Genomic DNA, 114,527 nt, shown 5'->3' with positions numbered 1-114,527 from the left:
TGGTGATGGAAACCCTGGATCTAGACGGCATCCTGGCCAAAGGCGCCGACCTGGTCATTACCGGCGAAGGAGAAATCAACCACCAGACGGCCTTTGGCAAAGTCCCCGCCGGCGTCGCCCGCCTGGCCGGTAAATACGGCATCCCGGTTGTGGCCCTGGCCGGTTCAATCGGGGAAGGTGCCGCAACCGTTTACGACCACGGCATTAAAGGATTTATGAGCATCGTCCCCCGGCCGCTTCCTTTAGCCTACTGCCTGGAAAACGCCGCCACCTTGCTTACCGATGCCGCCGAACGGCTGATGCGGCTGCTGACGGTGCTGAAGCCGCCGATGCCCACCAGATAGACCTGTTAATAAAGCTTTTAGAGGATCACGATTTCGATTATCAAAGTCGCGGCGACGGCGACGGCAAGACTTACCATATTGTGGCCTGTCGCCGCGACGCGACTTAGGGGGGTTATATCTTTTGGAAGAACTTGAGGCCTTACGTGAAAAATATGCTGCTGACAACTTTCCCCGTTCCTTAGGGATTGAAATCCTGGAACTGGCACCCGGCTACGCGCGGGTGGCCATGTGTTTGACGGAGAAAATGGTGAACTTTCACGGCATCGGCCACGGCGGCGCCATTTTTACCCTCGCCGATACGGCTTTGGGTCTTGCCAGCAATTCCCACGGCAACCCGGCCGTCGCCCTGACGGTAACCATCAATTACCTGCGGCCGGGACGGGTTGGTACGCTCCTTATGGCCGAAGCCCGGGAAGAGCACCTCACCAAGAGGACGGGCTTTTATCGCATTACGGTTACCGATAGCGACGGCGTAACCGTCGCCGTGGTCCACGGTACCGTTTACCGCCGGGATAAAGAGGCCCCATCAGCCCCGTAGTAATTCTCTGACCATCGCATTGGCCCTTTTACCGTCGGCCCGGCCGCGTATTTTGGGCATCAGGGCGGCCATTACTTTTCCTATTTCTTTGCCCGATTGGGCGCCTACTTCCGCGATGGTTGCTATGATGATCTGTTTTAACTCATCATCGTCCAGCTGCTTAGGGAGGTATTCCTCAAGGACCTTTAGTTCCGCTTCGGTCTGGTGTACCAAATCTTCTCTGCCCCCCTGGGCAAACTGCTCCAGGGCTTCTCGCCTTATCTTTATTTCCCTCTGGATAACGGCCGCCATTTCTTCATCCGACAGGGGATGCATTTTTTCGATCTCGGCGTTTTTGATGGCGGCCAGCACCATGCGAATGGTTTGGAGCCTGATTTTATCGTGGTTTTTCAAGGCATCTTTCATATCTTGCTGCAGCCGGGTTTTCATTTTCCCTCATCCCTCCAGGGTCACTACATCTGGTTTCACGCTATTAGCCGGCCTTCTGGGAAAGCTCCACTATCCGCCGGCGCAGTTCGGCGATCATCGAAGGCACGTCGATGCTCACCGGGCAGCGTTCTACACAGCGTCCGCAGCGCAGGCAGGTAAAAATTAGGGGAGCGGCATTCTCCAGGCCACCAGCCACAAAGGCCGTCCATATGGCTCCTATGCCTCCCAGGTAGCGGTAACCGAAATATCCTGCGGTCAGCTGAAAGACGGGGCATTCATACATACATCCACCGCATCTTAAACAGTACAGGCCCTGCTTGAAGAGGGGATCGGCGGCCATTGCACTGCGGCCGTTGTCTACAAAAATAACGTGCAGTTCCCTGGGACCGTGGGCACCGTAGGTGGTTACCTTTTCAATATCGCCCGTTTTGCTGGGACCGCTGATGATATTAATATAACCAGGTACAGTATAATTAGCATAACGCCAGGTAACTTCGGCCACCTTCATGGCATCTTGGAAGGTTGGTACAATTTTTTCAATGCCCACCATGACTATATGCACTGGGGGAACGGCGGTACACAGGCGCGCGTTGCCTTCATTCTCAATGATAACCATGGCCCCGCAGTCTGCGGCAACCACGTTGGCCCCACTGATGCCGAAGTGGGCGCTGAAATACTTTTCCCGCATGAATTCCCTGACAGCCCCTACTTCTGCAGCAATATCCGGTGGAATTTCCCTGCCGAAAAACTTCGTGAAGACCTCCGCCACCTTTTCCCGGGGAACATGGATAGATGGCGAGACAATGTGCATGGGCCTGCCGTTTTGTAGCTGCAGCAGAAATTCTCCCAGGTCCGTTTCCCACACTTCATTGCCTTTTTCAATGAGGTAATCCCTTACTTCCAGCTCTTCGCCGACGATGCTTTTGCCTTTGACAACTATCTTCCCTGTGCCGATGATGTCAGCCGCTATTTTCAGCGCCTCTTCGCCGGTCCGCGCCAGATAGGTTTTGCCGTGATTGGCTTCGATAGATTCTCTGGCCTGAGCCACTAGGTCGTCCATGCGTTCAATAGCAGCTTCCTTTAAGGCGCGAACCTCTTCGGCGAGCTTTACCGTATGAGGGAAACGCTTGAGGGCCGCCGCGGTGTTTTCCCGGTAAGATTTAACGCCTCGCGAAAGGGCTAATTGAATATGAGGATCATTAGCCGCTTTATTTAGCTCCTCCGTATACTTTTGAAACAGGCGCTCTAGAGAAGAACTCATTGGACAATCCCCCTGTATAGAAACTCGATGAAATCTTCAAACTGCACGCTGGATTGGGATTCTCTCCGGCCTTTGTCGAGGGCCGCCAGGCAGTAAGGGCAGAAGGTCAGGACCACGTCTGCTTTGGCAGCTTCAAGCTCCTGCACCCGACGGACGGCCATCTTCCCGGATAATTCCGGGAAAAGAACTTTGCCCGGCCCGCCACAGCAGGTCGTCCAGCGACGGTTGAATTCCGGTTCCACCAGGGTTACTCCTTCCATGGCGGCCAAAATTTCCCGCGGTTCCTCGGTCATACCTAATTCCCGGGCCAGCCGGCAGGAGTCGTGAATTGCCACCTTGCCCGTAAAGCCGGAGGTCAGTCTCCATGAGCCATTCTTATATATGTCGTAAACCGCCTCAAGGAATGTGATTACGCGATAATTGAAATCTACTACCAGGTGGGGGTATACCAGTTTAAAAACTTCAGCCGCATGGGGCGAAAGGCATATAATAGTCCGAGCTCCCGTGGACTTCAGCAAATCGGCCATCTTACGGGCATGGCGGCGCAGGTCTTCCACAAACCCGAACTCATACAAAAGGGCCCCGCTGTAAAGCTCTTCTTCACCCAGGTAACAGATTTTGACGCCTAACTTTTGAAGGATTAAAGCGGCCTTGCGGTTTACATCCCGATAGCGTTCCCGTTCTTTTGAGCGTACGCCAGCAACGATTTTCTCAGGGTTTATCCCGACTTTATTTACCAGGTTGCGCATGCCCATCATCAGGGAGAAGGTAACACTTCCCTGATCCATTTTGATGAGCATATCCACGAGGCCGTCAATATAAGGGACCAACTGATATTCACCGCCGGTATATAAAAGGACGTCTCCCTGACGTGGCAGGTTGAGGTCCCTGGCCCATCCGGCTATTTCGCCGCCCTTCAACCCCAGGGGATTACCGTATTTAACTATGTTCCCCCGGATGACTTCGAGGGTCTGTGGCAAGCGGAAATCTTGCCTATCCACCTTCAGCTCCATAGCCATTCCCGTCACCTCTATTTAATCATAGTAATAGCCCTCATCGTTCATACTTAAATAAGTTAATCATAAAAAAAACGTTTCTTCAAGGGATTTACGCCATGTATGCAGAATACCTGCAGCTTGTTAACCTCCGGCATCGGTTCCAGTCTGCACCTGGATGCGGAAGGACGTGCCCAGGGGAGGGCTGATAACTGCCATAGGACCGGATCGGCTGAAGACGGCCCTGCCGGAAAATATGAAAGACCGGCCAGCTTAATCAAAACCTCAGCCGGTCTTTGAAATTAGCGTAATTTTAAGGTCGGAGGATGTCAAAGGGGTATAGTTTTCCGTCCCTCAAAGGGATGAGGGTGTTTTCAACTAGGGCCGCTGCGTATGCCTGGCCCAGTAGTTGGCCAGGAAGGAACCACTGAGGTTATGCCAAACACTGAAAATAGCGCTGGGCAAAGCCGCCACTGGAGTCAAAAACTTAATAGCCAAAGCCGCCCCCAGGCCGGAATTCTGCATGCCTACTTCAAAGGAAACGGCTCTGGCTTGAGCCTCAGTCATACGGCAGAGGTAACGAGCTACAGAATAGGCCAGTAGATAGCCCAAGCCATTATGAAGGATCACGGCTAAAAATACGGTACCGGCTACATTCGTCAACTTGGCGGCGCTTCCGGCAACCACTGCAGCGATAATAAGAACAATGGCCACAACAGAGACCGAAGGCATAACCTGGTTGATTACCCGGACTCTTTCGCCACCCAAGATCTGACGGATGAGGAGTCCAACAATGATGGGTAACAAAACAATCTTGGCAATATCAACGAGCAGCGCCAAAGGTTCCACTGGGATAAATCTCCCCCCCAAAAGTAGGTAGAGATAGGGGGTAATAAAGGGGGCAATCAGGGTCGTGATAGAGGAAATGGTCACCGACAGGGCGACGTCCCCTTTGGCAATAAAGGTCATCACGTTGGAAGCAGTGCCCGAAGGTACACATCCTACCAAAACCACCCCCGCGGCCAGTTCCGGAGATAGATTCAGAAGACGGGCGATACAAAAACCCAGGACCGGCATAATAACAAACTGTAGGATTACACCAATAAGAACATTCAAGGGTTGTTTAAAAACCGCAGCAAAATCTTCCGCCGAAAGGGTCATGCCCATGCCTAGCATAACTACTCCTAAAAAGTAAGAGATATAACCGCCCAAGGGTTTAAAGGTATTGGGGGTGAGAATGGCCAGAAAGGCAAAGACGATTACCCACAGGGTAAAGTACTTGGGTATAAAATCTAGGACGGTTGTTTTTTGTTTATCTGCCATAACTGAGCCCTCCAATTTTTATATATTGTAGCCTCCTGTAAAACCCCAGAAGTCTTGAGTTTCCTCCAGTTTCATCGAAATACTTGGAAGAAATCTTACCCCTAAAAACAAATTATATATAGTGCTTCATGGCGCGGCAACATTTTCTATTCAAAGGACTGCTAATCTCTTCCTCACCAGTATTTTAATATAAAAGCCCGGTGGACGGATAAAACCGGCACCGGGCGTTAATTCTTTGCTTTAATTATCTTGTCGTTGGGGTGCCAGTTCCTCAACTGCCAGAGTTTCTGGATTAAGGCGCACGCCGTAATCTTCCCAGGCCTGGGTTAAGGTGATATACCCATTACGGACATCCTCCCGGACCTTCTCCACCGGTCGCCGATAAGGGTTGCCGTAGCCGCCGCCGCAGCCGGTAATCAGGCGGACTACATCATTGCGGCGCAGGCGCAGGCGGGCGCATTTGCCAAAAACCCGTTCCGGTTCACCGTGGGCTGAAATAACCCGTACTTCATTCCGCGTGCCCGGTTTGCCGCCGTTCATGCCCCAGGGTAGGTACTTGTGCCGTCCGAATGTGGCAGTTAAGTATGCTTCCTCAGCCAGGATGCGGTATTCGCGGATGACCCCGGCGCCGCCACGGTTCTCGCCGGCACCGCCGCCGGCAGTATTTAAAGCATACCGGTCAACCAGAAAACCGTAACGGGTTTCGGCGACCTCCACAGGGATAATATAGGTTTCACCGTCGCCGATGCAGACCATACCGTTCTCGCCATCTTTATATTTGCCGGCACCCCAGCCCCCGGCCGTTGGTTCTACCAAGAGGGCCAGTTCGCCGGTATCGGGGTGGATATTGGCCAGGACATCGGCGCAGACGCTGAGGAAGTGCCCCGCAGTTAAGCGTTCCGGTATAGCCGGCGCCAGGGCCTTCCAGATGAGATCGGTGACGTAGAGCATAGTCTCCCAGTAGGTGGAAACGGCGGCAGGCCGCTCGGCCGTAAAAATGGTCCGGGGCTCGGTAATGATCTTCAGGGGCCGGAAAGTCCCCTCATTGGCAGGTATGGCCGGGTTGGTAATGGCTTTAAAGATGCAGCGCGCCCCGGCCACCAGCCCGGTATAGCTACAATTCACCGGCCCGGGCACCTGGGGATGGGTGCCCCGGAAGTCACAGATGAACTCGTCGTCAGTAATGGTCACTTTGACGCAGACCCGGAATGGTCCGTTACCCAGACCGTCATCGTCGATGTAGTCTTCAGCCTCGTACACGCCTTTGGGCAATTTGGCTAATTCCAGGCGCACCAGCCGTTCCCCGTTGTCCAGGAGCTGCTCGATGCTGGCCAGGACCAGGTCCTTGCCGTATTTATCGCAGAGCTCAACAAACCGTCTTTCGCCTACCCGCAGGGCAGCGACTCCGGCCCAGAGGTCCCCCAGGGTCATATCCGGCATGCGCACGTTGGCGGCGATGAGATCCACCAGACTCTGGATTGGCTTGCCGCCATCAAATATTTTGATGCAGGGAAATTGCAGACCCTCCTGGTAAATTTCGGTGGAGTCGGTTGTCCAGCTGCCCGGGTCCTTGCCGCCCACTTCGGTCCAGTGGGCTTTGTTGGCCGAATAGGCCACAATTTCCCCATCATAGAAGATGGGCATGACCAGGCAAACGTCGGAGAGGTGGGTACCGCCACCGCCGTAAGGATCGTTGGTGATAATGACGTCCCCGGGGTTTAAGAGGCCCCGGGCCGCAAATTTATTGATGGTGTCCTTGACGGAAAAGTCCAAAGTGCCCAGAAAGCCGGTCACGCCGTTGCCCTGGGTAATTAACCGGCCCTGGTTATCAGTTAAGCCGCAGGCATAATCAAGGACCTCGTAAATAATGGTGCTCTTGCTGGTGCGTTGGAGGGCTACAAACATCTCATCGCCAATGGCTATCAGGGAATCCTTGATAATTTCCACGGTAAAGGGATCAACATTTTCCAGGACGTTGGCTAGTTTTTTCTCTTCCATTGTTACAAGTTACACCTCCGTTTCAATAATCAAGTTGCCGTAAGGATCGACAGTTAGCTTTTGGCCCGGGAAAACGAGTGTGGATGAAGCCGGTTCTTCAACCACCGCCGGTCCGGTAATAACCGCCCCCGCACCTAAAAGGCTACGTTCATAAATGGCGCTCTCCTGCCAGCCTTCCGCATCGAAATGCACAGGGCGATGGCCTTTTAAAGCCCTGGAGGCGTCGGCGGAGCCTGTCTGCAGCCGGGCCAGTTCCGGCTTCTTTACCCGGCCGAAGGTAGTCAGATGGAAATTCACAAATTCCATCTGGGAATCTTCCAGCCGGAAGGTATAGTGTTGTTCGTGGAGGGCATGGAAGCGTTCTTCGATCTCCTTGATGGCCGCAGCATCGAGCCTGCCGCCGGGTACGGGTACTTTAACTGTATGTTCCTGGCCTAAATAACGCATATCAACAAAACGTGAGAAGACTAAATCAGATGCTTCCATATTTTCCTGTTGGAAGTACCTGAACGCTTCTTTCTCCAGGGAATCCCAAATGGCCTGCAGTTCTGCAGGGTCGATGTCATTCGTGCGGCGAATGGTCGTCTGGATCAAATCGTACCGCAGATCGGTCATCAGCATGCCCCAGGCAGAGAAGACGGACGTGGCTACGGGAATTAAAACTTTTTTGATCTTCAACTCCCGGGCCAGGGCCGCGGCGTGCATGGAACCGCCGCCGCCAAAAGCCACCAGGGTAAAATCTCGAGGGTCATAACCCCGCCGGACGGAGATGAGTTTCAAGGCATTGATCATGTTGGCGTTTGCCAGGCGGATAACGCCCAGGGCGGCCTCTTCAACAGTTAGTTTGAAAGGGGCGGCGATTTTGGCCATGGCCTCCCTAGCCCCGGCCAGATCGACTTTAATCTCTCCCCCCAGGAAGTACTCCGGGTTAATCCGGCCGGCAATCAGGTTGGCATCGGTGACCGTAGGTTCGGTGCCGCCGCGGCCGTAGGCTACTGGACCGGGAAGGGCACCGGCGCTCTGGGGGCCAACGTGTAAGGAGCCTGCTTCATCAATCCAGGCGATGCTGCCGCCGCCGGCGCCGATTTCTATAATGTCCACTACCGGTACTTTAATGGGATACCCAGCGGACTCTCGCGACCACTCGATCTTGTAGTCGGTAGTCACCTTCATCTCGCCGTTTTCAATCAGGGAACACTTAGCGGTGGTACCGCCAATATCCAGAGCTATAATATTCTTTTCCCCGACCATCTTCCCTAGAACGGCTGCACCAAAAACACCGGCCACAGGCCCGGACTCAACCATGTTAATGGGCGCTTTCTTCGCCCGGGCAAAGGTAGTGGTGCCACCGTTGGACTGCATGATGTAGCGCCTGTTGCTGACCTTAAGTTTATTTAGTTCCCGGTCCAGGGAATCGATATACCTGGCGGCTACGGGTTGCACATAACTGTTTAGGACGGCGGTACTAGTGCGCTCATACTCGCGCCATTCTTTGGTGATCTCATGGGAAACGGTGATATATACTTCCGGCCACTCGCGGCGGATTATCTCCGCGCAGCGGCGTTCATGCTCGGGATTGGCATAAGAATGGAGGAAACAAATACCAATAGCCTCCACGCCTTCTTTTTTAAACTGGGCGATACAGCGCCGTACGTCTTCTTCATTTAAAGGAACGAGAACCTCACCCTTGTAATTTACTCGCTCTTCTACCTCCAACCGCAGGTAACGGGGCACAAAGGGAACCGGTTTTTTATAGTATACATTGTAAATATCCGCTCGATTGGAGCGTCCCAGTTCGAGGACATCGCGAAAGCCTTTGGTGGTTATGAGGCCGGTCTTGGCCCCTTTACGTTCCGTAAGGGCATTGATTATAACGGTAGTACCGTGAACAAAAAAATTAATCTCCGTCTCTGTTAAGCCGGCTTTCTTGATAGCGTTGATTACCCCCTGCTCAAACTCCGGCGGGGTGGTATCTGTTTTGGTTACCCCTACCCGACCTGTATTTTCATCTAAGTAAACCAGGTCGGTAAAGGTGCCACCAATGTCGGTAGCGACACGCATCTTTTATTTCCCTTCCTTTCTGCACCTTGCTGACAAGTTAATTATTTATCTTTGTAACTTGGGTTTCAACAAATTATTACCTTTTCCTGCTTTGTTGGTCGAAAATATTTTTCATGCACCATCCTGTAGTGTTATGGTCAAGGACAATATCTTACTAAACCTCAGTCATATTCCCGGCAAGGGCAAATATTTTTTCTGCCAGCATCTCGATAGGCTCCCGCATGGCAATTTTCTTCCTCCACTCTTCCGGAATCTCGTCCTCACCGTAGTAAGCGCCGGCAAGCACGTCTATGCCAGTACCGTGGGCAGGTTGATAAACCCTAGTTCCGAAAAAACCGGCGACCGGCAAACGGATGTTTATTCCTCCCTCTTCGGCAACAGCGAAACAAAAAAGCCGACAGGTCATAACTGCCGGCGTTGAAGGCTCTAAGATTCTCAGCTCAAGGTGGACAAAATATTCTTATTGGGTGTTTTATAGGGGATAAGCTCATGCTCTACCCCCTAGATCCTTGCAGGTTTCTTCAAAAAGACTGGTAAACTGGGAACCATTATCTGTCCTTATAACCGGTTTTGTAGCATTTTATCCAGCCGGCGATACCATAACGCTGATTTCAAGGTGTAAACGGCATGTCTGGCTTCACATCTTAAACCTACATGATAGTCGATAATGTAACGGTCAAAGACGTCAATTATGGAAAGAACATAAAAGAACCGGTCCTCGCCGGCTATATAGACGTATTTTATATCTGTTTCCCAGAGTTGATTGGGCCGTAAGCGTTAAATACAACCCACCTATCTCAATAATTTGCTTGCACCTGAGGTGGGGGTTATTTTACACTTACGCGCCCTGCATGGCCAGTACGCCGATCTTCATTTTTATCTCGCCTCGCTGTTTAATTTACCAACCTCGTTCCTGCATGCGTTCTTCTTTTCTGATGGTGGCAATATCCAGACCCGGCATGGCTTCCCCCAGGTCCTTCGATATCTCGGCCAGGACTTCCGGTTCCCGGAAGTGGGTGGTGGCCGCAACTATTGCCCGCGCCCGTTTCATGGGGTCGCTGGATTTAAAGATGCCGGAACCTACAAAAATGCCGTCGGCCCCTAGCTGCATCATTAATGCGGCGTCGGCCGGGGTGGCGATGCCGCCGGCGGCAAAGTTGACTACCGGCAGCCGCCCCAGTTCCTTGACTTGCTTGACCAGTTCATAGGGGGCCTGGATTTCTTTAGCAAAGGTCATCAACTCTTCGTCGGGTAGGTTCTGCACCCGCCGGATCTCGCTCATCACCCGGCGCATATGCCGCACGGCCTCTACGACGTTGCCGGTGCCGGGCTCGCCCTTCGTGCGGATCATGGCCGCCCCTTCGCCGATTCTCCTTAAGGCTTCGCCGAGGTTACGGGCGCCGCAGACAAAGGGCACCTTGAATTCATGTTTATTGATATGGAACTCTTCGTCGGCCGGAGTTAAAACTTCGCTTTCGTCAATGTAATCGACACCCAGGGCCTCTAAAATCTGGGCTTCTACGAAGTGGCCGATTCTAGCTTTGGCCATCACCGGGATGGTTACGGCGTCCATAATGCGCAGGATAACCGTCGGGTCGGCCATGCGGGCCACCCCGCCGGCGGCACGGATATCGGCCGGTACCCGTTCCAGGGCCATGACGGCGCAGGCGCCGGCTTCTTCGGCTATTTTTGCCTGTTCCGGAGTGGTTACGTCCATAATGACGCCGCCTTTAAGCATCTCCGCCAGGCCTTTCTTTACCGTCCATGTTCCTTTTTCTGCTGCTTCCATCTTTGATTTGCCCTCCTTCCTTTTTCGTATGATTCCCTTACAACATTTAGTATAATATCGGGATATGGCTCAAAACTTTATGCACGATAAGGAAATCCTCAATCATACGTACTGCCCCGAAATACTGAAACTGATAAGGTAGAGATACCGGGTTTTGAAGTAAATATAATGAAGTAGGTATGGGTAACCTAACTAAAGCCAGTTTCCCATCCCTACTTCCTCAGGGAATTGTATTAATCAGCCCGCTTTTTTAAACCCCTTCCTAAAAACAAATACTGCGACAAAAAACATCATAACATCCTTGTAAAAATATCAATTAACTAAATCGCATTGATTTTAAACAATTCCTTTATCGATCTCCCCGCTGTCAGTTTATAGCCTTTATTTACAACTAATTTTAGTTCATTACTAACAATAAATTTTTAACAAACAAGGGATGTAAGGAGAAAGCCACAGTCCATCTTAAAGCAAGAGTTGAGTATCCTCCGTAATACTATGTCGCAGCTCTAAAAAGGCTGGGTCCGTATAGTCACGCGGCCTGGGAAGATCAATTTTATAAACTTTTTTCATTCGTCCGGGCAATTTTCCATCCAGAACAACAATCCTATCACCCAAATAAACAGCTTCCTCGATATTGTTGGTTACAAATATCACGGTTCTTTTTTCCTGTTGCCAGATACGCTGCGTCTCCTGTTCCATCAAATACCTCGTCTGGGCATCAAGCTGTCCAAATGGCTCGTCCAGAAGCATAACCTTAGGATTGATAGCGTATGCTCTGGCAATACCTACCCTCTGCTTCATGCCGCCGCTCAACTGATGTGGGTAATGATTTTCAAAACCACTAAGACCAACAAGATTAATATAATAGGAGGCTATTTTCCTTCTTTCCTCTTTAGGTACACCCCGTAGTTTCAGACCTATCTCCACATTACCCAGAACAGTCTTCCACGGAAAAAGGGTATACCTTTGGAAAACAATACCTCGATCCGGGCCTGGACCTTCTACTTCTTTTCCTTCTAGATAAACCTTCCCACTGCTAGGCTTATAAAGCCCGGCAATAATCTTTAATAAGGTTGTCTTTCCTGATTGTCCAGGTCCCAGTACCACAATGAATTCATTTTCATATACCGAAATGCTAATATTATCCAAGACGTGAATTCTATCTTTGCCTTCACCGAAATACTTGCTAATATTAACGCACTCTATTTTAACCTTTTTTACTCCAGTTCCGTTTTCCAAGGGCAAACCCACCTTTCCAACCAGTTTACTAAAACTGATAATAGCCAAGCTGTTAAAGCGATTATAATCATACCGGAGATAATCTGGGCAGGCCTCGATAAAGTCATCCCGTTGATGATAAGGAAGCCCATACCTTCACGAGCCCCAACTAATTCGGCTGCGAGTACGGTAGTCCAGGCCATGCTCAGGGATATCTGTATACCAGCAAAAATGGCCGGAAAAGCAGCGGGTAACGTGAGATCAAAAAACTCCTGCCTGCGATTTGCGCCAAGCATTCTGATACAGTCATATAGCTCTGGATCAACTAGACGTATGCCATTAAAGGAGTTTATTACACACGGTACAATTGCCCCGATAATGATTATAAATACTTTCGAGGTTTCACCAATACCGAACCACAAAATTGCCAGAGAAATCCACGAGATTGGCGGCATTGGTTTAAATAGATCGAAAACCGGCTTGACCAAACCGTTAATATATTTATTTAGTGCCATCGCCAATCCTATGGGAACACCTATAACCACGGCAATAACAAAACCTATTAAAACACGCCTCAAACTAAACCATAAATGTAAAGGTAGGGTTTTACCGGCCAGGGGATGAGTTAACATATATATAAGATATTTCCCAACTTCTATTGGCCTTGGCATATAATTACCAAATACTTGTTTTACAGCAATCAAATCCCAAACTAAAAGAAACCCAACAATTGAGATTACGTAAAAAGTATACTTATTGTATATAAAATAAAGTATACCTTTTTTTTCTTGAGTTACAGGGGCGCTTTCTGCCGGGAGTTGCATGCTCAATTGCTTTTACCTCCTTATCATACCAGCAGTTAGCTTCTTCTCAATCTTATCGATAATGATGCCCAATATAAAGCCTGTAAGGCCAACCATAATCATGCCAAGGATAATCATATCCGGCATTAATAATCTCCGGCCCATTGTAATCATAAAGCCCAAACCTGTATCAGCAGCTATAAGTTCAGCAGCTACCAGAGCAGTCCAGGAAGCGGCAAGAGCAACCTGCAATCCCCCAAAAACCATAGGTAAGGCTGAAGGAACGCAGACCGTCTTAAAAATCTCCCAGTTGCTTGCCCCATAGGTGCGGGCCATGCGAATATAAACAGGTGCTGTCATTTTCACACCTACAAAGGAGTTAATTACGCAAGGAACTATTCCTGAAGCCCAAATAATAAACACTTTGCCAGACATCCCAATGCCAAACCAGAATATTGCTAGCGGTATCCAGGCAACCGGAGGAATTGGTCTTATCATTTCAAATATTGGCCGCGCTAGCCCTTCTGCCACTACAAACCAACCCATTAAAAGCCCTAAAGGTATTCCGATAGCAAGAGCTAAAACATATCCCAACAAAGCCTCACTGACGCTAACAAGTACATGTGTAATCAAAAGAGCGCCATCAGGATCAGGATGATTCAATTTATAGATAAATAATTTTATCACTTGTAAAGGGGTGGCAAGTAAGGTATTTGGAATTATGCCGGTATCAACAAGTAGCTCCCACAGAATAATTACTGAAATAATACTAATTACAGGCAAATACTTTACAACCCCAGAATTGTTTTCTTGATTTACCATTTTAACCCTCCAATCCCCTTTATACAGGGTAGCGCCTTTGTTTAAAGGCGCTACCCTATATGGCTCTTACTTTTTATTTAATTAACCCTTTTTGCTTTGCCAGCTCTTTTATAAACTTATCGGTAATAAAACCACTCTTCATTACTTTATCTTTTTCTTCCATGGTGAATTTGCCTTGAGAGGCAAAGAATTCGGCTATATCTCCCATTAATTTCTCCATCTTACTAGGCCCGTTAGAGCTATCAAACATTGCTAATTGCTCTTTCAAGTCATACACCGGGTGGAGCTCTATATCCATTGCCGCATCTTCTTTAGATATATCCAGTCCACCCCAATCGTTGAGGAAAGCTTTATAAAGATCTGCTAACCCTTTACCTTCCTTCTTTATTTTGTCAATCTGCTGGAAGTAAATATCAAGGAATTTCACTACCAGGTCCGGATGCTCATCAGCAAATTTCTTGTTAGCCATTATAATGATTGGGAAAATAGCATCTACCTGTTGGGCAGTAGCTACTACCTTCCATCCTTTACGAAGTCCGGTATAGGTAAAAGGTGCCCATAATACAACCATGTCTCCAGCACCTGACTCAAAAGCAGCAACTGCCTGCGCCTGTTCTAAATTCTGTATTTTTACATCAGCTTCTGTCAGTCCAAGGGCCTTTAAATATCTAGACAAACAATAGTGACCACCGGAAACAGTAGTTACAAGAATAGTTTTACCTTTTACCAACTCAGCGGAACCATATATATCGGGATATTTTGGATTTGCTCCTTTAACCTTAAGTATTGGGCTATCAGGTCTTACCATGACAACATTGGCCATCGATTCATCGTCACCAATACCAATTGAATAGGTACCATAACGCAAGGCAGCCATTATAGCCGGTGTAGCACCAGCAGCTCCCACATCCCACTGGTTGGCGGGAAGGGCTTCAATCTGGGGCATACCAGAATCAAAGTAAACCATCTTCAGCTCAAGGCCATTTTTCTTATCTAATCCTTCTTTGATAGCATTATATGTTAAAAATGATTCAAATTCTGGTTGATGGCTAACACGTACGACTGTCAACTTATTTTCTTGTTGTTGGTTACTCTGCTTTTGTTGGCTTCCACCACAGCCAGCAAATAATATTACAGCAAGAATTAAAAATAACCCCAGACACATCAATTTAAATATCTTTTTTATCATAACTTCTCTCCTCCTGTTATTAAATTCACATTCAAGTATAATAAATATCCTCTCCTGCTATCCATTACTTACCCTCTTACCACCATTTAATAAGATCCGTTACCCTCTTTCTAATGGCCACAAATTGCGGGTCTCTAAAGTCCCTTGGGCGCGGAAGATCAACTATCACCTCCTCTTTGATAGTCGTGGGTTTATTAGTGAGTACAAGAATGCGTTCAGCGAGGTAGACTGCTTCCTCAATATTATGGGTTACAAAAATAACAGTAGATTTTAGCTCCTTCCATATACGGATAAGCTCGTCTTCCAAATAATAACGCAACTTTATATCAAGCTGGCCGTAGGGTTCATCCATTAATAAGATATCAGGATTGACTACAAAAGCCCTGGCAATAGCAACCCGCTGCTCCATACTGGCGGATATCTGATTGGGATATAGGTCAGCACAACTAGTCAAGCCTACCAGTTCCAAAATCTTCTCCAAACGTTCTTCTAATTCTTCCTTTGGGACTTTTTTTATCTCCATACCATATGCAACATTCTGTTTAACAGTACGCCAAGGCATACAAGATGGTTCCTGGAATACGAAAGAAATATTGTGCTTTTTGGGATCGGCCACTTCACCATCAATATAAATGTTCCCTTTCGTTGGCGCATATAATTTTGATAGGCAGTTTAAAAAGGTTGTCTTGCCACATCCAGTAGGACCTACTATGCAAAGAAATTCTCCCTCATAAACACTAAAAGAAATATCATTTAAAACAAGAAGCTCGCCGAATTTTTTTGTTAAATTTTTTACTACAACTTTTGGCTTTTTGTTGGCAACCTCACTCACATTTTACACCCCATTACATGTCCCTAAATACTTTTGAGCCTCTATAACCATTCGCCTAAAATGTTTTTTCCTACTAGTTGTATATATTTTTTATATATCTCGTTTCATATATCTCAAGATATTAAAATCTATATAATAGTATTTCACAAGTGGGATAAGACTAATGCTTATCCCACTTGTGAGTAAACTCATTTACCAGTTACGGTAGTCAAGATTGGCATATTTGGGAAGGTAACGTTTTGGCAAAGCCAGCGCATCTTTCCTGAAAGGAGGAGCCAACTGTGTTCCGTCTACCATAAACTCCAATACAACCGGTTGTTCAGATTTAAAGGCCTCATCTAAAGCCTCCCTAATCTCCTCAGGCTTATCAATCCTTATCCCCTTGGCGCCCATTACCCTGGCTAGTTCGGCCCAGCTGGGTTCTTTAATGTCTACACCATAAAAACGATTATTATAAAAATCAACTTGGTTCTTTTTCTCAGCACCCCAGCAGCCGTTGTTGAATACGCAGGCAATTACGGGCAGGTTCTGCTCTACCGCCGTCATGACTTCATAAAAACTCATGCCCCAGGCACCATCACCAACAATGGCAAGTACTGGACACTCAGGCGCGGCAAGCTTGGCTCCCAATCCCGCTTGATAAGCAAAGCCGGTATTGCCCATTGTCAGGCACGCGATATGCTTGCGTGCTTTGTTAAATTTTAAATAGCTGTTGGCTGTGGATGATACATTGCCGATGTCTGTGGTGACTATACAATCTTCGGGAAGGGCGTTGGCTATTTCATACAAGGCCCGACGCGGGTTAATAGGATTGCCTTCTTTCATTGCAAGAGATTTGATCTCCTCTTCCCAGTCGGCTTTTAATTTACGGATTTCTGCCAAGCGAGCCTCGTCAGGCTTGCGTTCTCCCTTAGCCATTAACCTGGCAAGGATTTCTTGGGCAGCTATGCGAGCATCACCCACAATACCCAGTTCCACCGGGTGACGGCGCCCGATCTGTTTAGGGTTGACATCGATTTGTATTATCCTCTGGTTGCCAGTAAAGTACTCTATATCGTATTGAGGCAGAGTTCCGAAAACGGACAGGCGACAACCAATCGCCAGGATTACATCAGCATCTTTAACTGCATACATGGCAGCTTTGGAACCCATGTAACCAATCGGGCCTACCCATAATTCATGTTTGGCCGGGAATGCGTCGTTATGCAGGTAAGACATGGCTACCGGCGCGGTCAAATACTCGGCTATTTTAGCGACCACTTCTACGGCGTCAGCGTCGACTACACCCCGGCCTGAAATTATTACTGGTTTTTTAGCCTCTGCCAGGATAGCAGCAGCTCTGTTTAAACTTTCCGGGTCAGGAACTGTAGGTGTTATCGAACGATATTTTTGTGGTGGCAGGATTTCGTCCTCTAATTCACCGTAAAAATAATCTCTGGGAATATCTAGATATACAACCCCTCGCTCGGCATATGCTATGCGTATGGCCGTACGAATACAATCTGCAGCCCGTCCGGGGTGAGGGATCCTGAAAGCAGCTTTGGTAATGGGCTTAAAAATAGGTACCTGGTCTACCTCCTGGAAACCGTCCCATCCTACAGTGGGTGTTCCCGCAGAAGGTCCAAGCACTAACATGGGAGTATGCGCGTGGTTCGCGGTCGCTACGCTGGTGACGAGGTTGGTGATGCCAGGGCCGTTTTGTCCTATGCACACCCCGATTTTGCCGGTTATCCTGCCGTAAGCATCCATCATGTGCCCCGCCGTGTGCTCATCACGTACCGGGATAAACTTGATCCCTGCCGCCGGCAAGAGGTCGAGTAAATCCATAAAAGCTGACCCGACAATACCCGCCATATATTCTACGCCTTCAGCTAACAGCTGCTCTACTATGGCCTCACTAACTGACATTTTTACTTTTGCCATCAATTATTACCTCCTCATATGATTATGATAGAGAAACAATGGAAAACCATTTCCGCTTACCATTCCCAGATAGATATTAAACTAGATATAAAAACTCATTTCTTTGTGTGTGCAATTTATTACCTCATCCCCCCTTAATACTATTAAAGCAAATTTTATGCCATAATAATTTAAACCTTATTCCTTTGTCTTTTTTGTTACAAACTTTTATTTTGTAGCCTAAATCCAAACGTAGAATAAACCATTTTTGACTTAAGCTCACCTATAATTCATTCTTTAACACATTAATATTGTCTAAGTCATCTAAGAATTACTGTTTTATTTTTGACTTAATTAATATTAACACCGGCAGGAAATAAACACTTAATAGCGAATAGCAAAAATATAAATTCTTTCAGTGCTTTAAGGAGGAGAAAAGTAAATGGCTAAAAAGGCAACCCAAGAGAAAGAATTACCTCTTTGCAATATAAAACATATCGATTTTGATTTTTCTCTGTTAGCTAAAATCCTAGATAGCTGTCAAGACGAAATATTTATAACTGATAGCACCGGTACCACCCTTTACGCTAATAAAGCCTTTGAAAAACATTACGGGGTCAAGGTTCATGAAATCATCGGCAAGAAAGCTTGGCAATTAGCAGAAAAAGGACTATGTTCCGCTTCTCCTATACCCCTGGTAATAGCCGAGAAAAAGGAATTCACCATCGAGCAAGAAACAGCAACCGGTAATAAACTTATTGTAACAGCAACGCCTATATTTAACGAGGAAGGAGAAATTGAATATATAGTAGAAAATTGTCGTGACATCACAGAACTAACTTCAATTAAACATAATTTAGAAGAAACGCGGCGGCTGCTGGAAAAATATCAGCAAGAAATTAAAATGCTACGCAAAAAAGACCTGGTCATTGGCGATCTCTTATTTCACAGCAAAAAAATGAAAATTTTACTTAATACATTACAACGTATAGCTCAAACAGATTCTACTATCTTGCTTCTAGGCGAGACGGGAACGGGTAAAAGCGTTCTGGCTAGGTATATTCACAGCATAAGCGGGCGAAAAGACGGCCCATTTATTACTATCAATTGTGCCACTATACCCGAATCTTTGTTTGAATCTGAGCTTTTTGGGTACAGTACTGGAGCTTTTACTGGTGCATGTAAAGGCGGCAAGATAGGGCTTATAGAACTGGCCCACGGCGGGACCCTGTTTTTAGATGAGATTGGAGAAGTCCCCTTCACTATCCAGGCTAAACTCCTCGAACTTATTCAAAATCGTCATTTTCTTCCTGTTGGGAGTACTACCTGGAAAAATATAGATGTTAGAATTATCGCCGCCACTAATCGTGATTTAAATAAACTGGTAAATGAAAAGAAATTCCGTGAGGATCTTTATTACAGGTTAAAGGTGTTTGATATTGAAATCCCACCTTTAAGGGAAAGACCCGAAGATGTGCTTCCCCTCCTCAACCTCTTTTTAGATAAGTATAATGCGCAGTATAAGGTTTCTCACCAATTCTCTCGTGATACTCTGGATATTTTACTAAGATATAACTGGCCTGGGAATATAAGAGAACTACAGCACCTAGTCGAACGGCTGGTAGTTACTGTAAATGAAAAAATTATCCAGCCAAAGCATCTATCTGCTAACCTCCACCCAGCGCCAAATTCTCTATATAACCTTACATTCAATGAGAAAAATTCACTAGATGAGATTTTGGAAAAGGTTGAACGGGAAATAATAATTAAAGCTTACAAGCAATTTGGTAGCACTTATAAGGTGGCAAAAGCTCTAAATATATCCCAGAGTAAGGCAAGCAGGAAAATCCGCAAGTATATCTCGCAAACAGATAAGACCGCTTCTATTTCTGATTAATGTTGGCATTTTTGTCGGCATTAGTCTTATCTCTAAGCGGGGTGAGGGTATACCAGGATATCCCCCCACCCCCATTAAGAAAATAGAATTAGTTACTTATTTTGTGCATTAAGCTGTTTTTGAGTAAATTATATCGGGTTACAATACTAACGGGTAATATGGCATATCGTGAGCTTCCGCCACACCTTTATTTGTAAGCTTGCCATCAAATGTATTTACGCCTTTGGCCAGGTATTGATTTTCTCTTATTGCCCTCTCCCAACCCTTGTTCACAATCTCTAAAAGGTACGGAAGAGTTGCGCTGGTTAAAGCTAGAGTTGACGTCCGTGGTACCGAACCGGGAATATTTGCAACGCTGTAATGGATAACACCAAACTTCTCAAAAGTAGGATTGCTGTGCGTTGTCACCCGGTCTACTGTTTCAATGCATCCGCCCTGGTCAATGGCTACATCTATTACCACAGAACCAGGCGCCATCTTCTTGATCATTTCTTCAGTTACTATGCGAGGGGCTTTATACCCTGGCACCAGGACCCCGCCTATCAATAAATCCGCCTTGCTTATTGCATATTCTAGATTATATTCATTTGAAATCAGGGTCTTAACCCGGCCACCAAATATATCATCTAGATAGCGCAGTCGCTCAGCATTGATATCTAGTACATAGACTTCGGCCCCTAATCCCACAGCTATCTTGGCCGCAGATGTGCCTACAACTCCAGCCCCAACTATAACTACTACCCCCGGAGCAACGCCTGGTACCCCACCAAGGAGAACGCCTTTGCCACCAAAGGGTTTTTCAAGTAACCTAGCCCCGATCTGGACAGACATCTTGCCTGCAATTTCACTCATGGGTTTTAAAAGCGGCAGGCTGCCATCCTTTAGTTCTACCGTTTCATAAGCAATACCGACAATTTTTTTCTTTAAAAGAACCTCGGTAAGCTCTTTATCAGCCGCCAAGTGGAGGTAAGTGAAAAGGACCTGTCCTTCTTTTAATAATGAGTATTCGGGGGGAAGTGGCTCTTTAACTTTGAGTATTAAATCCGCTTCTGAAAAAATCTTTGCTGGGCTTTCTTCCATTATTGCCCCTGCTGCTTGGTATTCGGCGTCAGAAAAACCGCTAATGTTACCAGCTCCAGCTTCAACTATAACTTTATGACCCATCTTGACCAGCATCTTACAACCTGCCGGTGTAAGGGATACTCTGCCTTCTTTATCTTTTATCTCTTTAGGAACACCAATTATCATTATGATTAAGCCCCCTTATTTTCTGTCTTTATTTAACTTTTTCTAATGCATTCCGTATCGCTGTAACGATCCTGTTAACCTCATCTTTATTGATTATCAATGGCGGAGCCATGGTAAGAACATTATTGAGGGAAGGAATGCTTCTGTTCATCTTACCGATAAGAACGCCCTGTTTTTTGACTTCTGCTACTATCCGAGCTACGTAATCTTCAGAAGCCGGCTCTTTTGTCTTCTTGTCACTTACAATCTCAATGCCGGCAAAAAGACCTTTACCCCTGACCTCACCAACCATGGGTAGGCTTTCCAATTCCTTTAATTCTCCAAGTAGGTATTCACCCATCTTGGCGCTGTTCTCGACCAGATTTTCTTCTTCTATAATCTTTATGTTTTCTAATGCCGCTGCAAACGCTGCAGTGCACCCGCCATATGTGCTTATATCACGGAAATACCCCAGCTTATCACTTAGATCTACTACAAATTCATCAAATATCTCTTGGGAAGCCATTGTAGCAGAAAGCGGTATATATGAACTGGCTATGCCTTTGGCCATAGTAATCATATCAGGTTCTACGTTATAGTGCTGATGCCCAAACATCTTGCCCGTACGGCCAAAGCCGTTCACTACTTCATCCATAATAAGGAGTATTTCATATTTCTTGCATATCTCCTGTAGTACTTGATAGTACTCAGCTACCGGTGGTATAATACCTCCACCTGCCGTAATGGGTTCGACTATAACGGCAGCGATTGCCTCCGGAGTTTCTTTCTTAATTAAATCTTCGAGGGCACGTGCGCAATCTATATCGCAGCTTGGATATGTTTTGTTAAAGTGACAACGATAACATAAAGCATGGGGTATTTCCACAAAGCCTTCAAGCAATGGTTCATATCCCAGCCTTCTTTCGGGTTGGCCGGTAGCACTCATGGCTGCAAAAGTGGTACCATGATAATCACGATAACGATAAACAATTTTATACTTGTTCTTGCCAGGATATTTTTTATGAAAATACTGCCGGGCCATCTTAAATGCTTTTTCATTTGCCTCAGAACCGCTGTTGGAGAAGAAAGCTTTCGGCAAGCCAGTTAATGAGGCAAGCTTTGTAGCCAGCATAATATACGGGGGCGTAGCCGCAGTGCCGGCATAGTACGCTAGCTCTATTAATTGTTCATATACTGCTTTTGCTATTTTCTCCCGGCCATAACCAACGTTTACACACCATACCCCACCTGATAAGGCATCCAGGTATTCATTACCATCAATATCTTTTACATAACATCCCTTCCCTTTTACCATAATTTGTGGCTCCTGTTGTTCAAAAATCTTATGATTTGTAAGGTGGAGCCATAAATGTTCCTTATGCATTTTTGTTAATTCAGCCTTGTTCAGCCAATTATCCTGAGGCATCTTTCTTCCCCCTTCTTCCTATCCCATGTTTTGTCCCGGTAAATAAATACCAGGCTTATTAAAATTCTAACTACGTTAAAATAGCAATTTTTATGCCAGCCTATAAAAGCTTTATTATATCGCTTTACTCAAACGCAACCCTAAAACAAATAACCCCACTTTTAAGTCATCTTTAACTTAATTTAGCATCTATTTTCTTGGCTTGTTTTTATTTCACTATTTCTTAAAGTCATTTTAGAATTATATAATTTATATTTGACTTAAATTATCTGCGTGAATAATAATCTAAAAAGGGTTAATTGTGTTCACTTATACAGCTAACAAGCCTTCCCCGGCATAGGGAAGCAGATGCCGGCACCGATCTGAAAGAGGAAAACCGCCGCTTGAAAAAGGAGGTGGCAATCGTCCAGGAGGAACGAGCAACAAGAGCCGTAAAACATACGGCAGTCCCCGCATCCATAAGCATCTGGGCAGGGTTGGTATCCACTGCGGCAAAAAGAGGGCTGAGCGGCTGATGCGAGAAGCAGGGATCCAGGCCATCCAAAAACGCAAATTCAAGGTGACCACCGTCTCCAGGCACAACCTTCTGGTGGCCGAAAACATCTCAAACAGGGAGTTTACTGCTAATATCCCCAATAAAAGCTGGCTAACGTATATCACGTATATCAATACCGAGGAAGGGTGGCTATACCTAGCTATATGGACATCACCAACCGCCGTCCTCGCCGGGGATTGATCATCCATTCTGACCGAGGCAGCCAGTATGCCAGCTACGATTATCAGCAACTTTAATTTTCCTGAAAGACTTGACGACCGGAAGGCGGAACGGCTCAACTCCTTCCTCTTCGGCATCAGCGACACAAAAAAAGCCGGCAGTTAGCAACTGCCAGCGTTGGAGACTATTGAAGACTATAGGTGAACAAAATGTGAACAGCTTCCTGTTTCTCCCTACAGGAAGCTGTTCATGATGCTTTAAACCCTTGCGATACCTTGTTTTCCCTGGTGGGCACGGCAGGGATTGAACCTGCGACCTCTTGAATGTGAGTCAAGCGCTCTCCCACTGAGCTACGCGCCCTTATATACCTTTTTGGTGGACGTGAGGGGATTCGAACCCCTGGCCTCTAGAGTGCGATTCTAGCGCTCTCCCAACTGAGCTACACGCCCTTGTCAACAATGCAAATTTATTATAAACTTTTCCCCTAGATCTGTCAAGGCAAACCGGAGGCATCTTATTTTTAACATTTTTTTCCAATAAAGCAGGAGTTATCATCATCCCGGCGAATATTTTACACAGGGAGGGATGGCCATGAAGCGGCGGGTCCTCGTATTTGTTGTTTTTTTCTTTCTTTTGATGGTAAACATTCCCGCCTCTAAGGCAAACGATGTAAAAGAGGTTCTAAGGCAGCGCCTTCAGAACAGCCAGAACGAAGAAAGCCGCCTCCTGCAGGAAATCCTGCGCCTCGACGCCCGCTTGCAAAATGCCGCCGCCGAACAGCAAAAGCTGGAACAACGCCTGCTGCTCGTTCAAAAAGAACTCGATGCGGCCCGGGCGGCCCAGGCGCAGGCGGAAAACAGCCTGGCTGCGGGAAGGCGCGACTTTGAACGCAGCCTGCGCTTTTTTTACCTTCACGGTTCTTCTTCCTTCCTAGCAGCCGCCTGTTTAAGCGAAAATCCTTCTGATTTTTTTATTCGCTGGGAATTATTGAAATACCTTGCTGATTATTTTTGGGGTATCGTGCGCCACAACCTGGCCCTGGCGGATATGGCCCGGGAAAAAAGTAACCTTGCCGCAGCCAAAGAACGACAGCTGGAAGAGGCCCGGCAGGCCGTTCAGGCAAATCAGGAAACCATTTTGGCATTAAAAAAGCAGCAGGAAGAAAGGCTGGACTCCCTGCGACGGCAGAACAGCGTCTGGTCGCGGGATCTACTGGCCCTGGAAAAGGCCTGGGCCGGCGCCCTGCCCACTTTGCAGTACCTCTTGCAGTCACTACCTTCCCTACCCTGGCAGAGCCTAAGACCGGACGCCGTTCAGTTGGTTCTGGGGCGCGGTGAGGTAATGGCCACCTTCAGCCAGCAGAATATTTATAAGACTATTTTTGCTCCGCAGAAGGAGCTGGAAAATATACAGCTAATTCTGGAGGACGGGGGCATAAAAATTGCCGGTCCGGATTTTGAAATTCAGGGGACCCTGGCCGTCTACGGCCCCAGCCAGCTTTTATTTAATCCCCAGAATGTGACCTTTTCCGGTTTCCTCCTCGAGCCTTCCACCTGGGCCGTGCTTCTACCCCAGGAGAAGCTAATCCTGAACCTTCCCCCTCCCTATTATGGGTTGCAGTTTCAAAATATCACCCTTCTGTCCGGAAGGATGCTCCTTACTCTAAGGAGATAAAATATAAAACCCGGCGTCAATAATATTCGCCGGGTTTTATAAATAGCCCTTTACAGGCTTCCCAAGCTAGCGGTAGCTCCGCACCTTCATTGAATTGTAACAGTCGCGGCAGTATACCGGCCTGTCGCCCCGGGGTTCAAAGGGCACTTCTGTTACCATACCACACTGGCTACATACGGCCCTGTACATCTGCCGCGGCCCGGAGCGGAAGTCATGACGCCGCTGGCCGTTGCCCTGGCGGGCCTTGCGGGCCGCCCGGCACTCGGGACAACGTGAAGGTTCATTGGTAAAACCCTTTTCGGCGAAAAATTCCTGCTGACCGGCAGTAAAGACAAACTCGCTTCCACACTCTTTGCAGGTCAGGATCTTGTCTTGATAAAACATCTTGCTTCTCCCCAAAAGATAGTCTCCCTAAAGCCAACGGACAAGTACCATACTTCCCAAGACTATCCCAGGGGAGATAGTTAGGTGTAGGCCAAGCCGACGTTCTTTAGAGGCAATGTTAGTATACCGTAAATCCTATAATTTTGCAACTTCCTTATATGCCGTTTATCCTAGAATTCAGGGATATAAGCCGTTGTAGAGGCTTCCAATCCCTGACAATAACCATTTTCTAAGCCTAAGGCCTCAAAATAATCAAGGAAGGCTTCATATTCGGCGGCCGTTATGGGGCGATTAATCTCGGGGCATCGTCCTGCCTGCCAGACGGGAACGTACTGGGCCATCAGGCTGACATAAGTTTCCCTGGGCAGGTTGTCCCTGATCCAGTCGAGGATCCGGCAGGCGGCTTTTACCTGACCAGGTAACAGTAGATGACGAATTAAAAGACCGCGCCTGGCCATGCCCCCTTCATCGAAGGTCAGGGTGCCTACCTGCCTGTACATTTCCAGTATAGCCGCCGTCGCCGCGCTGAAATAATCCGGGGCATGGCTATAACGACCGGCGGTGGCGGCGTCGATATATTTGAGATCCGGGAGATAGATATCTACCAGGCCTTCCAGAGAGCGTAAAGCAGCAACGGTTTCATAGGCATTGCTGTTATAAACCACCGGGATGTTAAGCCCTTCTTCTTTCGCTTCGATAAGGGCGGGGATGATCACGGGTATATAGGGTGTCGGCGAAACTAAATTTATGTTGTGGGCACCACTGGCCTGAAGGTCGAGAAAAATCCCATTTAAATCGGCTACAGTTATTTCCCGCCCTCTACCCTGCCAGCTGATGCGATAGTTCTGACAGTAAATGCAGCGCATGTTGCAGTGGGAAAAAAACACCGTTCCCGATCCCCTGGTGCCGCTCAGACAGGGTTCTTCCCACTTGTGCAGGAAGGCCCTGGCCACCTTCGGCAGGGCCCCGGCGCGGCAAAAACCGCGTTCACCGGCTAGGCGGTTTACACCGCAGGACCGGGGACAAAGGGTGCAGTGTTCTAGAACCTCCATTGGGTGTTCTCTCCTTTACTGTAAGGAGGGCCAGAAGTAACAAGGGATACTATCTCGCCGGCAATGGCCGGCAGCGGTAAAACTAGATCGGCCAGGCCGGCTTCCACCGCCGCCCGGGGCATGCCGTATACAATGGACGTTTCTTCATCCTGGGCTAAAACCATACCGCCTTGTTCTTTAATGGCCCTGAGCCCGCGCAATCCATCGTTTCCCATACCTGTAAGTATCACTCCCAGGCTGCGTTTGCCGTATACGGTGGCAACCGAAAGGAAAAGCACGTCGGCCGACGGTTTAAAAATGGTAGGTATGCCGGCGTCTTCCGTGAGATGCGTCCTAACCACGCTTCCCTTTCTTTCAACGACCATTTGTTTTCCCGCTGGAGCAATGAGAACCACGCCAGGACCTACGACATCACCTTCCTGCGCTTCCCTGATTTCCAGGGCGGAAAGCTCGTTTAAGCGGCGGGCCAGGGCTGCGGTGAAACCGGGAGGCATATGCTGAACAATTACGATGCCGATGGGAAAATCGGCGGGAAGCCTGGTGAGGACCTGCTGTAGCGCCGCCGGGCCACCCGTAGAAGTGCCGACGGCTACGACATCAAAGCGGCCCATGCCCGCGGATAATAAAGGTGCCGGGACGATCTCCCGGCAAGGTTTGCCCAGACAGAGACGCCGCGGTGGGATGCGGGCCGCGGCCTTTACTTTTTCCGGCAATATTTGCGCCAGCTCTTTTACTTCTACTGTTTTTTGCGGTTTTAAAACGAAATCGACGGCCCCCAGCTCTAGAGCCCTTAAGGTTACTACCGCCCCGGCTTCGGTGTGGGCGGAAAGCATGATTACGGCCACCGGTTTTTGGGCCATAAGTTTTTCCAGGGTTTCCAGGCCATCCATAACCGGCATTTCCACATCCAGGGTTATTACGTCGGGGGCCAGGAGAGAGGCCTTCTCTAAAGCCTCCTTGCCGTTGCGGGCGGTCCCCACCACCTGGATTTCGGGATCATTAGCCAAAATATCGCCGACCACGCGCCGGATAAAGGCGGAATCGTCGACGACCAGCACCTTAACTGGCAAGTTCACGGTTTGCTTCCACTCCCAGGCCGTCAATTAGGCTCCTAACATCGAGTATTAGGGCCACACTGCCGTCGCCCATGATCGTCGCACCGGCAATGCCCGGTATCTTGCCGATAAAATTGCCCAGGGACTTGATTACGATTTCCTGCTCGCCGATTAAATTTTCGACGATAAAGCCAATTTGTTTTTCCGCCAGGCCGACAATTACGACGGCATAGCTTTCTCCGGGCGGCAGTTCGCGGGCCTGCCCCAAGGCATGCCCAAGATATACAAGGGGCAGGACGCGCCCGCGTACTACTACTACCTGCTGGCGATGGACGTACTGGATTTCGGCGGGGGTAATGCTGATGATTTCAATGACGTTGGCCAGGGGAAAGGCATATACCTGGCCGCCGTTCTGGACCAAAAGGGAACGGTTAATGGCCAGGGTAAGGGGAAGCTTGATGGTAAAGCAGGTGCCTTTGCCCGGGGTGGTGCGTATGTCAATGGTGCCGTTAATTTTTTCTAAATGGGCACGGACAATGTCCATACCTACCCCGCGGCCGGAGACGTCTGTAACCTTATCAGCTGTGGAAAATCCCGGTTGAAAGATGAGGTCCAGAGCCTCCCGGGGATGCAAGCGGGCGGCGGCCTCGCGGCTGATCAAACCTTTCTCTACCGCCTTGGCCTTAATCTTTTCTGGATCCATACCGGCGCCGTCGTCTTCCACGGTGATGACGATCTGGTTTTCCTGGTGAAAGGCGCGCAGCCGCACCGTCCCGCGACGCGGTTTACCGGCCTTCAACCGCTCTGCCGGATCTTCTATGCCATGATCGATGGCGTTGCGCAGTAAATGAATGAGGGGATCGCCTATCTCTTCGATTACTGTACGGTCCAGCTCGGTTTCCCGACCTTCAACAATAAAGTCGATCTCTTTTCCGGCCTTGCGGGCCAGATCCCTCACCATACGGGGAAAGCGGTTGAAAACCTGGTCAATGGGGAACATGCGCGCCTTCATGATCTCTTCCTGGAGGTCGGAGGTAATGCGGCCTATGTGCATGGATACTTCCTCAAGGGTTTCCAGCAATTCTTCGCTGCCCAGCCGGGCCTTTAAACCGTTGCCTACCTCCGCCAGCCTGGTGCGGTCGATTACCAGTTCCCCCACCAGATTCATAAGGTTTTCCAGGCGCTGAACGTCTACCCGCACCGTTTGGGTTATCCGGTTCTCTCCTCCCCGTCCTTCCGCCTGGGAAATGGGACCCTCGCCGCCCCCCGCCGCAGGCGCTTTCCGGGTCGTTTTTTCCATGTCTTCGGCAAGTCTTATAGGACGCACAACTACTTCTTGAATTTCCGATATGGACTTGACGATGTTCGCCAGGGTGTCGGCGTCTTCGCGGCTCACCAGAACCAGGGTAAAGGTGTCGTCAAACCGTTCGGCTTCTAAATCCTGGGTATGGGGTATGCTTTTGATTATCTCACCGACATCCTTAAGATTGTTGAAAACGAGGTAGGCCCGCGCCCCCTTCATCTGGCATCCTTGCTCCAGGCGCACCTGGATCTCATAAGGATTGAACCCTTTCACCTGGGCGGCGCGAATGACATTTTCCTCTATATCATCTAATGTTAAGTTGTGCCCGCCGCCCTTTTCCGCGGCATCCCCCGCCGCCTTTTGGGGGGCTAAAACGCTCTCCAGGCGGGCAACGACATCGTCTATTTCCCCGGATTCGCCACTGCCGGCGGCCAGGCCGTCTTTTAACAACCGCAGTCTATCCAGACTGGCCAGCAGAACGTCGATTATTTCCCGGTTAACGGCCATTTTGCCCTGACGGAGTAGGTCAAGGACGTTTTCCATACGATGGGTCAGGGTGGCCAGGCGGTTAAAACCCATAGAAGCCGAGGAACCTTTGAGGGTGTGGGCCGCCCGGAAAATGGTATTCAACAATTCAATGTCGTCTGGGGACTGCTCCAGCTTGACAATAGCTTCATCCAGCTGCTGCAGCTGTTCTTCTGCTTCGTCAAGGAAAATGCCCAGATACTGGGACATATCCAGTTCGCTCATTGTCCATCCACTCCGGCCGCCATACCCTGTTCTAGCTGACGCTGTTCGCTTTCCTGTAGAACCCGTTCCAGATCTAAAAGGATAATCAACCGTTCATTCCATTTCCCCACGCCTTTTAAATAGGCCACATCAATACCGCTGATCATGGAAGGAGGCGGTTCAATGCTGGCCACCGGCAGGCGTAGAACTTCAGAAACGGAATCGACGATCATGCCGACGGTTACCCGCCCCATCTCTACCACCATGATCCTCGTGTTATTCGTGACCTCGCCCTGGGGCAAATGGAAGCGTTTGTGAAGGTCGATCACGGGGATGATGCGACCGCGCAGGTTTATTACCCCTTCTATAAAGGCCGGGGTTCGCGGAATCGGAGTAATGTTCTGCATGCGAATGATTTCCTGGACGTAGTTGATGTCGACGCCATATGTTTCGCCGGCCAGCTGAAAAACTACCAGCTGCACTTCGGCCGCCGTTCCGTTTGCCACTTATAGCTCACCTCTCTTTATGATGGTTATTTCCGCATATAGAGTTTAATTCCTGCAAAAAAAGTATATTTTTATCTTTCCGGGTCAGGCTAAAAATAGATTAGACCGCTTGAAGGATGTGGAAAATATGCCTCCGCGCATTAAATGTCGGGTAGCCAATTGCATCTACTGGCAGGACGGCACCTGCGGCGCCGAAAGCATAACCGTGGCCGTTCAAGGAACGCCCAATAACTCCAGCGCCAAAAACGATCGCGACACCGAATGCGAAACCTTCCAGGCCCGGGCATGAGGCGGTCCTTTAAAGTTTGAAACTGGCCACCGCCCTTTCCAGCTCACCGGCGGCCGTCGCCAGCTGCCGGGCCGCCTGGCTGATCTGGTCTACAGCCGCCGTCTGCTCTTCGGTGGAAGCGGAAACCTCCTGGGTGCTGGCGGCCATCTCTTCTATACCGGCGGCTATGCTCTCCACCCGGCCCTTTACCTGCCGGGAGCCGGCGTACATTTCTTCGGACTTGGACGCCACGTTTTTAATTTTACCTACCAGGGTGGCGACGGCTTCGGCAATGGCCGCGAAGGCCGTGCCTGTCTGGCCTACCACTTCCGCCCCCCGGCGAACGTCGGCGGTGCCTTCGGCCATGCCGGCCACGACGCGCTCTGTCTCGCGCTGAATTTCGGCAATCAGGCCGACGATCTCTTTGGCGGCACCCGCCGCCTGCTCGGCCAGCTTGCGTACCTCTTCGGCCACTACGGCAAAGCCGCGGCCCTGCTCCCCGGCCCTGGCCGCTTCAATGGCAGCGTTGAGGGCCAGGAGATTGGTCTGCTCGGCGATGCCGGAGATAACGCCGACAATCTGGCCTATCTGCCGGGAACGGCTGCCCAATTCTTCAATGGCTGCAGCCAGCTCTTTCATCCTGCTGGTAATGGCCTCCATTTGACGGGTGGCCTCTTTCACCGCCAGTTCGCCTTCGGCGGCCTTCGCCGCTGCCTGTTCGGAAGCGGCGGCCATCTCCTCGGCATTGCGGTGCACTTCTTCTACCCGGGCCACCTGGGCGTCGGTCGCCGCCGCTGTCTCGCTGACATGGCGGGCCTGGTCTTCGGCACCTTTGGCCATTTCCTGGGTGGTGGCCGCCACCTGGCGGGCGGCCTCTCCCAGTTCCTGAGACATACGCGCCAAATCCCGGCTGGCCGCAGTCACCTGTTCCGTCATTGTGCGCACCCGGCCGATGAGCCGGCGCAGGTTGTCGCCCATGGCGTTGAAGGCCGCGGACAATTTGCCCACTTCGTCATTGGCGAAAATCTTGAGGGGTTCGGCGGTGAGGTCCCCTTCCGCAATGCGCGCAGCGTAGGCGGCCAATCTGCCTAGAGCCCTGGAAATCATGCGGCTGATGAGCCAGGCCACCGCCAGGGCCAATAGAAGGGCCAGAATGAGGCCGCTGATGAGGGCGGAACGCGCCGCGGTGACGGCTGCGGCCAGCCGTTCTTCGGCCGTTTTATTTTGATCGCCCATCTCTTTAGCCAAATGGTTGCCAATATTATTGAGGTTGTCCAGGGAGGCCCCCATCTGGAAGCTTAATATGGGCAAGGCTGCCAGGCGGTCGGCCTGGCTGGTATTGACGATGCTGTTTTTAAAGGTATCGTTGAAGCTCTTGGCGGCCTGGGTCATGGCCGCAAGGTACCCGGCTGTTTGCCCGTCGAGCTGCCGTCCTTCAAGGGCGGCGCGGGCGTCGTTGAAACGCTGCATGGCCTCGTCAAAAGCATTGATATGTGTCGCGGAGCCATTGATTATGTAATCGGTGGCCCGGCGGTAAGCATCCCAGACGGCATTGCTCATCTCATTAAAAAGCATGTTTTCTTCGTGGGTCTGAATGACTTCCCGAGAAATAGCGTCAATTTCCTGCAGGCTGAAGTTTACATAGGCCACCACGGCAACAAATATCAAAATCACAAGGGAAAATCCGGCCAACAATTTCGCGCCCAATCGAACGCGGCTAAAATATCCCCCTCCGCCTTTAGCCTTAAGACTCGGGAATGCCCCGGGCGTTTCGCCGCCTCTCTGTCCCTTTTCCTCCTTCTTTTTCCTTAATAATCGGCCCATATACTTGCAGCTCCCCTCCGGTTGTTAAAATAATAAAGGCCACCCCCTGGGTAGCCCCGTTCCACCCGCGGCAACTGGCTGTCCTGGCCCTTACCGGGCTTTAGACCCTGTAGCTTTGCGCCCCTGCCTTTCGACAGGTTTGCCTTTTTTCGGGGAATTTTTTCTATTTTCGCCTTAAATTATACCCCAGGGGGCGGCATTATGCAAGATATGCCAATTAAGAATTTCTTTGCTATTCTTCCATGCCTCCTGCCGCCATTAACTCGGAAACCGTCACCAGCTCGTACCCCTTTTCCCTAAGCCTTTTTACCAGGAGGGGGAGGGCCGCCAGAGTTCCGGGATGACCTTCGTGGAGAAGGATGATGCTCCCGTCCCGCACATTATTCATGACGTTTTTGACGATGGCGTCCGGACCAGGGTTGGACCAGTCGCGGGGGTCGATGTTCCAGGTCACCGTTTTTAATTTTAATTCCGTAGCCGCGGTAAGCAGATCGTCACTTAAGGCTCCATAGGGAGGGCGAAAATATTTAATCTGCCCGCCGCTTATTTCCTCCAGGACAAAGGCGGCCTGCCTCAAGTCGGCTTGGGCCTCTTTAAAGGGAACCTTGCTTAAGTTGGCGTGGCGCCACGAATGGCTGGCTACTTCGTGCCCCCCGGTAAGAACCGCCTGCACCAGCTGGGGAAAGGCCTGCGCCTGCCGCCCGACCAGGAAAAAGGTCGCCGGGGTTTTGGTGGCTGCCAGCACTGCTAAATAGCGCTCCGTCCATCGAGGAAAAGGGCCGTCGTCAAAGGTGAGGGCCACCCGGCGTCCGGCATTTGGTACCTGGCGCAGGGGCCGGGACGGTTCTACACGTTCTGCAGGATGAGTTTCCGTAGGATAAGGTTTTAACCCTTCCGGTCCATTGGATAACCCCGGAGGGGAGGTTTCCGGCAATGCCTCCATAAAAACGTATGGAAATACGCCGTCTTCCCGGTACCAGGACGCACCGGCGATAGTAGCGACGACTGACATTAAGGCCGCCAGGGTAATCACGTAACATAGCCGCAGCAATACCTCGGCCCAAACCGCCCTGGCATGCCTGCCGACACCCTCCGCCCGAAGCCAGCGCTCCTCAACAATTTTCCCTGCCTGTCCCATTTCTCGGACCGCCTTCCCGCCCGCAAGTCTTTCGTCCTTCTACATAATTAGACGTTTTTCCAGCAAGTTAGTTCCGTAGATATGAGTGAAAATTAAAGGCCGTCGCCCCGTAGTATTTTAAAATAGTGAGCAGGGCCTTCTGAGTGAGGATCTCATAACGATAATAGCGCTGGATATAAGATAGGGCCTGCCGCAGTACTTCCCCGCCGACGGCCTGTTCCATTTCCAGCCAGAAAAGGGCGCCGCGATTATACACGGCCCGACGGTATGCCTGTTCGTCGCCGTATTCCTCCAAGGATAAATCAACGGGTTGCCCTGTCAGGGCCCCCAGACGTTTGATTTCGTCCAGTTTGGTCTGATAAAGGGCGGTGTTAAAGTTACGGTAAAACATAAGGGTGCTGTACTCGGCAAGGCCTTCGTCAATCCAGGCGGAACGGACGCTGTCGTTGCCCACCAGATTGTACCACCACTGATGGGCGACTTCGTGGACGACGGTGGCGGGATTAAAACCTTTGCGGTTGCTGATAATAATAAAGCCGGGGTATTCCATACCTGCCAGGTCATCGAGGGGAACAAAGGCCAGATGCAGGTAACTGTAGGGGTAAGTTCCGAAGACGCGCTGGAAAAAATCTAAAGCCCGTTCTGCCGCGTCGAGGGCCGCCATCGCCGGCTCATCCCTGGCGGCCATCACCAGCTGCACCAGACCCGCCTGACGTGTGATAAAATCCCAACCGGCAGCGGCCGTAAAAGCAAACTCGCGGATGGGTTGGTCGCTGTTAAAGGTCCAGATGACCTGGCCTTTTTCTTCCCATTTTCCCGTTTCCCGTCCAGAGGCCAAAACCTGGTAACCGGTAGGTACCGTCAGGCGGACGCGATAATAAGCGGAACCGGCAAAATAAGGTTCACCAAAATAGGCGGAGGCCATCCCCTGCCAACTGCCCGCGACATAAGGAGCAAGTATAGGATACCATCCTGCCGCCATCAAGGTAGCCCCCGTCCGCCCGAGGCGCCCGGAAGCGCCGTCTTGTATCTTTGTAGTAAAGGAAATGGCCACGAAGATGGTTTCCTGCGGTGCAAGAACGGCCGGCAGGAATACTTCCAGGGTACTGCCTTTAGTGTTAAAGGTAACTGGTCGATTGTTTACGCTCACTCTGCTAACTGTTATCTGACTGCCCTTGCCATAGGGGGCATTGGCGGGAAGGTTGAAATACAGTTTTTCCAGGGATAGAAGGTTGGGGTTTTGGTAGGCCAGAAAAAGTCTGCCTGCCAGCTGGCCCAGATTGGGATCATATGATGCCTGGAGGTCGTAGACGGGATAATAACGAAAATGCAGCCCCTTCCCGCCTTGAAGGGATGGCAGGTACGTATCTTCGTCCCCCCGCCCGGGTTGGTCCAGGACTTCCAGAGCCAGGGTTAGCGGTATGTAGAGCCTGTCGTCGACCAGGACAGGAGCCGTTTCCAGCCGCCGGGTTGTGCCGTCGATTTCAGCCGTAGGGCTGCCGACAGTCACAACGGCGACCTTTTTTCCCCGCAACACCCCCCTGTTCCTGTACCAGTCGACACTGCCCCCCATCAAGGAAAAGAACTCCTGGGCCGCCACCAGAATATGACCTTCCGCCTCTAGAGGAGGCTGTTCCAGGACTACCTGTTTGAAGGGAACGTTATAAAAAGGGTTTCCCTTAATCTCGCGCGTTCCGGTAAAAGAAAAGGCCAGGATGGTAAGTAGAACCCCAATCAGGACCTTTTTGGCCATTGCTACACCGCCCTGCCCATTAATTCGACGGCATCTGACCTAATCCTCCAGCGTATAGTTAAAAAAACGAGACGCATACTAAGTTTACCGTCGGGAGGTGTGAACCCGGTGAATATTTTTCGAGTCAAAAGTATCCAAGAACTACAACAAGAAGCCCGGGACAATGAAAAGCTTAAGCGCAGCATCGGTACGCCGGAATTAATCGCCCTGGGGGTGGGGGCCATAATCGGCTCCGGCATTTTTGTCCTGACCGGGGTGGCTGCGGCCAATTATGCCGGGCCGGCCCTTACTTTCTCCTTTATCCTTTCGGGCATTACCGCCGGACTGGCCGCCCTCGTTTATACGGAAATGGCCGCCATGATTCCTGTAGCTGGTAGCGCTTATACTTATGCCTATGCCTCTCTGGGGGAAATTATCGCCTGGATTATCGGATGGAACATAATACTGGAATATACTGTGGCTTCAGGGGCGGTGGCCGCCGGCTGGAGCGGCTATATTACCGATATCCTGAGGTCGGCAGGCATTACCCTTCCTGCTTCTCTGGTCAATTCCCCCTATAACGGTGGACTTATAAACCTACCCGCCGTATTAATTACCGCCCTGATGACCCTTGTGGCCGTCAGGGGAACCACTACCAGCGCAAAGACCAATAAGATAATTGTGGCCGTAAAAATCCTGGCTATACTCGCCTTTTTGGCCCTGGGCATTCCCCGTGTCAATCCCGCCAACTGGCGTCCGTTTCTCCCCTTCGGTGTCAGCGGTATCATCCACGGGGCGGCAATTATCTTCTTTGCTTACATCGGCTTTGACGCCGTCTCGACGGCCGCCGAAGAGGTGCGCGATCCCAATAAAAACCTGCCCAGGGGAATTATCGGGTCACTGGCCATCTCCACCTTGCTATATATTGCCGTAACAATAGTTTTAACCGGATTGGTAAGCTACACCAGCCTCAATACCCCTTCCCCGGTTACTACCGCCCTTATGGCCGCCGGAGTACGGGGAGCTTCCTTCATCGTCGGCAGCGGTGCTCTGGCCGGATTGACCAGCGTCCTCCTGGTAACCATCTTTGCCCAGAGCAGGGTCTTTTTGGCCATGGGGCGCGACGGCCTTCTCCCCTCATTTTTCGCCCGTGTGCATCCACGTTTCCATACACCATGGTTGACAACCATCTTGGTCGGCACCTTTGTAGCCATCATCGGCGGGTTCCTCCCTATCGGTATTATTGCCGAACTGGCCAACGTCGGTACCCTGTCGGCTTTCTTTACCGTAGCCCTGGGCGTACTCATTTTAAGGTATACCAGGCCTGAACTGGAACGGCCCTTTAAAGTACCCTTTATGCCCTGGACTTCCCTGGCAACAATGGCCTGTACCATCTATCTCTTTTTCAATCTACCTCCCCTGACCTGGCTGCGCTTCGCTGTCTGGATGGTCTTGGGGCTCATCGTTTATTTTCTCTATAGCCGTCACCACAGCCTCCTTGCCAAAAGTGAGGAAAATCCCCCCGCCCGGCCGGACTTTCTTCCTAAATTTCCTTTTAAGCCCCTGTTTTTCCCACGTCCTCTCTCGGCCCCCTTAACTCTGCGTCTCCGTATGCTGCGGCGACGTAAATAAGAAAAAACATAATAAAACCCCGGGAATTTCCCGGGGTTAAAATTGGTTTTCTTCTTTATTGGGCCGGTTTTTCGCCCAGAACCACGCTGATTTCCACAAGCTGGCCGCGGCGGTAAATTTGGAGGTTTACCTGCTGGCCTATCTTTAAAGCCTGAACTTTGTTCACCAGGTCATTGGCGTCCTTGATTTTTTGGCCCTCAAGTTGAAGTATCACGTCATATTTCTGAATGCCTGCTTTGGCGGCCGGACTGCCGTCGACCACCTGACCCACGAGGGCGCCTTCGGCATTTTCCAGGCCCAGCATTTCGGCTATATCAGGCGTTACGGATGTTAAAGCCACACCCAGCCAGGGTCGGGCTATTTTACCCCTGGTCATCAAATCATTGAGAACGGGTTTTACCGTACTGCTCGGTATGGCAAAACCGATGCCCTGGGCGCTGGCGTTGACGGCGGTGTTGATACCTATAACTTCTCCCTTCAAGTTCAACAGGGGACCGCCACTGTTGCCGGGGTTAATGGAGGCGTCTGTCTGCAGCAGGTTCTCATAATGACGGTCCTGGACGTCTATGGGACGTCCTTTGGCGCTGATTACGCCCACTGTCACTGTATGATCCAGGCCGTCGGGGTTGCCGATGGCGATGGCCCACTCGCCGACCCTTACTTTGTCGGCGTCTCCCAGGGTCAAATAGGGCAGGGCTTTGCCGGCATCAATTTTTAAAACGGCCAAATCCAGAGTCGCATCTGCGCCTACCACCTTGGCGTTAAAGGGTTTGTCGTAACCGACGACAGTTACCTTTACCTGTTTTGCCCCTTCAATAACGTGCTGGTTGGTGAGGATGTAACCGTCCGGGGAGATAATGAAACCGGAACCCAGGCCCCGCTGTTCCTGGGGTCCCATATTAAACTGATCGCCGAAAAACTGCCGGAAAAAAGGGTCGTTAAAGGGACTTGATATCCGCGTTTCCGCGATTGTATCGATGCGTACTACCGCCGGCCCGGCCTTTTCCACTATGTCGGCTATGGCCTCCGGCCCCAATCCTGCAGGAATCTCTGCGGAAATAGAATCACTGGCGGCCACCGCATGCTGGTAGGCGGGTTGCGGAGAACCGGCCGCCGCGCCGGTAATTTGGTAAAATCCTACCGTAGCCGCCACGCCGGCCAGAAAAATCAAAAGAACCGCCAAAACGGTAATCCTGGCCTTTCCGTTATTGCGCCACATCCTTCATACCTCCTCTTCTTCCTGATTGTAATTATAAAAGAGAAAGTTTAAAAAAACTTTAAGGGAGGCTGAGAATAACATAAGAAATTGTTTTCAATTATTATTTTCCATTTAGCATTATATAACTGCCTTAAGGCCGTTGCAATGGAAAAAATCCTTTGTTATACTTCTTGATAAGAATTTACAACGCCCGGAAAGGTTGTGGGCATATGAAAAAATGGCAATTGGTGCTTTTCCTGGTGGGATGGCTGGTACTAGGAATTTTTGTTACCGCCGTCAACAATTTAGGAGCTGCTGCAGAACATGGAGAGCACGGTCCTACTACCGCCGCCGTTGAAACCGCCCATTAAATTTCGTACAGCGCCGGCACCCGGGCGCTTTTTTAATTAGGAGGGAGTTCCTTTTGCTCGCCGAAGCCATTTTCACCGGTACGGAACTGCTATTGGGCCAGATAGTCAATACCAATGCCGCGTTTTTAAGCAAACAACTTGCCGCGGCCGGCATCAGCCTTTACCGCCAGGTAGTAGTGGGTGACAACCTGGAACGCCTGCGGGAAGCCATCGACGACGCCCGCCGGCGGGCAGATCTCATCATTGTCAGCGGAGGGTTAGGGCCGACGGAAGACGACCTCTCACGGGAAGCCCTGGCCGCCGCCCTGCATTTACCGTTGGTAGAGGACCAGAAGGCGCGGGAAAACGTCACCCGGTATTTCGCCGCCAGGCAGCGCCCCATGCCGTCCAGCAACTTAAAACAGGCACTGATTCCTGCCGGAGGCCGGGCCCTGGACAACCCTTATGGAACGGCCGCCGGGGTTTTTCTGGAACATGAAGGCAAAATCTTTGTCCTGCTGCCCGGACCGCCCCGGGAGTTCGAACCCATGGTGAGGGAACAGCTCTTGCCCCTCCTGGAACCTTACGGCGCCCGGCGGGAAGTTATTTTTTCCCGGGTGCTGAAAATCGCAGGGCTAGGGGAGTCGGCGGTGGAAGAAGCCTTAAAAGATCTGCTTCACGGTACCAACCCCACCCTGGCGCCCCTGGCCAAACCTGGTGAAGTAACTTTACGTTTAACGGCCAGGGCTGCCGATACTGAAAAAGCCCAACAAATGATTCGCCCCCTGGAAGAAAACATTCGCCGCCGTTTAAATGACTACATATTCGGCAGCGACGAAGATACCCTGGAAGGAGTTGTAGGTTCCATCCTGGCCGAACGCCGCCTCAGCCTTGCCGTGGCGGAATCTTGTACCGGCGGCCTGCTGGCCCACCGCATTACCAATATTCCCGGCAGTTCTGATTATTTCCTTGGAGGCGTTGTCGCCTACAGCAACGAAGCCAAAATAAAGTTTCTGGGGGTGGCCCCGGAAACCCTCGCCGCCCACGGAGCCGTCAGTCGCGAAGTTGCCGCAGCCATGGCCCGGGGCGTACGCCGGGCCTTCTCCGCCGCTATCGGCGTCGGTATAACGGGTATTGCCGGGCCGGGCGGGGGGACGCCGGCCAAACCGGTAGGGCTGGTCTATATAGGGCTGGATGTCCAGGATTTAGTCGAGGTACAACGAGAGTTCTTTGTGGGTGAGCGGGAAAACATTAAATGGCAGGCAACTCAGGGAGCCTTATATCTTTTGTGGCGCCATATACGGCAGTTTTGTTCCCCTTAGCGGGCGAAAATATGGTTGCCTATCCGGGTTATCTGGGGACGCGTCCAGATCCACGCACTGGTTGACGTAGCGGGGTTAAAAAAATATAGGGCGCCGTTGCTGGGGTCCCAGTCACTCAGGGCGTCCTGGGTGGCCGCATAATCCTGGGGACGAACCCTTGCTTCCCAGTAGTGGCCGTTAGCCACACTTTCAAAGGCCCAGGGTTCAAAAATGATATCAGGAATGGTCTTAGGAAAGGCAGGATCTTTAAGGCGATTTAAAACTACGGCCACCACGGCCACCTTGCCGACATAGGGTTCGTCCTCCGCTTCGGCGGCTACAAGGCGGGCTAAAAGATTGGTATCGTCGGAATGCACACCCGGTGGCAGGGGCTGGGCAGCCGGCGGTGGCAGGACCTTCATGGAATATGAATATACACCAGGAATTAAAATCGCAAGGAATAACAGCCCTAGTAAAAGGCGGGACTGCCAACCTTCGGGCAGGTACAGCGGCTTGAGGTTTTGCCAAGCGCGTTGCATTTCGCGCCATGTGGCCTGCCCGAACGCTTTTGTCCACGCCGCGGAGGCCTTAATAAAGCTTGGTAACAGTCGGGCCGCTATAAACTCTTTTAACCACCGCTTGCTTTCCTGCAAGGATCGGCCCCACCTGAACCCCCGGGCCATTTCTCTACCCTTCCTTAGTGGGTTTTAAGTATAGTTTTTGCAGGAAGGGCGGCAGACTTGCATAAGGGGGTATTACATTTCATATTTGGAGGCAATTACTCGCTGTTAAGCATCCCCTGTATTTTTGCCCATGCTGCCAGGGGCACAGCAATCTTTAACCGGACCTCGCTGCCGTATTCGGCTGTTACCACACTACCCCCGTGACTGTGAACCAGGTAGAGCAGTCGGTCCAGTTCAGCGTAGCTGCAGGTTAAATCTACCTCGCGGGTAACGACCCGTCGAATGCTCCCCGCCTCTTCCAGGACGCGCCGGGCTGTCTGGCCATAGGCATTGATGAGCCCCCGCACCCCCAGTTTCTTACCGCCAAAATAACGTGTCACCACTACCGCTACGTTGGTCAGTCCCAGGCTGGTAATGGCGCCTAAAATCGGCCGCCCGGCCGTACCGCTGGGCTCGCCGGCATCGCTGTAATAAGTTACCTCTTGCTTCCCCATTCCCACCCGGTAGGCAAAGCAATTATGGGTCGCCTGGCGGTGCGCGGCCTGAATCCTGGCAATGAATTCCCGGGCCGCGTCTTCACTTTCCACCTCACGGGTATGTCCGATAAACAGGGAACGCTCGATTTTAATTTCGACCGTGGCTTCCCGGGCGACGGTAAGGTAGGATGCGCCACTTTCGGCAGATAAGCTGCATTGATCTTCTTCTTTCTTCATAAGGCAAATAACTCCCTAAGCGCCTCTTGCAGGGCATAAAAAAAGGAAGTGCCTGCCACACTGCCCTGGTATTCTTTGAGCCGACGTTTATCCACAGCCCGGAGCTGGTCTGGCAGAGCCCTGGTTACCTTTCCGTGAAAAGATATTTCCGGCCGGAAGGTAGCAGGTTTAGCGCCGGTTGAAAGTGGTACGATAACTATCGTCGAAAGGTAGTTAAATGGTTCATCGGATACAACTACGCCAAAATGCGGTCCTCGTAAAACGTGGCCGGTTCCTTCCAAGCTTATCCTAAAAATATCCCCTGGACGTGGTACTTCACCGGGCATCAAATTTCACCCCTTTCGGCCTGCGCCATACGCCCGGCATAGTCGGCCAGATCGGCTTCGGCAAAGTTAACCAGGTTTTCTCCTTCTGCCAGCCGCTTACACTCGGCTGCGATTTTTGCCCGCCTTAATTCCCGTACATATTTCTCAACTGCCTTACGCACAAAATCGCTCAAGGTCGGAAACTCTTCCGGGTCCCGTACTGCTTCAATAGCTTTGAGCAGCTCTGCGGGCATCCTAATTGTCGTACGCAATTGCTCCATGTTATTGCCTCCCTCTTGTCTGCCGTTACTTTCATTCTAACATTTCCCCTGTAAAGATCAAGTGGTATATAAAATCCCCACCGGATGGGAAATAACAAATCCAAGTGGGGATCTGGTGTCACATTTATCAGGTAATCCTGTCAGGTTAAATACGCGGCTGGCTGGCGGCCAGGACCCAGACTTCCGTTTCCTGCGGTAGGTTTTCCGCCTTAAGGTCGATCTGGCCCTCACCAAAGCGGCGTACGTTGGCCCGACCGGCCGTAAACTCATCAACCACGGCAATGGGGAATCCCTGCATGCCCGGTACAAGATAATGCATGGGCAGGACCACCCGCGGCTTTAACGCCTCCACCACCTGCCAGGCCTGGGTCGCGTTGATGGTAAAGTACCCTCCCACAGGGATCATTAAAACATCGAGCCTGCCGATTTTCTCTATTTGTTCATCATTTAATACATGCCCCAGGTCACCCAGATGGGCCAGGCGTAAATTGCCTATCTCCAGGACGAAAACGGCGTTCTTCCCCCGCTTGGCTCCGGCGGCGTCGTCGTGATATGTAGGCACCGTATAGGCATGGATGTCTTTAAAGTTTACATCAATTTTCGCCCAATCGCCTTCCGGCGTCAAACCCCGCCAGATTACCGGATTACCTTTGATATTGTCCAGATAGTTATGGTCGAAGTGCTCGTGGGATATGGTCACCACATCGGCCGTGACCACCGGCGCCGCCGGCGAAACCTGCGGTCCATAAGGGTCGGTTACCAGCCGCACCCCCGCCGGTGTTTCCAGATAAAAACTTGCGTGTCCCAACCAGCGCATTATCAATGCCTCCTTAATACATAATTTTTAGATTTCAAGTATCGCCTATACCCTTAAGTATTGCCTACTTCTACGGCACTAATAACTTTTTATTCTCATTTTAGCAAGTCTATGTTCCAATGTCCATGAAAAGTTAAACGCCCCGATGCGCTTCTTCTCCCGTAAAGTGGATCTCGGCGTTGATAGCTAAATGCGCTATTATCGCTATTATTAAGGAAAGAACTCTTATTTTATCCCTGTTATGGTATAATAAACCTGGAAAGGAGGGGTTCCCATGAGTCTGGCCTTTAAAGAAGTGGCTGTTGCCGGCAATTTAACTTATGACGATTATGTCCTTTTCCCGGAAGATGGGCGACGGCATGAGTTAATCGGAGGGGAACATTATATGACACCGGCACCAACCACTGTTCATCAAGGATTTCTGGCTAAATTGTTCCATGTGCTTTACCAGCATGTAACGGCAAATCGTTTGGGCCAGGTGTTCTTTGCTCCCGTCGATGTAGTCCTATCGCCCCAGGACGTAGTCCAGCCCGACCTGATTTTTATCAGCAACGACCGTCGCCACCGTCTGACACCTAAAAACGTACAGGGGGCACCCGATCTGGTAGTTGAAATAATTTCCGAGGCTTCTCGCCGTCTGGATAAAAAACTAAAGCGCAACCTCTATGCCCGTTACGATGTGCTTGAGTACTGGCTCTTTGACCCGGAGTTGCAGGAAGTGGAAATTTACCGCCGCGACGCTGAAAACCGTTTAGTTAAGGAGGCAGAATACGAAGAACAGGGCACGATAACCTCCCCTTTGCTGCCAGGATTAATAATTAATATAGAGGCACTTTGGCCGGAGACGAACAGTTAACCCGTAGATAAAAATTTGAGAGCGGGTACTAACCCGCTCTATTAATTACCACCCCACCATGGCCCAGGTGAAGCTGCCGTGGCCTGGCTGAGGCGGCGAATGATGGAAATCACCTGCTCATCGATAATAGGTGCCATTTATACCGACCCCCTGATTTTCATCCGCCAGCGCCACCAGTCAAGTAAAAACTGCTGGAAATCTTCGGCTTCACGGGAAATATCCAGCATATAACGGATATAAAAACTTTGATCCCGGATAAAGAGGGGCTTCCCCTTTAAAGCCGTCCATACCAGAGAGGGCGTTGCTTCATTTAGAACCAGGAGATCCACTTTAAGGCCCAGCATATCCTCAAGTTCATTCCATATCCGGTAAATATCCTGCCTGGTATAGCCTGGCTCGAGATATATTCCCACATCTGCATCTGACCCCGGCCGGGCCCGGCCTTTGGCCCGCGAACCAAATAAAAAGGCCATCTGTATATTTTGTTGCTCATTAAAGTAGCTTTTTAATTGTTTATAGATTTTTTTATCCATACTGGTCACCTTACAGTGTAAAGGAAGCCCTGTTATACCCGCCCTATTTAGCCAGAAATACTTTCACCAATCCGTAGAAAAAAGCCGCCTGGCCTATCCAGAAGGCGAATAACCTCCACGTCAGTCGTGTTTCCATGGCTGAAATTCTAGCCTCAATATCAGCTTTAGTTTCTGCCAGCCGGCGTTCTATCCGCTCAGCGACAAATTCCAGAGTGTCCTCTTTATTATTTTTCGCGCTGGCATTTAAAAGGTTTAAATTTTGCCGTAAAATTTCTGGGAGCAATACAATACTCATACAATCTATCACGCCCCTTTATTTTAGTTTAGCAAAATTTCTAGCTGAATAAAACATAAAAACTGAGAGCGGGACCAACCCCGCTCTCGTAAGTCACCGCCCCACCATGGCCCAGGTGAAGCTGCCGTCCAGGAAACTGACGATATATTTTTCCTTTACCTCCCGGCCGATAAGGGATTGGAACCCCCCGGCGCCTTCCGGTGGACCGATGGCGACCATACCGACCAACCGCCGGCCTTTAAGAACGGCTTTGCGGTAATAAAGGCGTTTTTTATCAACACGACTCACCACATAGTAATCTCCATCCGAAGCGCCCGATTTATCTTGGCCTTCCCGCGGAGGGTCGACGATGCCGCCGCTGATAACCCCCAAACCGTTCACCACCAGGGAATTGCGCCCGATGCCGCCGCGGTAAGGCGTGCGGCGCCCGGCCATATTGAACCCGGCCAGGCGGCCCTGCTCCACGGCGTTGCCCCAGATGGCGTTTATACGCCGCTCCTGGCGGGCATAGTCGTAGGCCTGAGCCACATCACCGGCGGCGTAGACGCCTTGAATGCTGGTGCCCAGGTACTCGTCTACCAGAATACCCCGGTCCACCTCTAAACCGCTGCCTTCCAGGAAGGCCACGTTGGGCTGTACCCCTTTGCCTACGACCACGACATCCGCCGGTACGGTAACACCAGAGCGCAGGACGGCGGCCGTCACTTTCTCCCGGCCTTCCAGGGCCACCACATCCTCCTGGAGGTGGATGGTAAAACCGGCGTCGGTCATAACCCGATGCACCAGCTCAGCGCTGGTATCATCTAAAACCTGGGAAAGAAGGCGGGCGGAGGAGACTACTAGGCGAACATTGAGGCCTCTGGCATGAAGCCCCTCGGCCGCTTTAATGCCCACAAGGCCGCCGCCGACAACGAGGGCCCGTCCGCCGGGCCGGGCGAACTTGCGGATGGCGGCAGCGTCATCCAAAGTGCGCAGGGTAAAGACTCCGGGCAGGTTGCTGCCCGGTATATTAATCTGCTGGGGGGCAGCCCCTGTGGCCACCAGCAGGCGGTCAAAGGGAATCTCCCTGCCGTCGTCCAGGCCCACCCGGCGGCTTGCGCCATCAACCGCTACAGCCCGCCGCCCGGTGAGCAGCCGTATGCCCTGCCGGCGATACCAATTTTCATCCGCCAGCCAGAGGCCATCCCGGGTGACCAGACCGCCCAGGTAATAAGACGTTAGGACGCGGGCGTAATATGGGTAGGGTTCGTCGCCGACAATGGTAATTTCACCGGAAGGATCGACGCGACGAATGGCTCCGGCCGCGGTAACCCCGGCGGCACTGTTGCCCAGGATTAAATAGCGCATGTTTAAGACACCAACTCTCTCTTTCTATTATTCGTTTATTACGCCCCAGTGGGCGTGCTAGAAAATACCGCCCCCTGTTGAAGCCGTTATCCCCCGGCGGCCGGGGGAATGATGGTTACTTTATCTCCGGGATTTAGGGGCGTTTCCAACCCCTGAAGAAAATTTATGTTGCGGCCGTTCACCAGAATGGCGATGCCGGTTTTCAGTTTTTCTTCCGGCGTCATGAGCTCCTGACGCAAATTCGCACCGAAGCGGGAAAGAAGGGCAGCCAGGAGCTGCCCGACGGTAGATGCCTCCACCTCTATCCGGCTCGCTCCGGCCGCCCGCTGTAACAAACCGAGGAGTTCTACTTCCATTTACCGTTAAACCTCCGTATACGGAAAGGTACTTCAGCCTGCTCCCCAGGAGAATAGTTAGATTAAAGTCCCAACCGCTCCCGGGTGGCCGCCGTCACCCGGCCTTCATCGTCCCAGCCGCGCAGGGTGTAGTACTCGGCCAGCATCTGGGCCAGGGAAGAGGTCTTGCCCCGCGCCGGCCCTTCGGGCATGGGTTCCATCAGAAGGCGTGGGGCCAGGGTATCGTCGGCCTTAGTCAGCCCTGCGTCGAAGTTGAAGAGCCGTTCCAGGTTAAAGATGCGTTCGCCGGCGAGAAGGCCGCCCTCTTCTGTGTAGGGCACGCCGGTGGCCGGTGCCAGCATGGCGACGATGTCCGCCGCTCCCAGGGCAAAGGTTGTAAAGAGGCACATGCCGCTGGCGTCCACCAGGGCGGTGAGGTCCTGGAAGGCTTTTACCAGAGCCGCCTTGCCTTCAGCAACGAGGGGATCCGCCTGAACGGGTATACCCATTACCTCGGCGGCGACGGTATAGCCCCGCACGTGGCAACCGCCGCGGTTGGAAGTGGCGTAGTTCAGACCGATGCCCTGGATGGCCCGGGGATCATAGGCCGGGTATTCCTGTTTCTTGCTGCTCATGGACAGTTCCGCGTGCCCGTAACGCTCGGCCAGGCGGTAGGAACCTTCGGCCAGGAGGTCGCCGATACCCTCGCGGTAACCTACCTTACGGGCCGCCTCCACCAGGACGGCGGCGTTGCCAAATTCCAGGGGCAGTTCGGTATCCTGCGCCGGCAGGTACCCTTTTTCGTAAAGCTCCATGGCGCAGGCCAGGGTGGCGCCGAAGGTAATAGGGTCATAACCCAGCTCGTTGGCCAGGTAATTGGCCTTGGTCACCGCCGCCAGGTCGTCGATGCCGCAGTCGGCGCCTAGGGACCAAAGGGCCTCATATTCCGGGCCTTCGCCGTGACCGGCATAGGGTCCGGAGGGGACCAGGGTGGCGCGGCCGCAGGCGATGGGACAGGCCAGGCAGCCTTTTTTACGTATCAGGTAATTTGCGGCCAGGGCCTCACCGCTGATTTTGGACGCACCGGGGAAGACGCCCGTCTGGAAGTTGCGGGTTGGCAGGCCGCCGTGGGCGTTGATGATATTTACCAGGACGGCGGTCCCGTAGGTCGGCAGGCCGCCATGGGTGACGTCGTTGGCTTTAATTTTGGCCAAGGCCGCCAGCACCGCCTCCCTGAAGGCCGGACCGTCGGCAACCTTTATGCCGCCGTGGCCGCGGACGGCAACGGCCTTTAAGTTTTTGGAGCCCATGACGGCACCGACGCCAGAACGGCCGGCGGCACGGTGTTTTTCATTGATAATACAGGCAAAACGCACCAGCTTTTCCCCCGCCGGACCGATGCACGCCACTTTGGCGTTAGGGCAGGTCGCGGCTTTGATGGCCTCCTCTGTATCGCGGGTGTTTTTCCCCCATAAATCCCCGGCCGGCCGTATTTCGCAATTTCCGTCTTCGATCCACAGGTAGACGGGCTCGGCCGCCTTGCCTTCAAAAATAATCCCATCAAAGCCGGCATACTTCAGCTCGCCGCCGAAATAGCCGCCGGAGCTGGAGGCGGCAATGGCTCCCGTAAGGGGCGACTTGGTAACGACGTTGTAGCGGCTGCCGGAAATGGCCGCCGTACCCGTTAAAGGACCGGTCATAAAGATCAGTTTGTTCTCCGGCGCCAAAGGGTCGACACCGGGATCCACCTCATCGTAAAGGATTTTGCTGGCCAGCCCGCGGGCGCCGACATAATCCCGGGCCAGAAGGGGGTCGATTTTTTCTACTTTGCACTTGCCGCTGCTTAAATCCACCCGCAGCAACTGTCCGACCCAACCGTACATCCTAAACCACCTCCCTTAACGCCGCCTGGACCTTGCGGGCCATTTGCTGCCGCTTACTTAATGCCTGACCGGCCGGTTCTTTGTATTCCAGAGCCCCCCAGGGACAATTCAGGACACATTCCGGCTCTCCTCCGCAGAGGTCGCATTTAACAACTCTATGCTCGGCCACGGAATAATCGACACCGCCGAAGGGGCAGGCCATGATGCACATACGACAGCCTATGCAACGATCTTCATTGATTATCACGGCATTTGTTTTTTCATCGCGGCTGATGGCCCCTGCCGGACATACGGCCTGGCAGACAGGCTCGTCGCAGTGCTGGCAGACAACAGGTAGATAGTAGTCGTCATCAAGGAAGGCAGCCACCGACAGGCGGGCCGCCGCCGGATTAAAGGTGTCGGTATGTTTAAAGGAACAGGCTAGTTCACAGCGCCGGCAGGCAGTGCACTTGTCCTGATCGACAATCAATACTTTAGCCAAAATACTTCCTCCTTTCAGGTTTTTTAGCAAAATTCGATTTCCCTTCTCCCTTCTTACCCCACCTCCTTTTATTTTTCAGGGCTCAAAACAACAAGAAGGTACTCCCTAAAATTAAGAGTACCTTCCTTTGCCCAATAGCAGGTCAAGGGATTGCTCCCCGGCCCTGACGTTTGCCCTTCCCCGTGGGAAGAGGCAACTCGGAAGTCTGCTATTCTTTTATTATGGAATACATTTCGCCGTTAGTTAAAAAAATCCTGCCGGTTAAAAAAATTAATTTAAAAATTCAATCTGCCCCCCGCTCAAACTGCCGATCTGTACCAGGGCTTCCACGCGTATTCCCTGTTCCCTCAGGGCATCTCCACCGCTCTGGAAAACTTTTTCTATGACCGTACCAATGCCTACCAGGGTGGCCCCGGCCTGCCGCACGATTTTAATTAATCCCCGCGCGGCTTCTCCGGAAGCCAGGAAATCATCTATAATTAAAACACGATCATCCGCTCCCAGATAACTGCCGGCTACCACTATTTCCACTACCTCTTCTTTGGTAAAAGAACGCACGCGGCCGCAGTAGGTGTCGCCGTCCATGGTGGACGGCTGCTTTTTTTTGGCGAATACCACAGGTACCCGGAGGCTTAGGCCCGTCATAAGGGCCACGGCTATTCCCGAAGCTTCTACGGTGAGGACCTTCGTGATGCCCGTACCGTCAAAACGCCGGGCAAATTCCCTGCCTACCTCCAGCATCAACACCGGATCGATTTGATGGTTCAAAAAGGAATCGACTTTCAGGATGTCTTCACCTATGACCCGCCCTTCCTGACGGATTTTTTCTTTTAACAGCTCAACCACCGACAACGTTACCTTACTCCTTCCTTGCCCTTTAAAGCAGCTTTAGATAAATCTATTATAACGCAGTTCGGGAAAAAGAGAAGGTTGTTGGTCGCCGGTGCACCTGGTATAATTATTAACGACGGCCGAATAAGGAGGAGAAAACGGTTTTGGAAAGTATTTTGGCGCCAATTTTCCGCATTATAACGGATTTCATCGTTTCCCTCGGTTATGCAGGTCTGGCCATCGGGATGGCCATTGAAAGTGCCTGTGTGCCTCTACCCAGCGAGGTCATCTTGCCCTTTGGCGGTTACCTGGTAAGCACCGGGCAGCTCACCTTCTGGGGCGCCGTCTTTGCCGGCACCATCGGCGGTACCATCGGTTCCATTATCGCTTACTATATAGGTCTTAGGGGCGGTCGCCCATTTTTAAGAAAGTATGGACGCTACATCTTTTTCTCTGAAAAAGAATTCGCCGCCGCCGAAAGATGGTTTCAGCGCTACGGCGAAGCAACTGTTTTTTTTACGAGACTCCTGCCAGTCATCCGTACTTTTATTTCCCTACCCGCCGGTATAGCCGCCATGCCCTTCGGCCGTTTTGTCGTTTATACCTTCCTGGGGTCCCTTCCCTGGTCCATCCTCTTAGTCTACATAGGAAGACAGCTAGGAGCCAACTGGAATACCCTGGGTCCCCTCTTCCACCGTTTTGATGGGGTGGTAGTTGCCGGCCTGATCCTTTTATTATTCCTTTACTGGCGGCGTCACCGGAAACGGTAAACGTCGACCTGATAGTAGAGTTCCATGGCCGCCACCGGCGCCGGTTGTCCCGGATTGGGTGGGTTAAAGGCCATGATAAGGTTAACCCCGCTTTTGACAGGTAAATAGGTCCGAGGTTTAAGGTAGATTACACCCCAGTAGGAAAGGGACCGGATGGGCTGCGGCGGTTGGTTAAAGTAGGCGCCCAGTCCTTCACCGGGAAAGAACGGCACTGGGGACGTCCCCGGCCAGGACGGCGAATACGTACGTGTATAAAAGCTTATACCTAAAACCTCCTGATCGGCGATTCTACTTGTCCCAAGGAAACGGTAGCGTAAATAAGGAAAGAGACCTGCCGGAAGACCGAGGTTTTGCTGCTGGCGCATCACATAGGTTACATCGGGGGCCCGGTTTAACTTCTCCCATTCCCCGCTCTGGCCGGGATTTTCGGCAATGCGCCGGTAAAGACTGCCGTTTTCGGCAAACTGCTCAAGGTGCAAAGTCTTGCCGCCTTCTAATTTAAAATCAACGGCCTGATATACCTGTCCCGGCAGGACGACCTCGCTTACTACTTCGCCCGTCACCGCCTGGCGATCGATTTCTTCAGTAAAGGGCAAACCGGGGCGGCTTTTAAGGTGAAGGCCTATTTTGCCCCTGGTAGCAATCTTCTGCTGTGCCGCCAGGGCCTGGCGGCATTTTTCTACTAGATCCTTAGCACGGGCATCAGAGCTGAAAACCTCCGCCAGCCATTTGGCAGCCGCCGCCGGTGTTAATACGGCCATGGGGTCCCCTGGAGGCAAAAGGCCGTGGCGCTGTAAAAAGGCATACTGGTTGAAACCGTAAGGTATATCTTTTTGGGGAGGTAATTCATCGTTAGGCGCATTTATTTCATTAGGTAGCCCCAGGGCCCTGGCCGTCATGATTGCCGCCTCCAGATTTGTTATTTCTTGTTCGGGTCGCAACTGGCCGTAGGGGTAACCTTGAATATATCCTTCCCGCCAGAGGGCCTGTAGCGCCCGGGCATACCAGCTGTCTGCCGGAACATCCGCCGGCAGCACAGGATCGTCGCCTTCACTTTTTATTCTAGCCGCAGCCGCCAGCATGACGGCAAAGCCTCCCCTCGTCAGCAACGCCCCTGTTGCCTCCTGGGGCGGCAACAGGGATAAAAGAGCCCCCTCGGATGGGCCAGCCCAGGCCGTATTCCACGGCAGGAGCATAAAAAACATAATCAACCCGGCTAAACTCGCCCTGCGCATAATCTCCCCTCCAGTTTCTTAATTATCAGCTTCTATTTTACCATATTTTTCCTTATACGGGTATATAAAAACAGGTATCGTATTGATACCTGCCTTTTTTCTTATCTTAAAGGAGATTTCGCGGATATTCGCTGAAAAGTTTACAGGCCTCTTCAAAGGTAGTGTCCGGGGCAGGAAGTATGAGATCCGATTCCACCAGTTCGGTATCGGGAAGGCGGCTGCCCCGTCCCCGGATTAAGGCCAGCACCTCCCGGAATTGCTCCTCGTATCCTTTTCTATCGCCCGCCGCCAGGGCATCCAGCATTTTGTCATCGAGGCGGTCCAGCTCTCCCAGGGCTTCACCTTCAAGGCGGTACTGCCCCTCGGTTAAAATGCGAATAATCAACCTTTACCCACCTCTTTCTTCAGCCGCTCCAGCTCCGCCTGCACCTGGGTGGCGGCCCCGGCCTGGCGCAGCTCCCGCTCAAGGGGATCGGCCGGCTCCAGGGCGTCTTCCAGAATACCGGAGTTTACCAGCTCATCAATGGCGGCCGCCCGCGCCCGCATTTGCTCCGTCTTTTCTTCGGCCCGCTGGATGGCCAGGGATACGTCGGCCAGTTCTTCTGAAAGGCCGGTGGCCGCCTCGCCGATTTTGACCTGGGCCTGGGCCGCCGAATACTGGGCCTTGAGTATTTCTTTCTTGGTCCGGAAGGCCTCCACCTTGGCCTGGAGCTTGGCCTCTACGGCTGCGAGTTTTGCCTGTTCTGTCTCCAACCCTTTAATCTGCTCTTCCAGCCCATCCAGTTGCTGTTGAATGGCGGCCTTGCGTTCCAGGGCGGTAACGGCTAAATCCTCCCGCCCCAGCTCCAGGGCCTTACGGGCCTGGTCTTCCAACTTCTTCTGGCTGTCCTTAAGCTTTATGACCTGGAGCTCCAGACGTTTTTTAGAGGCGACGACGTCGGCAAGATTACGTTTAACGCTTTGAAGCATTTCCAGCTGGCGTTTATAGGAATACTCCAATGTTTCCTGGGGATTTTCTACTTGATCGAGTATTTTGCTCATCTTGGCTTTAAATATTGTCGACATACGCGAGAGAAGTCCCATAAATACAAGGCTCCTTTCATACCGGGCAGCCCCACAGGGGATACCACCGGGCAATGTCCTTTTCCCAGGGAAGTTCCTTTTCCATCAAAGCCGCCAGGCGTATTTCACCGGCGTTGTCCCTTTTCTTATTACTTTCATCAAGGGGGATAAAGGGATAAAAGGCCCCGCGTTTATAGTTAAAAATCAAATATAAAGTCTTCCCCTTGTTATACAACTTGAACACCGCCGCCAGCAGGCGGTCGCCAGCGCCTTGATCACTTAAGTTCCGGCCGGCCATATGAACCAGGGATACTAAATCTTCCCATTCATCATCGCTGAAAATAAACCATTGATAGCCGTATTCATCCTTCGGCGTCTCCAGACGTCCCCGCATTTCCTTAGCCGCCAGGGCGACAAGCTGTTCCGTCTCTTCCGCGGCGGCTGCGTACAGACTGTCTTCTCCCGGTCGTAAAACTATACCTGCGCGCCCGGCCGGCTGCCACCCCAGTTCGCCTTCCAGGGTAACTACGGCCGTACTTAAGGTAAAAAGGGGTTCTGTCTTGGCAGGCGGTACCCTGGTACGCCCCAGGAGGGCGTCCCAGAATTTCACCGCCAGCCCTCCATTTCCCGTTCCAGCCTGCGCAGGTAGGCCAGACGGCGTTCCAGGGAAGGATGGGTGGAAAAAAGCTCCATAATGCTGTTACCGCTTAAAGCTGGGATGATAAAGAAGGCGTTGAAGGCTTCCGCCTGGCGCAAGTCCCGTTCGGGGACACGGGCCATGGTATTGCTGATCTTTATCAGGGCCGAAGCCAGCTGGCCCGGGGCGCCGGTTAGGATGGCTGCACCCCGATCGGCGGCAAACTCGCGGTAGCGGGACAGGGCGCGAATGAGGAAATAACTCAACACCCACACCACTAAAGATACCAGATAAACCAGCATGGTGTTGTTGCGCTCGTCCCGGTCGCGGCCGGCAAAGGCGCCGCCCCAATAAAAGAAGTTCTGGACGATGAAAGAAGCAACGGTGGCAAAAAAGCTGGCCAGGGTCAGGACCGTCATATCCCGGTTTTTAATATGACTCAATTCATGCCCCAGAACCGCTTCCAGTTCAGGGGGATCAAGGCGTGCCAAAATCCCCGTCGTCACCGCCACCACGGCGTTGGCCGGGTTGCGGCCGGTAGCAAAGGCGTTGGGCATGGGCGTATCGACAATGGCCACCCTGGGTTTAGGTAAGTCGGCCAGAGCGGCCAGCCTCTCCACCATGGCGTGGAGCTCGGGGGCCTCAGCGGGCGATACCTCCCGGGCGCCCATGGACCAGAGAACCATGCGATCGGAAAAGTAATACTGGACGGCGAGCATTATACCGACGAAAATGATAATACCTGTATAGCTAACACCAGCCTGCCATAAGACTACCAAGAAAAATAGATATACGGCGGCAAGTAAAAACATCGTTAAAAACATTCGTGCAGTTAAACCGGCATCACTGCCGATTTGGCGTCGCATAGATACCCTCCCCCTAAATTTCACTCCAACAATTCCTGCCGCATACTGCGGTATTCGTCGGTGGTGATTTCACCCCTTGCATAACGTTCCTTCAATATCGCCAGGGGATCGGGATGAAGCGCCGGTTGCTGAACGGCGCGGCGGTTTATAAGGCTTACCAGGCCGTAAACCGCCAGGACTAGGATGCTAATTAAAAGCACCCACCACATCAGCATCCAGAAGCCCATCCCCCAGTTGCCATAAAATCCCCACATCATTTATAATAGCCCCCTCTGTTAATTTTAGCAAGTTAGGGTTGGGTTGTTTAAGTTGATCTTATTTACCGGTTTCAACTTTGTCAAGGAACTTCACCAAAACTTCAAAATTAGTATATACCGGTGGCTTGTAAATTATATCTACCACCCTTAAGCGAGTATAAAGGGCTCCCATCAAGGAGACAGTATTTAAAAACAAACTCTATTTTTGCGGAGGTGTTTTTAATGCCGCGCATTACCTGCAGCGTTAACAACTGCCACTATTGGTCCAGCGGTAACGTCTGTGATGCTTCCCAGATTTTGATTACTTCTGACGCCATGAGCCATTCCCAGCCCCAGAACGTCGACGCCCCCATGGCCGGCAGCATTTCGGCCACACCCGTTAAATCTTCCGCCGAAACCTGCTGCAAGACTTTCGTTGCTAAAGGCTCTGCGGAAAAAAACGCCGACGGTATTACCCGTAAATAATCGTTTGTGTATAAAGTAGCATTAACGGCAGGAAACCACCTGCCGTTTTTATTTGCCTTCAAGCATATATTATGAACAGAGACACTCATGCCACTTGATAGCGGCACCAACAGAAGAATGAAAATAACTGGCTGCCATTTGTTTGGAGCGAGCGACTTGGACCGAGCGGTTGAACAGCCGTGGCGAAGCCGAGGAGCGAGGGCGGGGCCGAGGACAGGAGGTCCGAGGCCGGCCTTTGAGGCAAGGATGCCGAATAGGCCGGGAAACCACGCCCGAGCCTGAGGCTGAGCCTTAGGCTGATCCGCGAGGGCCTGGGAGCGAGCGAAAACAATGCCAGCCTGGAGAGAAGTATAAAAGGAGGCTAATCTTTGGGCGCAATCATAAAACCTGCCGCCTTACGCCTGGGAGACTTAGTGGCCATCATTGCCCCGGCCAGCCCCCTCCCGGAACAAAGTTACCTGGCCCGGGGGACAGACTTGCTGCTCAACCATGGCTTTAAAGTGCGCACCGGCCGCTACATCGGCGAAGCAAACGGTTATCTGGCCGGAAGCGACGGCCGGCGCTTGGCCGATTTACATGAAATGTTTATTAATCCCGAGGTAAAGGCCGTTTTCTGCCTGCGTGGCGGTTACGGGGCCCTGCGCCTCCTGGGGGGCCTTGATTTAGAACTTATTCGTCGCCACCCTAAAATCTTTGTCGGCTACAGCGATATTACCGCGTTGCATCTGGTGTTCAACCAAATCGGCCTGGTGACCTTTCACGGGCCCATGCTCTATCCCGAGCTGGGCGGTAAAAACCTGTCACCTTATACCCTGCAGTGCCTCTTGCGCGCCCTGATGGTGCCTGCCCCCCTGGGCAGCATCCCTCCGGCTCCGGGATTGCCCCCGGCGGTAACCATTTTCCCCGGGAGGGCCGAGGGAGTGGTCGTCGGGGGCAACCTTTCCCTGGTGACGGCTACCCTGGGTACGCCCTTTGAAATCAACACCCAGGGAAAAATCCTCTTCCTCGAAGAAGTAGATGAGCCCCCTTACCGCCTCGACCGCCTGCTGACACAGCTCAAACTTGCCGGCAAGCTGGAGGCGGCAGGGGGTATTGTCCTGGGAAGCTTTACCTATGGCACTTCCTACTTCTATCCGGAAGCCCTGGAAGTCATCAGGGATAATCTGGCGCCCTTGGGACGTCCCTGTTTTTACGGGCTGCCCGCAGGCCATCTTTTCGCTCAGGCCACCCTGCCCCTGGGCATCCGCGCCCATTTGGATGCGACGGCCTGTACCCTGACCTACCTTGAGACGGCACTTATGCCCTAATCGTGGCGCCAGCTTGCCAGGTAGCGCTGTTGCTCCGGCGTAAGCTCGTCTATCTCTACACCCAGGGCTTTTAAACGCAGGGAAGCTACTTTAAGGTCGATTTCCCTGGTCACAGGCAGGACTTTGGGCGGCAGCTGACCGGCATTGTTGATTAGATATTCCAGGGACAGGGCCTGCAGGGCAAAGGAAAGGTCCATTATCTCCGCCGGATGGCCGTCGGCGGCCGCTATGTTGACCAGGCGCCCCTCGGCCAAAAGGTACAGGCGCCGGCCGTCTTTCAAGACAAATTCTTCAATATTGCGCCGCGCCGGACGGTGGCTCTGGGCCATGGCCATGAGATCATTTTTGTTGATTTCGACATCGAAATGGCCGGCGTTGGCCAGTATCGCCCCGTCTTTCATCACGGTGAAATGTTCGGCGCGGATAACGTTGGTGCAGCCCGTGACCGTTACAAAAAAGTCACCCAATTTGGCCGCCTCGATCATCGGCATGACCTGGAAACCGTCCATAAGGGCTTCATTGGCGGCTATGGGGTCGACCTCGGTAACGATCACCCGCGCCCCCAGGCCTTTAGCCCGCATGGCCACGCCTTTACCGCACCAGCCGTAACCCGCCACTACCACCGTTTTGCCGCAGACCGTCAAATTGGTGGTCCGCATGATGCCGTCCCAGGTAGATTGACCGGTACCGTAACGGTTGTCAAAAAGGTGTTTGCAGGCGCCGTTGTTGACGGCGACCATGGGGAAGGCCAGGGTTCCTTCGGCTTCCATGGCTTTAAGACGCAAAATACCGGTGGTCGTCTCCTCGGCGCCGCCGATAATATCCGGCAGAAGCTCTCTGCGGTCGGTGTGCAGGAGGTGGACCAGATCACCGCCGTCGTCGATGACTAGTTCCGGCCTGGTATCCAAAACTTTATTCAGAAAGGTATTATATTCTTCAGCCGTACAGCCGTGATGGGCATAAACGGCTACCCCTTGTTCGGCCAGCCCGGCGCAGACGTCGTCCTGGGTGGATAAAGGATTAGAACCGCATATGGCGACTTCCGCCCCGCCCGCTTTGAGGACCAGGGCGAGGTAGGCCGTTTTCGCTTCCAGGTGCAGGCAGATGCCCACACGCATCCCGGCGAAGGGCCGCCGCTCGCTAAAATCGCGGCGGATCTCATTTAGGATCGGCATGTGTTTTTGAACCCACTCGATTTTTAACAGGCCCTCAGGGGCCAGGGCCGGTTCCCGGATCATTGCCTTCATTTTTTACGCCTCCAGTTAGACTTCAATTTTACCGCCCGTAAGGTTGCAGGAACATTTTCTTTCCCGGGGTATCCTCGGAATGGTCGTCATAATGAGTTGCCGTAAGTTTTTACCGTTCTGCTCCATAATCTCCAGCACCTCGGCATGGCTCAAAGGTTTGGTGGAGATCCCGGCCGCCATATTGGTTACCATGGCAATGAGGCCATAGCAAAGGCCCACTTCATGGGCGAGAATCACTTCGGGTACGTTGGTCATACCCACCAGATCGCCGCCCAGTTGCCGGATCATGCGAATCTCTGCCGGAGTTTCAAAACGGGGTCCTTCGGTACATGCATAAACCCCACCATCATGGGCTTTGATCCCTAGCTCGGCGGCCGTTTCAATAAGAAGCCGCCGCAGTTCGGGGCAGTAAGGAGTGGTAAAATCGGTATGTACCACCCCGGCCTCCCCGCCTTCAAAAAAGGTATACGTGCGCGTCTTGGTAAAGTCCAGAAAATCATTGACAATGACGAAGTCTCCCGGCCTGTAGGCCGGATTCGTAGAACCTACTGCGGCCGTGGCCAGAACGCGTTCTATTCCCAGCATTTTCAAGGCCCAGATGTTGGCCCGGTAATTCACCCGGTGGGGAGGCACGGTGTGTTTCGCGCCGTGGCGGGGCATAAAGCCTATTTCTTCACCATGATAAGTACCGACCTTTAGCACGGCCGAACCGTAAGGCGTTTCAACCCTTTCCTCCCTGATATCCTCTAAAATCCCCGGATGGTAAACCCCGGAACCGCCGATAATAGCTATCCGCACCCAATAAACAGCTCCTTCCCTTAAAGTATCGGTCCATTATTTAACAATTTTATCATAGCCGCTTTAAATATATAAGGGGCCGCCTGCCGCGGGTACGGCATACAGCCCCTTTGGTGTTACAATTTCTTGATGGAGCCGGTCTTTAAATCGTGGAGGAATTTTTCCCTTTCGGCGGCTATACCTTCCCTTGACCGCATGATATCGCGGACGAACTGCTCGCGTTTTTGCTCTTCTTCCTCAGCCTTATCTTCCGCCAGCCGCCGTTTTGCATCAATTTCCCTTTCTTTATCCATCAACCCGGCCTCCTTTAATTTAGTTTTTTATATTATGCACCGTTAAAATTTATGCCCTGCAGCACCCGCGGGATGTTTTCCTGGTAAGGAGGTCTGATAATACCTTTTTCGGTAATAATTGCCGTAACGTAGCGGTTGGGGGTTACATCAAAGGCCGGGTTAAACACGTCGATACCTGCGGGGGCTATGGGCTTTAAGCCGAAATGGGTTACCTCCGCCGCGTCCCTTTCTTCAATGGGAATCTCTTCGCCGCTTTTTAAACTTAAATCAAAGGTAGAAGCAGGCGCCGCCACATAAAAGGGGAGGCAATGTTCCTTTGCCAGTACCGCCAGCCCGTAGGTACCGATTTTATTGGCCACGTCGCCGTTGGCGGCAATGCGGTCGGCACCGACGATGACCGCCTGCACCAGCCCCTTGCTCATGACGGCGGCGGCCATATTGTCGGTAATGAGGGTGACGGGAATGCCGGCCTGATGCAGTTCCCAGGCCGTAAGCCTAGCCCCCTGGAGCAGAGGCCGCGTCTCATCGGCAAAAACTTTAAGGAGCTTGCCGCGGGAAGCCAGGTAATATACTGGCGCCAGGGCCGTACCGTAACGGGCGGTAGCCAGGGTGCCGGCATTGCAGTGGGTGAGGACGGCCTCCAGTTCCTCAAGGAGGGGCGCGCCGTTGTGGCCTATAGCCCTGCACGTTGCTTCATCTTCGTCGCGAATGGTCAATGCTTCCCTTAACACTATTTCCTTTAAGGCCGCAACGTTATCGGTAGGGGCATCGGCTACGGCCGCCTCAACCCGCCGCAGGGCCCAGAAAAGGTTGACCGCCGTCGGTCGGGAGGTGGTCAGATAATTGGCCGCCTTCTTCAACTCGCTTTCAAATTCTGCCCTGCTTGCCGCCCGGCTGTCCCTAACGGCCAGGTACAGGCCAAAGGCGGCGGCGATGCCGATGGCCGGCGCCCCCCGCACCTTCAGCCGTTTTATGGCGTCCCACATTTCCTCAACCGTGCGGGGCCTTATAACAACCAGCTCCCCGGGCAGGCGGGTCTGGTCGATGAGCTCTACCTGACCGTTATGCCAGCGGATGGGTGAAAGGGGTTCGTAGGGCAATAAAATCACCACGCTTTTATATTTTCGCCGCCAGTGCTTTTACTTTTGTCACTATTTCCCCAGGGTTCTTTCCTAAAATTAATATCAAGCGCTCCAGATTGAGGCGATCCGGGATGGCAATGACGTCCGGCAGTTCCGGCAATCCGGCCAGGGTCCGGCGCAGATCGCGGTAAAAGTCGTCATCTTCCTGGCGATAACCTTCCGGTACGGGCATACTGGCTACTTTGAGCCCCAAAGTGTTACAGGCTTCAAGGATGGAGGGGCTGTAGCGCAGGTTGATTACCGAGCGGGCGGCGGGGAAGAACTCGCGCACCAAGAGGATGGTGCCGCCCATATGCCGGGAGCAGCCCATTTCCGGCTCGCCCAAAGCGACGACCTGTCCTTTGAAACGGAGGAGGCGTCCCGGTATGGCGGCGACGTCCTTTAAATCACGGGCTTCCGGCAGGCAGTAGGCCAGGTTGGCGCCGATTTCCGGTATTAAAGGGGCAATGTTGGCCGCCTTAAGTTCCCTGACGGCCTCTCCCAGTTCCCGGCATAGGGCCAGTTCGGCTGCCGTGCGGTTATCGTTCTTTAAAGCCAGGGCGTTAAAGAATACTTCCCAAAAACGATCCACCGGCGGTGGTACAAGCTCGACCTGCCGGCCGTCATTTTCTACCCAATAGCGCCCTTCTTCCCGGGCCAGCACTTTACCGATAACGGCCCCTTCCAGGCCAGCTTCATTTAAAGCGGCCAGCAGGGCAGCTGTTTTTTGGGGGTCACATGTTAGCACCAGAGTGCCTTCACTGATAATTTCATAGGGATTTAAGTCGAAGTGGGCGCACACTTGCCTTACGTCTTCCGGAACCGGCACCAGGGAGCGTTCAATTTTTAACCCTACGCCCGAGGCTTCGGCCACCTCCCACAGGCCCCTGGCCAGGCCGCCCTCGGTGGCGTCATGCATGGCGTGGACCCCGCCGATTGCCGTCGCTATTCCGGCTTCGGCCACTACCGACATTTCCCGCAGGCGCTTTTTGGCGCGTTCCACCAGTTTCCGATCTATTCCTGCTGCCAGCAGTTTCTCTTCCAGCTCGCAGGCGATGAGGGCCGCAGCTTCTATGGCTGCTCCTTTGGTGATGACTACGTCGTCGCCGACGCGGGCTCCGGCCGGAGTGACGAACCCTTTGCCCAGGCCCCAGACAGTTATGCCGCCTATGGTTGGAACATTAACGGCGCTGTAAAACCCTGTATGGCCGCCGACGACAGTAATTCCCAGCTCCGCCGCATAAAGGCTGATGCTTTTTACCAGCTCGGCTATGTAGTTTTCCGGTGTACCGGGGGGCAAAAGCAGGGAATAAGTCATAAACTGGGGCTTAACGCCCATCACCGCTACATCGCTGGCGCCGATATGAACGGTTATCCAGCCAAAATCATCGGGCGACATGGTCGGTCCGGGAAAAATTGGATCTTCGGCAATGACCAGAAAATCTTCTCCTACTTTAAGGACGGCTGCATCTACACCCATTTGTGGTCCTATCACCAATTGAGGGGCTTTTGCCCCTGTGTGGGGTAAAATAGCCTTACGGAAAAAATCATCATTAACTTTTCCGATCATGTACCGGTCCTCCCATAAACGGGTGTGATTTACAGACAATATACCACATACAAAGAAAAAAATTAAGCCCGTTTGACGGTCCGTTTGATAATGATAATAAAACGACCCCGCCGCAACGGGGTCGAAATAGATTTAGGCACCAATTTATGTCGTCTGCACTGCTACCAGGTTGCTGCCGCCGTAGTAATCCACCCTAGCGTTGAAGCCTTCGGCAACAAACCTTAAGGGAACAAGGGTGCGTCCGTCTACTACTTTAGCCGGAACATCCAGGTAAACCGTCACCCCGTCTACCTGGGCCTGATTGCTCCCAATTACAAGACGGATGGTAATACCCTTATTGGTTATCGTAACAGTGCCATTATCATAATTTACATCGGCCCCCATCCCCTGCGCCAGGAAGCGCACCGGGATCAGAACCCTGCCTCCTTCTATCCGGGGAGGAACGTCAAACTGTAGAGCTTTACCTTTAAGAAAAACCTTAAATTGATAATCGCCCTCAGCCGCACAGGCTGCATCTAGTTGCTCATACGCCTCTTTATCATCGGATGCGGCCGCGACGACCTCTTCCAGGAGTGCCCTTGCTTTTTTAAATTTGTTCGCCTTAAGGTACATTATTCCCAAGTGTTTCTTGACCTGAGCCTGGGTAAGGTTATCAAGGCTGGTGTCGGTGGCAACGGCTTTTTCCAGCTCCTCGGCCACCGCAGCAATTTCGTCGGTATCCTTCCAGGTATCGAGCTGGGATTTTGCTTCATAAACCGCTTCGGCCACACTCTTCCCTTCCAGAATGGCCGTTAAAGCAGCCCTGGCCACCGGATTTTTGACATGAAGCAGGGCATTCTCTACACCCCTGTATACGTCTTGAGCCACGCTTTTCCCCTTCTGTACCTTCATATGCTCTTCGTTACGTATTTTTTCACCAGTTCCTTCCTGGTTGTCGCCGGTGTCTTGCGTATCCTCGTTGTCCTGCCCCGCTGCTATCCTTAAACCGTAGGACCAGGCCTTCCCTTTTTCTCCCCCCGCACCGGCCCAGGCGGGCAGGGCAAAGGATAACAATAGTACCAGACAGGTCAGTAAGGCTAAGAACCTTTTACCCCTTCGCATATAAATCCTCCTTTTCCCTTTATTTTATTAGTTTCACCATATCTTTCGTTGCGGTGTCTGTTTTTCGGGGGGTCTTACAAAAATAAAACCCCCGGCAACGGGGGCTTGTTAATCCTATTCATTAAGTTTCGTTCGGCGTACGGTTAAGACCGCGTAAATTATCCAGCATTCCCGCCGCATATAGGTAAGCCATGATTACCAGGTGTATACCCAGGGAGAGAATAAAAGTCAGGGGTAAGTTCCAGTGGCGATAAAACAGCATGCCGTTAGCCCTTAAAAGCAAGTGCAACAAGGTGGCCCCCAAGGGGAAGGCCAAAAGGATGAGCAGCAACGGCATGATGTTTTTGTATTGAGCCAGGAGATGGCTGAAGACGATTATCAGCGGAAACCAGCTTGCCGCCAGGAATAGAGGTATACCCCCAACATTTATTAAATCCACACGGCGGAAGGCCCAAAAGCCGAAGTAATTTTGCATAAGATATATAACCAGAAAAGCCAGGGCCAACCCGCCCACCAGACCTACCAGGGCCAATTCCTTAACCCTTTCCCAGGGAACCACTAAAAGCATTAGAATCAGCCCGGCCAAAAAAACGATGGGACCTGCCAATCCTGCTAAGACCATCTTCCAATCACCTCGAGGATATTTTACCCCGGTGACCTGGAAATATACCTCACCCGTAATTCCTCACCTGTAATTCCTGATGACGAGTTCCGTTATCGGCCCCCTACGTTCCGGCCGGCAGTTTATTGCCCTCCGGGCATAGACTATCTGGATGTCATATCCCGCATACAGCTCCCGGATAAAGGGCGTATCTGAATTACTTAACATTACCAGGCAGCCCCTTTTATCCAGCTCTTTAAAAATGTCTGCCAGGCGTCTCTGGTCTTCCGGACCAAAGGAAGACGAAGTGTAGCCGGTAAAGTTGGCCGTAGGCGATAATGGATGATAGGGTGGGTCCAGGTAGACAAAGGCATCCTGCCGGGCAAAGTCCAGCACCCGGTTAAAGTCATCGCAGATCAGCCGGGCATGTCTTAAAACCTCACTGACCAGGCGGAGGTTAGGCTCATCTACAATTTTAGGATTTTTATATCTCCCAAAGGGAACGTTATGCTTGCCCTGGCTGTTCACCCGCCACAGGCCGTTATAACCTGTTTTATTAAGATACAAGAACCTGGAGGCCCGTTCTACCGGAGAAAGATGCCCCGGGTCTAAAGCCCGGACGGAATAATAATATTCAGGGGTGTTTTTATGCTTTTTTAGATCCCTCAGCAGTTCCTCCAGATGGTCGCGTACTATCCGGTAAAAGTTTATTAGCTCTTCGTTGTTGTCAATAAGTACGGCCCTAGGAGGCAGCAAGTGAAAAAATACCGCCCCACCCCCTACGAAAGGCTCTATATAAAGGCCATATTCCTTCCTGGGAAACAGCGGCTCAAATTGCGGTATGAGTTGGGCTTTGCCCCCGGCCCATTTCACGACAGGTTTAGGCTTCCCATTGAACATAGCTGTTTACCTCCGGGGTTAGCCTGCGGCAAAGCGGTCCATTGCCCCTATATAAAATAAGCAGGTCATCCTTTCCGGAGACCTGCAGGCCTGCAGGGTAATCATTTCTACTTAATGTTTTCACTGGTGGAGGCGGGGGGAGTCGAACCCCCGTCCGAAGGTGCACCCACAGTAGCTTCTACCAGGATAGTTTCCGTTTTAAATCTCGCCCTTGGGCCTCCCGGAAACCGGATGCCCCCGGGCCAGCCTGATTAGTTTTCCCTTGAGGCCCCCAGGCCAGGGCCTTGCCGGTAGCCTGCTAGCTTTGACACCCGTATCTGGTCCCCGCAGGCCGGGACCAGGCGGATGGGCCGCTATAAATTAAGCAGCCAGAGCTAAATTATCTTCGGCACTTATAGCCTTTCCACCGTTTAACGAGAAGGTGGGATCTCGCCTGGCTACTACTGCCAATGCCACCCCCGTCGAAACCATTACGCCCCCACGTTAAAACTTCTGGCGTTCGCGAAAGGCCTTGGCTATTTCCCGCTGGGCGTCGCGGGCAGCGATGGCCTCCCGCTTGTCATAGAGGCGCTTACCTTTGGCCAGGGCCAGCTCCACCTTGGCCCGGCCGCGTTCATTGAAATACACTTTTAACGGTATTAGGGTCAAACCTTTTTCCCGTACCTTGCCATACAGCCGCTGGATTTCGTAACGGTGCATCAGCAGGCGCCGCGGCCGGCGTGGCTCATGGTTAAAACGATTTCCCTGTTCATAAGGGCTGATATGCATATCATGGAGAATAAGCTCCCCGTTTTCGATCCGCGCGTAACTATCCTGGATATTAGCCTTGCCGCTGCGCAGGGACTTCACTTCCGTACCGGTAAGGGCAATTCCTGCTTCATAAGTCTCTATAATAGTATACTCATGCCGGGCGCGGCGGTTGTCCGTCACAATTTTTACCTGGCGGCCCATTCATGTCAACTCCTGCATTCCCGCAAGCTTATTATAACACACTGCGGCGGGGTGACGTCAAGGGGCCGCCCAGATTCTACCTATCCTTGCAACTGCAGGCGCTCCTTTACCGCGGCCGTAATTTCATCCGGCGTCATGCCGGAAGCTTCAATCACCGGAATTTCGCCCTTTATATCTTCCATCCCCATAAAATTCGTATTCTGTCCGCTCACCACGACGGCACCATAACTCCGCAAACGCGCCGGCGTCAGGTCGGCGGTATCAATCCTTTCCACTTCAATGCCGTTCATGGCCAGGTGATCACCGATGGCGCTGAGATTCTTTTCGACAGCCACTCGCCTAGACACAAATCTGCCTCCTCCCGGAGTTAATTTCACCTACGGGTATTATAAACGAACGCGACGGGCTTTATTCCGTTTACTCCGTTTTCTTTCGGACACCTTACCCCTGGTCCCAACCTCTACCGCAACGGCCTTCCGCCGTCTTTTTTCTTTAGTATGCGGCACTATTTCCTTTTCTTCCGGTTCGCTTAACACGTCTACCAGCTCAAAGTCCACCTGCCTGGCATCTACGCTGACCCTGGCAACCAGCACCTTTACCGGCATACCGATGCGGAAGGTCCTGCCGGTATGTTCACCGACCAGGGCCAATTTTTCTTCCTGGAAATGGTAATAATCGTCGACCAGGTTCGATACATGGACCAAACCCTCGACGGTATTATCCAATTCTACAAAGAAGCCATAAGGTACCACTCCGCTGATGACCCCGGTAAACGTTTCGCCGATGTGACGTTCCATATACTGAACCTTCTTCATATCCAGGGCTTCCCGTTCGGCTTCTTCGGCCAGCCTCTCCCTTTCCGATGCCCGGCTCGCAGCCCGGGCGACAAAAGTCTCCAGCTCCGCCAGGCGCTGGGGCGTCAATCCGGACGGGGACCAGGTTTCCCTCAGAATACGGTGTACCACCAGGTCGGGATAACGGCGAATGGGTGATGTAAAATGGCAGTAATAAGGAGAGGCCAGGCCGAAATGGCCCAGACACTGCCCGGCGTAGCGGGCATGCATCATGGAGCGCAACATAACGGTGCTGATGACCCGCTCCTCTGGCCGCCCCTTCACGTTAAGGAGGATCTCCTGGAAAGCCCTCGGTTTGACCTTCCCGTCCCGTCCAGGCCGGATATGGAGGCCGAAAAAGGCCAGGAATTTATTCAACTCCTCCATCTTATCCGCCGCCGGTTCTTCATGGACCCGGTAAACGGCGGGAACCGCCAGTTCATACAAATGCCTGGCCACCACTTCATTGGCGGCGATCATAAATTCTTCAATTATACCTTCGGCCACCGTCCGCCGGCGAGGTATAATTTCCACTGGTATTCCCCTATCATCCAGAACGACTTTTGCCTCCGGGAAATCAAAATCAATGGCCCCCCTGTTTTCCCGCCGTCTGCGTAAAACTGCCGCCAGCTCGGCCATGAGCCTAAAGTCCGGGACCAGCTCCCGGTAGCGCTGGCTAAGCTCGGGGTCTCCTTTTTCCAATATAGACCGCACGGCGTCATAGGTCATGCGTTCCCGCACCCTGATCACGGAAGGAAAAAGCTCGTAGTCCTTTACGGTACCCCGCGGCGTTATGGTCATCAACACCGAGATGGCCAGGCGATCTTCGCCGGCATTTAAAGAACAGATATCATTGGACAACCGCGGCGGCAGCATAGGAATAACCCGGTCCACAAAGTAGACGCTGGTGCCGCGGTTGAAGGCTTCCCTGTCCAGGGCGCTACCTTCTCTAACGTAAAAGGAAACATCGGCGATATGTACGCCCAGAAGATAATTACCGTCCGGCAAGGCTGCCACCGAAACGGCGTCGTCCAGGTCCCGGGCATCGGCACCGTCGATGGTAACCAGGCGCCATTCCCGCAGGTCCCTGCGACGGGCAAGCTCCCCGGGGTCGATTTCCCGGTTTAAACTTTCCGCTTCCCGCAAAACTTCCGGGGGGAATTCCGGATCCAGATCGTATTTTTTAATAATACTTAAAACGTCGACCCCCGGTTTGTCCATTGGGCCTAAAATTTCTATCACCCGGCCTTCGGGATTGCGCCTGGGTTCCGGCCACCGGGTGATTTCTACCACTACCTTATCCTTGACCCTGGCGCCCAGGGTGTTTTCTGGAGGGATGAGAATATCCTGGTTTAAACGGGCATCATCGGGTACGACAAAGGAGAGGCGCCCGGCGGCCGTAAACGTCCCCACCACCCGCTTGTTGGCCCGCTTAAGGACGCGAATAATCTCCCCCTCCTGCCGGCGTCCCGTAGAGGCCGGCAAGACCCTGGCGAGGACCAGATCGCCGTGCATGGCGCCGTTAAGGTTCAGGGCGCCTATATATACATCCTGCCGTTCCTTTTCCCGCGGCACGACAAAAGCATAACCTTTGGTAGAAGAGTGCACAAAGCCGCTGATTAGGCCCATTTTTTCCGGCAGACCGTACTTTTCCTTACGGGTGCGGACGATATAACCTTCTTCTTCTAAATAATTAAGCATCTTTAAAAAGGCTTCGCCGTCGTTTATGCCTAAGGAGCTCATGAGCTCCGCCGCCGTCATGGGCCGGTAGGAACGGGCGCGCATAAGGGACAGCAATTCTTCTTTATCCATAGAGCCATCCTTTCCTATTCTTCCTGTAGGAAAATCGCTTTTCAGCTATATTTTTGTTCTTCTTCCGTTAAAAAGATACCCGGCTCCCTGCCGGGTAGTACTTAAAGGCCCAAGTCACCGGCGATTTCCTTCATGGCTTCCAGGCCTATATGCATGAAGTCTTCAAGGGACAGGCCTAAATCGCTACAGGCGGCAATTGTTTCCCTGCTGGCTCCGCGGGCAAAGGATTTTTCGTGATAACGGTTCATTAAAAAGGGGACGTCGATGACCGCCAATTTCTTTTCCGGGCGAATGAGGGCCGCAGCCACAATCAAACCGGTAAGGGGGTCGGTGGCGTAAAGGGCCCTGCTCATCAGGTCTGTTCTGGGCAGGCCGTGGTGACCGTTGTGGGCTTTAACGGCATATACCACATCTTCCGGAAGACCTAACTCGGTCAGCATTTCCGCCCCCACCAGGCTGTGCCGTTCCGGCTCGTCTTTGGTCATTTCGTAGTCGATATCGTGCAGGAGCCCTGCCAGGCCCCATTTTTCCTCATCTTCACCGAAATGCCGCGCCAGGGCGCGCATTACCGCTTCCACGGCGAGGCAGTGTTTGCGCAGGTTTTTGGTTTTTATATGTTTCTCCATTAACTGCAGCGCTTCTTCGCGGGTCATCTAAAACACCCACCTCCATGAAAAAAATTGGGCGCCTCCGCCCATCGAGTTGCCATATTAAGGGAATTGCAGTACCTAGATCACCGAGAGGAGCAGGGTAAAAAACAAAAAGAGGCCCGCCAGAACCGCCGACACTTTGTTTAAAAAGGTGTCAAGGCCTTTCTTTTTGCCGAAAAGGGCCTCCGCACCGCCGGCAATGGCCCCGGAGATGCCGGCGCTGCGCCCGGACTGGAGGAGCACAGCGGCGATCAGACCCAGGGCTACCAGTATGTCAAGGATTAAAATAATGGTATGCAGCAACTAACCCTCACCTCCCAGCTGCTCTGCCGTGACGTCATAATTTTAACAAATAACCCCTAGATAAACAAGGAAAATGTAAATCTACCCGGGAGCTAAACCTTGAAAGGAATCGCCAGATAAAATCCAAAAATGCGGCGAAACCGAGTAAAAAAGTTCTGGAAATATTTTTGTATACATGATACAATGTACTCAAGAAAAGGGGGATGGGCCATGCTCCAAGAACCGTATGTCGATTACCTAAAAGTAAACTGGTCTGCCGAGGAAAAAATCGCAGGAGCCGTCCAGCATAGTAAGGTGCACTGCGAAATGACGGAATGCATATACTGTCTTGAAAACTTCAGGTGCGGCCGCCTCTACCCGCCCCGCAACCAAGATGGATATTGTAAAGACTTCGTTTCTATCAATGACTAGTGCCGGCAGGCACTTTTTTTATGTTGTCAAGCAGTTCTTTCAGCATCCTGGCGTTAGTTACCGCCTGGGAGTGGTAGTGGTTGTTGAAGGCCACAAAGACCTGCTCAGCCTGCCCGGCGAGATAAGCTATGCCCGGCAACCATTCTTTCAGTTCGGCTTCACTATAAAGGTAGTCGTAACGTTCGTAAGCCTCTTCATGCCGCCACCATTTCCCGGCGTTGCGGCCGTGAAAACGGACGTAGGCGATCCGGGCAGTACAGCGAACAACCGGACCTATCAAACCCGGTAGCTCCGGTTCATCAACACAGGTAAAGGCCAGTTCGTGGCGCTTCAGAAAATCCCAGACGGCGTCCTTTATCCAGCTGTCGTGGCGAAATTCCACCGCCAGGGGAACGTCCGCTAAAAGTTCCTTCACCCTGACCAAATATTCCCGGTTGGCCTGATTGTTACGGAAAGAAAAGGGAAACTGTAAAAGCACGGCCCCCAGCTGACCCCTGTCGATTAAAGGCTTAAGGGCCTGGCGCAGCAGACGGCCGTCGGATGCTGCACTGTCACCCCGTTCATGGGTCAGGGTACGATAGGCTTTCACAGTAAAGATAAACCCCTCCGGCACCTTGCGGGCCATTTGCTCAAGATTTTCGGGCCGCGGCAGGACGTAATAGGTGGAGTTGATCTCGGTAAAATTAAATTCCCGGGCATAATAGGAAAGCATATCCTTCGCCGCCAAACCCGGCGGGTAAAAATTGCCCAACCAGTCGCGGTAGCTGTAGCCGCAAGTGCCGATGGCTATTTTATCTGTGGTCTCCATTTTACCCCTCCGCGGAAAAAATATCGCCCGGAAGCTCAAAAATCAGCTACGCCAACCGTCGCCGTGGTAAACTAAAGAAAAACCCGGTTAGGTGATTTATATGCAGCGCCTTTTAATTTTTCATCCACAGCAGGGGCTCAAGGAAAGCCTGGAACCCGGTTTCCGGCCCCGGCAGGGCGAGGAGTTTGTCTGGCTGGACCTTGTCCGACCGTCACCGGAAGAACTGGATCTTTTAACAGAGCTTTTCCACTTTCATCCCCTGGCCGTTGAAGACTGCCGGCGCCCCCATTACCGCCCCGGCATAGCCCAGTATGATGAATACGCCTTCCTCACCCTGCGCTGCGTAAAGCACGGTAAAGGCTCGCAAACAGTGGCTTTGAACGTTTTCCTGGGTCCCCGGTTCATCGTCACTGTTCACCAGGAATCCCTGGACTTCGTAGACGACCTCTGGCAACAGTACCACCGGGACGCGGAACTCTTTAAGAAAGGGGTAGACTTTATCCTTTACAGCCTCCTTGAACCCCTAACGGCCACCTTTTTTACCTTTTTTGACCGTACCGAGGACAAACTGGAGCATTTGGAAGAGGCTGTCTTTCATCGCCCCAGCCGTCAAATTCTCAATCAGGTTTTTACCTTGAGGCGTCAGGCCATTAAATTACGCAAAATACTCGGCGCCCAGAGGGACATTTTAAACTTGCTGTCCCATCCGGAGTTCAAGCTGATAAAACAGGAAAACCGCGTCTTTTTCCTAGATATTTATAATGAGATGTTGCGGTTAATCGACCAGGTGGAAACCCTCCACGACCTGGCCAGCTCCACCCTGGAGATTTACCTTTCCCTGACCTCCAACCGCCTGAACGAAATCATGAAGGTCCTGACGGTAATCACCACCATCATGATGCCTTTGAGCCTCATCGCCGGCATCTACGGTATGAATTTCCGCTACATGCCGGAGCTGGAATGGCGTTACGGCTACTTTGCCGTTTTAGGGTTCATGTTCTTCCTGGCTATGGTAATGCTTTATTTCTTCCGGCGCAAGGGATGGTTTTAACGATAATATTAATCGACCCCGGCAGGTTGTCCTTCTACCGGGGTCTGTACATCCTGGACTACTTTTTCAAGTTGTAAAAGGCCTTTAAGCCCGGATAAAGGGCAACGGCGTCCAGCTCTTCTTCAATGCGCAGGAGCTGGTTGTACTTGGCCACCCGATCGGTCCGGGAGGGGGCGCCGGTCTTAATCTGGCCGGCGTTTACGGCCACCACGATGTCGGCGATTGTTGTATCTTCCGTTTCCCCGGAACGGTGGGAAACGACGGCCGTGTAGCCAGCCTTCTTGGCCATCTCGATGGCGTCCAGGGTTTCCGTCAGGGTACCGATCTGGTTGACTTTGATGAGGATGGCGTTGGCCGCCCCCCTCTCTATACCGCGGGCCAGGCGTTCCGTATTGGTGACAAAGAGGTCGTCGCCCACTAGCTGGACCTTATGACCCAGGCGTTTGGTAAGCTCCTGCCAGCCCTCCCAGTCGTCTTCGGCCAGACCGTCCTCAATGGAGATAATGGGGTATTTGTCCACCAGTTCGGCCCAAAAATCGACCATTTCCGCCGTGGTACGGGTGACGCCTTCGCCGGCAAAGACGTATTTACCGTCTTTATAAAGTTCCGTGGCGGCCGGGTCCAGGGCGATGAAACAGTCCTTGCCCGGCTCATAGCCGGCTTTGGTAATAGCTTCCAAAATTACCTCGATGGCTTCCACATTGGAACGTAAATTGGGGGCAAAGCCACCTTCATCGCCGACGGCCGTATTTAAACCCTTACCCTTCAAAACGGCCTTCAAGCTGTGGAAGACCTCGGCGCCCATGCGCAGGGCTTCGGCAAAACTGCCGGCGCCGGCGGGCATGACCATGAACTCCTGGATGTCGACGTTGTTGTCGGCGTGTTTGCCGCCGTTTAAAATGTTCATCATGGGCACCGGCAGGGTGTGGGCGTTGACCCCGCCCAGATACCGGTACAGGGGCAGGCCCAGGGCATCGGCCGCCGCTTTAGCCACCGCCAGGGAGACACCCAGGATGGCATTGGCCCCCAGCTTGCTTTTGTTGGGAGTGCCGTCCAGCTCGATAAGCTGGCGGTCCACTTCCCGCTGGTCCAGGGCATCCATGCCTACCAGTTCCGGAGCGATGATGGCATTGACGTTGTTGACGGCATCCAGAACGCCTTTGCCAAAGTAGCGTTTCTCATCTTTATCCCGCAGTTCTACGGCTTCATAGGCTCCGGTTGATGCCCCTGAGGGTACGGCCGCGCGGCCCCACCCGCCGCCTTCCAGGACCACTTCCACTTCCACTGTGGGATTGCCGCGGGAATCAAGGATTTCCCTGGCTAAGATGTCATTAATGATCGTCATTATCTCCACCTCCATGTTAATTGCAAACTCTTTACTTCCCTTGCCAGCCTTTTCTCTCTATTAGGCTCTTCCCCGTCATCTCCGCCGGCTGGGGCAGTCCCAAAATGTCCAGGACCGTCGGCGCCACGTCCTCCAGGGCGCCTTCCCTTAAGGCAGCGTCCCTATAGCCGGCGTCGACCAGAATAAAGGGCACCAGGTTGCTGGTGTGGGCCGTGTGGGGTTCGCCGTTGGGCTCCAGCATTTCTTCCGCATTGCCATGGTCGGCCGTCACCAGGAGGGGTGCCCGGCGTTCTTCCATGGCCGCAGCGATGCGGCCCAGGCACTCGTCCACCGTTTCCACGGCGGCTATGGCCGCGTTCAAATCGCCGGTATGGCCGACCATATCGGGATTGGCGAAATTCAGGACGATAAAGTCGTATTTATCCAGGCGTTCCAGGACGGCATCCGTCACTTCCCGGGCGCTCATGGATGGTTTTTGATCATAAGTGGCCACTTTCGGCGAAGGGATGAGGAGACGATCTTCGCCGGGGAAGGGCTCCTCCACGCCGCCATTAAAGAAAAAGGTAACGTGGGCGTACTTTTCCGTCTCGGCAATCCTTAGCTGCTTTAACCCGTTATTGGCGATAACCTCGCCCAGAACGTTGGTCAAAACCTGGGGGGGAAAAGCAACGGGTGCCGGTATAGTGACGTCGTACTGGGTCAGGCACACAAAATCGATTTCCAGGCGGCCGCCGGGACGGGCAAAGGGTTCGAAGTCGCGGTCGACAAAGGCCCGGGTAAGCTGGCGGGCCCGGTCGGCGCGAAAGTTAAAGAAAATCACGCTGTCCCCATTACAAATGCGGGCCACAGGTTGCCCCAGGCGGGTGATCACCGAGGGTTCTACAAATTCGTCGGTAACGTCCCGGTCATAGGAAGCCTGGATGGCCGCAGCGGCAGATGGGAATTGCTGTCCTTCTCCCGCCACCAGGGCTCGATAGGCCTTTTCCGTACGCTCCCAGCGGCGGTCCCGGTCCATGGCATAGTAACGGCCCATGATGGTGGCAATGGCCCCTATGCCCCGCCGGCGGCATTCCTCTTCCACCTGCCGGAGGTAGCCGGCGGCACTGGCGGGAGGCACGTCGCGACCGTCAAGGAAGGCGTGGATGTAGACCCGTTCCATACCCTCCCTTTGGGCCAGTTCCAGGAGGGCATACAGGTGCTCCAGGTGGCTGTGGACGCCGCCGTCGGAGACCAGGCCCATCAGGTGCAGGGCCCCGCCCCGTTCCTTCGCCCCCCGTACGGCCTTAAGGAGCACTTCATTGGTAAAAAAGGTGCCGTCTTTAATGGCTTTAGAGATCCGCGTCAGGTCCTGGTAGACGATGCGGCCGGCGCCGATGTTTAAATGGCCGACTTCCGAGTTGCCCATCTGGCCCGCCGGCAGCCCTACGGCTTCTCCGGAAGCCTTGAGGCGGGTATGGGGGTACGTGTGTATAAGCCGGCGGTAATTGGGTAAATTACCCCGGGTGATGGCATTACCCTCACCCGGATGGCCAAGGCCGAAACCATCAAGGATCATTAACATTAAAGGGCGATTGTTATTCACCAATACCAATTCTCCTGTTCCCTGCGTTTTGGGGAATTCCCCTCTATTTATGTTGATGCTCTTTATAATTGACAATGGCGGCGAAGGAAATGGCGTCCAGGCTGGCGCCCCCCACCAGGGCACCGTCGATATCCGGCTGGGCCATGAGCTCGGCGATATTTTCCGGTTTGACGCTGCCGCCGTACTGAATGCGCGTCAATTCGGCCCTTTCGCCGTACATGGCTTTTAAAGTTTTGCGGATAAAGGCGATGACTTCCTGGGCGTCGGCCGCCGTGGCCGTACGACCGGTACCGATGGCCCAGACGGGTTCATAGGCTACCACCAGGGTTTCCACCTGGTCCGGCGTCAGGCCTTTAAGGCCGTCTTCCACCTGGCGACGGACGACTTCCAGGGTTTTACCGGCCTCCCTTTCGTCCAGGGTTTCCCCTACGCAGACAATGGGCACAAGGTCATGGCGCAGGGCGGCATGGAGCTTCTTGTTTACCGTAGCATCAGTCTCGCCGAAATATTGGCGCCGCTCGGAATGGCCGATAATAACATAGCGGCATCCCAAATCTTTAAGCATTGGCCCGGATACTTCGCCTGTATAGGCGCCCCAATCTTCCCAGAAAAGGTCCTGGGCGCCGACGGCAATGTTGGACCCGGCGGCGGCGTTGACCGTTGCCGCAATGGCCGTAAAGGGCGGGCAGACTACTACTTCCACGTCGCTGGCCCCCACCAGGGGTTTAAGGAGTTCAACCAGTTCCCGGGCCTTTTCCGTAGTATTATGCATTTTCCAGTTACCGGCAATGATGGGTCGACGCAAACCGTTTCACTTCCTTGAAAGTTATTTTTCCGTCAGGGCTACAACTCCGGGCAGGGCCTTCCCTTCCAGGAACTCCAGGGAGGCGCCGCCGCCGGTGGAGATATGCCCTATTTTATCGGCCACGCCTACCTTTTCCACCGCAGCCACCGAATCCCCACCGCCGACGATGGTCATGCCGTCCACGGCCGCTACAGCCCGGGCTACGGCTTCAGTACCGTGGGCAAAGGGTTCCATTTCAAAAACACCCATAGGTCCGTTCCACACCACAGTACGGGCGTCCTTCAAGGCGTTGGCATACTCGCGCGCAGTTTCGGGACCGATGTCCAGGGCCATCCAACCGTCGGGAACGGCATTGGCGGCCACCACCTGATGGGGCGCATCGGCTTTAAACTCCTGGGCCACCACCAGATCCCGGGGTAAAAGCATCTTTACCCCCTGCCTGGCGGCCTGGTCCATAAGCTCCTGAGCAAGGGAGACCTGGTCTTCCTCCACCAGGGATTTGCCCATGGCGTAACCTTTGGCCTTTAAGAATGTGTTGGCCATGCCGCCGCCGATTATCAAAGTATCCACCTTGGTGAGTAGATTACGGATAACGCTGATCTTATCGGATACCTTGGCTCCACCGATTATGGCTACAAAGGGCCGCTCCGGATCGGCCAGGGCCTTACCCAGGGTTTCGATTTCCTTCTGGAGCAGGAAACCGGCCGCCGCCGGCAGATAATGGGCCACACCTTCTGTAGAAGCATGGGCGCGGTGGGCGGCACCGAAGGCGTCGTTAACGTAGAGGTCGGCCAGGGAGGCCAGCTTCCTGGCAAACTCGGGATCGTTTTTCTCTTCTTCCGGATAAAAACGCACGTTTTCTAGTAGAAGAACCTCACCGGGTTTTAAGGCGGCCGCCGCGGCCTCCACTTCCGGACCGATGCAGTCATTGACCTTATGTACCGGCCGTCCCAGGAGGTTTTCCAGCTCCCTAGCAACAGGGTCCAGACGCAGTTCTTCCTTGACTTTGCCCTTGGGGCGTCCCAGGTGGGACATGAGGATCACCCGCGCGCCGTTGTCAATAAGATACCGGATGGTGGGCAAGGCCGCGCGAATGCGGGTATTGTCCGTCACCCGCCCTGCCTCTAGGGGTACGTTGAAGTCGACCCGTACCAGGACGCGTTTATTGCGTAGATCCAGGTCTTTCAGGGTTAACTTGGCCACCGGTCAAACCCTCCTCAAGAAATAAAGTACATAATAGTAACTTGTTGATCTATAATCCTGCTTTTCTGAGGCTGGAGGGTACAGGCTCCGCGCTCCGGTGGTTCTCGGCCAGCAAACTTAGCGCTCAGCCTGTACCCTCCAGCCCCTTGCCCTTAACCTGCATTTTCAGGGTTCGATGGCAGGGTCGCCAACCCCCATGAGGGGGCCTCCAAAAACAGCTTTGTTCCAGGCTGGCATTGACGAGAGGGAATTGTGCCCTTCTACTTCTTTATTATGCTACCCTAATTTGGAACTGCAGTTGCACCGGGGTTAGGTACTGCCACTCCTTTTCTTCTTTATGCTACCCTAATTGCCCTGGCATGTGAAACGGCCGCCTTGCGGCGACCGTTCTTTTACAGCCCTTTGGCAGCCATGAAAGCCGCCAGATCGACGACCCGTTTGGAATAGGCCCATTCATTATCGTACCAAGCCACGACCTTTGCCAGGGTACCGTCGATGACCATGGTGGACAGGGCATCAACAATGGAGGAACGCGGGTCGCCGTTGAAGTCGCGGGAAACCAGGGGTTCCTCGCAGTAACCCAGGATGCCCTGCAGGGGACCCTCGGCGGCGGCCTTCAAAGCGGCATTAATGCTTTCCACCGTAGCCGGTTTCTCCAGATCCACCACCAGATCAACGACGGAAACGTTGGGAGTAGGAACTCGCATGGCCAGGCCGTTGAGCTTGCCCTTCAGTTCGGGCAACACCAGGCCGATGGCCTTGGCGGCACCGGTGGTGGTGGGAATGATGGAAAGGGCTCCCGCACGGGCCCGCCGCAGGTCTTTATGGGTCAGGTCCAGAATGCGCTGGTCATTGGTATAGGAATGGGCGGTGGTCATCAGACCCCGGAGGATGGTGAAGTTTTCATGGAGGACTTTCGCCACCGGCGCCAGGCAGTTGGTGGTGCAGGAGGCATTGGAGACGATGTGGTGGTTGGCGGGATCGTATTTATCATTGTTAACGCCCATAACAATGGTAATGTCTTCGTTTTTGGCCGGGGCGGTGATAATTACCTTTTTGGCCCCTGCCTGACGGTGGGCCGCTGCCTTCGTGGCATCGGTGAAAACACCCGTCGACTCGATGACGATGTCAACGCCCAGATCCTTCCATGGAAGCTTGGCTGGATCCCTTTCGGCCAGCACCTTGATGGCCCGGCCGTTGACAACGATGCTGTCTTCACGGGCCTCGACGGTAGCATTGAGGCGGCCGTGAACCGAATCGTACTTTAAAAGGTGGGCATTAGTTTGTACGTCGGTAATGTCGTTAATGGCCACTACTTCAATTTCCGGTTTTTCCAGGGAAGCCCGGAATACCAGGCGACCAATACGGCCGAAACCGTTTATACCTACCCTTACTGCCATATGTAAATACCTCCTTCAAGTTATTGTTATTATAGCAAGGATGCCCCCGGGTAGCAATCAATTCCCTGCCATTTTTTCCAGCAAGGCTACCGTTATTATACCATAGGTGGGACGGATTTATAATAATAAGACTTTGTACTTTAAATCACTATTCCACGTTAGACTCCAAAATCCTCCTCTGAAAATAGCCACAATTACAGGGGGCTTTTGCCCCCTTAAAGTTAATAGCGTTTCCTCCTGGTTGCCGCCGGTATGCCCTGCTCGTCGCGATATTTGGCCACCGTGCGCCGGGAGATTTTTATACCCTGGCGCTGAAGCAATTCTTGAAGCTGCTGATCGGTCAGGGGATTGGCGGGGTCCTCGCTATTGATAGCTTCAACGATAATTTTTTTGATGCTCTCGGCGGCGGCTGCGCCTCCTCGCCTTTCTACCCCGCTGGCGAAAAAGAACTTCAGTTCAAATATACCCCAAGGCGTCTGAACGTACTTGTTGGCCGTAGCCCGGCTGACGGTAGATTCATGGATACCTAAAGCCGCCGCTACCTGGCGCATGGTCAGGGGTTTCAGATATTTTAGGCCTTTATCGAGAAATTCCCTCTGCTCCTGTACCAGGCAGCTGACCACCCGGTAGAGGGTCAACCGGCGCTGTTCTAAACTACGCATCAGCCATGTTGCCGCATTAAGTTTACTTTCTATGAAACGCTTCGTCGCCGGGTCGCAGCCCCCCTCCTGGCGCATAAGGGCCTGGTAATAAGGGTTGATCCCCAGGCGGGGCATAGCCAGATCATTCAATAAAACAACGTAGTCGTCATCGACGCGCTCGATGATTACATCGGGGACTATATAACGATTTTCGCCGCCACCGAAGGCACGCCCCGGTTTGGGGTCCAGGGTGCGGATGTAATCTACCACTTCCTGAACTGCCGGCAGGCTCATATCCAGCCGCTTGGCCACCCGTTTTAAACGTCCGGCAGCGATATCCGGTAAAAAATGACGGATAATTTTTTCGGCGGCCGCAGGGGCATCACGACGCTGGCGTAGCTGGATCAGCAGGCATTCCGCGAGATTTCTGGCCCCAACCCCGGGAGGATCGAAGCGCTGGATGACCTGCAGCACCTGCCAGACGGCGGTCGGGGAAACCTTTAAACATTCTGCCGCTTCTTTAATGTCGATTTTTAAATATCCGTTGGCGTCCAAATTACCGATGAGGAAGGTGCCTATCTCCAGCTCACGTTCCGTCTTTGCCGCAATCTTTAACTGCAGGAGAAGGTGGTCCTGCAGGGAAGTCTGGCCGCTTATGAAATTCTGATAATTGACTTCGGGCCGCTCTTCCCTGGGCGCCCTGACATAACCCAAATCGCTGCGGTCCTGGAAAAACTCCTGCCAGTCGATCTCAAAAGATTCACTGTCATTTTCCAATTCTTCTACAGCAGCTATTTCTTCTTCGTCCTTTATTTCTAACAAAGGATTTTCCTGTAATTCCTGCTGCAAATACTCGGCCAGCTCCAGGGTGGAGAGCTGCAGAACAACAATGGCCTGGCGCAGTTCAGGCGTCATAATTAGCTTTTGCGTCTGTTCCAGGCTAAGGCCCAGGCGTTCGCGCACCGCTCTCCTCCTCCCGGTCAAGGTTTTAATTTATATTATTCTCCCCCTCTCCCCCTTTTTCCTGCCCCTGATGCCCAATTTAGTTCGCACCAAATACCAAAAGCTTAAAAAAAGGCTCAAAAGGACGGCCGTAAAGAGGGCCAGCCCCTCCTGACCGGGGGCGAAGAGATAAGGGTGCATCCCCAGCCAGTAATCAACGAAATCGTTCAACCCCAGCCAGAGGAACGCCGGGAAAAGGTCCCGCAAGTAAACCGGCCAATGCCGCAGAAAGATGCAGCCTTCTATTACCATACCGAGGTGGGACAGCCACAGCCCTGCTTCGACGGCCGTGACCGGAGCCCCGGCCAGCCAGAAATCGCTGATGATAATCATTGCCCAAAGGCCGTATTTAATGACGGCCGCAGCGGCGATTATTTGCAGAAGGCTGCCCTCCCGTTCCCAATAGTTAAAGAGCACGGCCAATCCGAAAAGGGTGGTGGCTAAGGGGCTGTCGGGGATAAAGGGCCACCATATTACCGGCGTGTGGGCCAGCTGCTCGCGGTACCAGTAATAGCCGTAAAGGGAACCCGCAAGATTAATAAATACCAGGGACAGCAGAAACCGTTTTTCAAAAGGGTCTTCCCAGAGGAGGAGTTTTGCCCACCTAAATATGGCGGCGCAGGTACCGCCTGCGCCATTACCGGACGATGTAACTGCCTTTTTCATAGTTCCTCCACCTTACCTATCACCCGCGCCGGCACGCCGCCGACCATGGTTTGCGGCGGTACATCCCGGGTTACTACCGCTCCGGCACCGACAATGGCACCGTCCCCGATGCTCACCCCCGGTAAAATGGTGGCATTGGCGCCGATCAGGACTTTGGCGCCGATTTCTACCGCCCCAAGGCGATAAGATTGGGGCAAAAACTCATGGGTCAGAATGGTAGCGTTATAACCGATAACACTGCCGGGGCCAATGCTGATGAGGTCCGGCCTTAATATATCGAACATGGCCATCAGGCCCACCGCAGCTGTCGCCTCTATTTTTATACCCACCATACGGCGCAGAATCCAATTCTTTAAGTTTAAAAAGGGTAAAAAACGGCTGACTTCGAGCCAGAAAAAATTCCAGGCCACGCGCCACAAGGGGGTAACTTTAGGCCAGAGGGCCATGGCGTTAGGACCGTCAACACGATGAATTGTCGTGCGTCGCATCCAATTCTCCCCTCCGGGCCCGCACCTTCATGGTAAGATGTTCCAGACGCCGCAGACGGTGGTTTACCCCCGACTTTCCCACCGGGGGGTCCAGCATTTCCCCCAATTCCTTTAAACTGGCTTCCGGGTGCTCCAGGCGCAGGGCGGCTATCTCTTGCAGTCCGGGCGGCAGCCCCTCCCAGCCCAGGGTCGCCACCAGATAACGGATATTCTCCGCCTGGCGCAGACCCGTTTCCACGCTCTTGCTCAAATTGGCCGTTTCGCAGTTCACCAGGCGATTGACCCGGTTGCGCATTTCTTTAAAAATGCGGACGTTTTCATAGGCGAGGACGGCGCTGTGGGCTCCCATCAGGCTTAAGGCCCGGACAATTTGCTCGCTATCTTTAAGGTATAAAACCAATCCACCCTTGCGGCGACTAAGCCGGGGTTGGAGTTCCAGGTGCCGCATAATGTCCTGCAGGCGAAGGGCCTCGTCTTCCCCTTCGATTAAAAATTCCAAATGATGGGTCGTAGTCGGCTTATTAACGGAACCGGCGACCAGAAAGGCCCCCCGTAAATAGGCGGCCCGGCAGCACTGCTGCTCCGGCACCCTTTGCCTTAAAGCCAACCAGTCGGCGAGGGCGTCCCTGCCTGCCGGTGTCAGGACTTTAAATACCGGACGACCCTTGCCGCCCCGGCGTTCTATCTTTACCTGCAAAGGAAGTCCCAAAACGGACCTGGCCAGGGAATAAATCCTCCTAGCTATGGCTGCATGGGCGGTAATCACTAAAAGACCCTCATCCCCCCATAACGCCGGAGATTTGCCCTGGCGCAGAACGGCCACCAGCTCTGCCTCGCTGCAGCATGCCCGTCTTTTTTTCACCCGGGCAAGCTCTTCCTTGGCTTCCAAGGAAAAGGATACGGCCATAGACCCCACCCCGTTAATCTACTTTTTAAACGCCGAGGTTGCGAAATTTTTCCCGTATTAAAAAGCTGAAACGCTGGCGGCCGGGGGAATGGCGGGAATAGAGGGCATCCATAATCAGGGCGGCCAAACGCTGGGGATGATGGCGAACTAAGTGGGTTTCATCTACCAGCCATCCCGTCCGCAGCTCAACGCCCAACCTGGCAACCGCCGGACCATTGATTAAGACCGGGCGCGCCCCCTGTTCGCCGTAACGCCTTAGGCTTCTCCGCGATATAGGACCCCGGTGGGCGATGACCACGTCTATCAAACCCGGGCCGCAGTGGTCGATAATGGCCTGCAGGTGATCGGCAACCGTATAACCATCGGTTTCCCCCGGCTGGGTCATGATGTTGCAGACATAAAAAACCGGTGCCCGGGCCCGGCGCAGGGCCTCAACCAGGCCGCGCACCAGTAAATTGGGCAAAACACTGGTATAAAGACTGCCGGGACCGATGATAATGGCGTCGGCCCTGGCTATGGCTTCCAAGGCGGCTGCCGGCGGACGGCAGGAGGGCGGTTCCAAAAACACCCTTTTAATGCGCTTGCCCGCCCGGGGAATGTTGCTTTCTCCTAAAACGGTAGTGCCGTCGGCCATCTCGGCCCCCAGGACGACATAACTGGTGGTGGAGGGAATAACCTGACCGCCTACGGCCAGCACCCTGGCCAATTCCTGGATGGCCCGTTCAAAATCGCCGGCCATGTCCGTCATGGCCGCCAAAAGAAGATTGCCCAGGCTGTGTCCGGCCAGGCCTTCCCCTTGCTGAAACCGGTAATTAAACAGATCCTCCATCAGGCTTTCGGTATCGGCCAGGGCCACCAGGCAGTTGCGGATGTCTCCGGGAGGTGGGATTTTTAATTCCTGGCGCAGGATCCCGGAACTGCCGCCGTCGTCGGCCACCGTCACTATGGCCGTAAGATTGCATGTATAATTTTTTAGCCCCCGCAACAGGACGGCCAGCCCCGTTCCCCCGCCGATGGCCACTATATGGGGGCCGCGTGAGAGATACCGGCGGCGGTAAAACACCTTCCAGGGGTTGTCGACATTCCCGGGCAGAAGGACATTAAAAACGGAACCGGCCAGCCGCTGGACCCCATAAAGCATAAGGAGTAAACCCAGGCAGGAGGTAAGGATTCCCGAAAATAACGGCGAACCCAAACGGCCCAGGGTGTGAAGGATAAACCACGTAACACCCTGTTCTGCCGAGGCCAACAAAGTTACTCCCATGATGAGAGTCAATCCAGAAACCAGCAAAAATAAGCCCAGGGCGGCCAGCAGCAGCCAGCGTTTAATCTTTAACCCGGGATAGAGCCATTTTAAACCCTCCACGCCTTCTTACCTCCTGCCGCCGCTTAAATAGCGTATCAAATCCCGGTGCTTTACTACTACGTCGTAGCTGTCGCCCCGGAGGATTTCACCCAGTTTGTTGGCCAGGGTAACGGAACGGTGCTGGCCGCCGGTACACCCTATGGCGATAACCAGGTGGGATTTGCCTTCCAGCTGATACTGGGGGATGAGAAAACGTAAGAGGGCAGCAAACTTGGCGATAAACTCCTGGGCTTCGGGCGAGGCCATAACGAAATCGGCCACACAGCGGTCATGGCCGGTAAAGGGCCGCAGGGCGGGGTTATAATAGGGATTGGGTAAAAAGCGCACATCCATAACCAAATCGGCGTCCAAAGGGATGCCGTATTTGTAACCGAAAGAAATGATGCTAATTTTCAACTGCCGCCGACTGTCGCCGAAGAGCTCGGCGACCTGCTCTTTAAGCTGCCGCGGTGTTAATTCGGAAGTATCGATAATTTTGGTGGCCCGGCCGCGCAGTTCTTCCAGGCGCCGCCTTTCGGCGATAATGCCTTCTAAAATCTGGCCGCCGCTGGATAGGGGATGGCGGCGCCGGGTTTCCTTATATCGCCGCACCAGGACTTCGTCGGCCGCCTCCAGAAAAAGGATCTCATAGGGTATACCCCTACTGTCCAGGTAGGCCAGGGCTTCCTCCAGGTCGTCAAAAAACTGCCCTCCCCGGATGTCCATTACCAGGGCCACCTTGTCTATTCCTTTCCCGTTTTTGGCCGGCTGCCGCAGTAGATCGACAAGGCCGGGTATCAGGGAGGGAGGCAGGTTGTCAACGCAGAAAAACCCCAAATCTTCCAGACAGCGGGCGGCCTGGGTTTTACCGGCCCCGGAAAGGCCGGTGACGATAACCAGGCGCGGATAAGCATTTTCCGTCATTTGTCCTCCCCTCCCTGTGGATAACTTCAATGGCGCAGGTTTATCACCTGTTCCGGGGGAACGCCGGCCGCCCTTAGGAGCCGCCACCCCTCCTCCAGCCGGCCTACCGTGGCCGGCTGGTGAGCGTCGCTGTTGACAACGAAGCGCACACCCCAGCGGGCCACCCGGGCCAGTTCCTGCGGCCGCTGGTAGCAGTGCCCGACGTTTACCTCCCACAAAGTACCCGTACGAGCACAGACCCGTGCCAGGGGCTCTATGTCCACCGGCATTTCCAGGCCCGGATGGGTTATGCAAAAGACGGGATGTTTTTCCAGGGCCGCCGTTAAGGCCCGCGTGTTGGCCTCCATCGCCCTCTCCCGCCAGCGGCAGCTGCGCCCCTGGAGCTGATTGGCCAGGACGAGTTCACGGGCTGTGGCCCAGTCCCGCGGCAAAACATAAGGATGGAGCCCCACCAGCAGGAGGTCCAGCTGCCGGTAGACGGCGGCCGGGATATCTATTTCCCCATTGAGGCCGACGATGTTGGCTTCGGCGCCGATTAAAACCCGGATGTCCGGGGTGTCCCATCCCGCCACCTTCTTTTTAAGGCGCAGGAATACGTTGGCGGCGTTGACCCCCACACCGATGTTGCGGGGACCGTGGTCGGTAAGGGCGACTTCTTCCAGACCGGCCCGCCTGGCGGCGGCCACCATATCCCGCGCGGCGGCACGACCGTCGCTGTTACGCGTATGCACGTGATAATCTCCCAGGAAGGACTGGGGCAACCCCGATTCAACCCCCCAGAATGAATTTTTCTAAAGCCTGGGCTACGCCGCTTTCATTATTGCTGCCGGTGACATAATCGGCGGCCGCCTTAACTTCCGCCGGGGCGTTGGCCATGGCTACGGCCAGACCGGCATACTGAAACATTTGGAGATCGTTGTAGCTGTCGCCGAAGACCATAATTTCTTCCGGCCTTACGCCCTCTATCTCGGCCAGGGCCTGGAGCCCCCGGGCTTTATTGACTTCCGGATTGAGCATCTCCAGGTAATGGGGTAAAGAACGGGTGAAGTAAACCGCTTCTCCCACCTGACGGCGAATGGCGGCTTCCAGAGGGTCTAACTCCGGCCCGTCGCGCAGGGCAACAATTTTTAAAGGGCCCTTTCCTTGTTCCTTAAGAAAAGAAAGCATATCTTCCACCAGATGGAGTTCCACCCCGGCCCTCCAGGCATACTCCTCATTTTCCGCGGCGATTTTTTCTACATAGAGCCGGTCGTCCAAATAAACGTTATAGGCGTAGCCGAACTGGCGAATGACGGCAATCAAACGGGCGGCAAGGTCGATGGGCACGGTGCGTTCAAAAAGGACTTCACCCGTCGTAGAATGGCGCAACTGGGCGCCATGGTAAACGACGAGGGGCAAATCTAACCCCAGCTCCACGGCATAAGGCCTTGCCGAACTAAACATACGTCCCGTGGCCAGGGTAACAATTATACCTTTTCCCCGAACCCTTTTTATGGCTTCCTTCGTTCGGGCATCTATTTCCAAATCGTCATTTAAAAGTGTCCCATCTAAATCAAAGGCTACCAGCCGGATTCTCCCCATTATTTTTCCTCCCCAGGCCTTCCAGGATGCGGGCCGCCACGGCCCGATTCATCCCCTCTACCTCCAGCAATTCTTCTAAGGTCGCCCGGCTTATCCTTTCGACAGAGCCGAAATGGCGCAGCAGGGCTCTTTTGCGTTTGGGTCCCACTCCGGGAATGTCGTCCAGCACCGAACGGTAGGCGCTCTTTTCCCGTTTCTGACGGTGATAGGTTATGGCAAAACGGTGGACCTCATCCCGCAGGTGCTGCAAAAGCTTAAGGGCCCGGCCGTCCCGCGGCAGGCGTATCGGTTCGGGGCTGCCCTCCCGGAACAGCAGTTCCTCCTCCTTGGCCAGGGCAAAGGTGGGAATGGCCGCCACACCCTGGGCCGCCATCACCTCCCGGGCGGCATGCAGCTGGCCCAGACCGCCGTCGATTAGGACGAAGTCCGGCAACTCGGCAAACCGCGCGTCTCCTTCGGCAGCCCGGCGGAAACGCCGGGTTAAGACCTCCTGGAGGGAAGCAAAATCATTGGGAGCCTTCACCGTCTTAATCTGGAAACGGCGGTAGGCCGACGTCAACGGCCGGCCGTCCACAAAGACAGCCATGGCCCCCACCGCGCTGCTCCCCTGGAAGTTGGAAATATCATAGGCTTCCATGCGCCGCGGCAACCGCGGCAGGCCAAGGGCCTGTTGCAGTTCCATCAGGGCCGCCTTGCCACCCTCCTCCTGGCGCTGGCGGGCCAGAAGGTGCTCCTGGAGGAGGTTGACGGCATTTTCATGGACCAGCTGCAACAGCTTTAACTTGCTGCCCCTTTTGGGTACCTTTAACTCGACACGGCCGCCGCGCAGCCGCCCCAGCCAGCTGGCGATTGTCTCGGCATCCTCCGGCTCGTCGTGGAGGAGGATCTGCGGGGGAATTTCTACGCCCCGGCTGTAGTATTCCTTTAACAGGGCCGCCATAACTTCCCCCCGCGACAACCCTTCCGTTCCGGTAAGGAAGAAATGGTCGCGACCGATCACTTTGCCGTTGCGGCTGAAGAAGATGAGGCCCAGGGCCGCTTCCCCTTCGCGGGCGAAGGCCACGGCATCGGCGTCTTCATCGCCGCCGGCGGCGGTGATTTTCTGCCGGGCGCAGACCTCCTCCACGGCCCGCAGCTGGTCCCGCAACCGCGCCGCCTTTTCAAATTCCAGCCGTTCGGCGGCGGCGGTCATCTGCTCCTTTAATTCCTTGATGAGGGCGGTGTGCTTCCCTTCCAGGAACAGGATAATATTATCGACGGCCTGCCGGTAGACCTCCTGGTTCACCCTACCGCTGCAGGGGGCCAGGCAGCGGTTGATGTGGGCGTTGAGGCAGGGGCGGCTGCGGAACTGCAGGGGCGTCTCCCGGCAGGTGCGTACCGGAAACAGGCTGCGCAGAATTTTTAAAGTTTCCCGCAGGGCCCCCACATTGGTGTAGGGGCCGAAATAGCGGGAGCCGTCCCGGACGAGGGAACGCGTGATTTGCAGCCGGGGAAACTGCTCCTGGAGGGTAATTTTAATGTAAGGATAGCTTTTGTCGTCCTTTAAACTGACATTGTACCGCGGCCGGTGTTCCTTAATAAGGTTGCACTCGAGAATCAGGGCCTCGACTTCGTTATCCGTAAGGATGTATTCAATATCGGCGATCTTTTCCACCATGACCTGCGTCCGCGGCGGATGCTGGCCGCGGAAATAGGAGCGCACCCGTTTTTTCAGGGAAGCGGCCTTACCGACGTAGATGATTTCGCCCTGGGCATCGCGCATAATGTAGACGCCGGGATGATCCGGCAGGCGCGCCAGTTTCTCCTCGAGGTCCATGGTATCCCTTCTTTCAGGCGGGCTTCTGTTGCGGCTCGCACCGAAGGCCTCGCTGTCCTCGGCCCCGCCCTCGCTCTTCGACACAGCCTGCGGCCGCTTTGCCATTCGGCCAAAGTCGCTTGCTCCCAACAGAAGCCCGCCTTCTACAATTTTCTTCGAGTTGGCGTTTGTTCCCTCGCAAATGCTCGCTCAGGCGTCCTTTTGTTCAATCCTTATCTATTCCTGTCCCACTACCCTGGGCAAGTCCTGAGATCTAGCCGGAGGCCGGCCCTCGGGGTTTCCTTCCATCCCTCGATCCGCCTGCCTCCCTTTATCCCGCTCCAGGACAGGTGCTAAGAACTGGCCGGTATAAGACTCTTTCACCCGGCAGACCTCTTCCGGCGTGCCGGCGGCCACCACCCGGCCGCCACCCTCGCCGCCTTCGGGGCCCAGATCAATGATGTAGTCCACCGATTTGATTACATCCAGGTTGTGCTCGATGACCACGACGGTGTTACCGGCATCCACTAGGCGCTGCAGGACGTCGAGCAACCGCTCGATGTCGGCCATGTGCAGTCCCGTGGTGGGCTCGTCCAGGATGTACATGGTCCGGCCGGTACTGCGCCGGGCCAGTTCCGCCGCCAATTTCACCCGCTGGGCTTCGCCGCCCGACAGGGTGGTCGCCGGCTGGCCCAGGGTAATGTAACCCAGACCTACGTCTTGGAGGGTGGTCAGGCGCCGGTGCACCCGGGGAATGGCGGCAAAGAATTCTGCCGCCTCGTCCACGGTCATGGCCAGGACGTCGGCAATGGATTTCCCCTTGTATTTTATGGCCAGGGTCTCCCGGTTATAACGGCTGCCCCCGCAGACTTCACAGGGCACGTAAACGTCGGGCAAAAAATGCATCTCGATCTTGATAATGCCGTCGCCGCCGCAGGCCTCGCAACGGCCGCCCTTGACGTTGAAGCTGAAGCGCCCCGGTTTGTAGCCCCGAGCGCGGGCTTCCGGCGTGGCCGCAAAAAGGGCGCGGATGTCGTCGAACACGCCGGTATAGGTGGCTGGATTGGAACGCGGCGTCCGGCCGATGGGCGACTGATCGACCTCAATGACCTTGTCCAGATATTCGACGCCAATTATAGCATCAAAATCCCCGGGGTTGATCCGGGCGCCGTTCAGGCGCTGGGCCAGGGCCCGATAGAGAATCTCATTGACCAGGGTGCTTTTACCGGAGCCGGATACGCCGGTAACGCCGATAAAGAGGCCCAGGGGAAAGCTGACGTCGATATTTTTCAGGTTGTGCTCGCGGGCACCCTTAATAGTCAGCCACTTATCCCCCGGCCGGCGCCGCACAGCCGGTACCGGTATACGCCGCCGGCCACTTAAATACTGGCCGGTGAGGGAGTTGGGGTCGGCCATGACCTCTTTGGGCGTGCCGGCGGCTACCACCCGACCGCCTCCGTCCCCCGCCCCGGGTCCGATGTCAATTAGGTAATCGGCGGCCCGCATGGTATCTTCATCGTGCTCGACGACGATAACTGTATTGCCCATATCCCGCAGACGTTTCAAAGTGGCTATCAGGCGGGCGTTATCCCGCTGGTGCAAGCCGATGCTGGGTTCGTCCAGGATATAGAGAACACCCATCAGCTGCGACCCGATCTGGGTGGCCAGGCGGATGCGCTGGGCCTCCCCACCGGAAAGGGTGGCCGCCGGCCGGTCCAGGGTCAGGTAGTCCAATCCTACGTCCAATAAGAACTGCAGCCGAGCCTGGATTTCCTTTAAAACCTGGCGAGCGATTATCTCTTCCCGTTCGTTTAGTTTAAGGTCACGCAGGAAGGCTGCCGCTTCCCGAATATTCAGGGCCGCAAATTCGCAAATATTTAGGCCACCTACCCGTACGGCCAGGGCTTCCGGCTTCAGGCGCGCCCCTCTACAGGCCGGGCAGGGCCGCTGGCTCATATAGCCCTCAATCTCCGCCCGCGACCATTCCGACTGGGTTTCCTGGTAGCGCCGCTCCAGGTTGGGGATGATCCCTTCGAAGGGAGCTTCATAGACGCGCCGATCGCCAAAACGGTTGGTGTAGCGGAATTTTATCCGTTCCTGCCCGGAGCCATAAAGGATGACCTGCAGGTGTTCCGGTTTGAGTTCCCGTACGGGCACGTCCAAATCGAAACCGTAATGCTCGGCCAGGCACTCCAGTATCTGCAAGTAACCGTTATTGCCACGGCTCCACGGGACGATGGCCCCTTCCCTTAAGGTCAGGTTGCGGTCGGGTATCACCAGGTCGGGGTCCACCTTCATGGTAACGCCCAAGCCGGTGCAGGCCGGACAGGCGCCGTATGGATTGTTAAATGAAAAAAGGCGCGGCGTAATCTCGGGCAGGCTGACGCCGCACTCGATACAGGCGAATTTTTCGCTCAAAAGCAGCTCTTCACCGTCGATGATGTCGATAAGAACAACGCCGTCGGCAAGCTTTAAAGCCGTTTCCAGGGATTCGGCCAGGCGCGAGGCCACACCAGGCCGCACTTGAAGGCGATCTACGACGACCTCTATGTTGTGCTTCTTATTTTTAGCAAGGGAAATATCCTCACCCGTCTCCCGTATTTCTCCGTCCACCCGCACGCGCACGTAACCCTGACGCCGGATCTCTTCCAGCAGTTGGCGGTACTCTCCCTTGCGCCCCCGGACGACGGGTGCCATCACCTGAAAACGGGTTCCTTCCGGATAGGCCAGCAGGCGGTCCACCATCTGGGACACCGTCTGGGCGGTAATCAGCCGGCCGCACCGGGGGCAGTGGGGGCGGCCGATGTGGGCAAAAAGAAGCCGCAGGTAGTCGTAGATTTCCGTCACCGTACCTACCGTGGAACGGGGGTTGTGGCTGGCCGTCTTCTGGTCGATGGAAATGGCCGGGGAAAGGCCCTCTATTGCGTCCACATCGGGTTTATCCATCTGGCCCAAGAACTGGCGGGCGTAGGAAGACAGGGATTCTACATAACGACGCTGCCCTTCGGCATAGATGGTGTCAAAGGCCAGAGAGGACTTGCCCGAACCCGAGAGGCCGGTAATGACGACGAGTTTATCCCGGGGGATGGTAACATCGATGTTTTTCAGGTTGTGGACCCTCGCCCCGCGGATGACGATTTTATCGGTGGCCATGCTACTCACCCCCTGACGGGTGCAATCTAGTTTCCTCGACCTATTATAACATAAACACCGGGCAGGGCATACATACCCCGGCCGAACGCCCCTTTTTTAAAACAAAAAAGCCGGGTACGCAACCCGGCGTCATAACCGTATATTAGTCTAAATTAATAGGATACTTGCCGTATTTCTTTATGGCGTCCCGCATGGCCAGGGCGTTTTCTACTTTGGCGTAGCTGGGCAGGCTGTTGGCGCTGCTGCAGATATAACCGCCACCCGGAGCCGCCACGCGGATGCGTTCCTTAACCTCGGCGTCTACCTCTTCCGGCGTACCCAAGGTTAGAGTATAGTCCAAATCTATATTACCTACCAAACAGACGCGGTGACCATACTCACGTTTCATCTTGCCTATATCCATGGCCGCAGGCTGGATGGGGTGAATGGCGCTCATCCCCAGGGTCAGCAGGTCGTCCATAATGGGGAAAAGGTTGCCGTCGCTATGAAAAATCCATGGCTTCTTGATGGCCTGGGCCACCACTTTCATGTGGGGCAGGAAAAATTCCCGGAACATTTGCGGCGACACCCAGGGGCCGCGGTTGTCGGCTATATCGTCGTTGGCCCAGAAAAAGTCGAAATCCATTTGATTTAAATGTTCAACGACCCGGGCCGACCATTCGGAAAAACGCCTGTGGACTTCATGCACCAATTTTGGGTTATCGAAAATGGCAAAGGAGAAATTGTCCAGGCCCATGCTGTTAATCGTCGATGCCGCGCCCAGGCGGATACGGGCGAAAACGGCATATTTGCCTTTGTATTTCGCAATCCAATCGGCTACGCGTTCGTACCTAGCCGGGTGATCGGGGTCGGGCAAGTATTCATCAAAAAGCTTCAATGATTCTTCATCAACCAGCAGGCCCTTTTCGATGAAGTTTCGCCCGCCGGCATCAACGCCCATTTTGGCGATCCAGGGCGGGAAAAAATCAAAGGTTACTTTGTTGGGGAAATAATACTTTTCATGGAAGGCGTCGCCACCCTGCATGGACTGGCCGGTGCCAGCCGCGGACCCGGTAGGATAATGGTAACCGAAGCCGTCCAGCCCCAGAACTTCGCAAAGCTCCGTTGGGGTGAAGTCATCCCGCCCCATAATCTGGACCTGTAAGGGTTCTTCTACGTCATTTTCCACAAAGGGCACCTGATCCGGTACCCCTCGGGCCAGGGCGGTCATAACCCTTTCCCTCGGCGTCATGGACATAAAGGCCACCTCCGGTTTATATATTGTAATAAATATAAGTTAACTCGTTTTTCCTTGCCAGTCTAAGCCGAAATCTCTTCCAACACCCTGCCTTTAGTTTCTTCACCTAGAACCAGGACAGCCGTCGCTGCCACCAAAAAGGATATGGCGCCCAGGCCGAAAACGCCGCCCTGGCCCACCGTGGGTAAAATAATTCCCACTACATAAGGGCCGATTAAACTACCCAACCGGCCGATGGAAGAAGCAAAACCGGCACCAGTGGCCCTGGCCCTGGTGGGATACAGCTCCGGCGTATAGGCGTAAAGAACCGACCACATACCGAACATGAAAAACTGCATTGCTAGGCCGAAAAGGATGAGTTGGGTTTGATTGGCGGCCGTACCGTAGAAATAAGCCATAACGGCGCTGCCCATAAGCATAAGGATACAGGTGCCTTTCCGTCCCCAGGCTTCAACCAGGTAGGCGGAAGTGAAGAATCCGGGAATTCCGGCCAGGGAAATAAGGATGGTATAAAAAACGGACTTGGTCACGGCGTAACCGGCCTGTTGCAGCAGGGCTCCGAGCCAGGTGGTGAGGCCGTAGTATCCTAACAGAGCGAAGAACCATAAAGACCAAACCATAACAGTGCGCCTGGCGTAACCTGGGGCCCAGAGTTCCAGGAAGGAAAAGCGCCTTTCACCCCTGTTTTCTGTTACCAAGACTGCTTTCGGCTCCGGCAGTTCCCGACCGCCCAGGGCTTCCCTTACTTTATTTTCAATCATGGTCATCACCTGGTCGGCTTCTTCGTGGCGGCCGACGTCATCCAGCCAGCGGGGCGATTCGGGTACAATGCGGCGAATAATTAAAACGAAGATTGCGGGAATGCCTTCCGCGATAAAGACCCAGCGCCAACCACCGATGGGTAGGATTATATAAGCCAAAATGCCCGCGCCGATGAAGCCGATGGGCCAAAAGCCCTCCAACAGGGCGATATAGCGTCCGCGATGCTGGGCGGGAATGAACTCCGACACCAGGGATTGACCGATGGGGAATTCCATGCCCATGCCCATCCCCAGGAGGACCCGGTAAAGCATCAACGTCTCGACGTTGGGGGCAAAAGCGCAAAGGATGCTGGCCGTACCCCACAGGACCATGCTCCACTGAAAGACCAGCTTGCGGCCGAAACGATCGGCCAGCATGCCCGCTGAGGCCGCCCCGATGAACATGCCTAAAAAGCTCATACTCGATAAGAGGCCGGCCTGGGCCGTATTCAAATTAAAATACGTTTTCAAGGAACCAAGGACAAAAGTCAGCATCCCCAAATCCATGGAATCGAAAAACCATGCGGTGGCAATAATGCCGAAGATCATTTTTTGGTACGAAGTAAGCGGTAAACGCTCCAACCGTTGAGGAATGCCGTTCTTTAAAGTATTGTCTGCCATAATAAACCTCCCCCTTTCCCAAAATATTGGTACGCCGCCCGATAAATTACGGCGTCAAGAAATTCTGAAACGTCCGCCTCCTTTCCGGGGGATGGTTTCGCCGCCAGACCGCTTTTATCCTTTGAATTATCCAGATTCTTTTTTGTATATTTTTGAGCATTGAGATTGTTTTCGCTATATCACTTTTAGTGTATATCGGCTCCGGTAAGTTCCCGGTGTTACGCCTGTTTCCCTTTTAAAAACGCGGCTAAAATAGGTAACCTCGCTAAATCCCGTCGCCGCTGCTACTTCTTCTAAAGTTTTCCCTTCCCGCAACATGCGTTTGGCGGCTTCAATGCGGACTAGGGTGAGGTATTCAATAACCGTACGGCCCATTTCCCTTTTAAACAGGCGGCTCAGGTGCGCCGGGCTTAACCCTACGATGGCAGCTATGTCCTCTAAGCTAATGCTTTCCCGGTAATGGGCATTGATATAGGCAACGACCTTTTCTACCGGCGGCGTCTGCCGCCTTTCTCCGGTATGATAGATACGGTCCATAAACTCGTCCAGGGTGCGTAACAACCAGATAAAGCTCTCTTCAAGGGATAAAGTAGCAATTTTTTGCATACTGATGGCGCTTAAATTTAAAATCTCTTCCGGCCTGGCGCCTCCGGCTACAGCCGCCCGTGAAAGGATGGTTAGGAGTTCCAGCAGACGAAATTTAATAATTTCAGCGCGACCAATGTTGGTAAAAAGTATGCTCCCCAGAAGATTTTCCAAAATTGTTTCCGCTCCCAACCGGTCTCCCAGGCGTACCCGCATTGCCAACTCATCTTCCAGTTCCAGCTGGTAACTATTGTCTTCTTCCCAAGGAGCCCTCTCCACTAACCATTCCCAAAGGGAAGGACCCTTAAAAGAAGTAGCTATTTCGTTTTTTACGGTAAATTCCATGCTGTTGGCGGCTATCCGAGCCGCTAGCTTTTTTAACAGTTCCGCTCCCTGCTGGACCTGGCGTGCGGAGATAAACCGCAATTTTTGAATGGCGGCCCTCAATTCCCGCGACGGCAGGCCCAGGTCCGCCACCCGATTAAATATTTCCTTCACGGCCGCATCATCCATAGGCCACATTGTAACCTGACCGCAGATGATTATCCCCACGATTTGCCCTTCGCACTTCAGCGGTGCTGCCCAGTGAACCAATCCCGCATGGCAAAAGAGAATACATGGATCAAGCAGTTCCACCGCTCGCAAGGCGCGGCGATAGGTTTCACGGCAACGCTCCATCCCTTCGGTAACCGAGTTAACGAGCTGACAAAAATGGCAGTGATAGTTATAGTCTTCCACCCCGATAATAGGTTCCAGGGAAGAATCCAATATAACCGCCCGCATCCCGGTAGCCTCGGTGAAAGAACCCAGCAGGCGCTTTAAAGCCACTTGATCTGTACGACGCAAAAGGGATGCCAAATACATAAAACCCCTCCATTTAATTAATTTTGTTGCCATTTTGCCAAAAAACTGCATTATCTTTATACATGTCTAAAACAGGGTCAATTGCTTATATGCCTCTACTTCCTTGTTACTTCTCTTTTTTCCGGTCCAGCTCTGCATCTCCAGGCAATCTGCCGGTATTTCCTCCAGAAAAGGCGAAGGACGGGAAGGCGTTTTGCGGCCGGCAACGGTGCGGCTGCGGGAGGATACCAGGATGAGCCTCTCCCGCGCCCTGGTAAGTCCCACATAGAAAAGGCGGCGTTCCTCGGCCAGAGCGTCTTCCCCTCCCAATGCGGCTTCCCCGGCCGTCGGGAGAACCCCGCAAAGGTCTTTTCCCTCCGATGGGGCTCCGCAGCGCTCCTTTAGAGGCAGCAGCCCGTCTTCCACACCGGCAATAAAGACCACGGGAAACTCTAAACCTTTAGCGGCGTGGATGGTCATCAGGCTCACCGCTTCCTGAGCGGCGTTGCTGCTCCAGCGTTCATGATCCCCTTCCTCCGCCAGGATGATGCCCTGCAAAAACGACCCGAGGTCGTTGAAGCGCTCCGCCAACCGCAACAGGCGGTCCAGGGCCGTTGTTTTGCGAGGTATATAATCTTCCATCCAACGGGCCAGCAGGCGGGCCGGGGGCTCCAGTTCCATTGCCCCGCGCCAGGTTGTCACGGCCTTTTTAAAGGCCTGCAAAACTTTTAAGTCTGCCCCATTGCCTTCCCCCGCCGTTAACCTTTCAACGGCCTGCCAGGCCGTGCAGTGCCAGCGCCCGGACGCCTCCCGCACCAGGGTGATTGTCCTTTTACCCTTACCGAAAAGACCGCTGGATAAACAGCGATAAACATGGAAATCGTCTTCAGGCGCGACCAGGCACCGGCAGAAGGCCAGGACCTCCCGTACCGCCCGATCTTCCAGGAAGCTTTCGCGGGCTATTAAGCGGTAAGGTATACCCTCTTGTAGGAAACATTCTTCCAGGGACTCCAGCTGGCGCCCCGTCCGGGCCAGGACGGCTATATCGGCCAAACCGAAGCCCTCGCCTTCCCCATCGGCCGGGACCGCCGCCCCAACTTTCCTTTTGCGTTCGTGGGCCTGGAGCATGGTGACACCCCCTACCAGGCGGCCGATTTCCCTGACGATGGCAATGCCCGCCGCCGTCTCGCCGGGGACTTCCAGGTGCACCACGGGCGGACCGTCTCCCCTCACGGCCAAAAGGGCCCGGGGTTCAGGGGTAATGCCTTCATCGCCGGCGTCCTGCGGGACAAACTTCAGGGTTTCCGCCGAGATGCCCCCGCCCGTTTTATAGTTGTGGGCGATTAAGGCCCCGGCCGCCCTGAGGATGGCGGGCGTGGAGCGATAATTGCGGGTCAAGCGGAAAACCCGGGCCGTCGGAAAATCCTCCTGAAGTTTACGGAAAAAGCGGTTGCTGGCCCCGCGAAAGCCGTAGATGGCCTGGTCGGGGTCGCCGATGACGAAAAGATTAGACCCGCTGCCTGCCCAGAGTTTGACCAGCCGGTACTGGACGGGATTGACATCCTGAAATTCATCAACGAGGAGATGGTCAAAGCGGTCTAGAAGATTTTTCACCTTCCAATCCTCGAGGCAGTCCAGCGTCCGAAGGAGGATGTCGTCGTAATCCAGGACGCCGTACTGCGCTAGTCGCTCCTGATAAGCTTTGTACACAGGGCGCAGGTCCTCCGGAACCCCCGGTGAAGCGGGAAGCAGGCCGCGGCTCTTCAGTAAGGAAATCTGCCGCTGCACCCTTAAGACCTGTCTGGAAGGGCCGTCCGCCATTTCCCGCAGGACTTCCGCCAGAACGCTTCCGGCATCAATCTCGTCCAGCACCGTCGGGGTCTGCGGGATACCCAGCAGCTTCCTTAACAAATCCAAACAGATGCCGTGGAAGGTGCCTATGGTCAAATCTGCCGCCGCTCCGTACCCACTCAGCAATTCTGATACGCGCTGGCGAATCTCGGCGGCCGCTTTATTGGTAAAGGTTACAGCTGTAATCCTGCCGGGGGCGACGCCCCGCACCCCTATTAAATAGGCCAGACGGTGGACCAGGGTACGCGTTTTGCCCGTCCCCGGCCCGGCCAGGACAATCACGGGGCCTCCTGAGGCGGCTACTGCCTGCCGCTGTTCTTCATTAAGCCCGTCCAGGAGAGAGCCCGGCTGCGCCGATAACGCAACCGGCAGGCCTTCTTTGCTACCGGAAACCGGCGCCGGTGCAGGATATACCGGGGCTTTCCCTTCCTCCACCGCCGCCAGGACCTTGTTCCCCGTCGTATCCGCACCCTCCCGGCAGGCGCCGTCTGCAGCCGCGGCAGCATTTTTCCCGGCTTCGCCAAATAGGACGGCCTGCCCGTTAAAATACTCCCTTTCCTCCGGGCGCATTAAGATGATTTTCCCGTATTCGCCGTCATAACCGGGCCGTCTTTCTACTTCGCCGGCCCTCATGCGCCGAACGGCTTCGGCCACCAGGGGCCCGGCCGCTCCGGCTACGGCTTCCAGAGGCGCCCTGCGCAAGATCATTAGTTCCGGACCGAGGCGGCGGAGCAAGTCAAAGTAAAGGGAGGTTACTTTTTTAGAAGCGGCGCCTACGCCCAGGGCCGACGCCAACAGTTCCGGCAGGGGGACCAGGCTCTCGTAAGGGCGGGCGTCCCGGGGACGAAAACCTTCCGGGCGGTCGGCAAGGACCTCGACGCGGTGGAGGACGCCGACGGTTACTTTACGGCCGCAAGACGGGCACACCCCTTCAGCCGCCCGCGTCTGCGCCGGCGCCCAACAGACGCCGCAAGCGCGGTGGCCGTCGTAGTGATATTTGCCTTCTTCCGGGAAGAACTCCAGGGTTCCCAAAAAACCATTGCCTTTCCGTTCCTGCAGGGCCCGGCGGACGGCCGGATAGGAAAGCTCCGTTGTAAAAATATTGGCTTCACGAGCAAGGTGCCGCGGGGAATGGGCGTCGGAATTGGAAACCAGGGTAAGGTGGTCCAGGGCGGAAAGGCGCCAGTTCATCGGGGGGTCGGAGGAAAGACCCGTTTCCACGGCATAGATGTGGCCGGAAAGGTCGGCGAAACACTCTTCAATGCCGTCAAACCCCGAATTGGCCCCGAAGAGGGAAAAATGGGGAGTCCAGATGTGGGCCGGGATAAATACGGCTTCCGGGCATACCTCCAGGGTTACCTCCAGGAGGTGACGGCTGTCCAGTCCCAGGATCGGCCGCCCGTCGGCCTGGAGGTTGCCGCCCAGGGCCTCCAGGCGGCGGCTGAGGGCTTCCGCCGCCTCCAGGTTGGGAAGAAGGATGAGGTGGTGGACTTTGCGGGTACGACCGCCCTTTTTATAAATGCAGCTAATTTCCCCGGTTATGATAAAGCGCACCAAAGGGCGCCCGTTTTCGTCAATGATAGGATCCTCAAACCGGACGACCGGGTGTCCCGCGGCGGCCGCTTCTTCCTCTACCAATCGGCAGAATTCCTCCTTCAGGCGGTAAAGGCCCTCCTCGGCCGGCTCCAGTTTATTTTTCAGCTCCTCCCGCCAGGCAGGATGGGTAAAATCGCCACTGCCCACCAGGGTGACGCCTTTATAAAGGGCCCAGCGGTAATAATTCTCCGGTGTGGCGTCTCTGCTGGTGGCCCGGGAGTAATGTGAATGGACGTGGAGATCGGCGATAAACGGCAACACTAATCACGCTACCTCATAGTTAAAGTTGTTGTCGGATCCACTTACCGGTCGTATAATAGTAAGCAAGAAAATAGTTTAGGAGGAAATGAAATGGATCAAGTTATTGTAAAGGTTTCCAGTAAGCGCCAAATAACTATACCCGCCGCCATTTATAAAAAGCTTGGCATTCAACCGGGGCAAAAATTGTTGTTAGAAGTACAGGGAGATAAGCTTGTTCTTTGGCCTAAAACTAAAAGTTATACTGAATTATTAGCCGGATCATTAAAGGGTATTTACGGCCAAACCAAAGAAGAGATAGACGAATTCGTCAGGAAGGAACGCGAAACATGGTAAAAGACGCCTTCTTAAACAAGATTGCCGGTTTCCAGCGCTTACTCTTTGATACAAATAGCATAATCTACTTTTTGCAAGGTATTCCGCCCTACAATACTATCTTAAATCCTTTGTTCGACTATATTGAACAACAAAATCTGGAAGCCGTCATCTCTGTAATTACTGAAGCAGAACTCCTGGTTGGTCCTCTAAAAAAAGATAATAAAGAAGCGCTAACTGTGGTCCAACTATTTCTCCACGAATTCCCCGGCCTTAAGATAATCCCTATCACGCGCCAGATTGGCCAAATGGCTGCAACCATCCGGGCCAGAACAAACTTGCGTCTCCCTGACGCCCTTATTATTGCCACAGCTAAAATAGCCGGCTGCGGGGCAATCATCGGTAACGATCGTGCCTGGTCTGACATTTGTAAGGCAATAACAGCCATGCCGGAAGTAATTATACTGGACCTTTTTGTCGAAGGTCAGTAAAATATCGTCCCGCCGTCGCGCCTCAACCTACCTGCAGCCGCAGTTCCAGGATGGCGTCCCGCAGTTCCGCAGCCCGCTCAAATTCAAGCCTCCTGGCCGCCTCTTTCATCTCTTTCTCCAGCTGGTTGATGAGGGCCTTCAGCTCTCGTTTCGTATACTTGCCCTTTTTCTTTTCTTTAGTCTTTGATTTACCGGCACGGTACGCGACCGGCTCCTCGGCCACTGCGGTATCAATGATATCCCGTACAGGCTTTATTACGGTACGAGGTGTAATGCCGTGGCGGCGGTTGTACTCCATCTGCACCTGGCGGCGGCGGTTGGTTTCATCTATGGCCCGCCGCATGGAGGCGGTAATGGTATCGGCGTACATGATAACCTGGCCGTTGGCGTTGCGGGCGGCCCGGCCGATGGTCTGGATAAGGGAGCGCTCCGAACGCAGGAAGCCTTCCTTGTCGGCATCCAGGATGGCCACCAGGGAAACCTCCGGTAGATCTAGCCCCTCCCGCAAAAGGTTTATCCCCACCAGGACATCAAAAACCCCCAGGCGCAGGTCGCGGATGATCTCCATACGCTCGATGGCCCCGATATCGGAGTGCATGTAGCGTACTTTAATGCCCACTTCCCGCAGGTAGTCGGTCAGGTCCTCGGCCATGCGTTTGGTCAGGGTCGTCACCAGGACGCGCTCTTGCCTTTCCACCCGCTTGTTTATCTCGCCCACCAAATCGTCGATCTGTCCTTTTACCGGCCGCACCAGGACTTCTGGATCCACCAGGCCGGTAGGCCGGATGATCTGCTCCACCACCTGTTGGGAGTGTTCCAGTTCATAGGGCCCCGGCGTCGCTGAGACATAGATTACCTGCTTGATGCGCTGGCAGAATTCCTCAAAGGTCAGGGGCCGGTTGTCCAGGGCCGAAGGCAGGCGGAAGCCGTACTCCACCAGGGTTTCTTTGCGGGAGCGGTCGCCTTCATACATGCCGCCGATCTGGGGCACGGTGATATGGGACTCATCGATGATCAACAGGAAGTCGTCGGGAAAGTAATCCAGCAGGGTATAGGGCGGCTCCCCCGGTGCCCGGCCGGTCAGGTGGCGGGAATAGTTTTCGATGCCTTTACAGAAGCCTACTTCCCGCATCATCTCCAGGTCAAAGCGGGTCCGCTGCTCCAGGCGCTGGGCCTCTAAAAGCTTCCCCTGCCGCCGTAGTTCCTGCAGGCGTTCCTCCAGTTCGGCTTCGATGCTCTTTAACGCTCGTTCCATTTTATCTTCTGCCACCACATAATGGCTGGCCGGAAAGATGGCCACATGCCGGCGCCGGGACAGGACTTCTCCGGTCAGGGTGTCGATCTCCAGGAGGCGCTCGATTTCGTCGCCGAACATTTCCACCCGTATGGCCTTTTCATGGTAGGAAGCCGGGAAAATCTCGATGACGTCGCCGTGGACGCGGAAGGTGCCCCGCTTGAAGTCGTAGTCGTTGCGGCTGTACTGGATGTCCACCAGCTTCCGCAAAATGGCATCCCGGTCGTATTCCTGGCCCTCCCGTAAGGAAAGCATCAGGGTGCTGTAGTCCTCCGGCGAACCCAGACCGTAGATACAGGAAACGCTGGCTACAATGATGACGTCCCGCCGCTCAAAGAGGGCGGCGGTGGCCGAGTGGCGCAGCTTGTCGATCTCGTCGTTGATGGAGCTGTCCTTTTCGATATAGGTATCCGTCTGGGGCACGTAGGCCTCCGGCTGGTAATAGTCGTAGTAGCTGACAAAATACTCGACGGCGTTGTCGGGAAAAAACTCCTTGAACTCGCCGCAGAGCTGGGCCGCCAGGGTCTTGTTGGGGGCCAGGACCAGGGTGGGCCGCTGCACGGCCTGGATGACCTGGGCCATGGTGTAGGTCTTGCCGGTACCCGTCGCCCCCAGCAGGGTCTGGTGGCGGTAACCCTTCCGCAAGCCTTCCACCAGGGCGGCAATGGCCTGGGGCTGGTCGCCCTGCGGCTTAAAATCTGACTTCAGGACAAAGGGCGGCATAATACTTCCCCCTCAGGAAGTAATTATAACACAGCGGCGGAGAACCCTCCACTTATGGTTCCCCGCCGTATAATCTGCGTTTCCCTCTTTTTACGCCTCATCCCCTTCGCCCTTCAGTACTCCCATGGGCTCTAACCTCACCACAGGTTTGGTCAGGCCAGCCTCCGCCAGGGTGGCGACGACGGCATCGATATCTTTATAGGCCAGGGGAGCTTCATCCTTCAATAAATTAATATCCCGGGCGGCGACGACGACTCCGCCGAGCTGACGGCGCAGGTCCTCCCGGGAAAATTCCTGTCTGGCTTTTTTCCGGGACATGACCCGTCCGGCGCCGTGGTTGACGGAACAGTAGGTTTTTATTATCGCCCCGGTACCTACCACCACATAAGAGGCCGTCCCCATGCTCCCCGGTATGATGGCCGGATGGCCCGTTGCCAGGTAACATCCGGGGTTGTCCCCGTGTCCCGCAGGCAGGGCCCTGGTGGCGCCCTTGCGGTGGATTAAAAGCCATCTGGAGCCGTGTTTTTCTTTTTTGGCGATATTATGGGCCACGTCGTAGAGGAGGTCCAGTCCCAAATTGTCTTCCGGCTTTTTTAATACCTCCACAAAGGCTTCCCGGACGAAGTGGGTAATAAGCTGGCGGTTGGCAAAGGCGTAATTAGCGGCCAGGGCCATGGCCTTGAGGTAATTCTGGCCGTCGTTGGAATGAATCGGAGCGCAGGCCAGGCCCTTTACAGGGGCCCGAACGCCGTTGCGTTCGCCGTTGGCCCACATGCGGTTGCTGTAGTCGGTACAGATCTGGTGCCCTAAACCCCTGCTGCCGGTATGGATTAAAACATAAATGTAATCTTTATAGAGACCGAAATGGGCGGCCAGGGCTTCCTCCAGGACGGCCGCCACCCTGCCGATTTCTATAAAGTGATTACCGCCGCCGATGGTGGCCAGCTGTTCAGCCCTTTCCCGGGCTTCCTTGCCCACGGCCGCCACCTCGGCACCCGGGATGCAGCCACCGTCCTCTATCCTCTCCATATCTTCCCGGCGACCAAAACCCTTCTGGATAAAGTATGCGGCGCCCGCGGCGGCGATGGCTTCTAAATCCGCCCGGCGCAGTTCTTTGACCTGGCTGACGCGCCCCACACCCGCCGGCACCCGCCGGGCAATGGCCTCGAGGAGCTTTGTAAGGACCGCCTTATCTACATCAGCCGCCGGGATTTTGGTAGTCAACAGCCGCACACCGCAGTTGATGTCCATCCCCACCGCCCCGGCGGAAACGATGCCCGTCTCATAGTCACAGGCCATCACCCCACCGATGGGCAGGCCGTAACCAGTATGGATGTCGGGCATGCCGATGACCGGGCCGACCACTCCCGGTAAAAGGGAGGCGTTATAAAGCTGCTCCAGAGCTTCGGTTTCTGTAAAGGTTTTTGATAGTTTTTCGCTCAGATATACATGAATGGGAACAGGGGATTCACCCCTGCGGTACAAAAAGCAATTTACGCCTATCTTTTCAAGTCGTTCCGCCATGACTGACTGCTCTCCTGGTACTATTTCCCCAGCACCTCAAGGGCTTTTTTGAGCTGGACGTCCCGCTCGAGGTCCGGTGCTCTGGATAAAACCTCCTGTTCCAGTTGAGGGTCCATAGGAACGACGTAATCAGGGGTGATCCCCTTTTTGTTTATATCCTGCTTGGCCGGCGTCAAGTATTTATGGGTGGTAATCTTCACGGCAGTACCGCCGGACAAAGGATATATAGTTTGCACGATCCCTTTACCAAAGGTCGTTTCCCCGACCAGAACACCGCTGCCCGTATCCTTGATGGCCCCAGCGACGATTTCCGCCGCGCTGGCGCTGCCTTTGTTAACGAGGACTACCAGGGGCAAAGGCTTGGCATAGCCCCTGGCCATCAGGGCTTCGGTATTTTTCTGGTCGGCGATATAGACTACCGGCCCCTGAGCCACGAAGTAACTGGCGACATCTACCGCCGCCGAAAGGGCGCCGCCGGGGTTGTTACGCAGGTCCAGGATCAATTTCTGCATTCCCTGCTGTCGTAATTCTTCCAGTTGCCTTCCCAAATCCCCGGCCGTCTGTTCGTTGAACATGGTAAGGCTGATGTAGCCGATGCCGGGATGCCCGGGAAGCATCCTGCCGTCTACCGTCGGCACTTTGATGACTTCCCTCACCAGGGTTACCGTGCGGGGCTTATTTTCCCCGGCAGGAATAATGGTCAGTTCCACCTTAGTCCCCGGCTGCCCCTGCATCAGATTGGCAGCCGTCTCCAGATCCATACCGCTGGTATCCCGGCCGTCGATGGCCACGATATAATCCCGGCTTTTAATCCCCGCCCGCTGGGCAGGCGTCCCCTTGAAGGGAGAAACGACCATCAGCCTCCTATCTTTCTCGTCCAGCGTAATGAGGAGGCCGACACCGCCGTAGCTGCCGCTGACGCTTTCCTGGAGATGGCGGTAAGTATTGGCATCAAGATAAGTAGAATAAGGGTCACCAAGGGCATCGACCATGCCCTTGATGGCCCCTTCTAAAAGCTTGTCCGTCGTTACCGGCTCCAGGGCCTGATAACGCAACAGGGTATATGTCTTGGCCAGCTGCTGTATCTCCTGTAAGTGGGTGGCTACGCCGACCACCAGGGTCAAAGTGATAAGAACGCAGAGGGCCACTAAACCGCTTTTAACCTGCCGCCATACCTTCGGCAAGCCGACCACCGCCCGCTTATTGATTAAATCTTATCCCACCCCACATTATATGTATGAGGGGAACTGATTAGTAATAATTCATGGGGTTTGTAGGCTCACCCTGCAGGAGGACCATAAAGTGCAGATGAGGCCCGGTGCTCCAGCCCGTTGAGCCTACGCGGCCTATTACCTGCCCTTTCTTGACTTCCTGGCCTTCCTGTACCAGAATGACCGACAGGTGGGCGTACATGGTGGACAACCCCCCACCATGATCGATGACGATGTGATTGCCGTATCCCCCTAAATAACCGGTGGAAATTACCTTACCGTCAAGGGGTGCAATGATATTCGTCCCCATGGGGGCCGGGATATCCACGCCGTCATGGAAGCGGTTGGTCTTTAACAGGGGATGGATACGCCAGCCGAAGGGCGATGAGATGCTCGTATATCCAGGCAGGGGCCAGAGCATACCCCTGGTTCCTTCTGGACCCAAGCGGCGATTGCTTTTGGCCTGCTCGGCCCGGATTTTGGCGGCAATCTGACGGGCCAGGGCTTCCATCTCATCCAGAGCGGCGGCAACCCGTTTTTTCTCCGCCTCGACCTGGGCCAGAAGCTGCCGGCGGTCTTCCTGACGGGAGGCCAGCTGCAGCCGCTCGTCGTCGGCCCTGCGGCGAAGCTGGGCGATTTTATCTCGCTCGGCTTCAAGTTCGGCCTTGCGGGCGGCTATTTTTTCCTTTTCAGCTTTGATCTCATCGATGAGCTTCATGTCCCCCTGGGCGATCTTGGCTAAAAGCTCCATGCGCACCAGGAAGTCTTCCAGGCTGGTAGCCTGAAGGAGGACTTCCAGGTAATTTACCCGCCCCACCTGATAGATATCCTTCAGGCGGGTGCGGAGGATCTCCATACGTTTTTCCTGGGCGGCTTCGGCCTGCTGGAGCTCATCCGTCACCCGGCGGACCTTGTCCTGGGCTGCCGCCAGTTCTTTATCTAACCTGGCAATCTCTTCTTCCTTCTCTTTGATCTCCTGTTCTAACTGCTCCAGTTGCTTTAAGAGGGCTTCTCCTTCATCGTTTTTTTGCTCCAGGAGTTTCTGCTGTTCCTCTATGCTTTTCTGGATCTGCTGCTGCTGTTTTTGCAGCTCGTCCAGGGTGGCGCCGTAGGCCGGTATGAGACCCAGAGAAAAAATCACTATAAGTAACCAGACCGTAATCTTTTTGCGCAAAATCTTCTTCCCCCTCTTTCCGCCTTGCCTATACTTTAAGAAAGCGCCTGATGGACAAGAGGCTCCCCAAGGCACCCACCAAAGCACCCCCGGCAGCCAAACAAAAAACACTATTTAATAAAAGTTGCTGGTCGTTAAGGAGGGGTATAAAGACCAGGGCTGTTTCCAGCCTTTGCAGCAGCAATTTATAACTTATATACACGGCCAGGGCCGCACATGCCGAACCCGCCAGCCCTAAAAATAAGCCTTCCAGAAAAAAGGGCCAGCGGATAAACCAGTCGGTTGCCCCGACATACTTCATGATGCTAATTTCCCGACGGCGCGAGTAAACGGTAAGACGGATGGTCAGGACTATCAGGAAAAGGGCGCCCAACCCCAGCACCAGGATGACGCCTGCCCCCAGCCACCGCAGCCAGCGCACCACGGCAAAAAGGCGCTCGACGACTTCCTGGCCGTAGTTAACCTTTTCCACCCCCGGGAGGTTTGCAATGGCCCGGGCTATTTCATGGATAGTTTCTGGATTAGCCACTCGAACCCGCAAATAGTCGGGGAGGGGGTTGACACCGCCGGTGGCTTCTAAAAGCTCCCCTTCACCTCCGAACTGCCGGCTCAATTCTTTCAATCCTTCTTCTTTGGGTACCAAAATGACTTCCGCTACTCCGGGCATCCCTTTAACCCTATCCATAATCTGGTAGGCTTCCTGTCGGGGCATGTCCACCCGGAAAAAGGCGGCAATTTCTACGTTAGACTGAAGCCTTGAAGCGATATAATTGACGTTAAAAACTAGTAAGAGAAAGGCCCCCAGGAGAAACATGGAGATGGCCACGCTGGCCGCCGCCGCCAGGCTCATCCAGAAATTGCGCCACAGAGATATCCCCGCCTGCTTGAAGAAATAGCCAAAGGTTCTAAACTTCATAACCGTAGGCCCCCTCCCGGTCGTCCCGCACCAGCCGGCCCTGCTGCAGGGCGATGACGCGTTTGCGCATACTGTTGACGATATCCCAGGCATGGGTGGCCATAATTACCGTTGTCCCCTGGTAGTTTATCTCTTCCAGCAGCTTCATGATTTCCCTAGACGTGGCCGGATCGAGGTTACCCGTAGGTTCGTCGGCCACAAGTATGCGGGGGTTGTTGACGATGGCCCGAGCGATGGCCGCCCGCTGCTGCTCTCCTCCCGATAGCTGGTGGGGAAACATCCGCGCCCGGTGACTCAACCCCACCCGTTCCAAAACCTTTTCCACCCGGGGCCTGATCTCCCTGGCCGGAGTTTCGATCACCCGCAGGGCGAAGGCTACATTTTCAAAAACCGTCCACTCCGGCAACAAGCGAAAATCCTGGAAAACAATGCCGATATTGCGCCTTAAATATGGAACTTCTTTCCTTCTGAGGCGGGCGATGCTCCGGCCGCCGATAAGAATCTGCCCCCTGGTCGGTACTTCTTCCCGAAAAAGGAGCCGGATGAAGGTGGTTTTCCCGGCCCCGCTGGGCCCTACCAGAAAGACAAACTCACCTTTATCTATCTTCACGCTTAAGTCGTCTAAAGCGGTGATGTTCGGCGGGTAAATTTTGGTGACGTTGTAAAACTGTATTAAACTCAAACCACCACCTCCAGGAAAGAAAAAAACAACCACATGGGTTGTTTTCGACACAACTAGCAAAAATCCTTTTGGTTGACGGTTCTTGCTAAAATTTGTCTGGCACTATAATAAGTTAGGTGCCCGGCACTCCAATCGACACCATCCACCAGGACTACTGAAGGGACTTATTGATACCTTCCCGGATGATGTCCCCGGCTTCTTCCAGTGTGTTGGCGGCAAATAATTCCTCCATGACGCTGTCCAGCACTTCCAGGCTGGTCATCTCCCGGACTTTCTGCTGCAGGCCGGCTGATGCATCGCCAAACCTCCTCTTGAGGTATTTGCAGATGGCGTCCTGTGTTGCTTCAACCTTGCCCCTCGCCTCGCCTTCAGCCCTGCCTTTAATTAACCCGCGCATTTCTGCCTGCTGCTGCATCTCTTCAAGGGTTATTTCCAGGTTCGTAATCATCTTTTCCACCTCCCACGGATTGACTTCGCCAATAATCCTGTCAACCTTTTCCTGTACCGGCTCCGGCAGCCTGGCTTTGAATACATGGGAAAGCCAGGTGGCAAATTGCCTGAATTCATCCCGGCCCAGGTTCTTCAGCCCGCCGGCCAGCTTCCGCAGCCGCCTGATCAATTCTCCCGCGTCCATCTTCTGGTCCAGCGCAAATATGCTGGCAACCAGGTTGGCCGCCTGGTAAAGTTCTTCTACATCGTACCTGTTTATGTCAAATAGGATGTACCGGAAGTCTAATACGTGCTCCTCAAATTGCCGGTACCCGGCCAGTATTTCTTTGAAGTGCAGGGCGGCGGTCCAGTTGTTCGCCCCGTTGTACAGTACCGCCGGGACGACGGCGGGCAGCCGGAATCCCTTGCGCTCCCGCTCGCCCTCCGGCGTGTTGTTGTAAATGTCCCGCCATATCTCTACCATGTACAGCAGCAGCCGGAAGGGCATCAGGTAGTTCACCGTGGACTGCAGTTCCAGCAGAACATAGAATATCACGTCGTTACCTTTCGTCTTCAGACGGTAGACGATATCTGCTTCTTTCTCGCTAAAGTCCTGCAGAATGTAGGATTTCTCCACCCGTACCAGGCTATCTTCATCTATGTCTTTCGTCCATTCCTCATGGACAAAGGTTTTGAGCAATTCCAGAAATGCCCGCTTGCTGGAGAAAAGCTGCTTGTATCCTTTGTCGTGGGAATGGTGGGGCTCTCTTTTATCCGGCACGGGTTCATCCTCATGTAGCTGTATTATACCACACCCAGCAGGGGATTGACATGAGGCGGAACTGAACCGTGCGTGTCAAGATTCAGTAGGAGCCCCTACACAGAAAAGCAAGAAGAAATATAACCTAATTTAAGCAATATTTGGTAGTTCCTTTGCAAGAACACGGAGTACATATTTTACCCATGGCTCACCTGATGCTGGACCATACAGTGCCGGTACACTGGCCCGTAACCATTCTTCTGGATCTTGGCCGTGCTTCCGGCCTTCGGTTCGTATGGGTTTATCTCCAACAGCCTGACGGATCGTTTCGGGTTGTGCCTGCCAGAACAGCCGGACCGCTTCCTTCAATTCACCGTTGGCACGGGCCGCCAACAGGCGCGCGAGATGGTCGGCACCTTTATTACTCCAACGTGCTCCATGCCGTTTCATTCTCCGGGCTATGTGGTGGAATACCTGCCCTTCTATCGCTCCCAGTCTTTCGGTTGCTTTTGTCTGACAGATCCCTTCCCAGTTGTTTTTTAGATAATGACGTAGTTTTGTTATTCGCTGACGCTCAACTCCTTTGCTCTTTCGTTCGGCTGCTGACAGTGCCTTGTCTACTTCAGCCCAGTCTCCTTTTATAAGGGCTTCGCTTACTTCTTTATAGGCTGCTTCGTTATGTCCTAAACTTTTTTGCTGGGGGGCTCCCCTTGTTGATTGTCAATAGAATTGACCCACTATGTGCAAATAAAATTGACCCACTTGGGAACAAAAATAATAAGCTTCAAGTCATGCGCCAAAGGGAATGAAGGTATAGTCTCGCTGCCGAATTAACGGTCGTTGGCTGCTTTCAGTTTACCTTTGAGCCGGTAGCTAGTGCCGTTAATATAGAAAATGCGGGCGTGATGCACAAGCCGGTCAATTATGGCCGCAGCCACCACTTGGTCGGAAAATATCTCCCCCCATTCGTTGAAGTTATAGTTGCTGGTCAGGATAATGCTCCCCTTCTCGTAACGCATGGAGACCAGGCGGAAGAGGAGGTTGGCCTGTTCTTTAGTTACGGGCATGTAGCCGAGTTCGTCGATGATTAAAAGGTTCAGCCGGGAGTAACTCAGCAGCTTGTCGAGGAGGCTGCCGTCTTTGGCGCTCAAAAGTAGTTCTTCTAAAAGCTTCTGGGCCGTGATAAATGCTACCCGATATTTAGCCATGCAGGCCTTGATACCTAAGGCCACTGACAGATGCGTCTTGCCGACCCCAGGGGGACCCAGGAAGATGATATTCTCCTTTTTCTCCACAAAATCCAGGGAGCCTAAAGCGATAATTTCTTTTTCCCGGATGGATGGTTGAAAGCTAAAGTCAAATTCCTCCAGGGTTTTGATAAAGGGGAAACGTGCTTTATTGATTTTCGTCTTGACCGTGCCTTCGTTTTTCCTTTTTAACTCCTCTTCAAAGAGGAGGGAGAGGTATTCGGTATAAGAGAGGTTGTTTTGCGAAGCCTTCTCTGTTACCTCCTGGTAATGGGCGAGCATCCCCTTTAGTTTTAAGGCCTGCATCTGATTTTCCAGATAACAGGTTAATTTGTTGCTCATGATACTGCCGCCACCTCGCTCTCCTTTAGGGCATAACAGGAGAGGTCCCGTTTGATTTTACCTGGCGGCATATTGACACTTGCGGGGTCACAAGTATAAGAAAGCGGGGCGACTGCTTTCTGCTCTAAGAGCCTTTTTACGCTGTTTTTGTGATAAGAGCCGATTTTCAAGCATTCTTTGATGGCTGCTATGATATCTTCCCGGTTGTATATGTCTTGGTAGCTTAAGATTTCTGCCAGGTGCCAGTACAGGTTGGCCCCGTTCTTATCACGCAGGCCTTCCAGATACCTTTGGCCGTCTTCGCCGAAGGCGCTGATAAACTTCTCCACCAGGGCCGAGCGCAGTTTCAGTTTCTTTTCCTGGTATTGACGGTTGATGGTTTCGTGTTCGGGGTGAAGGGGACGGGCGGTTTGTTTTTTAAGGTCAAGGTCGAACTCCCCTAAAAGCGCACCTGCCTCGTCATATACCTTCAGGCGCCGGCCGTAGATGTTTTCGACCCACACCCTCCTTAAGCAGTAGCGCATAGGTACGGGGTAGAGATTGCCGTCATGGGATATATAGCCGTCATTGCTCACCTTCCGGGGTTCTTTATGGTGTAAGAAGGCCGGTTCGACAGCAGGTATTTGGAGAAGGCATCCTTTTTCCTCGGCAAACATCTCCTCCGGCGGTCGGCCTAAGCTGCTGTGGGGCCTCTTGTTGTAGGCTTCCTGGAACTCGGAAAGCTTTACAGCGAATTCGTTCAAGTCCCCCACCTCCAGGCCCCGTAGCAGGTGTTCCTGGACATAGTAAAAGGGGCGTTCCACCTTTCCCTTGGTCCGGGCACGGTAGTTGGCGCAAGCCGAAGGCTGGATGCCATATAGCCCGCAGAATTTGAGGAACTCATCATTGTACCGGACGATACCGTCTTTTTGGTGGGTGATGACCATTTGCTTGCCGTTGTCTATCACCAACTCCGGGGCATAACCGCCGAAGAAGTCAATGGCCTCAACCAGAACCCGGATCACGTCGGCGGTGGTGATGCTTAAAGAGAAGGTATAAAATTTCATCCGGCTAAAGGATAAGACCACCTCGTGGAGATATATTTTCAGGGGCTTCCCGTCTACCGGTAACGTCCACACCTTCCAATCGTACTGCATCTGCTTACCCGGGCCGGTTTCCACCCGGGTGGTAGCTAATTTAGCTGCATTATCTTCTGCCTTTATGGACCTAAGATAACGGTGGACGCTGGCTAGGGAGCCTTGATAGCCCTTATCTTTCAGTTCTTTGTAAATCCTTGTGCCGATATATCCCTTGGCAAGCATAATCTTGATTTCTTCCAGAAACTTGTCCAGTTCTTTAACGTACTCCCTAGCTTTAAACTGGGGCGGGCCGGCTTCTTTCAGGTACTTCCTGACGGTATTCCTGGACACCCCAACATCCCTGGCTATTTGCCTGATGCCGACCCCTTGAGCATGCAGTGCCTTGATGCGCTGCCATTTGTACATGCTGACCACCTCTTGTTCCTCCCCCTCTCAGGGGGGATTTTATCACAAGATTAGGTGGGTCAGTTTTATTTGACGATCTAGGGTCAATTCTATTTTACGATCTACACCCCTTATTTTTTTAAATAGAAACCGTAAACAGACGCAGTATCATTGGGCAACCCAGAAGGGTAAGAAAATAAAAGAGGACCTTTTTCTTTTTTAACATCTAGGTGTCCTCCTATGGTAGCTTAACAAATTCGCCATAAGTACCTATATACATTTCCGCGATGTCCTGTGGATTACAACTTAAATCTAGATGATACAAAGGATAATGTACCGTAACTGTACCGTCTGGGTTAATAGTATAAGCTCCAGCGTATGCCTCTTTACTTGGTGCAGAATTATACCATGTTCCATCTTTTTTCTTAATCATCAATACTTCACTATTAAAAGTAGACATACGAACATCTACCGTTCGATCTTTTATTTGGTAATCATAAATGGTTAAGCCATATTGTAAGGTGGTAAACGGTAGCGAGGTTGGTGTACGAACTGGCCATGTACCTGTATAACTATTTACCAAAGTATTACCACCTAAAATTTCTCCAGCAGGAGTTCCTGTTAGTGCTTTACTACTTATTACATATACCGTCCAGTCCCTTTGCGACCACTCAACCCTGCACCCCAACCCTTCGGCGACCGCTCGCAAAGGAATCATGGTGCGATCATTTTTGATTACGGGCACGGTGTCCATGACCTTCTGCTGGCCATTAACCGTATAAGTGTTTTTTCCGATCCAGACTACTACGGTTCTCCCTTCATACCAGACGGTAACGCTCCGATCGGCCTCATTCCAGTCCACCGTTGCACCCAACGCTTCCGAAACAGCCCGGTATGGGATCATGGTGCGGTTGTTTTCGTTGATATACGCGGGCACGTCAGGGTGAATTTCCCTGCCGTCAACTAAAACCCTAACGTTGGAGTTACTACCTGCCCAGGCCGTTGCTCCCGCAAGGGCCAGAGCCAGAATGGTTACTACCAGCATCACGATTTTCTTCTTCATGTTCATTCTCCTTTCGTTTCAGTCTTTTTGACGGTCTCGTTTCCTCCGGCGCCGGAGGAAACCGAGATACGTAAGTGTCTAAAAATCGCCGTAAGGCTTCATTTACCACTTGTTTCTTTTGTTTTCCCAAAATAGCCGCTAAAATCCCAACCTTTCTCCATATTTCCGGCTTAATCTCTACGTTTACTCTGTCCACTGTCTCACCTCCCATTCATATCCTAGCACACATCCGATAAATTTGCAAATTTATCCTAAGTCGTAAACTTTTGTCAATGAGTTTTGGACATTTTTTTAAAGGTGTTTGAAATGGCGGGGCAGGGTGGCCCCGCCGGAGCGGTTTTTGTTTACGAAAACTTATATTTGGCGAGCGTTGTCACCCTGAACCCTCCCTTCCAGGATCAATTTTGATCCAGACCTTGGATCAAAATTGATCCTCAATGTAGTATATACAACAGGGGTATGTTGGGAGGGCGGGATCGGGCAGAGCAGGATATGTGCCGAAGGTACATATCCTGCTCGTGGGAGTAATTCTATAGGGTATTTTACGTTTAGGTGTATATTCTACGCTAGGGTTTGTTTTTGTTTTGGATTAGTACACGTTTTGGTTACACGTTTTGGTTACAATTACGGTTTGGGGATCGGAATAACTCTTTGGATTCTCTGTTGCCTGGTTACTTCTGGCTTTCCCTATCTTTAGCTTTATACTGGTGGCATAGGCTTAGTATCTTTTACTAATTTTTTGGTAATACATGCAAACATCTTTACCAACGCATATCGCCCTCGACAACCAATGGTTACAACCTGGTCTACGGTCTCCCTTTTTATGCCTCCTAATTTTTCCATATATGTCAGAAGATCTCAGGTACTTAGTACCTCCACGTTCGATTACTTTTTGATTCCATTCATTAACAACTTTAATAATTTCTTGATCAGTTGCACCTAGCCGTCCTAACTCTTGTATAATTAAGAAGGCAGTATCATTCAAATCCCTCCTGAATGTTTTTAAAAAATGTCAAAGTAGGCTTGACATTCAGGAAGGATTTGTGCTATGCTAACTATGGTGAGTGAGTATAAACCTTCCTGAATGCCAAGAAATTGGCATTATTTTTTGTGTCTAAAACGCAAAAAGGCCACTTATTTCCTTAAAATGGAAACAAGTGGCCTTTTTGACTTAAAATTGCCTGTTTGAAGTAAACCCCTAAGGGGGTTCAGCCTGCGCCGCCTAAACGACAATTCTCATCTCAAAAATCATATATCTTTGTTCTTTGTTCAGTCCCATCGTCACACTCAAGTTAACGCCCATGCCGGGCGCACGGAAAAGGCCAGCCTTATCCACCGGGGCGGGCCTTGTTATTATATAACTTACCGGAGCCATGCCACCCCTTGCCGGCAATAGGCGTGGGGTCTATGACTTAAACAAGAGCTTTACCGGAAGGCAGGAACCACCGGGGGGCATAAAAAGCATCTCGGTTATCCCATCGGGGACTGTGGTTCCCAGATAAACAGCCTGGTCTGGTGAGGAAATAAAACCGTCTAACGGTACCGACACTTCCTCAGCGTTAAAAATCAGGGCACCCCCAAAACTGCCCCCAGCAGGGATTAAATAAACTCCTGTATTTTTATCTGATTTGATTTTTAGCCGGTAGAGCATGCCGTAATTACCTACGTTCCTGACCGACGAACCGGTAATCCCATCCACCCCGACCATAAACTTATCATCGTTGCCGTCAGCCAGTAAAATAAAACCGGTCTTTGCCGTCTTAAGGTCGAGGGTCATTTCCCTGTCGGCTGCGGCAAACGTGCCCCGGACGTGCACACCGTCCTTGGGAAGCACCGCCAGCCGGCTGTAGGTTTCTATGACATTTGCCGTAGCCGGGACAGCCACAAAAGCCACCGTAATTTCCTCACTGGTTTTCAGATCGATAATGCCGTGGACCACTTGATAGCGTACCGCCGCCGGGGCGCCGGGATTAAGCACCAAAATTTGCCCCGGTTTAAGGGTATACCTTCGCTGCCCCTGGGAATTGTAGTAAGCCGTAAAGGCTGTCCTGGCGACAAGGTATACGTTATTCGAAGGGCCACCGTACCCTTCCTTAAGGATATTGACCTCTGCTTCCCTTGGGCTGGTATTTATGGCCAGGGCATACACTTTCAACGAGCCCGGGCAGTTAACGTCATGCCAGAAATAGAGCCTGCCTTCCCCCTTTAATTTATCCCGGTAGAGGATGCCCGGCTTTTCTATGTATTCCGGGTCGTCACTAAAAAGCAACCGGGGACCACTATCTTCCTTTACAGGTTTGAGGGTATTTTCCGCTTGGCTCGTAATATTTTCTACTACTTCTCCCGGCCGGGGAACATCAGCGGCCGGCCGCGGCAAGACCTTTATTTCCCGCTCATATGGTTTGCTCCAGCTACCACGGCTGTCCTTTACTTGCAGGGTAACATGGTAAACCCCCGGCGCGGGAAAGGTGCTCTTTTTATTTAACCACTGGTGTTCGACAATGGCATCGCCGTCGCTGTCGCTACTTTTGTCTATGTACTTTACTTCTTCCCCGGCATACACCGGCTCCTGGACGTCAAAATAAGCAGTCGGCGGCTGATTATCGCTTCCCAGGAGGTAAACTCCTTTTTCTACCCTGCTTTCTGCCGTCGGTACCTGGAAGGCATCCTGGAAAAAAGCGACGGGAACAAAGATGAGGCCATCTTTTTGCTGGACCTCGGCCGGAAGGATTACGGCCCGGTAGTCAGAACCCGTAAGAAAGACTACCCACGTGCCAGGGTACATTTCCGCCCGCAGGTTGCCGGAATTTACGACAATAGACGGTGGCGGTCCTTCTTGCCATTGGACCGTAAAGCCTAGTTCCTCAGCCAGCCTCCTCAGAGGGACCATGAGAACGCCGTCAGAAACATAAGGGGCCGCCGGCAGTGTGGCTTTTTCCCCGTCAACCCAGATCTCCGTTGTTCCCGGGGTTAAAATTATTTGCTTGACCGGCGGCGGGGCGGCAAGGGCCGTATTAAAAAATGGAGCCATGCAAAGCAGGATGGCAATTATTGTTACAGGTATCAAACGGGTGTTTAAACGATGCATTTCTTCTACTCCCAAGGTGATTTTGGTGGTCAGGGCGAAGGTTGTTTATGTTTACAGTCACTATATTGTATAAGCGCTATGGTGGCTCCTGGCAAGTAAAAATAAACCTGCCCTAGCTGGAAGGAGTAGGTTAAAGAAGGATTAGGTGGAGATAAAATGGCTTTTTATATAATTTCCCTGCAAGCCTACCCCCACGCCCAGAACAACAAATCCAGGCCCTACAGATCTTACTCATTTGGACGGTTCTTTAAGCGCCTTATATCAGGATAAACCCTTTTCTCTCAAGGAATTCTACTCTAAGCCTTCCTCGGAGAAAAGAAGGCGGGGCAGGTCGCCCCTAGGTTGGGTCAGTATGTAGTTTTTGCACCACTGGAAAAGGCTACTTTAAAACCCGACCTGGTGCTCTTCGTAGTTAACGCTGAAATAGCCAGCCGCCTGCTACAAACCTCCTGGAACTGGCCAACTATGAGCCGGGCACTCCTATCCAGGTTGAGTTAACAGGGTCTACCTGCGCTACAGCAATCACCATACCCCTGGCCACAGGGAAAATTAACTTGAGCCTGATTGATCCCTCAAGCCGCAAACTTGTCCCCGAGTTCAAAGCCGAGGATTTAATCTTTACTGTCCCTTACTTCCGCCTGCACCTGCTTGTAGAAAGTGCTCAGATTAAGGATGGTCCTCACCGGCTAAGTATAAAAAACGCTGACGCTATTTACCCGCGGCGCTTCTTTACTTTAATTATAGCCCTCACCAGTCGCCGAGCTAATCTTTTAGATAAATTACAGTGGGGCTTTGCTATTAACTTTCTCGAGGTACTATAATTGAGCTGGAAAACGGGGTTCAGAAATAAGGGGGGGGTTAACCGTGCTGACTGAAGCCAGGCGCCGCGAGGTGCTGGAATTGGCGCAACAGTTAGTTAGTAAGGATACCCAGCCTTTCCGGCAGAGAAAAGCAGGTGACCAGGGCCGTTCGGGAGGGGATGCAAAAACTTGGATACGACGAGACGCGGATTGACAAGTTAGTTCTTCCCGGGAAGACCTCGCCCATATAACTGATGAGTACATTGAGCTGGAGCAGCTTTGGATCGCGGCAACGGGTTATTATGCCCTGGCCGGTGCCCTTCTGGCTCCTTAAGAAAAGTCCGGCCGTAAGGCGCGTCTGCCGCCCGCGGCCGGACCGCAACATAATTATTCCCGCCCTTTTACACCTTAAACCGCCCCACCTGTTCTTCCAGCCGCTTAGCCACTTCCAGCACCTGCTGGGCATTGGCCGCTATCTCCTGTGTGGAGGCCGACAGTTCCTCGGCTGACGCGGAGATCTCCTCGGCCGAAGCTGAAGCCTCCTCCGACACCGCGCTGACGCTCTGGACCCGGTCCAGCAATACGTCCTTGGCTTTCACCGTGCTATCCACCTCGCGGTAAGTCGCCTCGATTATGGGCGCGATGGCTGCCACCGCTTCAAGTATGTTGTCAAAGGCCTTGACCGTATTTTCTACATTCTCCAGTTGCGCGACTACCTGCTTGCTGACTTCCTCTGAAGTATGCACTACTTCATTGGTCTCCGAACCGATAGTGTTCAATAGCACCCTTATCTTATCCGACGAAGCGCTGGACTGCTCGGCCAGCTTGCGGACCTCCTCCGCCACCACCGCGAAGCCGCGGCCAGCTTCCCCTGCCCGTGCCGCCTCAATGGCCGCGTTCAGGGCAAGAAGATTCGTCTGTTCCGCTATCCCGTTGATCACTTCCAGGATCTCACCTATCTGGTTTACGGAACCGCTCAAACTCGTCAACTTCTCAGCAACCACCTTGAAGGCCTCGTGAACACCCTTGATGGAGGCAATGAGGACGTCCAGC

Annotated in this window: 109 protein-coding genes, 2 tRNA genes, 1 other RNA gene, 1 pseudogene and 1 riboswitch (2 of these 114 cut by a window edge); of the genes and pseudogenes, 19 read left to right on the top strand and 94 right to left on the bottom strand. The window is 53.2% G+C overall.

The features are described 5' to 3' along the window. Positions 1-344: the final stretch of a glycerate kinase gene (locus MHFGQ_RS01750; RefSeq protein WP_106005711.1), read on the top strand. It extends 814 nt beyond the left edge of the window; 344 of the gene's 1,158 nt are visible here — the last part of the coding sequence; the start codon falls outside the window, past its left edge; it ends in the stop codon at positions 342-344. A 121-nt stretch (positions 345-465) separates the two neighbouring features. Continuing rightward, entirely contained in the window at positions 466-882 is a 417-nt protein-coding gene (gene paaI, locus MHFGQ_RS01745) for a hydroxyphenylacetyl-CoA thioesterase PaaI (RefSeq protein WP_106005710.1), read from the top strand. Here the strand turns inward: paaI and MHFGQ_RS01740 are convergent. From MHFGQ_RS01740 to xsc, 15 genes are all read right to left on the bottom strand, one after another. Continuing rightward, the gene (locus tag MHFGQ_RS01740; protein ID WP_106005709.1) at positions 871-1,311 is read right to left on the bottom strand and encodes a GatB/YqeY domain-containing protein; all 441 of its coding nucleotides are present in this window, start codon (positions 1,309-1,311) and stop codon (positions 871-873) included. The genes paaI and MHFGQ_RS01740 overlap by 12 nt on opposite strands. Before the next feature lie 43 nt (positions 1,312-1,354). After that, positions 1,355-2,572: an LUD domain-containing protein gene (locus MHFGQ_RS01735; protein ID WP_106005708.1), complete on the bottom strand. Its 1,218-nt coding sequence runs from the start codon at positions 2,570-2,572 to the stop codon at positions 1,355-1,357. Next, positions 2,569-3,591 carry a (Fe-S)-binding protein gene (locus tag MHFGQ_RS01730; protein WP_106005707.1) on the bottom strand — a complete coding sequence of 341 codons (1,023 nt, stop codon included), beginning with the start codon at positions 3,589-3,591 and terminating at the stop codon, positions 2,569-2,571. The genes MHFGQ_RS01735 and MHFGQ_RS01730 overlap by 4 nt, the downstream gene beginning before the upstream one ends. 354 nt (positions 3,592-3,945) lie before the next feature. Continuing rightward, a complete protein-coding gene (locus tag MHFGQ_RS01725) occupies positions 3,946-4,890 on the bottom strand; it encodes a bile acid:sodium symporter family protein (protein WP_106005706.1) in 945 nt (314 codons plus the stop codon). 240 nt (positions 4,891-5,130) lie between these two features. Then, positions 5,131-6,888: a hydantoinase B/oxoprolinase family protein gene (locus tag MHFGQ_RS01720; protein WP_106005705.1), complete on the bottom strand. Its 1,758-nt coding sequence runs from the start codon at positions 6,886-6,888 to the stop codon at positions 5,131-5,133. 9 nt (positions 6,889-6,897) lie between these two features. Next, positions 6,898-8,949 (bottom strand): hydantoinase/oxoprolinase family protein, encoded by a 2,052-nt coding sequence (locus tag MHFGQ_RS01715; protein ID WP_106005704.1) that lies wholly within the window; start codon positions 8,947-8,949, stop codon positions 6,898-6,900. A 154-nt stretch (positions 8,950-9,103) separates the two neighbouring features. Continuing rightward, positions 9,104-9,298 carry a hypothetical protein gene (locus MHFGQ_RS01710; protein WP_106005703.1) on the bottom strand — a complete coding sequence of 65 codons (195 nt, stop codon included), beginning with the start codon at positions 9,296-9,298 and terminating at the stop codon, positions 9,104-9,106. Positions 9,299-9,507: 209 nt separating this feature from the next. Then, positions 9,508-9,678: a hypothetical protein gene (locus MHFGQ_RS13890; RefSeq protein WP_425463816.1), complete on the bottom strand. Its 171-nt coding sequence runs from the start codon at positions 9,676-9,678 to the stop codon at positions 9,508-9,510. A gap of 169 nt (positions 9,679-9,847) precedes the next feature. Further along, positions 9,848-10,738, bottom strand: coding sequence for a pyridoxal 5'-phosphate synthase lyase subunit PdxS (gene pdxS / locus MHFGQ_RS01705; RefSeq protein WP_343105519.1), 891 nt, complete (start codon positions 10,736-10,738; stop codon positions 9,848-9,850). A 462-nt stretch (positions 10,739-11,200) separates the two neighbouring features. After that, a complete protein-coding gene (locus MHFGQ_RS01700) occupies positions 11,201-11,977 on the bottom strand; it encodes an ABC transporter ATP-binding protein (RefSeq protein ID WP_106004062.1) in 777 nt (258 codons plus the stop codon). Next, entirely contained in the window at positions 11,956-12,780 is an 825-nt protein-coding gene (locus tag MHFGQ_RS01695) for an ABC transporter permease (protein WP_106004143.1), read from the bottom strand. Before MHFGQ_RS01695 ends, MHFGQ_RS01700 begins: the two co-directional genes overlap by 22 nt. Positions 12,781-12,792: 12 nt before the next feature. Next, complete coding sequence (locus MHFGQ_RS01690; protein WP_106004063.1) at positions 12,793-13,581, bottom strand: ABC transporter permease; 789 nt, start codon at positions 13,579-13,581, stop codon at positions 12,793-12,795. A gap of 73 nt (positions 13,582-13,654) precedes the next feature. Continuing rightward, complete coding sequence (locus tag MHFGQ_RS01685) at positions 13,655-14,770, bottom strand: ABC transporter substrate-binding protein (RefSeq protein ID WP_106004064.1); 1,116 nt, start codon at positions 14,768-14,770, stop codon at positions 13,655-13,657. Positions 14,771-14,846: 76 nt separating this feature from the next. After that, on the bottom strand, positions 14,847-15,602 hold the full coding sequence (locus MHFGQ_RS01680; RefSeq protein ID WP_106004065.1) for an ABC transporter ATP-binding protein: 756 nt from the start codon (positions 15,600-15,602) through the stop codon (positions 14,847-14,849). 192 nt (positions 15,603-15,794) lie between these two features. Further along, positions 15,795-17,525, bottom strand: coding sequence for a sulfoacetaldehyde acetyltransferase (xsc, locus tag MHFGQ_RS01675; protein ID WP_106004066.1), 1,731 nt, complete (start codon positions 17,523-17,525; stop codon positions 15,795-15,797). A gap of 421 nt (positions 17,526-17,946) precedes the next feature. Here xsc and MHFGQ_RS01670 point away from each other — a divergent pair, with 421 nt between their 5' ends. After that, positions 17,947-19,401 (top strand): sigma-54 interaction domain-containing protein, encoded by a 1,455-nt coding sequence (locus MHFGQ_RS01670; protein ID WP_106004067.1) that lies wholly within the window; start codon positions 17,947-17,949, stop codon positions 19,399-19,401. A 138-nt stretch (positions 19,402-19,539) separates the two neighbouring features. On the opposite strand, the gene ald is transcribed toward MHFGQ_RS01670, so the two are convergent. Together ald and MHFGQ_RS01660 are read right to left on the bottom strand one after the other, a co-directional pair. Then, positions 19,540-20,649 carry an alanine dehydrogenase gene (gene ald, locus MHFGQ_RS01665; RefSeq protein WP_106004068.1) on the bottom strand — a complete coding sequence of 370 codons (1,110 nt, stop codon included), beginning with the start codon at positions 20,647-20,649 and terminating at the stop codon, positions 19,540-19,542. Between the two features lie 28 nt (positions 20,650-20,677). After that, on the bottom strand, positions 20,678-22,054 hold the full coding sequence (locus MHFGQ_RS01660; RefSeq protein WP_106004069.1) for an aspartate aminotransferase family protein: 1,377 nt from the start codon (positions 22,052-22,054) through the stop codon (positions 20,678-20,680). 321 nt (positions 22,055-22,375) lie between these two features. Here MHFGQ_RS01660 and MHFGQ_RS01655 point away from each other — a divergent pair. Then, positions 22,376-22,843, top strand: a pseudogene (locus tag MHFGQ_RS01655) (IS3 family transposase); the annotation flags it as partial. Between the two features lie 211 nt (positions 22,844-23,054). Here the strand turns inward: MHFGQ_RS01655 and MHFGQ_RS01650 are convergent. Together MHFGQ_RS01650 and MHFGQ_RS01645 are read right to left on the bottom strand one after the other, a co-directional pair. Next, a tRNA-Val gene (locus tag MHFGQ_RS01650) sits at positions 23,055-23,129 on the bottom strand. 13 nt (positions 23,130-23,142) lie between these two features. Continuing rightward, positions 23,143-23,218 (bottom strand) — tRNA-Ala (locus tag MHFGQ_RS01645). Positions 23,219-23,360: 142 nt separating this feature from the next. Here MHFGQ_RS01645 and MHFGQ_RS01640 point away from each other — a divergent pair. Next, on the top strand, positions 23,361-24,443 hold the full coding sequence (locus tag MHFGQ_RS01640; RefSeq protein WP_106004071.1) for a coiled-coil domain-containing protein: 1,083 nt from the start codon (positions 23,361-23,363) through the stop codon (positions 24,441-24,443). A 66-nt stretch (positions 24,444-24,509) separates the two neighbouring features. Here MHFGQ_RS01640 and MHFGQ_RS01635 read toward each other — a convergent pair whose 3' ends face one another. The 5 genes from MHFGQ_RS01635 to MHFGQ_RS01615 all read right to left on the bottom strand — a co-directional run bounded on the left by MHFGQ_RS01635 (position 24,510) and on the right by MHFGQ_RS01615 (position 29,472). After that, complete coding sequence (locus MHFGQ_RS01635) at positions 24,510-24,827, bottom strand: zinc-ribbon domain containing protein (protein WP_106004072.1); 318 nt, start codon at positions 24,825-24,827, stop codon at positions 24,510-24,512. A 170-nt stretch (positions 24,828-24,997) separates the two neighbouring features. Beyond that, entirely contained in the window at positions 24,998-25,879 is an 882-nt protein-coding gene (locus MHFGQ_RS01630) for a radical SAM protein (RefSeq protein ID WP_106004073.1), read from the bottom strand. Next, on the bottom strand, positions 25,867-26,955 hold the full coding sequence (locus MHFGQ_RS01625) for a protein-glutamate methylesterase/protein-glutamine glutaminase (protein ID WP_170066088.1): 1,089 nt from the start codon (positions 26,953-26,955) through the stop codon (positions 25,867-25,869). The genes MHFGQ_RS01630 and MHFGQ_RS01625 overlap by 13 nt, the downstream gene beginning before the upstream one ends. Then, positions 26,939-28,987: a chemotaxis protein CheA gene (locus MHFGQ_RS01620; protein ID WP_106004074.1), complete on the bottom strand. Its 2,049-nt coding sequence runs from the start codon at positions 28,985-28,987 to the stop codon at positions 26,939-26,941. The genes MHFGQ_RS01625 and MHFGQ_RS01620 overlap by 17 nt, the downstream gene beginning before the upstream one ends. After that, the gene (locus tag MHFGQ_RS01615; RefSeq protein WP_106004075.1) at positions 28,984-29,472 is read right to left on the bottom strand and encodes a chemotaxis protein CheW; all 489 of its coding nucleotides are present in this window, start codon (positions 29,470-29,472) and stop codon (positions 28,984-28,986) included. Before MHFGQ_RS01615 ends, MHFGQ_RS01620 begins: the two co-directional genes overlap by 4 nt. A 127-nt stretch (positions 29,473-29,599) precedes the next feature. On the opposite strand from MHFGQ_RS01615, the gene MHFGQ_RS01610 reads away from it, so the two are divergent. Continuing rightward, positions 29,600-29,761, top strand: coding sequence for a DUF1540 domain-containing protein (locus tag MHFGQ_RS01610; protein WP_106004076.1), 162 nt, complete (start codon positions 29,600-29,602; stop codon positions 29,759-29,761). A 9-nt stretch (positions 29,762-29,770) separates the two neighbouring features. Here MHFGQ_RS01610 and MHFGQ_RS01605 read toward each other — a convergent pair whose 3' ends face one another. From MHFGQ_RS01605 to MHFGQ_RS01595, 3 genes are all read right to left on the bottom strand, one after another. After that, positions 29,771-31,414: a methyl-accepting chemotaxis protein gene (locus tag MHFGQ_RS01605; RefSeq protein ID WP_170066089.1), complete on the bottom strand. Its 1,644-nt coding sequence runs from the start codon at positions 31,412-31,414 to the stop codon at positions 29,771-29,773. Between the two features lie 216 nt (positions 31,415-31,630). Continuing rightward, positions 31,631-31,718: riboswitch (cyclic di-GMP riboswitch) on the bottom strand. Between the two features lie 78 nt (positions 31,719-31,796). Further along, on the bottom strand, positions 31,797-32,702 hold the full coding sequence (locus MHFGQ_RS01600; protein ID WP_106004078.1) for a polysaccharide deacetylase family protein: 906 nt from the start codon (positions 32,700-32,702) through the stop codon (positions 31,797-31,799). Between the two features lie 67 nt (positions 32,703-32,769). After that, on the bottom strand, positions 32,770-34,455 hold the full coding sequence (locus tag MHFGQ_RS01595; protein ID WP_106004079.1) for a M1 family aminopeptidase: 1,686 nt from the start codon (positions 34,453-34,455) through the stop codon (positions 32,770-32,772). 108 nt (positions 34,456-34,563) lie between these two features. On the opposite strand from MHFGQ_RS01595, the gene MHFGQ_RS01590 reads away from it, so the two are divergent. Beyond that, entirely contained in the window at positions 34,564-36,066 is a 1,503-nt protein-coding gene (locus MHFGQ_RS01590) for an amino acid permease (protein WP_106004080.1), read from the top strand. Positions 36,067-36,121: 55 nt separating this feature from the next. Here MHFGQ_RS01590 and MHFGQ_RS01585 read toward each other — a convergent pair whose 3' ends face one another. Continuing rightward, on the bottom strand, positions 36,122-37,285 hold the full coding sequence (locus tag MHFGQ_RS01585; RefSeq protein ID WP_106004081.1) for a trypsin-like peptidase domain-containing protein: 1,164 nt from the start codon (positions 37,283-37,285) through the stop codon (positions 36,122-36,124). Between the two features lie 209 nt (positions 37,286-37,494). On the opposite strand from MHFGQ_RS01585, the gene MHFGQ_RS01580 reads away from it, so the two are divergent. Continuing rightward, a complete protein-coding gene (locus MHFGQ_RS01580; RefSeq protein ID WP_170066090.1) occupies positions 37,495-37,635 on the top strand; it encodes a hypothetical protein in 141 nt (46 codons plus the stop codon). 53 nt (positions 37,636-37,688) lie between these two features. Beyond that, positions 37,689-38,936, top strand: coding sequence for a competence/damage-inducible protein A (locus MHFGQ_RS01575; RefSeq protein ID WP_106004082.1), 1,248 nt, complete (start codon positions 37,689-37,691; stop codon positions 38,934-38,936). Here the strand turns inward: MHFGQ_RS01575 and MHFGQ_RS01570 are convergent. From MHFGQ_RS01570 to MHFGQ_RS01550, 5 genes are all read right to left on the bottom strand, one after another. Further along, positions 38,933-39,454: a cell wall hydrolase gene (locus tag MHFGQ_RS01570; RefSeq protein ID WP_343105518.1), complete on the bottom strand. Its 522-nt coding sequence runs from the start codon at positions 39,452-39,454 to the stop codon at positions 38,933-38,935. The genes MHFGQ_RS01575 and MHFGQ_RS01570 overlap by 4 nt on opposite strands. A gap of 239 nt (positions 39,455-39,693) precedes the next feature. After that, positions 39,694-40,311, bottom strand: coding sequence for an IMPACT family protein (locus MHFGQ_RS01565; RefSeq protein ID WP_106004084.1), 618 nt, complete (start codon positions 40,309-40,311; stop codon positions 39,694-39,696). Beyond that, the gene (locus MHFGQ_RS01560; RefSeq protein ID WP_106004085.1) at positions 40,308-40,637 is read right to left on the bottom strand and encodes a type II toxin-antitoxin system PemK/MazF family toxin; all 330 of its coding nucleotides are present in this window, start codon (positions 40,635-40,637) and stop codon (positions 40,308-40,310) included. Before MHFGQ_RS01560 ends, MHFGQ_RS01565 begins: the two co-directional genes overlap by 4 nt. Then, complete coding sequence (locus MHFGQ_RS01555) at positions 40,637-40,897, bottom strand: ribbon-helix-helix domain-containing protein (protein WP_211292821.1); 261 nt, start codon at positions 40,895-40,897, stop codon at positions 40,637-40,639. Before MHFGQ_RS01555 ends, MHFGQ_RS01560 begins: the two co-directional genes overlap by 1 nt. A 145-nt stretch (positions 40,898-41,042) precedes the next feature. After that, positions 41,043-41,714: an MBL fold metallo-hydrolase gene (locus MHFGQ_RS01550; RefSeq protein WP_106004086.1), complete on the bottom strand. Its 672-nt coding sequence runs from the start codon at positions 41,712-41,714 to the stop codon at positions 41,043-41,045. Between the two features lie 274 nt (positions 41,715-41,988). Here MHFGQ_RS01550 and MHFGQ_RS01545 point away from each other — a divergent pair, with 274 nt between their 5' ends. Further along, a complete protein-coding gene (locus MHFGQ_RS01545) occupies positions 41,989-42,570 on the top strand; it encodes a Uma2 family endonuclease (protein WP_106004087.1) in 582 nt (193 codons plus the stop codon). A 137-nt stretch (positions 42,571-42,707) separates the two neighbouring features. Here MHFGQ_RS01545 and mntA read toward each other — a convergent pair whose 3' ends face one another. From mntA to MHFGQ_RS01510, 7 genes are all read right to left on the bottom strand, one after another. Further along, positions 42,708-43,103 (bottom strand): type VII toxin-antitoxin system MntA family adenylyltransferase antitoxin, encoded by a 396-nt coding sequence (gene mntA, locus MHFGQ_RS01540; protein WP_106004088.1) that lies wholly within the window; start codon positions 43,101-43,103, stop codon positions 42,708-42,710. Positions 43,104-43,146: 43 nt separating this feature from the next. Continuing rightward, the gene (locus MHFGQ_RS01535; protein WP_106004089.1) at positions 43,147-43,398 is read right to left on the bottom strand and encodes a hypothetical protein; all 252 of its coding nucleotides are present in this window, start codon (positions 43,396-43,398) and stop codon (positions 43,147-43,149) included. A 93-nt stretch (positions 43,399-43,491) separates the two neighbouring features. Beyond that, entirely contained in the window at positions 43,492-44,745 is a 1,254-nt protein-coding gene (locus MHFGQ_RS01530; protein WP_106004090.1) for an NAD(P)/FAD-dependent oxidoreductase, read from the bottom strand. Positions 44,746-44,831: 86 nt separating this feature from the next. Further along, the gene (locus MHFGQ_RS01525; protein ID WP_106004091.1) at positions 44,832-45,101 is read right to left on the bottom strand and encodes a MoaD family protein; all 270 of its coding nucleotides are present in this window, start codon (positions 45,099-45,101) and stop codon (positions 44,832-44,834) included. Between the two features lie 62 nt (positions 45,102-45,163). Further along, positions 45,164-46,963 (bottom strand): aldehyde ferredoxin oxidoreductase family protein, encoded by a 1,800-nt coding sequence (locus MHFGQ_RS01520; RefSeq protein WP_106004092.1) that lies wholly within the window; start codon positions 46,961-46,963, stop codon positions 45,164-45,166. Position 46,964: 1 nt separating this feature from the next. Next, entirely contained in the window at positions 46,965-47,444 is a 480-nt protein-coding gene (locus MHFGQ_RS01515; RefSeq protein ID WP_106004145.1) for a 4Fe-4S dicluster domain-containing protein, read from the bottom strand. A gap of 270 nt (positions 47,445-47,714) precedes the next feature. Continuing rightward, positions 47,715-48,296, bottom strand: a complete 582-nt coding sequence (locus MHFGQ_RS01510) for a xanthine phosphoribosyltransferase (protein ID WP_106004093.1) — start codon at positions 48,294-48,296, stop codon at positions 47,715-47,717. A 143-nt stretch (positions 48,297-48,439) separates the two neighbouring features. On the opposite strand from MHFGQ_RS01510, the gene MHFGQ_RS01505 reads away from it, so the two are divergent. Next, the gene (locus MHFGQ_RS01505; RefSeq protein WP_245907704.1) at positions 48,440-49,045 is read left to right on the top strand and encodes a DedA family protein; all 606 of its coding nucleotides are present in this window, start codon (positions 48,440-48,442) and stop codon (positions 49,043-49,045) included. Here MHFGQ_RS01505 and MHFGQ_RS01500 read toward each other — a convergent pair. From MHFGQ_RS01500 to MHFGQ_RS01475, 6 genes are all read right to left on the bottom strand, one after another. Beyond that, entirely contained in the window at positions 49,030-50,280 is a 1,251-nt protein-coding gene (locus MHFGQ_RS01500) for an S-layer homology domain-containing protein (RefSeq protein WP_106004094.1), read from the bottom strand. The genes MHFGQ_RS01505 and MHFGQ_RS01500 overlap by 16 nt on opposite strands. 106 nt (positions 50,281-50,386) lie before the next feature. Further along, positions 50,387-50,665, bottom strand: coding sequence for a PspA-associated protein PspAA (gene pspAA / locus MHFGQ_RS01495; RefSeq protein ID WP_106004095.1), 279 nt, complete (start codon positions 50,663-50,665; stop codon positions 50,387-50,389). Further along, positions 50,662-51,363: a PspA/IM30 family protein gene (locus MHFGQ_RS01490; RefSeq protein ID WP_106004096.1), complete on the bottom strand. Its 702-nt coding sequence runs from the start codon at positions 51,361-51,363 to the stop codon at positions 50,662-50,664. Before MHFGQ_RS01490 ends, pspAA begins: the two co-directional genes overlap by 4 nt. A 16-nt stretch (positions 51,364-51,379) precedes the next feature. Next, a complete protein-coding gene (gene pspAB / locus MHFGQ_RS01485) occupies positions 51,380-51,952 on the bottom strand; it encodes a PspA-associated protein PspAB (protein ID WP_106004097.1) in 573 nt (190 codons plus the stop codon). Beyond that, a complete protein-coding gene (gene htpX, locus MHFGQ_RS01480; protein WP_106004098.1) occupies positions 51,949-52,845 on the bottom strand; it encodes a zinc metalloprotease HtpX in 897 nt (298 codons plus the stop codon). Before htpX ends, pspAB begins: the two co-directional genes overlap by 4 nt. 20 nt (positions 52,846-52,865) lie before the next feature. Next, the gene (locus MHFGQ_RS01475; protein WP_106004099.1) at positions 52,866-53,102 is read right to left on the bottom strand and encodes an SHOCT domain-containing protein; all 237 of its coding nucleotides are present in this window, start codon (positions 53,100-53,102) and stop codon (positions 52,866-52,868) included. A 222-nt stretch (positions 53,103-53,324) separates the two neighbouring features. On the opposite strand from MHFGQ_RS01475, the gene MHFGQ_RS01470 reads away from it, so the two are divergent. Together MHFGQ_RS01470 and MHFGQ_RS01465 are read left to right on the top strand one after the other, a co-directional pair. Further along, positions 53,325-53,567 (top strand): DUF1540 domain-containing protein, encoded by a 243-nt coding sequence (locus tag MHFGQ_RS01470; protein WP_106004100.1) that lies wholly within the window; start codon positions 53,325-53,327, stop codon positions 53,565-53,567. Positions 53,568-53,935: 368 nt separating this feature from the next. Next, positions 53,936-54,874, top strand: coding sequence for a S66 peptidase family protein (locus MHFGQ_RS01465; RefSeq protein WP_211292822.1), 939 nt, complete (start codon positions 53,936-53,938; stop codon positions 54,872-54,874). Here the strand turns inward: MHFGQ_RS01465 and MHFGQ_RS01460 are convergent. The 14 genes from MHFGQ_RS01460 to secG all read right to left on the bottom strand — a co-directional run bounded on the left by MHFGQ_RS01460 (position 54,871) and on the right by secG (position 67,054). Then, positions 54,871-56,121 carry an adenosylhomocysteinase gene (locus tag MHFGQ_RS01460; RefSeq protein ID WP_106004101.1) on the bottom strand — a complete coding sequence of 417 codons (1,251 nt, stop codon included), beginning with the start codon at positions 56,119-56,121 and terminating at the stop codon, positions 54,871-54,873. The two genes, MHFGQ_RS01465 and MHFGQ_RS01460, sit on opposite strands and share 4 nt — an antisense overlap. 15 nt (positions 56,122-56,136) lie before the next feature. Next, positions 56,137-56,919 carry an S-methyl-5'-thioadenosine phosphorylase gene (gene mtnP / locus MHFGQ_RS01455; RefSeq protein WP_106004102.1) on the bottom strand — a complete coding sequence of 261 codons (783 nt, stop codon included), beginning with the start codon at positions 56,917-56,919 and terminating at the stop codon, positions 56,137-56,139. Positions 56,920-57,035: 116 nt separating this feature from the next. Continuing rightward, positions 57,036-57,212, bottom strand: coding sequence for a hypothetical protein (locus MHFGQ_RS01450; protein WP_170066091.1), 177 nt, complete (start codon positions 57,210-57,212; stop codon positions 57,036-57,038). A 32-nt stretch (positions 57,213-57,244) separates the two neighbouring features. Then, complete coding sequence (gene mtnA / locus MHFGQ_RS01445) at positions 57,245-58,312, bottom strand: S-methyl-5-thioribose-1-phosphate isomerase (RefSeq protein WP_106004103.1); 1,068 nt, start codon at positions 58,310-58,312, stop codon at positions 57,245-57,247. 16 nt (positions 58,313-58,328) lie between these two features. Then, positions 58,329-59,903 (bottom strand): thiamine-phosphate synthase family protein, encoded by a 1,575-nt coding sequence (locus MHFGQ_RS01440; protein WP_106004104.1) that lies wholly within the window; start codon positions 59,901-59,903, stop codon positions 58,329-58,331. Positions 59,904-60,047: 144 nt separating this feature from the next. After that, complete coding sequence (locus MHFGQ_RS01435; RefSeq protein ID WP_106004105.1) at positions 60,048-61,004, bottom strand: copper amine oxidase N-terminal domain-containing protein; 957 nt, start codon at positions 61,002-61,004, stop codon at positions 60,048-60,050. A gap of 121 nt (positions 61,005-61,125) precedes the next feature. Beyond that, the gene (locus tag MHFGQ_RS01430) at positions 61,126-61,626 is read right to left on the bottom strand and encodes a hypothetical protein (RefSeq protein ID WP_106004106.1); all 501 of its coding nucleotides are present in this window, start codon (positions 61,624-61,626) and stop codon (positions 61,126-61,128) included. A gap of 63 nt (positions 61,627-61,689) precedes the next feature. Next, positions 61,690-62,505: a DNA adenine methylase gene (locus MHFGQ_RS01425; protein WP_106004107.1), complete on the bottom strand. Its 816-nt coding sequence runs from the start codon at positions 62,503-62,505 to the stop codon at positions 61,690-61,692. Between the two features lie 124 nt (positions 62,506-62,629). After that, positions 62,630-62,985, bottom strand: a transfer-messenger RNA (tmRNA) gene (gene ssrA, locus MHFGQ_RS01420). A 3-nt stretch (positions 62,986-62,988) separates the two neighbouring features. Beyond that, positions 62,989-63,456 carry an SsrA-binding protein SmpB gene (gene smpB, locus MHFGQ_RS01415; RefSeq protein ID WP_106004108.1) on the bottom strand — a complete coding sequence of 156 codons (468 nt, stop codon included), beginning with the start codon at positions 63,454-63,456 and terminating at the stop codon, positions 62,989-62,991. A gap of 80 nt (positions 63,457-63,536) precedes the next feature. Then, a complete protein-coding gene (locus MHFGQ_RS01410; RefSeq protein ID WP_106004109.1) occupies positions 63,537-63,803 on the bottom strand; it encodes a YkuS family protein in 267 nt (88 codons plus the stop codon). 39 nt (positions 63,804-63,842) lie between these two features. Next, positions 63,843-66,101 (bottom strand): ribonuclease R, encoded by a 2,259-nt coding sequence (rnr, locus tag MHFGQ_RS01405; protein ID WP_106004110.1) that lies wholly within the window; start codon positions 66,099-66,101, stop codon positions 63,843-63,845. A gap of 101 nt (positions 66,102-66,202) precedes the next feature. Beyond that, a complete protein-coding gene (locus tag MHFGQ_RS01400; RefSeq protein ID WP_106004111.1) occupies positions 66,203-66,754 on the bottom strand; it encodes an HDIG domain-containing metalloprotein in 552 nt (183 codons plus the stop codon). A gap of 75 nt (positions 66,755-66,829) precedes the next feature. After that, positions 66,830-67,054, bottom strand: a complete 225-nt coding sequence (gene secG / locus MHFGQ_RS01395; RefSeq protein ID WP_106004112.1) for a preprotein translocase subunit SecG — start codon at positions 67,052-67,054, stop codon at positions 66,830-66,832. Between the two features lie 210 nt (positions 67,055-67,264). Between secG and MHFGQ_RS01390 the strand changes: the two genes are divergently transcribed. After that, positions 67,265-67,465, top strand: a complete 201-nt coding sequence (locus tag MHFGQ_RS01390; RefSeq protein ID WP_106004113.1) for a hypothetical protein — start codon at positions 67,265-67,267, stop codon at positions 67,463-67,465. Here the strand turns inward: MHFGQ_RS01390 and MHFGQ_RS01385 are convergent. Beyond that, positions 67,455-68,273, bottom strand: a complete 819-nt coding sequence (locus MHFGQ_RS01385; protein WP_106004114.1) for a DUF72 domain-containing protein — start codon at positions 68,271-68,273, stop codon at positions 67,455-67,457. The two genes, MHFGQ_RS01390 and MHFGQ_RS01385, sit on opposite strands and share 11 nt — an antisense overlap. A gap of 100 nt (positions 68,274-68,373) precedes the next feature. Here MHFGQ_RS01385 and corA point away from each other — a divergent pair, with 100 nt between their 5' ends. Beyond that, positions 68,374-69,324 carry a magnesium/cobalt transporter CorA gene (gene corA / locus MHFGQ_RS01380; RefSeq protein ID WP_106004115.1) on the top strand — a complete coding sequence of 317 codons (951 nt, stop codon included), beginning with the start codon at positions 68,374-68,376 and terminating at the stop codon, positions 69,322-69,324. A 58-nt stretch (positions 69,325-69,382) separates the two neighbouring features. On the opposite strand, the gene eno is transcribed toward corA, so the two are convergent. The 19 genes from eno to MHFGQ_RS01285 form a co-directional block, all read right to left on the bottom strand. After that, entirely contained in the window at positions 69,383-70,669 is a 1,287-nt protein-coding gene (eno, locus tag MHFGQ_RS01375; RefSeq protein WP_106004116.1) for a phosphopyruvate hydratase, read from the bottom strand. A gap of 31 nt (positions 70,670-70,700) precedes the next feature. Beyond that, positions 70,701-72,230, bottom strand: a complete 1,530-nt coding sequence (gene gpmI / locus MHFGQ_RS01370; RefSeq protein ID WP_211292825.1) for a 2,3-bisphosphoglycerate-independent phosphoglycerate mutase — start codon at positions 72,228-72,230, stop codon at positions 70,701-70,703. A gap of 64 nt (positions 72,231-72,294) precedes the next feature. Then, complete coding sequence (gene tpiA / locus MHFGQ_RS01365; protein ID WP_106004118.1) at positions 72,295-73,056, bottom strand: triose-phosphate isomerase; 762 nt, start codon at positions 73,054-73,056, stop codon at positions 72,295-72,297. Between the two features lie 21 nt (positions 73,057-73,077). Further along, positions 73,078-74,259: a phosphoglycerate kinase gene (locus MHFGQ_RS01360; RefSeq protein ID WP_106004119.1), complete on the bottom strand. Its 1,182-nt coding sequence runs from the start codon at positions 74,257-74,259 to the stop codon at positions 73,078-73,080. Between the two features lie 392 nt (positions 74,260-74,651). Beyond that, on the bottom strand, positions 74,652-75,659 hold the full coding sequence (gene gap, locus MHFGQ_RS01355) for a type I glyceraldehyde-3-phosphate dehydrogenase (protein ID WP_106004120.1): 1,008 nt from the start codon (positions 75,657-75,659) through the stop codon (positions 74,652-74,654). A gap of 221 nt (positions 75,660-75,880) precedes the next feature. Then, a complete protein-coding gene (gene rpoN, locus MHFGQ_RS01350; RefSeq protein WP_106004121.1) occupies positions 75,881-77,263 on the bottom strand; it encodes an RNA polymerase factor sigma-54 in 1,383 nt (460 codons plus the stop codon). 30 nt (positions 77,264-77,293) lie between these two features. Further along, positions 77,294-77,968, bottom strand: coding sequence for a DUF1405 domain-containing protein (locus tag MHFGQ_RS01345; RefSeq protein WP_106004122.1), 675 nt, complete (start codon positions 77,966-77,968; stop codon positions 77,294-77,296). After that, complete coding sequence (locus MHFGQ_RS01340; RefSeq protein ID WP_106004123.1) at positions 77,965-78,456, bottom strand: acyltransferase; 492 nt, start codon at positions 78,454-78,456, stop codon at positions 77,965-77,967. Before MHFGQ_RS01340 ends, MHFGQ_RS01345 begins: the two co-directional genes overlap by 4 nt. Continuing rightward, positions 78,428-79,363 (bottom strand): DNA-binding protein WhiA, encoded by a 936-nt coding sequence (gene whiA, locus MHFGQ_RS01335; protein ID WP_106004124.1) that lies wholly within the window; start codon positions 79,361-79,363, stop codon positions 78,428-78,430. The genes MHFGQ_RS01340 and whiA overlap by 29 nt, the downstream gene beginning before the upstream one ends. A 25-nt stretch (positions 79,364-79,388) precedes the next feature. Next, positions 79,389-80,729 carry a gluconeogenesis factor YvcK family protein gene (locus tag MHFGQ_RS01330; protein WP_106004125.1) on the bottom strand — a complete coding sequence of 447 codons (1,341 nt, stop codon included), beginning with the start codon at positions 80,727-80,729 and terminating at the stop codon, positions 79,389-79,391. Positions 80,730-80,735: 6 nt separating this feature from the next. Then, entirely contained in the window at positions 80,736-81,632 is an 897-nt protein-coding gene (gene rapZ, locus MHFGQ_RS01325; RefSeq protein ID WP_106004126.1) for an RNase adapter RapZ, read from the bottom strand. 26 nt (positions 81,633-81,658) lie between these two features. Then, a complete protein-coding gene (locus MHFGQ_RS01320; RefSeq protein WP_106004127.1) occupies positions 81,659-82,393 on the bottom strand; it encodes a PHP domain-containing protein in 735 nt (244 codons plus the stop codon). 7 nt (positions 82,394-82,400) lie between these two features. Continuing rightward, the gene (locus tag MHFGQ_RS01315) at positions 82,401-83,213 is read right to left on the bottom strand and encodes a Cof-type HAD-IIB family hydrolase (RefSeq protein WP_106004128.1); all 813 of its coding nucleotides are present in this window, start codon (positions 83,211-83,213) and stop codon (positions 82,401-82,403) included. Further along, a complete protein-coding gene (gene uvrC / locus MHFGQ_RS01310) occupies positions 83,185-85,029 on the bottom strand; it encodes an excinuclease ABC subunit UvrC (RefSeq protein ID WP_106004129.1) in 1,845 nt (614 codons plus the stop codon). The genes MHFGQ_RS01315 and uvrC overlap by 29 nt, the downstream gene beginning before the upstream one ends. Before the next feature lie 216 nt (positions 85,030-85,245). Further along, positions 85,246-88,161 carry an excinuclease ABC subunit UvrA gene (uvrA, locus tag MHFGQ_RS01305; protein WP_106004130.1) on the bottom strand — a complete coding sequence of 972 codons (2,916 nt, stop codon included), beginning with the start codon at positions 88,159-88,161 and terminating at the stop codon, positions 85,246-85,248. A 142-nt stretch (positions 88,162-88,303) separates the two neighbouring features. Further along, positions 88,304-89,398: a uroporphyrinogen decarboxylase family protein gene (locus MHFGQ_RS01300; RefSeq protein ID WP_106004131.1), complete on the bottom strand. Its 1,095-nt coding sequence runs from the start codon at positions 89,396-89,398 to the stop codon at positions 88,304-88,306. Between the two features lie 62 nt (positions 89,399-89,460). Continuing rightward, complete coding sequence (locus MHFGQ_RS01295) at positions 89,461-90,819, bottom strand: MFS transporter (protein WP_106004132.1); 1,359 nt, start codon at positions 90,817-90,819, stop codon at positions 89,461-89,463. Positions 90,820-90,993: 174 nt separating this feature from the next. Further along, entirely contained in the window at positions 90,994-92,268 is a 1,275-nt protein-coding gene (locus tag MHFGQ_RS01290; RefSeq protein ID WP_170066092.1) for a PocR ligand-binding domain-containing protein, read from the bottom strand. Positions 92,269-92,334: 66 nt separating this feature from the next. Continuing rightward, positions 92,335-95,955 carry a UvrD-helicase domain-containing protein gene (locus MHFGQ_RS01285; protein ID WP_211292823.1) on the bottom strand — a complete coding sequence of 1,207 codons (3,621 nt, stop codon included), beginning with the start codon at positions 95,953-95,955 and terminating at the stop codon, positions 92,335-92,337. Between the two features lie 90 nt (positions 95,956-96,045). On the opposite strand from MHFGQ_RS01285, the gene MHFGQ_RS01280 reads away from it, so the two are divergent. Together MHFGQ_RS01280 and MHFGQ_RS01275 are read left to right on the top strand one after the other, a co-directional pair. Continuing rightward, a complete protein-coding gene (locus MHFGQ_RS01280) occupies positions 96,046-96,288 on the top strand; it encodes an AbrB/MazE/SpoVT family DNA-binding domain-containing protein (protein ID WP_106004134.1) in 243 nt (80 codons plus the stop codon). Then, entirely contained in the window at positions 96,282-96,758 is a 477-nt protein-coding gene (locus MHFGQ_RS01275) for a type II toxin-antitoxin system VapC family toxin (protein ID WP_106004135.1), read from the top strand. Before MHFGQ_RS01280 ends, MHFGQ_RS01275 begins: the two co-directional genes overlap by 7 nt. A gap of 22 nt (positions 96,759-96,780) precedes the next feature. On the opposite strand, the gene uvrB is transcribed toward MHFGQ_RS01275, so the two are convergent. The 12 genes from uvrB to MHFGQ_RS01215 all read right to left on the bottom strand — a co-directional run bounded on the left by uvrB (position 96,781) and on the right by MHFGQ_RS01215 (position 112,674). After that, complete coding sequence (uvrB, locus tag MHFGQ_RS01270; RefSeq protein ID WP_106004136.1) at positions 96,781-98,775, bottom strand: excinuclease ABC subunit UvrB; 1,995 nt, start codon at positions 98,773-98,775, stop codon at positions 96,781-96,783. A 90-nt stretch (positions 98,776-98,865) separates the two neighbouring features. Then, complete coding sequence (locus tag MHFGQ_RS01265) at positions 98,866-100,299, bottom strand: RtcB family protein (protein ID WP_106004137.1); 1,434 nt, start codon at positions 100,297-100,299, stop codon at positions 98,866-98,868. 20 nt (positions 100,300-100,319) lie between these two features. Further along, on the bottom strand, positions 100,320-101,492 hold the full coding sequence (locus MHFGQ_RS01260) for a S41 family peptidase (RefSeq protein WP_343105517.1): 1,173 nt from the start codon (positions 101,490-101,492) through the stop codon (positions 100,320-100,322). Positions 101,493-101,550: 58 nt separating this feature from the next. Beyond that, entirely contained in the window at positions 101,551-102,684 is a 1,134-nt protein-coding gene (locus MHFGQ_RS01255; protein WP_106004139.1) for a murein hydrolase activator EnvC family protein, read from the bottom strand. Between the two features lie 28 nt (positions 102,685-102,712). Continuing rightward, positions 102,713-103,600 (bottom strand): permease-like cell division protein FtsX, encoded by an 888-nt coding sequence (gene ftsX, locus MHFGQ_RS01250; RefSeq protein ID WP_106004140.1) that lies wholly within the window; start codon positions 103,598-103,600, stop codon positions 102,713-102,715. After that, positions 103,590-104,282, bottom strand: coding sequence for a cell division ATP-binding protein FtsE (ftsE, locus tag MHFGQ_RS01245; RefSeq protein WP_106004141.1), 693 nt, complete (start codon positions 104,280-104,282; stop codon positions 103,590-103,592). Before ftsE ends, ftsX begins: the two co-directional genes overlap by 11 nt. Before the next feature lie 151 nt (positions 104,283-104,433). Continuing rightward, positions 104,434-105,492 carry an Rpn family recombination-promoting nuclease/putative transposase gene (locus MHFGQ_RS01240; RefSeq protein ID WP_106004142.1) on the bottom strand — a complete coding sequence of 353 codons (1,059 nt, stop codon included), beginning with the start codon at positions 105,490-105,492 and terminating at the stop codon, positions 104,434-104,436. Positions 105,493-105,621: 129 nt separating this feature from the next. Then, positions 105,622-106,113, bottom strand: coding sequence for a UPF0236 family transposase-like protein (locus MHFGQ_RS01235; protein ID WP_245907718.1), 492 nt, complete (start codon positions 106,111-106,113; stop codon positions 105,622-105,624). Positions 106,114-106,301: 188 nt separating this feature from the next. Beyond that, complete coding sequence (gene istB / locus MHFGQ_RS01230) at positions 106,302-107,060, bottom strand: IS21-like element helper ATPase IstB (RefSeq protein WP_106006221.1); 759 nt, start codon at positions 107,058-107,060, stop codon at positions 106,302-106,304. Further along, complete coding sequence (gene istA / locus MHFGQ_RS01225; protein ID WP_106006222.1) at positions 107,057-108,544, bottom strand: IS21 family transposase; 1,488 nt, start codon at positions 108,542-108,544, stop codon at positions 107,057-107,059. The genes istB and istA overlap by 4 nt, the downstream gene beginning before the upstream one ends. A gap of 217 nt (positions 108,545-108,761) precedes the next feature. Further along, the gene (locus MHFGQ_RS01220) at positions 108,762-109,586 is read right to left on the bottom strand and encodes a copper amine oxidase N-terminal domain-containing protein (RefSeq protein WP_170066225.1); all 825 of its coding nucleotides are present in this window, start codon (positions 109,584-109,586) and stop codon (positions 108,762-108,764) included. Between the two features lie 1,405 nt (positions 109,587-110,991). Beyond that, positions 110,992-112,674, bottom strand: a complete 1,683-nt coding sequence (locus tag MHFGQ_RS01215; RefSeq protein WP_106005110.1) for a stalk domain-containing protein — start codon at positions 112,672-112,674, stop codon at positions 110,992-110,994. A 342-nt stretch (positions 112,675-113,016) separates the two neighbouring features. On the opposite strand from MHFGQ_RS01215, the gene MHFGQ_RS13885 reads away from it, so the two are divergent. Together MHFGQ_RS13885 and MHFGQ_RS01210 are read left to right on the top strand one after the other, a co-directional pair. After that, entirely contained in the window at positions 113,017-113,172 is a 156-nt protein-coding gene (locus tag MHFGQ_RS13885) for a DUF169 domain-containing protein (RefSeq protein WP_106005109.1), read from the top strand. Further along, a complete protein-coding gene (locus MHFGQ_RS01210) occupies positions 113,124-113,495 on the top strand; it encodes a DUF169 domain-containing protein (RefSeq protein WP_106005108.1) in 372 nt (123 codons plus the stop codon). Before MHFGQ_RS13885 ends, MHFGQ_RS01210 begins: the two co-directional genes overlap by 49 nt. A 91-nt stretch (positions 113,496-113,586) precedes the next feature. On the opposite strand, the gene MHFGQ_RS01205 is transcribed toward MHFGQ_RS01210, so the two are convergent. Further along, complete coding sequence (locus tag MHFGQ_RS01205; RefSeq protein ID WP_343105516.1) at positions 113,587-113,859, bottom strand: hypothetical protein; 273 nt, start codon at positions 113,857-113,859, stop codon at positions 113,587-113,589. A 16-nt stretch (positions 113,860-113,875) separates the two neighbouring features. Next, positions 113,876-114,527: the 3' portion of a methyl-accepting chemotaxis protein gene (locus tag MHFGQ_RS01200; RefSeq protein ID WP_343105515.1), read on the bottom strand. 494 nt of this gene lie beyond the right edge of the window; the window shows 652 of its 1,146 coding nt (coding positions 495-1,146); the start codon falls outside the window, past its right edge; it ends in the stop codon at positions 113,876-113,878.

Origin of the sequence: Moorella humiferrea (assembly GCF_039233145.1) — a bacterium.
GTDB lineage: Bacteria > Bacillota > DSM-521 > Neomoorellales > Neomoorellaceae > Neomoorella > Neomoorella humiferrea.
The sequence above is the reverse complement of the archived record's forward strand: the minus strand, read 5'-3'. Positions and strand labels throughout refer to the sequence as shown.

What these genes read in the sequence shown, in the direction of transcription:
- MHFGQ_RS01600 (WP_106004078.1), bottom strand. Translation starts at nt 32,702, where the DNA reads ATGGGACAGGCAGGGAAAATTGTTGAGGAGCGCTGGCTTCGGGCGGAG.
- MHFGQ_RS01595 (WP_106004079.1), bottom strand. Translation starts at nt 34,455, where the DNA reads ATGGCCAAAAAGGTCCTGATTGGGGTTCTACTTACCATCCTGGCCTTT.
- MHFGQ_RS01205 (WP_343105516.1), bottom strand. Translation starts at nt 113,859, where the DNA reads ATGTTGCGGTCCGGCCGCGGGCGGCAGACGCGCCTTACGGCCGGACTT.
- ftsX (WP_106004140.1), bottom strand. Translation starts at nt 103,600, where the DNA reads ATGAAGTTTAGAACCTTTGGCTATTTCTTCAAGCAGGCGGGGATATCT.
- MHFGQ_RS01525 (WP_106004091.1), bottom strand. Translation starts at nt 45,101, where the DNA reads ATGGAAGTAGAACTCCTCGGTTTGTTACAGCGGGCGGCCGGAGCGAGC.
- MHFGQ_RS01215 (WP_106005110.1), bottom strand. Translation starts at nt 112,674, where the DNA reads ATGCATCGTTTAAACACCCGTTTGATACCTGTAACAATAATTGCCATC.
- MHFGQ_RS01500 (WP_106004094.1), bottom strand. Translation starts at nt 50,280, where the DNA reads ATGCGCAGGGCGAGTTTAGCCGGGTTGATTATGTTTTTTATGCTCCTG.
- MHFGQ_RS01630 (WP_106004073.1), bottom strand. Translation starts at nt 25,879, where the DNA reads ATGGAGGTTCTAGAACACTGCACCCTTTGTCCCCGGTCCTGCGGTGTA.
- eno (WP_106004116.1), bottom strand. Translation starts at nt 70,669, where the DNA reads ATGACGATCATTAATGACATCTTAGCCAGGGAAATCCTTGATTCCCGC.
- uvrB (WP_106004136.1), bottom strand. Translation starts at nt 98,775, where the DNA reads ATGCCGCCCTTTGTCCTGAAGTCAGATTTTAAGCCGCAGGGCGACCAG.
- uvrA (WP_106004130.1), bottom strand. Translation starts at nt 88,161, where the DNA reads ATGGCCACCGATAAAATCGTCATCCGCGGGGCGAGGGTCCACAACCTG.
- MHFGQ_RS01435 (WP_106004105.1), bottom strand. Translation starts at nt 61,004, where the DNA reads ATGCGAAGGGGTAAAAGGTTCTTAGCCTTACTGACCTGTCTGGTACTA.
- MHFGQ_RS01640 (WP_106004071.1), top strand. Translation starts at nt 23,361, where the DNA reads ATGAAGCGGCGGGTCCTCGTATTTGTTGTTTTTTTCTTTCTTTTGATG.
- MHFGQ_RS01560 (WP_106004085.1), bottom strand. Translation starts at nt 40,637, where the DNA reads ATGCCCGGTGAAGTACCACGTCCAGGGGATATTTTTAGGATAAGCTTG.
- MHFGQ_RS01385 (WP_106004114.1), bottom strand. Translation starts at nt 68,273, where the DNA reads ATGGAGACCACAGATAAAATAGCCATCGGCACTTGCGGCTACAGCTAC.
- MHFGQ_RS01725 (WP_106005706.1), bottom strand. Translation starts at nt 4,890, where the DNA reads ATGGCAGATAAACAAAAAACAACCGTCCTAGATTTTATACCCAAGTAC.
- MHFGQ_RS01475 (WP_106004099.1), bottom strand. Translation starts at nt 53,102, where the DNA reads ATGATGTGGGGATTTTATGGCAACTGGGGGATGGGCTTCTGGATGCTG.
- MHFGQ_RS01340 (WP_106004123.1), bottom strand. Translation starts at nt 78,456, where the DNA reads ATGCGACGCACGACAATTCATCGTGTTGACGGTCCTAACGCCATGGCC.
- MHFGQ_RS01620 (WP_106004074.1), bottom strand. Translation starts at nt 28,987, where the DNA reads ATGAGCGAACTGGATATGTCCCAGTATCTGGGCATTTTCCTTGACGAA.
- MHFGQ_RS01440 (WP_106004104.1), bottom strand. Translation starts at nt 59,903, where the DNA reads ATGATCGGAAAAGTTAATGATGATTTTTTCCGTAAGGCTATTTTACCC.
- xsc (WP_106004066.1), bottom strand. Translation starts at nt 17,525, where the DNA reads ATGGCAAAAGTAAAAATGTCAGTTAGTGAGGCCATAGTAGAGCAGCTG.
- MHFGQ_RS01345 (WP_106004122.1), bottom strand. Translation starts at nt 77,968, where the DNA reads ATGAAAAAGGCAGTTACATCGTCCGGTAATGGCGCAGGCGGTACCTGC.
- ald (WP_106004068.1), bottom strand. Translation starts at nt 20,649, where the DNA reads ATGATAATTGGTGTTCCTAAAGAGATAAAAGATAAAGAAGGCAGAGTA.
- MHFGQ_RS01735 (WP_106005708.1), bottom strand. Translation starts at nt 2,572, where the DNA reads ATGAGTTCTTCTCTAGAGCGCCTGTTTCAAAAGTATACGGAGGAGCTA.
- MHFGQ_RS01585 (WP_106004081.1), bottom strand. Translation starts at nt 37,285, where the DNA reads ATGTGGCGCAATAACGGAAAGGCCAGGATTACCGTTTTGGCGGTTCTT.
- rnr (WP_106004110.1), bottom strand. Translation starts at nt 66,101, where the DNA reads ATGGATAAAGAAGAATTGCTGTCCCTTATGCGCGCCCGTTCCTACCGG.
- MHFGQ_RS01300 (WP_106004131.1), bottom strand. Translation starts at nt 89,398, where the DNA reads ATGTCCATGACGCCGAGGGAAAGGGTTATGACCGCCCTGGCCCGAGGG.
- MHFGQ_RS01685 (WP_106004064.1), bottom strand. Translation starts at nt 14,770, where the DNA reads ATGATAAAAAAGATATTTAAATTGATGTGTCTGGGGTTATTTTTAATT.
- MHFGQ_RS01660 (WP_106004069.1), bottom strand. Translation starts at nt 22,054, where the DNA reads ATGCCTCAGGATAATTGGCTGAACAAGGCTGAATTAACAAAAATGCAT.
- MHFGQ_RS01550 (WP_106004086.1), bottom strand. Translation starts at nt 41,714, where the DNA reads ATGCGCTGGTTGGGACACGCAAGTTTTTATCTGGAAACACCGGCGGGG.
- MHFGQ_RS01740 (WP_106005709.1), bottom strand. Translation starts at nt 1,311, where the DNA reads ATGAAAACCCGGCTGCAGCAAGATATGAAAGATGCCTTGAAAAACCAC.
- MHFGQ_RS01290 (WP_170066092.1), bottom strand. Translation starts at nt 92,268, where the DNA reads ATGTATTTGGCATCCCTTTTGCGTCGTACAGATCAAGTGGCTTTAAAG.
- MHFGQ_RS01545 (WP_106004087.1), top strand. Translation starts at nt 41,989, where the DNA reads ATGAGTCTGGCCTTTAAAGAAGTGGCTGTTGCCGGCAATTTAACTTAT.
- MHFGQ_RS01520 (WP_106004092.1), bottom strand. Translation starts at nt 46,963, where the DNA reads ATGTACGGTTGGGTCGGACAGTTGCTGCGGGTGGATTTAAGCAGCGGC.
- MHFGQ_RS01470 (WP_106004100.1), top strand. Translation starts at nt 53,325, where the DNA reads ATGCCGCGCATTACCTGCAGCGTTAACAACTGCCACTATTGGTCCAGC.
- MHFGQ_RS01580 (WP_170066090.1), top strand. Translation starts at nt 37,495, where the DNA reads ATGAAAAAATGGCAATTGGTGCTTTTCCTGGTGGGATGGCTGGTACTA.
- MHFGQ_RS01695 (WP_106004143.1), bottom strand. Translation starts at nt 12,780, where the DNA reads ATGCAACTCCCGGCAGAAAGCGCCCCTGTAACTCAAGAAAAAAAAGGT.
- MHFGQ_RS01265 (WP_106004137.1), bottom strand. Translation starts at nt 100,299, where the DNA reads ATGGCGGAACGACTTGAAAAGATAGGCGTAAATTGCTTTTTGTACCGC.
- MHFGQ_RS01610 (WP_106004076.1), top strand. Translation starts at nt 29,600, where the DNA reads ATGCCTCCGCGCATTAAATGTCGGGTAGCCAATTGCATCTACTGGCAG.
- istB (WP_106006221.1), bottom strand. Translation starts at nt 107,060, where the DNA reads ATGAGCAACAAATTAACCTGTTATCTGGAAAATCAGATGCAGGCCTTA.
- whiA (WP_106004124.1), bottom strand. Translation starts at nt 79,363, where the DNA reads ATGGCCGTATCCTTTTCCTTGGAAGCCAAGGAAGAGCTTGCCCGGGTG.
- MHFGQ_RS01635 (WP_106004072.1), bottom strand. Translation starts at nt 24,827, where the DNA reads ATGTTTTATCAAGACAAGATCCTGACCTGCAAAGAGTGTGGAAGCGAG.
- MHFGQ_RS01460 (WP_106004101.1), bottom strand. Translation starts at nt 56,121, where the DNA reads ATGAAGGCAATGATCCGGGAACCGGCCCTGGCCCCTGAGGGCCTGTTA.
- MHFGQ_RS01450 (WP_170066091.1), bottom strand. Translation starts at nt 57,212, where the DNA reads ATGGATAAAGAAAGGGAAATTGATGCAAAACGGCGGCTGGCGGAAGAT.
- MHFGQ_RS01670 (WP_106004067.1), top strand. Translation starts at nt 17,947, where the DNA reads ATGGCTAAAAAGGCAACCCAAGAGAAAGAATTACCTCTTTGCAATATA.
- MHFGQ_RS01720 (WP_106005705.1), bottom strand. Translation starts at nt 6,888, where the DNA reads ATGGAAGAGAAAAAACTAGCCAACGTCCTGGAAAATGTTGATCCCTTT.
- MHFGQ_RS01535 (WP_106004089.1), bottom strand. Translation starts at nt 43,398, where the DNA reads ATGAGTATTGTATTGCTCCCAGAAATTTTACGGCAAAATTTAAACCTT.
- MHFGQ_RS01315 (WP_106004128.1), bottom strand. Translation starts at nt 83,213, where the DNA reads ATGGGGAGAATCCGGCTGGTAGCCTTTGATTTAGATGGGACACTTTTA.
- MHFGQ_RS01555 (WP_211292821.1), bottom strand. Translation starts at nt 40,897, where the DNA reads ATGGAGCAATTGCGTACGACAATTAGGATGCCCGCAGAGCTGCTCAAA.
- istA (WP_106006222.1), bottom strand. Translation starts at nt 108,544, where the DNA reads ATGTACAAATGGCAGCGCATCAAGGCACTGCATGCTCAAGGGGTCGGC.
- MHFGQ_RS01295 (WP_106004132.1), bottom strand. Translation starts at nt 90,819, where the DNA reads ATGGCAGACAATACTTTAAAGAACGGCATTCCTCAACGGTTGGAGCGT.
- smpB (WP_106004108.1), bottom strand. Translation starts at nt 63,456, where the DNA reads ATGGGCCGCCAGGTAAAAATTGTGACGGACAACCGCCGCGCCCGGCAT.
- MHFGQ_RS01715 (WP_106005704.1), bottom strand. Translation starts at nt 8,949, where the DNA reads ATGCGTGTCGCTACCGACATTGGTGGCACCTTTACCGACCTGGTTTAC.
- MHFGQ_RS01400 (WP_106004111.1), bottom strand. Translation starts at nt 66,754, where the DNA reads ATGACCCGCGAAGAAGCGCTGCAGTTAATGGAGAAACATATAAAAACC.
- MHFGQ_RS01430 (WP_106004106.1), bottom strand. Translation starts at nt 61,626, where the DNA reads ATGGTCTTAGCAGGATTGGCAGGTCCCATCGTTTTTTTGGCCGGGCTG.
- MHFGQ_RS01275 (WP_106004135.1), top strand. Translation starts at nt 96,282, where the DNA reads ATGGTAAAAGACGCCTTCTTAAACAAGATTGCCGGTTTCCAGCGCTTA.
- mntA (WP_106004088.1), bottom strand. Translation starts at nt 43,103, where the DNA reads ATGGATAAAAAAATCTATAAACAATTAAAAAGCTACTTTAATGAGCAA.
- corA (WP_106004115.1), top strand. Translation starts at nt 68,374, where the DNA reads ATGCAGCGCCTTTTAATTTTTCATCCACAGCAGGGGCTCAAGGAAAGC.
- MHFGQ_RS01530 (WP_106004090.1), bottom strand. Translation starts at nt 44,745, where the DNA reads ATGCGCTATTTAATCCTGGGCAACAGTGCCGCCGGGGTTACCGCGGCC.
- MHFGQ_RS01425 (WP_106004107.1), bottom strand. Translation starts at nt 62,505, where the DNA reads ATGTTCAATGGGAAGCCTAAACCTGTCGTGAAATGGGCCGGGGGCAAA.
- htpX (WP_106004098.1), bottom strand. Translation starts at nt 52,845, where the DNA reads ATGCGACGCCAAATCGGCAGTGATGCCGGTTTAACTGCACGAATGTTT.
- gap (WP_106004120.1), bottom strand. Translation starts at nt 75,659, where the DNA reads ATGGCAGTAAGGGTAGGTATAAACGGTTTCGGCCGTATTGGTCGCCTG.
- rapZ (WP_106004126.1), bottom strand. Translation starts at nt 81,632, where the DNA reads ATGACGGAAAATGCTTATCCGCGCCTGGTTATCGTCACCGGCCTTTCC.
- MHFGQ_RS01690 (WP_106004063.1), bottom strand. Translation starts at nt 13,581, where the DNA reads ATGGTAAATCAAGAAAACAATTCTGGGGTTGTAAAGTATTTGCCTGTA.
- MHFGQ_RS01280 (WP_106004134.1), top strand. Translation starts at nt 96,046, where the DNA reads ATGGATCAAGTTATTGTAAAGGTTTCCAGTAAGCGCCAAATAACTATA.
- MHFGQ_RS01565 (WP_106004084.1), bottom strand. Translation starts at nt 40,311, where the DNA reads ATGAAGAAAGAAGAAGATCAATGCAGCTTATCTGCCGAAAGTGGCGCA.
- uvrC (WP_106004129.1), bottom strand. Translation starts at nt 85,029, where the DNA reads ATGGACCTCGAGGAGAAACTGGCGCGCCTGCCGGATCATCCCGGCGTC.
- MHFGQ_RS01490 (WP_106004096.1), bottom strand. Translation starts at nt 51,363, where the DNA reads ATGGGACTTCTCTCGCGTATGTCGACAATATTTAAAGCCAAGATGAGC.
- MHFGQ_RS01730 (WP_106005707.1), bottom strand. Translation starts at nt 3,591, where the DNA reads ATGGCTATGGAGCTGAAGGTGGATAGGCAAGATTTCCGCTTGCCACAG.
- pdxS (WP_343105519.1), bottom strand. Translation starts at nt 10,738, where the DNA reads ATGGAAGCAGCAGAAAAAGGAACATGGACGGTAAAGAAAGGCCTGGCG.
- MHFGQ_RS01220 (WP_170066225.1), bottom strand. Translation starts at nt 109,586, where the DNA reads ATGAAGAAGAAAATCGTGATGCTGGTAGTAACCATTCTGGCTCTGGCC.
- MHFGQ_RS01570 (WP_343105518.1), bottom strand. Translation starts at nt 39,454, where the DNA reads ATGCAACGCGCTTGGCAAAACCTCAAGCCGCTGTACCTGCCCGAAGGT.
- gpmI (WP_211292825.1), bottom strand. Translation starts at nt 72,230, where the DNA reads ATGTTAATGATCCTTGATGGTTTCGGCCTTGGCCATCCGGGTGAGGGT.
- MHFGQ_RS01390 (WP_106004113.1), top strand. Translation starts at nt 67,265, where the DNA reads ATGCTCCAAGAACCGTATGTCGATTACCTAAAAGTAAACTGGTCTGCC.